Below are 115,343 nucleotides of genomic sequence, written 5' to 3' on the forward strand. Positions count from 1 at the left end.
AATCAAACCAACCAGATGAGCCACATCCTCTCTTAGATCAGAGCGCCATCTGTCCCAAAATCCCTGACGACGGACAGAAAGGGTGGTCTGTGAACACGGCGCAAAGTTCGCGATCCCCAAGGACCCGGCGGATATCATCGATACCGCGGGCGTTGCCGCAGAGAACGCGGTGTGCGCCGAGGTGGTACAAGTCGCCCGGCCGCGTGACGGCTCGTGCGTCGGGATCAGGAAGGCCCAACAGCTTGTCGAGTGGATCCCCTTCCTCGGCATCGACATCGTCCAGTACAAGGAGCCGATCGATCTCTGGAACCTCGAAGCCGGTCACCGTCAGGTCCGGTTCGAATTCAAGCAGAAACTCCAACTCGAGTTTCAGGGCAGGCTCGTCCCACTCACCGCGCTCCTGTATCCGGTTCAGCGCGACCCGGAGAAGGCGGATTTCTTCTACAGACAGGTCGTTCTCCACAACGCATGGGATCTCGTCGAGTCCAAGAGATCTCGCCGCCTCGACACGGATGTGTCCATCGATGATCTCCCCTTCCTTGCTGACCAACGGCAGGCTTCGGAAGCCCGAGGACTGTATTGATCGAACAACCCTTGCGATCTGGTGCGTGCTGGGTTTTTTGACAGGGTGTTTCGCGATGGAAAGAGAAGAGAGCTTTCTCTTCTCCACCTTGAACTCTGGCAGCAGGTCATTGCGTAGTTTTTTGGGTGCGGTCGCCGGAGGTTCGTTGTCTTTGCCGCCGGTATGATCAGCAGTTTTCGTCGCTTGGTCTAAGGGTTCTTTGTCGATCCCCTTGGTCGCAGACTTGTATGTGATGGTAATGCCCATTTTCGCACCACCTTTCCATCTTTGAAGCGGGAGGTGCGGGGAGTTAATACCACAACAACCGGCGTTTCTCTTTTGCAAGCGGCCTCGTCTCCGAGGTGCTTGCGCGAATGGTTGTGGCAAGCGTCAGATATACACCAGATGTTGTAGGTGTCAACACAAAGTTCTACCAATGGTTGACAAACGCGGTCTAGGGTTACAGGAATTGATCCAGTCGCGGCCGCTGATAATTGCCGCGGGTCAGCTTCGCATATTGGTCGCGACGGCGGTTTTAGGGGCGACCGGCGAACCCAAGTAGCTCAACCAAGTGACGCTAGAAAGCTCTTCACCTGCCGACAACGCGGGCGATTTCCAATCCCTGATTTCTCGCAAAACCGTCCCTGCTCAGCGGATAGAATTCCCTGTTCCGGGGCTTAGGGAATTTCCGACCAACACACTGAAAACTAGACGAAAAAGAAGGGGCAAATTCGCCTTTTGGGCCAAAATCGGCAAATTTCCCTGTAAATATCCCTGTTAGCAGGGAAACTAGCACAGACTGGATAGCTCAAGACTGGCAGCACAGCCACTTTCCATGAAAAATTCAATAAAATCAGTGAATCGGTTTAAAATCGATGCTGGCACGATTGCCCGGCTGTCGCGTGATTGCCAAACAGCTAACGTGAACCAAAGCCCCTTTGGGCAAACGAAAAAACAATCAAACCGGCTCTCGATCTCGTTTCTGTCCGAGCGAAGCAAGACTCACGTCCCTCCACACTTGCATTGGGGATCCGTGCTCCAGTGCCCGGGGAAGGAGAAAAGAAAATTTTCATCGAGCCTACAACGCCCTCAACGCTGGGAGCCATCCACGCCATTTCACGAGAGATTGTTCGAAGCCAATTCGAATTGTTACTCAGCAACTTCTCTGATCCAGCCTTCGTTGCTGAAGCACAAATCTCGCACCTGCGCGCCGAGCTCGAACACTTTCAAATCGAGGTACGGGGCAGAGACTTATCGCGCCCTGTTCGGATCGCAAGGGAAGTTGCAGCAAAGATTGGAGGGCAGGCTGTGCATCCTATGGATGCCGGGGCAGCAAGGCAATTTGCGACAACCCTTAGCCGGCGAAAAAAGAAAGATGTGTCCGCAATTGAATAATCTGAGTGACGCTAATTTAGTGTGGCATTGAGCCGTTAGAGACATATTCAGTTAAAACTGCTCGACTGCCACTCTGCCAGATCCCGGTTAGCCACCAGGCAAAGGCTTCAGAAAACTTTGTGCCGCGGCCAAATTCACCGCCATATTGGCTTTGTTCGAGCCAAAGCTGTGGGTCGGCTTTGGACGCCTGTGCGGTTTTATGTAGTTTCTCCCATTGGGGGTCATTCGGGGCGATTTCGGAGCCATCTTCACGAACACCTACGCACATCCGGCACCAGAATGCTTCGGCCAACGCGAGCCCATTTACCGAAGAGCCAGACGCAGTTGCTGCGCGCAGCGACGGTAGTAGGAACCCGGGATGTCGCGCCGACCCGTCAAATGCGACCCGACGTGTTGTATCGTGAATAGCAGTGTTGGCAAATCGCCTCTTAACCAACCCGAGGTACTCTTTTGCTGTCGTCCCGGGAACAGCTTCGACATGAGGCAAAATCTCTTCTGTCTGAACTTTTCCGAAAAACGCTACGATGTCCGGGTCCTGCATGCAGTCTGAAATCGTGGGCACATTCAGAATCTCCCCGACATTTGCGAGCAGTTGGTGGCCGCCGTTCAATATGCGCAGTTTCATCGCTTCATAGCTGTGGACGTCCTGCGTCAGTGTTACTCCAACTTGCTCAAGGGGCGGTCGTTCAGCGCAGAAATTGTCCTCAATCACCCATTGGCGAAAGTTCTCATGCGTGACCGGTGCGCGGTCGTCGACGCCCAGTGCCCGGCATTGCGCTACGACCTCCTCGGTCGTTGCGGGAACAATGCAGTCCACCATCGAGTTCGGAAACGCTCCATTCTGATCGATCCAATCGGCCAGATCCGGGTCGGAAAGACGCGCCAAACCAACAACGCAGGTTCGCAGAATTCCACCGTTGCCCTGAAGATTATCGCAGCTGAGCGCAGTAAAGGGTTTCAAGCCATTTGCACGCCGTTGTCTGAGCGCCGCGACAATAGCGCCGAAAGCCGTACGCGGCTGGTTCGGGTTTTCGGCATCGTGCCGAATGTCTGCGTGATCCGTATCGAACGCATCAGTGTTGGCGTCCGGGAAATACCCACCTTCAGTTACAGTCAGCGACACAATTCGTATGGCAGGGTCCGCCATCGTCCGGATAAGCGCAGCATTGTTGTCTTCGATTGGAAGGTAGTCGATCATCGGACCAATCACTTCGGCGGACATTCCTTTTGGGTCCAGTTCGATCAGCGTTGTCAGGCAGTCCTGGGCCAACAGTCGCTCTCGCATGTTTGTGTCATAGCTTCGGACACCTGCCCCGATGATTGCCCAGTCATGGGCCTGGCCCCGCTGCATCAACTGGTGAATATACCAGGCCTGATGTGCGCGATGAAAGTTACCAAGTCCGATATGGACAATGCCCGGTGTCAGGTCAGAGCGCGCATAGGCCGGAGTCCTGACAATCTCTGGCAGGTCTGAAAGACTGTCACGCCGTAGCCGTACCGAAGGTTTTGCATTCGCCACAGGGTCCATCAGCTCATCCAATTTCCGCCATCGACATTGTAGGTTTGTCCGACGATGTACTTTGCGTCTTCAGAAGCCAGAAATACCGCCATCCCGGTCAGATCTTCGGCCCGACCCATTCGGCCATAAGGAACGGCTGCAGCCACTTCGCGTTTCTTCTGGCCCAGTGGTTTGCCTTCGTGCTTTGCAAAAAACGCATCAACACCATCCCAGTGCTCGCCATCGACGACACCAGGTGCAATGGCGTTTACGTTGATCCCATGAGAGATCAGGTTCAGCCCGGCCGATTGGGTCAAGGATATGATCGCGGCTTTGCTGGCACAGTACACGGCGACCAACGGCTCGCCCCTACGCCCTGCCTGCGATGCCATGTTGATGATCCGACCTTTGGTCCCTTGATCAATCATGTGGCGCGCAACGGCCTGCATCGTAAACAGCGCGCCAGAAACGTTGATATCAAAAACGCGATTGTAGTCAGCACGCTCAATTTCAACGATTGGAGCCGCGGAGAAGATGGCCGCGTTGTTGATCAGAATGTCGATTGGGCCAAAATGTTCAGCCGTTCGTGCAACGGCGGCTTCTATGCTTTGTTGGCTGGTCACATCCATCTCGACGGCCAACGCGGCTGCGCCGATCTCAGTTGCAGCGCTCTGTGCGCGCTGCATGTCTATATCGGCGATGGCGACGCGTGCGCCCTCAGCCACATAAGCCTTGGCAAACGCCAGTCCAATGCCTCTCGCTGCCCCGGTGATCAGGGCGGTTTTGCCTGCCAGGCGCGTCATTCGATCCGCAAGCCTTTCGCGTCAAACCGGTGGATGACATCCGGTCGTGGTGTCAGATGGATTCGGTCACCGTGGCGAAAGTTAACCTCGCCATCTGCACGGACGGTGATGGTCTCGGCCAACCCTGTTTCGTGGACGTGGAAGAAAGTGTCCGAACCAAGGTGCTCAGAAACGCTTACGACGCCGGACCAGTCTCCTTCAGATTCAGACACCGCAATGTGTTCAGGGCGAATTCCGATGGTTTGGGCACCGAGCTTTTCCGCCTCTGGGCCTTCGATGAAGTTCATCTTGGGCGAACCGATGAAGCCTGCAACAAACAGGTTGCGCGGCGTACGGTACAGCTCCAACGGGCTGCCAACCTGTTCGATCACACCTGCCTGAAGCACAACGATCTTGTCGGCCATAGTCATGGCCTCGACCTGGTCGTGGGTGACGTAGATCATCGTAGTCGCCAGACGCTCGTGCAGTTCGCTGATTTCCAGCCGCATGCCAACGCGCAAGGCGGCGTCCAGGTTCGACAGCGGTTCATCAAATAGGAACGCAGCCGGTTCGCGTACAATGGCCCGACCGATGGCCACCCTTTGACGTTGCCCGCCAGACAATTGGCCGGGACGACGATCCAGGTAGTCGGTCAGGTTCAGAACGCTCGCCGCACCTTCAACCCGCTTGTCGATCTCAGCCTGATCCAGTTTCGCCATGCGCAGCGGAAATGCGATGTTCTTGCGAACGGTCATGTGCGGATACAAGGCGTAGGATTGGAACACCATCGCCAGCCCGCGTTTGGCAGGCGGCACGTCTGTTGCGTCGGCGCCGTCAATGTCGATGGAGCCAGAAGTCATGTCTTCCAGTCCCGCAATCAGGCGCAGCAAAGTGGACTTGCCGCAACCCGAGGGGCCGACAAATACGGTGAACTCGCCATCTTCGATGGTCAGATCCAGCGGGGGAATGACCTCTACGTCGCCGAAGCTTTTGGTCACGGACTTGAGTTGTATACGTCCCATACGAAGTCTTCCTTATTTCACAGCGCCGAAAGTCAGGCCGCGGACAAGTTGTTTCTGGCTGAACCAGCCAAGGATCAGGATGGGTGCAATCGCCATGGTCGAGGCCGCGCTAAGCTTGGCAAAGAACAGGCCTTCGGGGCTGGAATAGCTGGCGATGAATGCAGTGAGTGGGGCCGCGTCGACGGCCGTCAGGTTTAGGGTCCAGAACGCCTCGTTCCAGGCTAAGATAAAGTTCAACAGAACGGTCGATGCGATGCCGGGGATGGCCATGGGTGTCAGGATATAAAGGATTTCCTCTTTCAGCGTCGCACCGTCCATCCTTGCCGCTTCAAGGATTTCCCCCGGAATTTCGCGGAAGTAGGTGTAGAGCATCCAGACGATGATCGGCAGGTTGATCAGCATCAGCACCACGACCAGCCCGCCGCGACTGTCCAGCAAACCCAGCTGAATGAACAGCAAGTAAATCGGGTACAGAACACCAACTGCGGGCAACATCTTTGTGGACAGCATCCACAACAGAATGTCCTTGGTGCGTCTGGACGGAACAAACGCCATCGCCCAGGCTGCGGGTATCGCGACGATTACACCCAAAAGTGTTGATCCGCCTGCGATGATGACTGAATTCCACAGGAATCGCATATAGTCAGAGCGTTCCTGCACGATGGCGTAATTTTCGAGCGTCCAGTCGAAGTTGAGGAAGATCGGTGGGCTTGCAATCGCCTGTGCCTCGGTCTTGAAGCTGGTCAGGATCGTCCAGAGGATCGGGAAAAAGATCAGCAGACCTACGGCCCAGGCAAGGGCGGTGTTTAGTGTTTTGCGTTGTGTCGTGACGGTGCGGGCCATGGTTTGTCTCCTCACGCGTCCAGGTTTTTGCCAACGATGCGCATCAGGAAGATGGCAACGATATTGGCAAGGATGATTGCATAGACACCACCGGCTGATCCGAGGCCAACGTTCTGGCTTTCCAACACGCGCTGGAAGATCATGTAGGTCAGTGTACGGGTGCCGAAGGCGCCGCCGGTGGTCACGAAAATCTCGGCGAAGATCGACAGTAGAAAAATCGTCTGAATCAGGATCACAATCGTAATGGCGCGACCAAGATGCGGCAGAATGATGTGATAGAAGCGTTTTAGCACCGGCGCGCCGTCCATCTCGGCCGCTTCCAGCTGTTCACTGTCCAGAGACTGGATAGCCGTCAGCAGGATCAGCGTCGCAAAGGGAAGCCACTGCCAGGAAACGATCATAACGATCGAGGTCATCGAAGCCTCGGACAGCCACGAAATCGGCTCGGCCCCGAAAAAGCGCCATAGATGGGCCAGCAAACCGTTCACCGGGTCCATGAACATGTTCTTCCAGACCAGCGCTGATACGGTCGGCATGACAAAGAATGGCGCGATCACAAGGATGCGGACAACGCCCTGCCCCCACATGGGCTGATCCAGCAGCATGGCCAGCAGAATGCCCAGAATGACCGTAATCACCAGCACGCCGCCAACGATTACTAATGTTGCTTGGACCGCGGGCCAGAAGGAACTGGAGGATACGAAACGAACGTAGTTGTCGAACCCGACCCAACCCAGATCGCCTCCACGCAGCGGAAGGTACTTCTTGAAAGAAAAATACAGCGTCATCGTCAGAGGCACGAGCATCCAGCCAAGCAGCAGGACCACTGCGGGTGCCATCATCAGGCGGGCAACTGATCGAGAATGTTGAGTAGCCATAACGCAAACCCTCTCTGTTCAGGCGTAACTCAGCCTGCGAGAAAAACGCGAATTGTGGAAGGGTTGAACGGGGGGGCAGACCTCTGCCCACCCGTTGGGAGGATGCCTCAGTAACCGGCGGCTTCCATTTCTTCAGCTGTGAAAGCCTGCGCTTTGGCAAGTGCCTCCTCAACCGTTTGCTGTCCGGCATATACCGCCGAGAACTCCTGGCTCACCTGTGTGGCGATGCCTGCGAATTCCGGGATTGCGGCGAACTGGATGCCAACGTACGGGACGGGTTTCACCGTCGGGCTGTTCGGATCAGCTGACAGGATTGAGTCCAGTGTCATCTTGGCGAACGGAACCTTTTGGTATTCCGGATTCTCGTACAGAGACGTACGTGCACCCGGGGGAACGTTTGCCCATCCTTCGCTTTCGGCCACTAGCTCAATGTAGTCCTTTGAGGTCGCCCATTCGATGAATTGCTTGGCAGCATCTTCTTGCTGTGTGCCAGCAGGAATAGCCAGTGCCCACGCCCAAAGCCAGTTGGACCGCTTGCCCAATCCTGTGTCAGGTGCCAGCGCAAATCCTACGTGATCCGCGACCGTAGAGTCGTCAGGGTTGGTTACGAAAGACGCCGCAACTGTCGCGTCGATCCACATGCCGCATTTGCCCTGCTGGAACAGCGACAGGTTTTCGTTAAACCCATTGGTGGCATAGCCGGCAGGACCGGATTCGTTCATCATTTCAACGTAGAAATTCAGTGTATCTGCCCACTCGGGCTGATCGAACTGAGGCTTCCATTCTTCGTCGAACCAGCGGGCACCGAATGAATTGGACATCGCAGTGATAAAGGCTCCACCTTCACCCCAACCGGCTTTGCCGCGAAGGCAGATGCCGTTGATCTCGGCGTCGCGGTCGGTCATCGCGGCGGCGGCCTCTTTGATGAACTGCCAGGACGGCGCCTCAGGCATTTCCATGCCCGCCTTTTCCATGAGGTCAGTGCGGTACATGATCATCGAGCTTTCACCATAGAACGGCGCCGCGAAAAGCGTTCCGTCATGGCTCAAGCCACCTGCCATCGCGGGCAGAATGTCACCAACGTCATATTCTTCGGACAGGCCATCCAGCGGTACCAGCCAGCCATTCGCGCCCCAGATCGGCGTCTCATACATGCCGATTGTCATGATGTCGAACGTACCGCCCTTGGTCGTGATGTCGGTAGTTACGCGCTGACGCAGCACGTTTTCTTCCAACGTCACCCATTCGACGTCAATGCCGGTCGCCTCGGTGAATTTATCGGTATAGCCCTGCATCCGGATCATGTCGCCGTTGTTCACGGTCGCTATTGTTAAGGTGTCCGCATGAGCTGCTGCCGTCGCGACGAGTGTCATTGCAGTCGCCGCACGAAGTGCGTTTCTCAAATACATCCCTGTCCTCCCTGAGCTTGGATGTCGTACAGAGAACGTAATGCAAAAATTGTCGCGGCGTCAATGAAAACTTTACGCGCGTTAAATTTTAGGATTACGCGGAATCCCTCAAAACCAGCCTTGCAGGGAACAATGTTTCTGACCGCGTTTCAAATTTCCCTCCACTTTCAATGAGTTCGAACAGAGTTTCAACGCTACGCCCGGCAACGTTGTCATAGTCATGCGCAGCCGTGGTCAGAGAGGGGCACGTAAATTTTGCGAAGGGATGATCGTCATTTGAAGCCAGACGCAGCGCGCAATCGTCCCGTCGACCGACCCGAATCCCTTGTTCGTAACAGGCCGCCAGAAAGCCGATTGCCAGCCGGTCATTGCTGCACAGGACCGAGTTTGTTCGCAGCTCATTTTCCGCCAGAACTTTCAGCGCACCCTTGTGACCGATCTCTTCAAACGCCCAGCCCTTACCGTCGACTTTGATGATATGCGGCTCGAACCCGAGACGCTCCATGACTTCAATATAGGCTTTTCGGCGTTTATTGGCGTTCGGGTTTGCAGGTGTTCGCATTTCGAAGAATGACGGGGGCTCGCCCGTCCGGATCATGTATTCCACGGTTTGCGACACAAAGCTGAAATTGTCCGACCCGATAAACGCGGCACCCAGACCTTCTAGGTTACTGTCGAACAATACAGTCGGCACATTCGCGCAGAACCTTTCGATCACTGATTGATCTGAGGTCCGTCCCAATGGCGCCAACAAAACCCCGGCAGGCTTCATGGATTGCAGCCCGTCCAGAATGTCGTTTTCCAGTTTTTGCTCACCATGAGAGCTGAAAAGGGACGGACGATACCCCGCCGCGATACAGCTTTGTTCCAAATAGCGCGCGATTTCGGCAAAGAACGGATCAGCCAGATAGGGCACGACGATGCCGATATTCTTGGTCAGCTTCCGGTTCTGGTTCACCGCATAAATATTGGGGCGATAGTCGAACCGCTCCAACGCCTCTTCGATACGGGCCCGTGTTGTCGGGCGAACGCTGTCGGGATCGTGAAAGTACTTGGATACCGTAGGCCGCGAGATGCCACTGAGGGCTGCGAACTCTTCCATATTTTTTATTTTGGTCATGTCAGTCTGCCTGCGGATCTGAGCCGCCTTGATCTTATCATATTTTTACATATTCTTTGCGCGCGCTAAAAAATCAATAGCCATGCAAGGTCCCGGCGTTTCTGCGGGCAAGGGGATTTAATGTTTCTCGGGATTGATATCGGAACGTCTGCGGTCAAACTTGTCTGTGCAGATACCGATCGAATTCTTGCAACGTCTTCAGTAGACATAAAGACTTCCTCGCCGCAGCCTGGTTGGTCAGAGCAGCACCCGGATATTTGGTGGCAGGCGACGCGCGATGCATTGAGCCAACTTGCAAAACAAGTCCCGCTGTCGGATGTGCAAGGCATCGGGTTGTCCGGTCAGATGCATGGGGCCGTTTTGCTGGATCGCAATCTGCGCCCGATCCGCCCGGCGATCCTGTGGAATGACAGTAGAGCGATACGTGAATGCGATGAACTGCGCGCAGCCCAGCCGCAGATTGGTCACATCGCTGGCGTCCTCCCTTTGCCGGGTTTCACGGCACCCAAGATCGCCTGGTTGAAACAACATGAGCCGGCACACTATGCCCAGCTTGCTCATATCCTGCTGCCCAAGGATTACATCGGGTTATGCCTGCATGGTGAGTTGGCAACCGACACCTCCGATGCAGCCGGTACAATGTGGCTCGATCAGGCATCGCGAAAATGGCACGTCGGAATTGCCGAAGCCACTGATGTAGCGCCCGATTGGCTGCCGCAGGTTTTCGACGGCCACGTCGTCGTCGGAACCGTGACGGCGCACGCCGCAGCTGAAACCGGGTTGAAACCCGGCGTGCCCGTCGTTGCGGGAGGCGGAGACGCGGCAACCGGGGCGATATCTCTGGGCGCGACCGAACCGGGACGTGGCTTTATTTCCCTCGGGACGTCCGGCCAGCTGTTCGTGGCGGACCGTCGGTACAAGCCTAATCCTGAACGCTATGTGCATGCGTTCGCACACACTTTGCCCGACCGTTGGTATCAAATGGCGGCGATGTTGAACGGCGCAAGGCCAATTTCTTGGATTGGCGGCCAACTGGGGCTGTCCGCTGCCGAAGTTGTTGCGCTTGCTGAAACGGTCAGCGGTGATCGCGGGCCGATTTTCCTGCCGTATTTGACAGGTGAACGCAGTCCCCTCGGGGATCCGCATATTCGCGCCTGTTTCTTTGGTCTTGAGGATTCGACAACGCGCGCGGACCTCTGTCGTTCCGTGGTCGAGGCAATTGCCTTTTGCTTTGCTGACGCCGCCCAGAGCTTCGGAGACACGATAGACAATCTCCCGGAACTGGCAGCAATTGGAGGAGGCAGTCAATCGGATCTCCTGCTGGGCCTGATCGCTACAGTGACGGGCAAGCCCATTTTGCGTTCGGAAGGCGCGAGTTCCGGTCCGGCCTATGGCGCTGCCCGTCTGGCAGCCTGTGGCAATGGTGCTTTGGGCAAAGCCGATCTAGCGCTTCAGCCACCAACAACGGATCGGTTCGAGCCCGCTGACATGGCCGCGCTCTTCCAGCGGTTGAGGCGATTTCGCAGGCTCTATTCTGCAGTGAACACTATCTATTAGGCGCAGGACCCATTGATTTCCATTGGGCTTCGTGTGTCCCGGTTCGAACACCGAGCGGTGAACATGTCTGATCTTTTCTCTCTAACGGATGCGCAGATGGTGCGTCTTGTGCCCCTCTTCCCTAAGTCCCAAGGTACGTCGCACGTCGATAACCCGCCTGTGCTGATTGGATTCCCGGACCGGACAGGCGTGACACTGGAACGGGCGATGCTGCTACTCGGAGGGATGCCTTGCGCTATTCGGACGCTGCTAGCCGCTGTGCATCTCTAGCGAGCAAAGGTGGAATTGAGCATTTTGCCGTCGGGTCTAAGCCGGGGACACGCGTAGCCGCAGGTTGCTGGCGTCTGAAGAGACCAACGTTGACCCCGTAGAGTTCGGCAACCTGTCTCATACTGTTGTTATGCCAAAGTTGAAAATACCAAGAAATGTTCTGTGGTTGATGAGTACCCTCTCGATTACTTTCACGCCTATCATATCTGATTTTTTTCGCGACTTCATAAACCTCTGAACACTCAGGGTTTGCGGTCGCATTCATTGTTTGTCGATCCATGCGATCTCGTTGATTTACTGAGAGATTTTCAAACCATTCGAACAGCCGCATCACGGCTCAACATCAGCGAGAACGCCGTACCGACCATAATTTCAAAAAGGGAGAAATGCGCCTGCCACCGAGGGTGGCGAAATGCCGCTTTACCGCAGGGTCCAAACTCTCGCTATGCAGCGCAATTTCCTCGCCTGAACTTCTGGTTTATTCCGCCAGAGCTTGGCATGCGCACCAAACTGGCGAATTTGAGCGACACAAAACTAACGATGTGCAGTGATAGACACCAACTGTGCACCTTTGAGCCTAACGGTACGAGTTTTCCACACACATGTTTTCGGAAAGGAGTAAGCGCATGCTTGATACATACAACATTCGCACCGCTGATATGCCAGGCGAGATGCAGATCTTGCTCGATCAATATCCACGCGACAGCTGGGAAGCACACCCTGGCTTCACCGAGAAAACCCGCCACTGGCTGGGTGCCCATCTGATGTTTCGGCGCCTTGCCCGGCTGGTTCGCTCCGATGCAGAAAGCTATCTTGAAAAGGACCTTTCCCCCGAAGAGTATGCCGCGCGCCTGTCCTATTACGGAGACGCGCTTGTTGGAAACTTGCACGGCCATCACGGTTGGGAAGATCATAGCTACTTCCCCGAGCTTTCTGCTGCGGATGCCCGTTTTGACGCCGGGCTAGAGGTTTTGGAAAAAGACCATGCCGATCTCGATCTGGTTCTTGACCAATACACAAGGACGGCCAATCGTGTGATCAAGCTCATTCAATTGGATGAGGCTCAGGCCCGATCCGAAGTCGGATCTCTGCGCGACACCTCAGAGGCCATCGAGGCCTTTCTGAAACGGCACCTGAGCGATGAGGAAGACCTTGCCGTCCCAATCATCCTTCACCACCGGCTAAGAGGTTAAAGCCAAGCATGACCGATCAATCCAAACAGGAAGATCAGGCCAATGCCGCAGAGCGCCGCGCACAAGGAGAGTTCGTGCGCGGCGTCAGTGGCTTCCGACATGCTATCGGCGATCCAGAGTTCCCGGCTGAACCAGGGCGCTATCACCTGTTTGTTGCGCTGAATTGCCCATGGTGTCATCGGGTGACGCTGGCGCGCAATGTGTTGGGTTTGCAGGACAGCATTTCGATGGATGTGGCCTTTCCCAATCGCACCACAGAAGACGACCCAGAGGGTCCGAACAACTGGCAGTTCGCCCCCGAGCTTGTTGCTTCAGCAACTGGGGCAACGTTGCCTGAATGCACCTTGGAAACCGCAACGGGACAAGGTTTCAGGTTGGTTCGCGAAATTTACCGGGCTGAAGGCTCAGAAGAACGTTCAGTCCCAATCCTGTATGACAAAATAGCCGGCCGTATCGTGAACAATGAAAGCGCCGAGATCATTCGAATGCTGAATGGCAATGCAGCGCTGCTGGGCAGCTACTGCAATGAAGCCAACCGGCCCAACCTCTACCCGGATGATCCTGCGATCCGGGCTGAAATTGACGAACTGAACGTGCAAATCTACGTCGCCATCAACAACGGGGCATACAAGGCCGGGTTCTCGTCTGATCAAAACGTCTATGCCGCCAGATTCGTGACTTACTTCAAAACATTGGCGCAGTTGGAAGACCGCTTGGCCAGCGATGGCAGACCTTTTCTGACCGGGGACCGATTTACAGAAGCCGATCTGCGTCTTTTCCCGACGCTCTACCGCCACGACCCGGTTTACTACCTGCGCATGAAGCTGAATGGTGCCAAGATCCTTGACTACCCGTATCTCTGGCGCTGGCTTTGTCGCGTCCATGACCTGCCCGGGGTGGCGAACAGCAGTTCATTGGATCACTGTCGGCAAGGGTATTTCGGCCGAAGCTGGAACGGTGTCATTCCCGCAGGCCCATTCGTGCCGATGACGTACCCAAAAGCTTATGGGCATCCTGAACTGGCGGTTCAGCACGGGACTTCGTCGGTCATTCCCAAGACAAATGTTTAAAGCGCCGAAGCAGCGAACTTGGTATAAACTGGCACGAATTTTTCCAACCAAGAGAGGGATATTGCCATGGGAATTCGGCAGACTGAGGGACGCAAACGGCTTTATGACAGTGTTCTCGACACCGTAGGTGACACGCCTTGCATACGCATCAACAAGATCGCGCCGTCACATGTCACGGTCTACGTGAAATTCGAGGCTTTCAATCCTGCCTCTTCGGTCAAAGATCGTTTGGCGTTGAACATTATCGAGGCGGCGGAACGTGACGGGCGGCTGAAACCCGGCCAGACCGTGGTCGAGGCAACATCAGGCAACACTGGGATCGGCCTTGCGATGGTGTGTGCTGCCAAAGGGTATCCTCTGGTCCTGACCATGGCCGACAGCTTCTCGGTCGAGCGTCGCAAACTGATGCGCTTTCTGGGGGCAAAGGTCGTGCTGACGCCGCGCGCGCAAAAGGGCTTTGGCATGTATGTCAAAGCCAAGGAACTGGCCGAACAGAATGGATGGTTTCTGGCCAGCCAGTTCGAGACGTCGGCAAATGCCGACATCCACGAGAACACCACTGCCCGAGAAATCATGGCAGATTTCGAAGGTGAGCGGCTGGATTACTGGGTCACCGGCTATGGCACCGGCGGGACCGTTTCCGGTGTCGCACGCGTTCTTCGGGCAGAGCGCCCCGGCACGAAAATCATCCTGACAGAACCCGCCAACGCGGCGATTGTGTCATCGGGTTATACAAACACCCGCAACGAGGGTCACCAACCCACGGAAAGCCATCCGAATTTTGAGCCACATCCGATTCAAGGCTGGACCCCAGACTTTATCCCATGGGTTCTGCAAGAGGCGATCGACAAGGATTACTATGATGAATTGATCCCTGTCCCTGGTGCCGAGGGGATTGAATGGTCCAGGAGGCTGGCGTCGGAAGAAGGGATTTTCACGGGAATATCTGGTGGCTCGACGTTTGCTGTTGCTATGAAGGTGGCCGAGCAAGCGCCACAGGGATCCGTTCTGCTGGTGATGTTGCCAGACACGGGCGAGCGCTATCTTTCCACACCACTTTTCGACGGGATCGAAGAAGACATGACCGAAGACGAGCGCGTGATTTCGATGTCGACACCTTCGGCACAGATGGCCGCTGAATAGGCAAAGCACACTTCATCTGGACGCTTTTATGACTATGGCATTCGGGACGGTCTGCGCCCCGAATGCGTTTTTCGCAGCGCGCTCGCAACCTTCGGAACATGCAGGTCAGTCTGTTGTCGAATTCGCGCAAGACGTCGTCACCCGAATGAATTCTTATCGCTAAATCAATTGTATATGCCCGGGCGTTTCGCCGATTTTCGGGTTTGAAGCTTGACTCGGCGACCCTCCCTTCGTGCATGATGGAAGAATAAGCATCGTATTTTAGCTGCTTTTTCGAACGGTCTGAATTCTCAGGAGGCGGACGGTGGAAGCAATTGTTAACGGCATTAACTCTATTCTTTGGAACTACGTCCTGATCTACGGGTTGCTCGGCGTCGGCATATTTTTTACCATTCGTCTGGGCGCGCTGCAGTTTCTACATTTCGGCGAGATGATCCGTGTTCTGACCTCGTCCAAATCTACTGACAAACGCGGAATTACACCGTTTCAGGCACTGACCGTTAGTCTGGCGTCACGCGTTGGCACTGGGAATCTGGCCGGTGTCGCGGTGGCTTTAACCCTGGGTGGCCCTGGCGCAATCTTCTGGATGTGGATCGTGGCCCTGGTCGGTATGGCCACGGCTTATTCCGAAAGCACACTGGCGCAGCTTTACAAGGTCACGTCTTCAAACGGACGGTTCCGTGGCGGTCCTGCTTTTTATATGGCCAATGCCCTGAACGCGCCCTGGGCAGGAGTAATCTTTTCGATCTGCCTGATCGTCAGTTTCGGTTTGGTTTTTGTCGCCGTCCAATCCAACTCAATCGCCGAGGCGTTCCAAGGCGCGTTTGGGCTGAACAAATTGATTGCCGGTCTGGCGCTGGCGGCAGCGGCTGCTGTGGTCATCTTTGGCGGCATCCGAACCATTGCGCGATTTGCCGAAATCGTCGTCCCACTCATGGCCGGGCTGTACCTGTTGCTGGCCTGTGTCGTCGTTGTCCTGAACCTGCCGCAGGTGCCTGCAATGCTGTGGTCCATCGTTGCCGGGGCCTTTGGCCTTCAGGAGGCCGCAGGCGGCGTCACGGGTGGCGTAATGGCCGCAGCGCTCAATGGTATCAAGCGCGGATTGTTTTCAAACGAGGCCGGCATGGGTTCTGCCCCCAATATCGCAGCTGTTGCCACACCGGAACCGCACCACCCGTCGAGCCAGGGATTGGTTCAGGCGTTTGGCTGTTTCGTGGATACAATACTGGTCGCCACCGCGACCGCATTGCTGATCCTGCTGTCTGGCGCCATCGAACCGGACGGAGCCACCGGCATGCGGTTAACTCAGGATGCGGCAGCGGTCCATCTGGGTGAGATCGGCCGCCATTTTATCGCAATCGCAATCGTGTTTTTTGGCTTTACGTCGATATTGGGCAATTACTCATACGCAGAAAACGCCATGACGTTTCTGAAGCTGGAAGGCAAAGTGCCCATCTACATTCTGCGCCTGGGTTGTCTTGCCATGGTCGTCTGGGGAGCTGTGCAAGCGGTCAGCACCGTGTTCAACTTTGCGGACGCGGCCATGGGTATAATGGCAACCATCAACCTCGTCGCCATAGTGCTGCTGTCGGGCACGGTGTACAAACTGACCGTGGACTATTTCGCACAGCGCAAACAGAACCTTGAGCCCCGCTTTGTGGCAAGCAAATTCCCTGAATTTGACAAAGGCGTTGATCACTCAGTCTGGACGGAGGAGGCATATGCCGAGACCCAGCGTGATTGAAACCTGTGAGTTGCAGGTCATTCTGGATGACATTGCCGACCGCGTCGCAGGTATGTCTGACCGCGGGAAGGTTGCCCAGTACATTCCTGAGCTTGCCACGGTTGACCTGAACCAGTTCGGCATCGCCGTCGCGCCCATTGACGGCGCGCCTGTTTCGGCCGGAAATGCGGACACGCTGTTTTCCATTCAAAGCATTTCCAAGGTTTTTTCCCTGACAGAGGCCCTGCAACATGTAGGCGCGACCCTTTGGCAACGTGTGGGGCGCGAACCTTCGGGCGATCCGTTTAATTCAATCGTCCAGCTCGAACATGAACGTGGAATTCCCAGAAACCCGTTTATTAACCCCGGCGCCATTGTCGTGGCCGACGTTCTGCTTGAAGACCGAAGTTCTGATGAGGCGGTCAACGACGTACTGAATCTGTGCCGAACGCTTGCCGAGGATGCGTCCATTCAAGTGGACAAGGCCGTTGCAGAATCTGAGATGCGGACAGGGTCCAGAAACCGGGCACTTGCGCATTTCATGAAAGCCGAGGGAAACCTAAAAGCGCCAGTCGAAGATGTTCTGTCGCTGTATTTCCGCCAATGCAGCATCGCCATGTCGTGTCGTCAGTTGGCGGTTGCGGGCCGCTATTTGGCCGCCGCAGGCCAGAACCCAGCAGACGGTTCAACCGTTCTGTCCGCGCAGCGCGCACGGAGAGTAACCGCATTGATGATGATGTGCGGATCTTATGACGCCTCGGGCGAGTTTGCATTCCGCGTTGGGCTTCCCGCCAAAAGCGGTGTCGGAGGCGGTATCCTGTGTATTGTACCAGGCATCGCAGCGGTCACAGCATGGAGCCCGGGACTGGACGCAAAAGGCAACTCTCATTTGGCAAGCATTGCATTTCAGGAACTGGTCCGCGCGACCGGATGGTCGGTGTTCGGGCCAAGTGTTTGACTGCCGAAACACACGGTTCACTCACGCCGCTTCTCTCGTACATTTCGTGTGGTTTTGCGCAACCTTCCGGGGGTCCCCCCTGTTAGCCCCTAAGACACGTCGCATACGGTCGGCGTGTGACGGACTTTCCTAAGAAATTGAGAGGTTACCTCCACCCAACTTTTGCGGCGTAGCATTTCAACAGCAAATATAATAATGTTTCAATGTGACAAACAGCCTGCGCTGTGGAGTCGGCATTCTGAAGGGGAGATTGGAATGAAATTGCAGTGTGTTTTTGTGTTGTTGATGGGCTTTGCAGCCTTATCAGCTGAAGCGCAGGAAAACCCAATTCAACACGATGCGGAATTCTATATCCTTCAAGCACAGCTTGGATCGCAATGGGCGCAGGATGACGCGGCCGTTGACCAAGCACTGGCTGCGTTTCGGGAAAGCAACGGGGGAACCCCCCCGAATATCATCAGTGTCTTGATCGATGATATGGGCTTTGGCGACATGGGAATTCCCGAGCTTAATGCCGTTCGGGGATACGAGACTCCGAACATCAATGACTTTTCCGATCAGGCCCTGCGGATGGTACGGATGTACACCGAGCCTTCGTGTACGCCGACCCGCGTGGCGCAAATGACCGGGCGTTTGCCTGTGCGAATGGGCATGGGCGATACGACTGTAGATATCGCTGGCTTTGGTTTGCCCGGCGATGAGGTGACGCTGGCTGAGGTGTTGAGACAGGCGGGCTATGCTACCAGTCATGTCGGCAAATGGCACATGGGCGATATCGCTGAAAGCTGGGCGATGAACCAGGGTTTTGATTATGCCCAGCACGCCATCCATCAGCAGGGTCAGTTGACCATCTTCAACGATGACGCGATCAAAGAGCAGGTCTCAGTCGCGATCCAGGACTATGACGACAAGTACACGCTGGACGGTTGGTTCCGCCCGGACTCTGCCGCGATGATGACAGTCATCGAAGGCGAAACTGGCGGTCCAATCCGTGAAATCCGCATGGAAACCGGCGAACGCTGGAACGCCGCGAAATACGACGAGATGAACCAAGCGTTTCAGGACAAGACGCTAGAGGAGTTGGATCGCCTCGCTAGCGGCGAAGACCCGTTTTTCCTGCAATACTGGCCGATGATCCCGTTGGACAACACCCGCGCCGGACGGTCGGGACCAGAGAGCGTGAATGGCGGTCTGTATGTGGACAAAATGCAGTTGCTCGATCAGTGGCTGGGCGACTTGTTCGCACGGCTGGATGAGCTGGGCCTGACGGAAAACACTGTGGTTGTGGTCATGGGCGACAATGGCCATTTCACCAAATACGCGCCGCAATCCGGGTTCACCCCGCTGATCTATGCTGGCGGCAAGGGTGACACGACCGAGGGCGGAATTCGTGTCGATGCTTTCATCCGCTGGCCGGGCATGATTGAGGCGGACGGATTGCTCAACAGCATCATCCATGTCTCGGACCTCTATACAACATTGTCGCGCTTTGCCGGGGCAGATCAGTACATTCCGCGGGATAGGCTGGTGGATGGGGTGGACCAGTCTGCAGCCCTATTGTTTGCCGACGAAACCAAGGCCCGCCGCGATCACGTCATCGTCTATTCGGTGAACAAGCCCGAGGCGGTCGTGAAAGACCAGCTAAAGTTGAAATTGCCGGGACCGGGGGAAAGCGCTATTCTGGCAAAATTCTTTGATCTCTACCGGGACACGCGTGAAGAATACTCGGTCTCGACAGAGGTTGGTGCCTGGGGCGGGCAGGAATTCGCACGCATCCTTGGCCGCCACATGGCCCGCAAAGAGAAATTCCCTGACACCGCACCCGCCTATGGCGTACCTTACGAAGGGATCGAAAACATCCGCCCCGAAACTCAACTCGCAGTCGACGCGTTTTTGACAAAACGTGCCTCGCCTCAGCAATAGGCAACTTCGGGCGCGCTGCTCGAATTCCAACATCAGGTGGTCCACATGGCAGGAACCCTAACATTCGCACTCGGCCTGATTGTTTCGCTGGGTATCGGGTTCGTCTATTTCCGCGATCTTGGCGACATTTCGCAAATGGTGCTTAAGGTTAAACGCAAAAACATGATCCGGTTTATCCGGCACGAGTACCGCCTGATTGCTGTCGGTTTGGGCGGGTTCGCCGTCGCAACACTTGCGCATTTCATTCTGGGCGGTGGCCCGTTCTGGCTGTGGCTGATTGCGGCGCTTCTGGTTTTGGTATTGTATGGCTTTCCCTATGTGTGGGTCCATCTGGGGCTGAGGAATCAACTCAACACTGCGGCCTTCTTTCCCATTTCCGAGGCGCAAAAATTCATCGGCCCGACCGCGCCAGTCATCGTTATTGAAAACAACGGCCATGCCCGGGCGCATCCCGATGCGCAAATCATGCGGCCCCATTTGGCCGGCAATGCCGACGGGCTGGGTGGCGAAGATATCGTAATGACCTTTTGCGCGATGGCCAACCTTGGGCAAGGGTATGCCCCACGCATCGAGGGTAACCGCCTGAATCTTGAGGTTCTGGCCCAACATGGCAACAACCTGATCCTGCGGGACAACGAAACCGGGGAACCCATCCAGCAGATCTATGGATTTCGCGAGGCGGATCGCGATACTGGCGCGGACGGACCTGCCTGCCCTGTGCGCCCTGACGCAAAGATGCAGCCCTGGCCCACGTATCGGATGACGTTCCGCGGATTTCAAAAAGCGTTTCCCGATGGCGAGGTGTATCTGAACAAGCCCTCGCCGAACCCGTTTTTGCGGCTGCTGGATATGGTGACGGAGATAACATTTGGCTGGGGGATCGCGCGCCAGCATCAGGAAGATGCGCCCGTCATGGACAACATGGACAGTTCGGACAATCGGCTTCCGAACAAGACCTATGTCTGGGGCATCACGATCGGCAACGACGCTGCCTGCTGGACCGATGATTTCGTGGTCGAGAATGACTGGATCGTAAACGCAAATGTCGGTGGGCGTGACGTGGTTGTCAGTCTGGACCCAAAGTACGAAAGCCTCGGCGTTTGGTACAATGACAGAGGTCAGCCCATCACCCGCTGCGATTTCTGGGGAATGTCGGATCAGGGAAAATTGCAACGCGTCGAGACCCTGCGTGCCGGTGTTTTCTGGCATGTCTGGTCCGAGTTCTTTCCGGAAACCGATATCAACCGTGTCGGACCGCGCGTTCAACAGTCTGGCGAAGCCGCTGAATGAGTGAGCAATCAGATCAGATTGCCAAATTGGAACAAACGGAGGATCAAAATGGTCTTTAAGAGGGAAATAACAACCGCTGCGTGGGCCGTGGCGGTCTGGATACCAATGACAACTGCCGCTGTGGCGCAGCAGTCCGATTGGTCCTATGAGGCAACAATATACCTGTTCATGCCTGAAACGGAGGTTACGCAGGAAACAGCCCGCGGCACCGTTGATGGAACGCTCAGCTTCTCTGACGCGCTAGAAAATCTCGATCTGGCCTTCATGGGCGTCTTTGGTGCATCGAACGGGCGATGGTCACTATTGGCCGACTACAACTATGTGGACGTCTCTTTCAGCAATGGTACGCCTGGTCCGGCAAGTTCTGGTCTTGAAACCTCTCTCACAACGCAATTTTTCAGCGGCTATGTCGGGTACCGGGCTTATACTACAGATACGTCCTATGTGGACTTGGTCGGCGGTTTCCGCTGGTTTCGCACACAGACGGATTTCACCGTCCTTCCCGGAGCAGCCCCGGGCCGGTCTGTCAGTGTCGATGAAAGCTGGACAGACCCGGTCATCGGTGTCCGAGCCCGCGTCGCATTCAACGACAGGTGGTCCGGCACAGGCTTTTTTGACTACGGCGGCTTCAGCAGCGACAGCGAAACATGGCAGGTCTTGCTGACTGCGGATTATGAAATCAATGACAGATGGGTGATCCGCGGCGGTTATCGCTATATCTCTTTCGATCACGAGATTGATGGCAACGATTTCACGTTTGACCAGTCCGGCCCGTTGATCGGCGCGACCTATCGATTCTAAGGGGCTTGCACGATCCGAATTCACCGAAACATCGGGGTCATCATGGTTGCGTAATTGTCGGCCAGCATGGCGGAGTCTTCGCGGTTGAACTTGACCGATGAGAGCTTTTGCAGGTCAATTTGCGAAGGCCCGTCAAAAAGCTTTGCAACATCTACGTTCACGTGCAGGTCAACATTGCCATCAGAACCGAAATCCGGTGGCAACTGAATATCGACCTCGCGCGCGTTTTCCGAAAACCCAACGTGGTAGACCAGCGGAGCGACCTCTTCCCCGATCCGCAACGTTCCTTCCATCACGACGAATTTGTAGCCGACCTCCCAGTTCCAGGCCATTTGGCTGTTCGGGTCCAGGTCCCCGCGCGCTTGGATCGAGCCATTGGCTTCTGGGTCTACGCCGATCATGAAACGGACCTGCTCAATGCTGCTCACGGGAATGTCGTTCAGCCTGAGCGAATGGGTTGTTTCCGGGTTGTCGAACCGGAGCAGATGATAGCTGTCGGGCTCAGCAAACAGTGCCCCATCTTGCGAAAGGGTCAGGTTGCTGAGGTAGAGCCGAAAGTCACGAACCCTGAACGTGCCAGGCCCGCCGGGGTTTTCGTACAAGAACTCATCAAATACCAACGGATCGTCACCCATCTTCGCGTGAAAGGTCAAAGTGATCGACGTGGTGCGCTGCGGACCAAGAGCAAAGAACAGCGCTCCACCAACGACCAACAGCATCGCAAGCCCCGTCATCCAAATACGCATTAGCCATCTCCTCCGAAAGGATTGGATAACTGTGTGTTTGTCAGAAAACCCTCATCCGTCAGCGTGTGCAGGAACGCGATGATGGACTGCACTTCGTCGGGCGTCATACGCAGGCCCACAGTGCCCTGCCCGGCCTCTGGTGCATTGTCGGCCTCAAGGATCAAAGGGCTGAGCGTATCGCTGACGACAATCCCGTCATTGTAGTGATCCATGACCTCTTCCAATGTCTCGAACCGGCCATCATGCATGTAAGGCGCGGTTACGGCGATGTTGCGCAGTGTCGGCACTTTGAAGAAGCCCTTGTGTGCCGGATTGCCGGTCACGGCCATCAGGCCATCCGGCAGGTCGTCATCGGAATCCAGCCCATTGTTTGAAAACCCATCCAATGCGTCCCGAAACCCGGAAGTCAAAAACTGGCTGTGGCAGTCGATGCAGTTCCCACCACGTAACGAAACCTTGGTGTCCGGATGCGCCATGAATAGTTTGCGGCCGTGTTCTTCCTGCGCGGTCAAACGCACTTCGCCACGCAGAAACCTGTCGTATTTTGAATCCGACGAAATCAGCATTCGCATGAAGGTCGACAACGCCCGGGCCACGTTTTCGGCGCTGACTTCCCCGTATGCTTTGCGGAACATCCGTCGATAATCGCGGGATGCTTGCAGTTCGGTAATCAGCGCATCCAAGTCCTGATCCATCTCGTCCGGGTGTTGAATCGGCATCAACGCCTGCGCTTCCAACGACGTTGCGCGACCGTCCCAGAAGAACCGCTCTTGCCCCCAAAGAAGGTTGGTCAAACTCATGGAGCTGAACTCCAGCTCTCCGCCCGACAATGCGGGCGACTTTGCCAGACCATCAGTGAAGGCAAGGGCCTGCATATGGCATGTCGCGCACGAGACCTGATTGTTGCCGGACAGGATGGGGTCGTAGAACAGGTGCCGCCCAAGGGCAAAGGCCTCTTCCGTCAGCGGGTTGTCCGGGGGCACAGCAAAGCGTCCGAAAACAAAAGGCGCCGAGAAGCCAGCAATCGGCGTTGCCGTCGGCCCGCGTGCACGGTCCCAGAAGACCCACGCCGTCGCCGCGATCACCACAGCGACGGCCGCTGTCAAAAACACCCGAAGCATAGCGCCCCCAGAGCATTAGTGGTGGTGCACAAAACCCGAACCGAACAGCCCTTCAACGTTGTCCACGCCTTTGTTGTAGCGCTCCTTGAAATTGACCTCGGCGATACGTTCGCCGGTCTCAAGATCATGGATCGTGATCGTGTGTGCGTTCAGGTCGGCAATAAAATCCACATCCGTTGGGTCGTCATCAGCGGCGTTGCCCAGATTGAGCAGGTTATTTTGAACGGCGATCAGGTCTCGGCCCGAAGCGGACGTGAAAAAGATCATGTGATGTGCACCCGGATCAGCAACTATGTCCGGCCCGCTGGACACAAGCTCGGGCAGTGCGGCCATTTCATAGCGCTTCACAACACCCGGTAATCCATGAGAGATGAACAGTTCATCTTCAGTGCCATAGAACTCGAGCGGAACAGCGGTTTCATTGGCCACGCCACTATATATGACTTCGGCTTCACCAAAGGTTTTGGAACCGGCGTCATAGGGGATTTTCCAGGTCTCGAACCCGAACATCGTGTTGGCCAGAATGGCCGGTTCAATGTCAGCGTGCATGTCAGGCCGCGCGAACAGCACCTCGACCGGTGAAGACGGAAAATTCAACGGCTTTTCGTTTTCCACAACGATGTTTTGGATGGGTTCAAGCGTGTTGAGGTCTATGATCGTCAACACATTTCCAACGCCAGTCGTCATATCGGGATGTATCGTCGAGGTGACCACCATGCGGTCGTCGAACGCAGATATCCCGTGTGGGTACATGATATATGGCTCACCTTCGCCGACTTGGCTTTTGCGTGCTTCGATAATTTTGACCACCTCATTTGTCTGAGTGTCGAAAACACCGACCGAGCCGCCATCATCGCCCCCAGTGCCACCCATGAAGGTTACGAACATATACTCCTGCCCGTTCGACGTGGCCCACATAATGTCCTCGCCAACGATCTGCCCTTGGGTATCCAGACAGGTAAAGCCTTCGATCACAGGCGTTCCGCTGGAATCGCGGGACAGCCCGATCTCGGCCAGGCTGCAGGACGGGTCCAACCCGGTCGAATAGAGACGCCCGTTCGGGCTGTAGTAGAGGTGATGCAATGGATGCTGAATATCCGGCTGTTCAACTTCGCTCAGTAGCTCTCCGAACTGGTCGGATTCCGGATCCAGCTCAACAATCGCGATGCTGTGATTTGTATCCAACGTCGGCAAACCGCGCAGCAGAACCATGCCCTGACTTTCCTCGCGGGTCTGAGACTGCGCCGGCGTTAGGCCAACCATCAACAGCCCCGCACCGAAAAGTACGCTTTGCGCAAGCAATTTGAATTTCATAATTTCCCCCCTTGCGATGAAACTTCTAAAAATGTTTTTGAAATTCACTTTACGTAGCGTCATATCACATTCAGGAAACTGCATCAAATTGGGGTGCAATCGACCAAAGAAACGCCGCCCCGAACGGGACGGCGCAAGCTGAATACCTGCAGGTCGACTTCTTTATGACGCTTGGACGGCCTTCATAAAGCGGTCGCGGATCACAACTGGGTCCATCGTGATTACCGGCATCTTGGCATTGCCGCTTTCGCACTTGCTGACGATGATTGTCATTTGGCCGCTGTCGAGCGCTGCCTGCAATGCGGCTCCAGTGTCTTCAGCCTGGCACTCGACCACATTCTCGCAGCCACATGCCTGCGCCACGGCTGCCAGCGACGTCTTCTTACCTGCATAAGTCGGCTGATCCCCGGTCGACCCATAAGATCCGTTATCGACGATCAGCAGAATGTAGTTGTCAGCCACGTTATTGGCGATGGTCGGCAAGGTTCCGAGGTTGGTCAGGATAGACCCGTCGCCATCGATTACGATGACCGGCTTTGGTTGCGACAAGGCCAGACCCAGACCAATACTTGAGGCCAGACCCATAGTGCCCAGCATGTAGAAATTGGTAGGTTGGTCGTCGATTGCATGCATCTCCTGACTGGGGATGCCGATGTTGCAGACAACCAATTGATCCCGCAGGATTGGTGCAATTTCTTTCAGGATTTCAGAACGGATCATTGGTCGCCATAGCCTCCCCAGAAATTGGCGTCGGTCAGGATCGCAACCGGCTTGTTGCACATAAAGGTGTATTTCAGGATCGCATCCAGCTCCTCGACATCCGATTGATGATGGAAGTGGTAGGTCGGGATGTTCATCTGTGCCAGAAGCGCCTTGGTATGCACTGCCATTTCGACTTGGCAGGCGACGGGTTCGCGCAGCTCTCCACGATATGAGATCAGCATGGGCAAAGGCATCCGGTAATACTGGATCAGCGTCGCCAACGTGTTGATGGTTACGCCGATGGCAGTGTTCTGCATGATTATCGCGGGGCGTTTGCCACCCATCCAGGCACCGGCACACAGGCCCATGCCTTCATCCTCTTTGTTCGATGGGATATGATAGATGCCGTCACGCGCGTCGATTTCGTCGATGACTCCGGCCAATTGCTTGCATGGAACCGTGGTGACGAATGAGATGTCGTTGGCCACCAAATCGTCGGTGATCTTTTTGTCTATGTTCATGTCCGATATGTTAGTCCTGTATGGGGCGCAGTTAGCGCGATTGACGGGTTACAGCCCGCGGTGCACGTGCACGGCGCAAGGCGCATGACGGACGACGCGTGAGGCGGTCGATCCCAGAAAATAATCGCTGACACCCGGTTCATGCGAACCGATGACGATGCAGTCAAATTTGTTTTGTGTCGCAAAGTCGATCACCGTGCGGGCCGTGTGACCTTTGACAATCTCGGCCTGAACGCCCTCAAGCCCCGAAACTTTTTCCCGCAACAAGGTGCGTGCCGCGCGAAAGCCTTCGGCGACGACATCCTTGTCGAGATAGGCACTGACAGAACCCTGAGGCATCTCGTAGACATGCAGGGCCACAATCTCGGCCCTTTCAGCCGATAAGGCCTTGGCGATTTCCAAAGTGTGCGGTGAAATCCCATGATCCAACGCCATTGGGACGAGAATTTTTTTGTACATGAATACCTCCGTTTCTGCCTGGACTAGATCCAGGGTGCGAGGATGATTTTGGGTGCGGCCACGGCACCTTTCCGCAAATCGCGAAAGGCGTCGGCAGCTTCAGACAAGGTCCGTTCCTCTATCCAGTCCAACGAACCCAAACGGCCATTGAATATCGCCTGCGCGGTCTTTCGGAAATCATCGGCAGTATAAGTATAGGTGCCGATAAACGTGATCTCCTGCAACGTCATACGACGTATATCCAAACCGCCCGTATCCTCACCCAACCCAACATGCACGATAACGCCGCCCGGTTGAACCTTTTCGGAAGCGGCCGCGCGGGTTGCAGAATACCCCACTGCGTCAACAACCAATGAGAACGTATCATCCGTGGCTTCGACCACATTAAAAGAGTTCAAACTTTGCAGATAGGCGCGCCGCACGTCATTCGGCTCAACGATGACAACATCATCGAAGTCAGCTGCCGCCAGTGCCAAAGCTGCGGCCACACCAATCGCGCCGCCGCCTATCACCAACGCATCACGCGCCATTCCCTGATGCAGCGCCTCAAGCCCCAACCGAACCGCGTGCCAGCTAACGGCCAATGGCTCTGCCAGGGCGGCCTGCTGAAAGGATACGTGGTCCGGCACCTCAACCAGATTTGCATCCGGCATTGCAATATATTGAGCAAAAGCCCCTTCACGCGGTGGCATCGAGATGATCTGCCGGCTGGGACACAGGTTTTCCCGCCCTGCCTCACACGCCGGGCAGACACCGCAGTTGACCAAAGGATTGATCGTGACGCGCGTACCGTCGCGTGGACCTCCAACAATCGTCCCTGCGGCCTCGTGGCCCAGAATAAGTGGTGCAGGTCGGCGCGCGTCGTGACCCAAATAGGCGTGCATATCCGAGCCGCAAATCCCGACAGCCTCGACCCGGATCAATTGCTCACCTATGTCGGGCGCAGCATCTGGTACGTCCTCATAGGTCAAATGCTCAACACCCTGATAAACAAGCGCTTTCATTTCGCTGTAAACCCTCCGTCGACCATCAAAACTTGCCCTGTGACGTAGTTGGACGCCGGTGAGCACAAGAACAGGATCGGCCCATCGATATCCTCCATCTGCCCGTTTCGGTTCATGCAGGTTTGCGCCGCGTTACGGGTTGCCCGGTCGAGGTCATTGAACACAGCCTGCGTCAGTTCGGTCGGGAAAAACCCCGGCCCGATGGCATTTGCAGTGATGCCGTCAGCGGACCAAGCCTCGGCCATGGCCCGCGTCAGTTGCCCGACCCCGGCCTTGCTGGCCCCATAAGCAATACCGCCCGGAAAAGCACGCGTGGTCTGAAGCGAGGCGAAATTCACGATCCGCCCCCACCCCCGAGCTTTCATCGCAGGAACCATTGCCTGGCTTAGGAAGAACGGCGCGCTCAGGTTCAGCTCAAGCGTCTTGTCCCAGCCTTCGGTGGTCACGTCATCTGCCACTTCGCGCGTGTTGATACCCGCCGCATGCACGATGATGTCCGGCGCGCCAAAACTGGCTGCGACTTCCTCGGCGAGCGATGCCACGCGCGACCGATCGGCCACGTCGGCAACAACTGTGGCCACGTTGTCGCCCCCTTCAGCTTGCAATTCTGCCAATGCTTCCGGTCGACGGGCGACGCCGACGACGCACGCACCCGCTGAGGCCAACACAAGCGCTGCACGACGCCCAAGGCCCGAGCTTGCGCCGGTCACGCAAGCGACACGCCCGGTCAGATCGAACAACGCGCGCGGATCATTCATCGGCGGTCAGGTTGAACTGTTCGTCAGGGAAGTATTTGGCAAGGCGCACGTCCGCAGCCCGCGCATGCCCTTCCATACCCTCCAACCTGGAAATGCGAGCGGTCGCCTCGGCAATGGATTTCGAGCCTTCGCGTGTAGCGCGCTGCCATGTGACGATCTTCATGTACTTATGGACGCTCAAGCCGCCAGTATAGCTGGCCGCGCCGGATGTCGGCAGAACGTGGTTCGTACCGGTCGCCTTGTCACCGTAGGACACTGTGGTTTCTTCACCCAGAAACAGCGATCCATAGCAGGTCAACCGACCCAGCCACCAATCCAGGTCCTCGGCCTGAACGGTCAGGTGTTCGGGCGCGTAATCGTCCGAACAGGCCGCCATTTCTTCACGATCTGAACAGAAGATGACCTCGGCATAGTCGCGCCACGCAGCAAAGGCGTTTTCCCGGTTGAGTTCGGGCAGATCCTCGATCAGCGCTGGCACCAGCTCCATGACTTTTTGCGCAAGGTCCCGGTCATCCGTCACCAGCCAAACCGGAGAGTTATAGCCGTGTTCCGCCTGGCTCACCAAGTCGGTGGCCACCACATGCGCATCTGCGGAACCGTCCGCAAGGATCAGGCTGTCCGTTGGCCCGGCAATCATGTCGATGCCAACTTTGCCATAAAGAATGCGCTTTGCCTCGGCCACAAACTGATTGCCTGGACCCACAAGAATATTGGCGCGCGGCAGGCCAAACAAACCATAGGTCATCGCGGCCACACCCTGAACGCCACCCATGGCCAGAATGCTGTCTGCACCGCAGATATGCGCCGCATAGACAATCGCAGGCGCCACGCCTTCACCCGGGCGCGGCGGCGAACAGGCTGTAATGTGGCGGCACCCAGCAACCTTGGCGGTGGTGACCGTCATGATCGCGCTGGCAATATGGCTATAGCGCCCGCCGGGCACATAGCAGCCAGCCGCGTCCACAGGGATGGCCTTTTGGCCGGCGATAAAGCCCGGGACAATTTCCATCTCAACGTCAGACACCGTGGATTTCTGCGTTTCGGCAAACCGGCGAACGTTGTCGTGTGCAAACCGAATATCGGCCTTCAACCTTTCGGGAACAAGCGCGCAGGCGGCCTCGATCTCATCGGCGGTCATCAACACGTTGCCGTCAAACTTGTCGAACTTGACCGCATATTCCAGCGCTTTGGCATCCCCGCCAGCCTCAATGTCGGCAAGAATTGTCTTCACGGTGTCATGCACTTCCGTGGCATGAGATTGAGCCGTCAGGGTCGCCTTTTTCAGATAGTCGCGAGGCATATTCAACAGGTCCTATTGGTAGATTTCAGGAAGCAAAGTGGTCGAAACCGCCGGAACGTAAGCAATCAGAAGAACTACGATCAGCATTGTTAATACAAATGGTATAGCACGGGCCGCAATCTTCAGAATGGACTCACCCGTAATGCCAGATACGACGAACAGGTTCAGGCCAAGCGGCGGTGTGATAAAACCGACTCCCAGTGCGGTGATCATCATGATGCAGAACTGGATTTCGTTCATGCCGATATTGTCGGCCAGCGGTTTCAGGATAGGAGCAAGGATTACGATATTGGGCGTCGTTTCCATAACGCAGCCCGCAGCAATCAGGATACCGATCATCAGCAGGATCAGCAGGTACGGATCGTCGGTCAGCGAAGTGATCGAGGCGACGAACCCTTGCGGCACGCCCATGATCGCCAGCGCCTCGGCCAAGGGGGCCGAAAAGGCAATGATCGGCAGGATCACCCCGTTCACCTTGGCTGAGCTGACCAGCATTGACGGAAAGTCGGCCAGTGTCAGCGTGCGCAGGATGAAACCCATGATGATGGTGACAACCACGGCGGTGGCACCCGCCTCGGTCGGGGTCAGGCGACCCGAGAAGATGCCATAGAAGATAATCCCGGGCACAATAAAGGCGTACCAGCCGGATTTCAGGGCTTTGCCCAAATTGGCCAGCCACTCGCCCATCGTCATCATGCCGCCACCCTCATAGGCGTAAAGACGGTTCATGATGATGTTGGTGATCAGGATCGAAACCAGAATGGCCAGACCGGGAATCAGGGCAGCCAGGAATAGGGTCGACGCGGAAATCCCCAGCACCAGACCGATGATGATGTAGGCAATCGACGGTGGGATCAGGATGCCGGTACAGGCCCCGGCCGCGACCAAGGCGCAGGCGTAGGGGCGCGGATATCCACTTTCGACCAGCCGGTTGATGGTCATGCGACCGACAGCGGCCGCGCCAGCGGCATCCGAACCCGAAATGGCGGCGAACATGCCGCAAACCAGAACGGTGGCCGAGCCAAACCCGCCTTTGGCGAAGCAAGTCAGCGCCTCAGCCACATCCAGAAATTTACGTGACAAACCTGTACGGACCAGCACGTCACCTGTCAGGATAAACAGCGGCACGGCGGTCAGGGCAAAGGCGTCGATCCCGGTAAACAGGCTCTCGCCCACCAGACTCAGCGGTAGATCGCCCGACATGACTAACATTACGATCGCGGCAGAACCAATCGCTGCCCAAACCGGAACAGCCATGGCGATCAGAACAACGAACAGAATGACGGGCAGGTAGAAATCCCAGCCCAGTTCTACGGTTTGATTGAGAGTATTCCAGAGCATCTCAAATCCCCTCAGTCAAACAGCTTGTCACCTTCGAAGACGGGCGTGCCGTCGCGAAGGGATTTGAAGTCACGCATAAACGATTGGATCAGGCGCCAGATCATCAGCGCGAATCCGGTCGGCACTGCCATCAGGAACCAGACCTTCGACACCCGGAGGCCGTCAGTCACTGATCCAAACTTGGCCGAGACGTGAACCGCCTCGTACGACCAGTAAAGCGCGATCACAGCGACTGCGAACATCACCAGATCGCCGAAGATGTACAGTAGGGCCTTGGGACGCGGCCCGAGGTAGTGCATGACGACATCAATCCGGATATGCGCCCGCTCTTTGACCGCCGCCGCAGCGCCGATCCAGGCCAAATAGATGAAGGAATACCGGACGATTTCTTCCCCCCAGATCGAGGAATAGGCGAATATCTCGCGTCGCAGAACCTCGATGGCCATGGTGATGACCAGCATCACGTAGAACACCAGCAGCAGCCAGCGCTCGGCGTTGCGATCTATGTTTTGGAGTAAGGTCATCGGTTCCCTCGGCGACAGAACAGTCAGGCGCGGCCTTCTGTTTTGGGCCCTTTCAGGCCTGACTGCTGTTGAGTGATTGCGGACGCCAAAAAGACGTCCGCCGGTTTAGGTCATGCGTCGTGGACGTAGTATTTTCCTTGTGTCCCGGCCGCCTCGACCAGTTTCTCAAAGGCGTCCATCGACCCGGCCAGCTCTGTCTTGAACGGATCCCAATCGGCGTTTTGGTAGCCCCCAACGCTTTCCCACTCGGCCAGTTGATCCACGTTAAGCGAATGGAACTCCACTCCGGCCTTGTTCAGTTCGGCCATGGCAAAGGCACGGGCCGAGGGAACTTTGGAAAGGTTCTGATGACTGGTCATTTCCGAACCCCACATGATGCCTTCCTGAACGTCCGGCGGCATCGAATTGAACCATTCGAGGTTACACGAATAAACTTGGCTGTCCGGAACGGCCTGCGTAAAGGTCACGTGGCTGAGGATGTCCTTGAAGCCAAACACATACAGCGCTCCGACCGATGGATCGAGCGCATCCGCGACACCCTGTTTGATCGCCGAGGGGGTTTCACCCCAAGCAACAGGTGTCGGGTTTGCACCGACCATGCGGTAGTACTGCTGCAGCATTTTCGAGCCGGGTACGCGGAACTTCACGCCGCTCATGTCACCCGGCGTGATGATTGCATTACCGCCCTGACGCACGGCAACAACGCGCGGGTCGATCACCACATAGAACAGGGCCTTGAAGCCAGCGGCCTCGACTTTCGGGTGAACTTCGTTCTGCCATGTGTCGGAATGCACAAGGTTGGTGAACCGTTGGTTCGAACCGCACAGATACGGCATGTTGATAAGATCAACGGTCGATGCGAAAGGTGCGAAGTTGGACAGCGAATGCTGCGCCGCCTGAATGGTTCCGCCCTGCACTTTCTGCACCAATGCACCACCGGCACCCAGCTGACCACCAGGCGCAAGCTTGACGTACACCTTGCCGTTCGTCGCGTTCTGGATGTTTTCTTTCAGATCAAGCTGCATGATAGGATAGCTGCGTGACGCGCCCAGTACATATGCGGTCGCGACCGTCATGACATGGTCCGCTGCCTTTTCACGCTCACTTTCTTCTTTGGCTGTCTGCGCCACAGCCTCGGACGACCAAAGGACGCCGCCTGCACCTGCGACCAGCGCTGCAGTGAATGACCCACTGGCGCTCAGCTTTAGGAAATTACGGCGTTCGACGGACGCCAGTTCATTTCTGTCGTTTTTCATTTAGTGCCCTCCCAAGCAAAAAATTCAGCCACCCTTTTTTGCATCGCGGACAGCTTCCCTTTTTAGAATTGCGACAACGAACAGGATCGATGCCGCGAACAGAACCAACATCTCTCCGACGTCACCAAGAAAGGCGCTGTTTGCAAAAGCCCCCAGCGCCACGTTCGCAAAATAGATGGCAAACACGAGTGCGGACGCAGCAAGAAACATCTCTTGGACTCCCTTTTCAGATTCGGCCCAACGCCATTTGTAAGCGCTTACATTCAAAATGCAAGCGCTTACATGTCCACTTCCCTCTGGCGGCAGTTGAGTTTAGAGTTATTGGCAAAAGCAAATTGTGAGTTTGGAAATGGAGAAACCTCGGTCGGCGCCGACACTGGATGATGTGGCAAAAATGGCCGACGTTTCGACGGCTACTGTGTCGCGTTGCCTCAACAGCCCGGACCGAGTGGTCGAAGCGACCCGCAAACGCGTCCTTTCGGCAGTTGATGCGCTGGGGTACACGCCAAACTTTGCGGCGCGCGTAATGGCCGCCAAGCGGTCGTTCACCATCGGGGCGATCATACCGACCATGGAAAACGCGATCTTCGCGCGTGGACTTCAATCCTTTCAGGAAGAGTTGCACCAGCGCGGTTATACGCTGCTGGTCTCAAGTTCAGCTTACAAACCTGAAATCGAAGAAGAGCAAATCAGGACCCTGATTGCACGAGGGGCCGACGGGCTGCTGCTGATCGGACATGACCGCGATCCCAAGATCTACGACTTTCTGAGCCAGCGGAAAATTCCGGCATTGGTCGCATGGTCCTATTTGCCGGACTCCAAGTTGCCTTCCGTCGGATTTGACAATCGCGCGGCCATGTTCGACCTCGCCAGCCATGTTATTGAATTGGGGCATACACAGATCGGCGTGATCTCGGGTCTCGTAGACGGGAATGATCGCGCCCGGCTCAGGGTTCAGGGCATCCGGGATGCGATATCTGATAGCGGGCTCGCGGCCAACAATCTGACTCTTGTCGAAACATCCTATGAGATCGAAAACGGTGCCAAAGCCTTCCGCGACCTGATGAACGCTGACCCGCCGCCGACTGCAATCTTGTGTGGAAACGATGTGTTGGCCGCAGGTGCCTTGCGACAGGCCCAAGAGATGGGGTTGGACGTACCTGGCGATGTATCGATCACGGGTTTTGACGATATCGAACTGGCCAGAATTGTTTCCCCGGCCCTGACGACCGTGCATGTGCCACATCGTGAAATGGGGCGCAAAGCGGCCCTGCAACTGGTGGAGATGGTCGAGAACCAAACCGCCGGGACTGGCGAACAACTGGCGACGAGAATTGTAAATCGACCGTCGCTTGGTAAGCCTGCGCCGGGCTAAGCCGCCTCCCCCTCCATCGTGCGGAAGTCGTTTTTTAGCCAAGGATGCTTGGCGCACATTGGGCGCGTGAAATGTTGCCGGATCAGTTTCACCATAACTTTCTGGATCAGTTCCGAGGTCGTCACGGGATACACTTCGGTCGTGAACAGCGACACGGTTCGCACGAAGTTTCTACCGGGAAACGGCATGGCTTTGACACTGTTATGGAACCGCTGGGTCCGATGAAAACAGGCGGCCGTCGTGATCGCCCAACCGCTACCCTGGGCCACCAAACCGATGATCGACTGGTTGCATTCCAGTTCGAACCTGTTCGGCAAGCTGAACTTGCTACGCGCCAGCTGGATCTCGATTTGCTTCCCGATCACGTAGTCCCGAGAATATCGCAACAGGGGTAGATCCGCGTCCGGGTGAAACAACTCTTCGGGCGACCCTTCAAAACTGTTGGGAAGCACGACCAAAAACGGGTCGCGCATCAACGGGTACTCGATCAACCCTTCGGTACGTCCCGGTGGTCGGGTGGCAACACCCACATCCAATTTATGTTCCTGTAGCTTGGAGAGGATTTCGTGGCTGGGACGCGTATAGTGACGAAAATTGCAACGCGGCAATGCCTGCGCCAGAAACCGGACCATATCAGGCGCGATCTGGTTGTCGAAATCGTCAATAAGCGCCAATCGCAGGTCTGTCGCATGTTGCCAATTGCCCGTTCGGATTTCGGCCTCGCCGCGTTTCAGAACAGTCAAACCGTCGCGGACATATCGCGCAAAGACTTCGCCCGCGGGCGTCAGGCCCATGGGTCTGCGCCCATGATCGACCAGCTCGATACCAAGCGTGTTTTCCAAGCTGCGCAGGTGGTTCGAGACCGTGCTGATCGACAAACCCGTTTCGGACGCGACCTGTTGGATCGATCCGGATTTGGCGATCAATTGGAAGATTTCCAACCATCTCAGGCTCAGCGATTTGGACATGGGTGCCAATCATTGTTTCGATTTGCTCGAAACTAGCCAAGCAAAGATTTACTCTTGCGGCAATGCCAAAGTTCCAGTTACGCCTTCATCCGGTCAAAGCCCGGGTCATATGGGCACGACGGAATGACCGTTGCGCGCGCACCCTGACCGCAACTGTCCAGATCCATTTCACATCCGATATCCGCGTAGGCGGGATCGACAAATGCATGCGCCAGATTCAACCCGGTGCGATGTCCCCAATCACCCGATGTGACGGTTCCAACCACCTTATCCCCCTGCATCAATGACGCTCCAGGATGTGCAGGACCGAAGGTCGAGGAAACCTGGAGCACGACAAGCTTCTTACGAAGCCCCTCTGATTGTCGATTTAACAAAGCGTTCCGCCCGACAAAATCTCCCTTATTCAATCGGACGAACCTGTCCAATCCTGTTTCATAGGGATCGAACTCGGTGATCAGGTCTGCTTTCCAATGAAGAAAGCTCTTCTCCATCCGCATCGATTCAACAGCCCGTGCCCCGAACACCTTCAACCCGTGTGCCTCACCTGCTTGCCGTAACGCCAAATAGGCCGCGTAAAGCGAGGCGTTGGGTACGTGGATTTCATAGGCCAATTCACCCGAAAAGCTGAGGTTCATGACCGTAGCCGGAGCGATGCCAACGAAGCACTCGCGCACATTGAGCCACGGGAAAGCCTCAGCCGACCAATCCCCTCGGGCGCAGACCGACAAGACGTCTCGCGCCTTTGGGCCAGCGAGCACCAATATGGTTTGGTCATTTGTCAAACTGCGCAGATGAACGTCTTCATCGCGTCGCATGTGCTGGCGTAGCCAATCCATGTCATGAAATTCGCTTGCTGCGGCTGAACCATACCAGACGCGCGCCTCCCCCCTATCGCTGGCCGGTATATTGGCGACAGTAGCCTCTGCTTTGATCATACCATGATGGTTCAGCAGGTATCCTAGCCCAACACGCCCCTCGCGCCGGGTCACAAGCCCGCACAACATCCGGTCCAGAAAAGCATGCCGGTCGTTTCCAGTGATTTCGATCCGATTGAACCCGTTCACCTCGGCCAGTCCAACACCCGATTGCACATTCCGAACCTCGGCGGCGACCACGTCAAATGTTTCGTCAAAACCGAAACTATGCATCGGCGTGAATTCCGGCGAAGGTTTGATGTAATCCACCCTCTCCCACCCGTTGACCACAGTGAACTCGGCCCCTTCCGCCGCCAGCGCCGGCGTCAGAGGTGTGGTTTTGGCCGGACGCCCTGCTGGGCGATGTTCATGCGGAAAGTGGAACCGGAATTCGTTCTGATAGTCCTCAATGGCCTTGAGCGCGGTCAATTCGACGTTTGCATGACCCGTGAACCGCCGGGGGTCGAGGCACCAAGTATCGTAACACGCCTCACCATGCACGATCTGCTGGGCCAGCAACCACCCATGCCCGCCACCTTCACCCAGCCCTGCGCGCAGACCGATGATACAAAAGGCGTTGCGTTTGCCAGGGATTGGTCCCACCAGCGGAGCCCCGTCGATCGTATAAGTAATCGGCCCATTGACCACGGTGTGAATACCAACCTCCATTAGCGCGGGCATCCGCGCGAATGCGCCCTCCAACACGTCCGTCACACGGTCCAGATCATCGGGGCAAAGGGCATTCACAAAATTCGGATCAATCCCGTCCATACCCCAGGTCTTGCAGTCCTGTTCGTAAAACCCGAGCAACAGGCCGTTCTTTTCTTGCCGGCAATAATAGTCACTGATCGGACAACGCAGCAGAGGCATCCGATGCCCCGCGTCGCGGATCGCCTGTATCTCTTCGGTCAGGAAGTACTGGTGCTCCATCGACGAAACAGGATGATGAACGCCCATCATGGCACCGACTTCGTTGACGCGATATCCGCAGGCGTTGACCACGATGTCGCAATCGATGTCGCCATGCTCTGTCTGCACAGTCCAGGTGTCGTCGGCGTGCTGCACCAGACCCGTCACCGGCGTATTTCGATAAACTTCTGCGCCTGCCTTGCGTGCCCGGCGCGCCAAGGCCTGACACAACTGAGCAGGATCAATATCCCCGTCCAGCGGGTCCCACAGCCCGCCAATCAGGTTGTCGGTCGAAATCAAAGGGTGGCGGCGGGCACATTCGTCCGCGTCAATCACCTCGAAATGCACATCCATACCCCGTGCCATGGATGCAAAGTGGCGATAGCCCTGCATCTGGCCCTCGGTATTGGCCAGGCGTATTCCGCCATCCCCGTAGTGGTAGTTGATCGGATAATCCGGATCGTCGGCTAACTCCTTGTACAATTGGATCGAGTGCGTTTTCAGGCCCACCATCGTCTGGTTCATGCCAAAGTTCGTCACTTGCGCGGCCGAATGCCACGTCGTGCCCGAGGTCAATTCGTTCCGTTCGACCAGCACCACATCGGTCCACCCCTCTTGCGTCAAATGATAAAGGGTCGAGCATCCGGCGATGCCGCCGCCGATCACAACGACTTTGGTACGCGACTTCATTGGCTTTGCTCCGTAAGATTTCGTCCAAGTCTTGCGGAAGAAAAGGCTGGGGCGACAACTGCGCAAATGCGGGTGCAGGAAAATCGAAACTGCGATTTCGGATTCTGAAAAAGGCAATTCGCCTTTGATGCCGGGATGTTCCGCCCATTACGGTGCAGGAAAGTGAAAAAAAGGAATTGGACCGGATGTCATCAGAGGGTTCTAAACGCAGCGGCCGAAATGCGCGGCATGCCCAGCGAGCAGCCAAACCGGTCGTAGACCCCTGCCCACCCGGCCAGAAGGGCGGCGCTTATAAACCTCTGAGCCAACGCGAGATCGAACAGATATTCGATACAGCACTGCAGCTGTTGGAACGTTTGGGCATGGGAAACGTGCCAGACAGATTAGCGGCAGACCTCAAAGCCGCAGGTGCGCAGGCGGGTCAGCAAGACCGGGTGCTGTTCCCGCGTGAAATGGTTCAGCGCGCAATCGATACAGCCCCCAAGAGTTTCGTGTTTCATGGCCGGGACGAAAACCGCTCGATCGAGGTTGGCGGCGACCGCGTGTATTTCGGCACGGGTGGCGCCGCCGTTCAAACGCTGGACATCGATAGCGGCCTTTATCGCCCCTCTACCTTGGCGGATTTGCACGACTTCACCCGATTGCAGGACACGCTGGCCAATGTCAGCTGGTTCACCCGATGCTGCGTGGCCACAGATGTACCTGATGTATTCGATCTGGACGTCAACACCGCCTATGCGCTGGTGCGCAATACGACCAAACCAGTGGCAACATCGTTTACTCTGGCCGAACATGTCGGCCCCATTGTCGAGTTGCTGGATATCGTCGCCGGAGGGCCGGGTGAATTCGCCAAACGCCCCTTTCTGAAAGCTCATATCAGCCCAGTGATTTCGCCACTGCGGTATGGGGAGGATGCGGTTGATGTCGTCTATGAATGCGTCGCCCACAGCATTCCCATGTCGTGCATCACGGCCGCGCAGGCCGGTGCCACGGCCCCGGCGACTTTGGCCGGGTTTTTGGCGCAATCGCTGGCCGAGACATTGGCCAGCCTTGTCATGGTCTACGCTATCAGACCCGGATTTCCGATGGTATTTTCCAACTGGCCCTTCATCGTGGACCTGAGAACCGGTTCCTTCGCCGGCGGCAGCGGAGAGACGGCCGTTTTGAACGCGGCCTCGGCGCAGCTCACGAACTGGTTAGGTCTGCCCTCGGGCATAGCCGCATCGATGACTGACGCAAAGGCCATCGACGCGCAATACGGCGTTGAAAAAGGCATGACGTCGCTTGCTGCGGCCTTGGCCGGGGGCAACTTGATCTATGAGAGCTCGGGCATGACCGCATCCTTATTAGGCGCAAGCTTCGAGGGGTTTGTGTTGGACAACGAAATGCACTCACACACTTATCGGGCGCTGCGCGGGATTGAGGTGAGCGAGGAAAACCTGGGTTTTGACGCCATCTGCCATTCTATTCTGGGTGACGGGCATTTTTTGGGAAGTGAACAGACCTACGCAGCCATGGAGCGGGATTACTTTTACCCTGAACTCGCCGATCGACAGGAGCCCCGCACGTGGCAAAACGATGGTGCGAAAGACGCATGGTCATCTGCCCGACATCACGCCAAAGAAGTTCTGGCCAGCCACCACCCAGAATATTTGAGCGCCGAACAGGATGCCGAAATCCGGAAACGTTTCCGCATTCTGATATAAAAACCACAGAGCATTCCCAACACTTCATTGGGCCGCTAGGGTCCAATGGGAATTGCGTGAAGGATAAGGCCATGACCGATTCATTTTTTCAGCCGGTATCGGCGATGGAGCTGGCCCGGTTTGCCGGCATCCCCTCGTTCATGCGTTTGCCCAGCCTGGACCTGGATCACGAACGGATTTTGGATGTTCAGGTCGGCCTCATCGGCATCCCATGGGACGGCGGCACCACCAATCGCCCCGGCGCGCGGCATGGTCCGCGACAATTGCGGGACTATTCCACGATGATCCGCGCGATGAACCCAGTCACAGGCGTCGCGCCGTTCTCAATGGTCAATTGCGCCGATCTTGGCGACGTTGCGCCCAATCCGGTTGATATCGAAGATACTCTGAACCGGGTTACGGATTTCTACTCAAACCTACAGGCAAAAGGCATTGTTCCGCTCACCGCTGGCGGGGACCACCTGACCACCCTGCCCGTTTTGCGTGCGCTTGCCGCCGCAGGCCCCGTCGGCCTGATCCAGTTCGATAGTCACACAGACCTGTTCGACAGCTATTTTGGGGGCCATAAGTTCACCCACGGCACTCCGTTTCGCCGCGCGGTAGAAGAAGGACTGGTCGACCCCAAACGCTTTGTTCAGGTTGGCATCCGGGGCACTGCGTACAACACCGAGGACATCGAGTGGGGTGAGGCCCAGGGTATCCGCATCATCCGTATCGAGGAACTGTTCGATCGGGGCATCGACGACGTGATGGCCGAGGTGCGCGGTATCGTTGGGCAAGCACCAACCTATTGCACCTATGACATTGATTTTGTTGACCCAACCTACGCCCCTGGCACCGGAACGCCCGAGATCGGGGGACCAAACAGTTTTCAGGCGCAGCAGGTCATCCGCCGGATGTCTGGTGTGAACCTGATTGGCGCTGATCTGGTCGAAGTATCGCCCCCATTCGATCCGAATGGAGGCACCGCGTGGCTGGGCATTTCGCTGATGTTCGAACTGCTCTGCGTTTTGGCGCAGGCTGTGGACGCACGGCGCTAGCTGGCGTTTTCGGCGATCATCGAGATCATTTCGAACATCACCGCAGCTGCCGTTAGCGCGGTGATGTTGTTCGGGCTGTCCTTGGTTGGCATCATGCAAACGACGTCCCCGCCCACAATGTTCAACCCGCGCGCGGCACGCAGAATGCCGACAGCCTCGTCAATATCGAAACCCTTCTCGCCCGGTTCCAGATTGGACACGGCAGGCGCGACAGTGGGATCAAGGCAATCCAGATCGAACGTGATATAGACCGGGCGGTCGCCCAGAATTTCTTTGGTCTGAGCCACGACATCCGCCAGCCCGCGCTGGCGAAATTCACGCATGGTGACGATGTTGTAGCCATAGTCGTAGGACGGCTGCAGCCAGTCCAAGCTTCGTGGATGGCCCCTAAGTCCGATTTGCATGGATCGCGTGGGGTCGACCTGCCCCTGATCCGCCAGATACGCGCCCCAATGGGCCGCTGATTTCTTCGCCCCCAGGAAATGATCGACCTTGGTGAAGACGTCAGTATGCGCGTCCAAATGCAGAAAGCTGACAGGCTCTCCACCAGCCAGTTTACCGCGACCCAGCGCTTGCACGATCCCGCCAGTGATGGAGTGGTCGCCGCCAATCGACACCGGGCGCGCACCGGCTGCATCGATGTCTTTGTAAAAAGCCGTAATCCGTTCGATGCAGTCTTCGTTATCATTTGCCCGCGGAAATGGAACGTCGCCCACATCTGCAATCTTCGCACAGTTCCACGGATCAATTTCAAACACCGAATGTACCCGCCGCTGTACCGCCGAGACATGCCGCAAAGCACGCGGGCCCAGATGCTGATCCCGCTCGGTTGTGCCGTTGCCTGCCGAATGCGGCACTCCGACCAAAGCGATGTCCTGCCCTTCGGGACCTTGATTGGGGCACCGAAATAGGGTCGGTATCCCCCACCAATATAGATTGTCCATCATAGACTGTTCGTAACGGTCGGTCATCTGCGTCTCCGGTGAAAGAAAAACACCCCCGATGTGAACCGGGGGCGTTTGCGTTCAGAGTTTCTCGTCTTCTCGGCGGAAGGCACCTTGAACGATACGGTCCATGACCATGGCCAGGAACAGGATGGCGAACCCACCCAGCAGACCCGGACCTTTGGCAGCGTATTGCAGCGCCTCAAGGATTTCCTTGCCCAGACCTCCACCGCCGATCAGCGAGATAATCACCACCATCGACAAGCACATCAGAATGGTCTGGTTCACGCCAGTCATGATCGACGGCAGGGCAAGCGGGATCTCAACATCCTTGAGCAACTGCCATTTCGATGCGCCAAAGGCCACCGCAGCCTCCTTGATGCTTTCCGGAACCCCGCGCATCCCCAGCGCGGTCAGACGAATGACCGGCGGCATACCAAAGATGATCGTCGCCAGAATGCCCGGGGGGTTACCGGTGCCAAAGAAAGCGATGATTGGGATCAGGTAGACAAACGCCGGCAATGTCTGCATCAGGTCCAACACTGGTTCCGCCGCGCGATAGGCGCGTTTGGATTTACCAAACCAAATTCCCAGCGGAATGCCGAACACAACGCACAACAGCACCGCCGCGCCCACCAAGGCCACGGTTTCCATCGCCACATCCCAATACCCCAGAAGCGCGATATAGGCCAACGAAGACGCGGTGAAGATTGCCACCCTTGGCCCTGCCGCGCGCCACGCGGTCACACAGATCACCAACATCACAACCGGCCACGGGGAACCGATCAATGCCACCGTCAACGCATCCAGAACAGATCGCACACCCGCCACGATACCGTCGAATACATCCCCGCCGGCTGCGGCGGCTGCATCTATCTGCGCCTCCATCCAGCTTGCCAGATTTGAGAACAACGTTCCGTTGCCTTCGCCCAATATCATCGCGGAGACTTCCTGCTCGGGGAATGCATCCAACAATGGGAGTGAGGCGTTGACGGTGAATTTGTACACGATCAGTGGGCCAATTGCGGCCACCAAAACAGCACCCAGAACAGTGTTGCGGGTCGAGCGGCCGCTTTCGGTGCTGGCAGGATCTGTCCGCCAATTCGAGTACTGCTTTTCGTACACGCGGTCCGCATAAAAACCTTGCGCAAGCTTGAAAACCAACAACATCAACAGGCCTGTAACCATGATGCCAAACGCCTCAGACTGGGCGGACGCCGCTTTCTCAAAACTGGCATCTGCGGCCTTCTGGATATTCGCTGCCAACTTGTTGAACCGGTCAATGTCCGCCTTTTCGGTGGCCGCAGTCGCACGTTCCAATAGCTCGTTCGCGCGGGTCTGCTGACGTTCAGCCCGTTCGGCCAGATCAGCGCCGGGGTTGCCCCAGGCACCGCGGCCGATCTGAACCCAGGCGATGATTTCCAGGATCAGGAAAGTCCAGAACATCCCCCAGATCGCGCGGGACGCAGACCAGAATGGTCCCAAAACAGCCGCCCAGATGTTGAAGGTATTGGGAATACCGCTGGTCGCGTCATGAATTTTGTGAAACGCGTTGACGTAGTAGTCGCCGTTTGGCCCGGTAAATTCGTGGATCGAGCGGTCCAGCGCCTCGCGGTCGACTTCGATATCCGAGGCGGCCGTGACTTTTACTTCCGTGGTTGCATCAGTCATTTTTGCCCCCCTGAATTCCGCGCAGCAAACGCGGTTTAGTGACCACGCCTACATCAGCGCCAGCATCGGTAATGATGACCGGAAGGTCCGTATTGACGGCAAGGTCGATCAACTGGTCCAAATCCGCCCCTTCATCCGCGCGTGGTGCGCCATCGGTCGGGCCAGAGTAACTTTCGATCGGCTCCATGATCGAATGCGCCTTGACCAGTTTCAGCTTGGAAATGCCCTGCACGAACTCTCGCACGTAATCGTCTGCCGGGTTCATGACGATGTCTTCCGGCGTACCTATCTGCACAATGACACCGTCTTTCATGATGGCGATGCGATGGCCTATGCGAATGGCCTCGTCCAGATCGTGCGTGATGAACAGCGTCGTCTTTTTCAATTGCGCCACCAGTGCTTTGAACTGGTCCTGCAATTGCAGGCGGATCAGCGGATCAAGGGCTGAAAACGGCTCATCCATCAGCAGGATCTCGGGGTCCGAGGCCAGCGCGCGGGCAATCCCAACACGTTGCTGCATGCCGCCCGACAATTCTTTGGGCAGGCGGTCTTCGTAGCCTGTCAGGTCTACCAAGCCTAATGCGTGATCCGAAACCGCCCAGCGTTTCGATTTCGAGACTTTGCGGATTTCCAGCGGGTAGGCGACGTTATCGCGAACCGATCGGTGTGGCATCAGTGCCATGTGTTGGAACACCATCCCAATTTGCATGGCCCGAATGCGACGCAGCTCGGCCTCGGAAATCTTGGAGACATCCTGCCCCAGAATTTCGATCTTCCCGGCGGTCGGTTCGATCAGGCGGTTAACGTGTCGTACCAGCGTAGATTTGCCAGAGCCTGACAAGCCCATGATGCAGAAAATCTCGCCCCTGGGTACTTCGAAAGACGCGCCCTGCACGCCAACGACACAATTGAATCTTTCCAGAACTTCAGGCTTTCCGATGCCTTCATTCCGAACGGCTTCCATGGCTTCTTCGGCTTTTGCGCCAAAGATTTTCCAGACATCCGTCAGTTTAACGACTGTTTCGGTCATTTTTGTCCCTTTGGTGCAAAACAGGCCGCCGGGTCTATCCCGACGGCCTGCCAGAGTTTCAATTCCGGTGGGCGTCAATCAATTTGACATCCAACCCAGAACGGCATCTTCGTTCGCACCGACCCACTCCTCGGCATAAGCCAAAGGCTCTTGGCCTTCGATCACCAACGCAAAGGTCATCGCCGAAACCGTGTCCGTATCCAGTTTCATGTTGGACAGCATGGTCGCCACTTCCGGGTATTCTTCCTCAAGCGACTTTGCGAAGTGCAAATGCAGGTAGGCAAGATCCCAGGCAACACCGGCCTCGGATTTTTCCAGCCAATCCGGATCATCTGTGGGCTGCAGCACGTTCCACTTGGCCGCGTCGTAAGCCGGTTCTTCCAGAATCTGCATGTCATGCAGGGCGAACACGTAGTGCGGCGTGTAGCAGAACCCAACCCACGGCTCGCCTGCCTTGATAGCATTGTCGAGATTCGCGTAAGCCACTGTCTCGTCAATTTCTGTCAGTTCAAAAACCTGGTCATAACCATAGGATTTGGCCCGAATTTTTTCGACGTTGGTCGACGCCCATCCTGGCGCGCCGATCCAAAGTTCGCCCTGGCCATCACCGTTGCTGTCAAACAGCGCAGCATTGTCGGGGTTTGTCAGGTCTTCAATGGACGTAATGCCATGTGCTTCTGCTGTTGCCTTGTCGACGCACATACCTTGGAAGGCTTCAACTCCGTTTGCGTTGAACGTAACCGTTCCCTTATCTTTTACGTAGGTATCATGCAGGTTTTGCTGGTTGGGCATCCAAACTTCAGGATGTACGTGCATGGCACCGGAGTCCATCGCCTCGAACACAATCGGGTTGGTGCCATTCTGAAGTTCAACCTCAAGACCGAGGTTCTGTTCGATCGCAACTTTCAAAATATGTGCCGTCGCATTTACCGAAGGCCAGTTCGGCACGCCGATCACGATATCAGCAGCAAGGGCGGGTCCAGCGATCACAGCGGATGCGCCTCCCAGTAACGTGGCTAATTTTTTCATTTGTGTCTCCATGTTGGATGTCTGCGGCGCTGTTTTTCTATGCCCGAGGGCCGTGGTGCACCTTGCAAACAATGTCGGAAAGCCGATGCTTTCCCATTTTTGGGTCAGCCGCACGATGCGCCGACCCGGCAAGAAAAACTGAAACATGGTGACGCGTCACCCATCAAGCGTTACGTCCAAGAAGCTCTCAAATTCGATATTATCATAGAAATGTTTCGGCTTTGTCGAAAATTGGCCGTGAACTCGTACTCTGCCATCAGGCAGCGCCCAGTTCCAGAATGTAAGCGACCGCCTCTTCAGTCAGATGTTTGAACCGCGCATGTTCACTGACATAGAGGCAGACCTGGCGCTGATCGGGCAAATCCGCAATTTCGCGAAACGCCGTCGCCTCGGGCATGAAACTGGCGACCGATTGCGGCAACACCGTTACCCAATCCCCGGTCTTGACCATTGTGATAAGGGAATGGGTGTTGTGAACAGTAACATCCGCCTGCGCTTCGGATGCCCGGAACTTGGGCGATTGAATCAGATCGCACAGCGCGTTCCGTATAAACGGAAGTGTCAGGACTTCGTCAATTGTTGGCGTATTTGGCTGTCGTATCAAACGGTGATCAGAGGTGCATACCAGCCCAAACCTGTCTTCGAACAACGGAAGCGACCGAACTCCGTTCAGCGCGTGCTGACCTGAGGCGATGCCAATATCCGCTTTACCCTCAACCAGCGCGTCCAAAACCTGCTGAGTATCTGTGTCGCGCAATTCGACTTTTACGCCGGGAAAGCGCTTTGTGACATAGGCCAGAACCTTAGGGAAAATCAGCGCCGCAACCGATGGAACGGACGCGATGCGCAGCAACCCGTGCTCTGCTTTTGCTGCGGCCATAATATCCAAGACGGCCTGATCGAATTGGCGGACTTGTTTCAATGCCACTTCGAAAACCTGTAACCCCAACGGGGACAACTGGTTTTTGCGCTCTCCTTCAAAGAGCTTTTTACCCAGATGATCCTCAAATTGCTTGAGGGTCATCGAGACCGCCGACTGCGTGCGGCCCAACCGGTCGGCCGCCTCGATCAGGTTGCCTGTTTGGGCAACGGTGCAAAAACACCGTAAGGTCTCGATCTTGATCGCCAAGCTTCACCTTTTTTGAAGTTTGCTCAATTTATTTGAGTTTGACTGATATCTACTCAAAAAGCCATTCTGCGCCAGACCAATTTTCATGACTCTGGGGCGCATCGTGACAAAACTGAACCTGATTGCTGGCGAATGGCTGGCGGGCGAGACCGAAATTGAAAACCGCAACCCTTCGGATCTGAGCGATCTGGTTGGCATGTTTGCTCAGGCCAGCGCCGATCAGCTTGAGGCCACATTGGATCAGGCGCGTATTGCACAGGCAGAATGGGAAGCCTACGGTCCCGAACGCAAGCAAGCGGTTCTGATGAACATCGGCAACGAGCTAATGTCGCGCGCCGAAGAGCTGGGAACCCTGCTGGCCCGCGAAGAAGGCAAGCCGCTGGCCGAAGGCAAGGGCGAGGTTTACCGCGCCGGTCAGTTCTTTACCTATTACGCAGCCGAATGCCTGCGCCAGATCGGTGAAAACGCCGACAGCGTCCGCCCCGGTGTTGAAATTGACGTTCGCCGCGAGGCCGTGGGCGTCGTAGCCATCATTAGCCCTTGGAACTTCCCGACCGCGACGGCCTCTTGGAAGATTGCTCCGGCGCTGTGCTATGGCAACGCAGTTGTCTGGAAACCCGCCAACATCACGCCGGCTTCTGCCGTAGCCCTGACCGAGATCATCGAACGTCAGGACATCCCCAAGGGTCTATTCAGCCTTGTCATGGGGTCGGGCCGCTCGATCGGTCAGCGGCTGGTTGAAAGCCCCAAGGTCAACGCGATTTCCTTCACCGGTTCCGTTCCGGTTGGCAAAGGCATCGCCGCCGCTGCGATTCAGAACCTGACCAAAGTTCAGATGGAGATGGGATCGAAAAACGCGCTGGCCGTGATGGATGACGCCGATCTGGATCTGGCGGTGACGCTGGCATTGGGCGGAGCTTTTGGCGGTACAGGTCAAAAATGTACCGCATCCTCGCGTCTGGTCGTTCATGCCGGTGTGCACGATGCATTTGTCGAAAAACTTGTCGCGGGTGCGCAGGCCATGAAAGTCGGCCACGCGCTGGAAGACGGCGTTCAAATGGGGCCGGTCGTCAGTGAACAGCAACTGAACGAAAATTTGGCCTATGTCGATCTGGGTAAATCCGAAGGTGCCGAGCTGGCCTGCGGTGGTCAGCGACTTGAGATGCCGCATGACGGTTTCTACATGTCCCCCGGCGTGTTCCTGAACACCAACAACGATATGCGGATCAACCGCGAAGAGATGTTCGCGCCGTTGACCAGCGTCATCAAGGTCGGCAGCTATGACGAAGCGCTGAGCGTGGTGAACGCAACCAACTTTGGACTGACTTCGGGCATCGTGACGCAAAGCCTCGCTCGCGCGACCCACTTCCGCCGCAACGCGCGCACTGGTGTTGTGACCGTGAACCTTCCGACAGCGGGCACCGACTATCACGTGCCCTTCGGCGGACGCGGTGACAGCTCTTACGGTCCACGTGAGCAGGGCAAGGCAGCGGCGGAGTTCTACACCACGGTCAAAACTGCATACATCAGCGCCGGGACCCCGGTCTGATGCGCATCGACGGGCTGCAATACGCCAACTGGTCGGAGAAAATCTTCCGCCAACTGCGCGAAGGGGGCGTGGATGCGATCCACGTCACCATCTCATATCACGAGAACTTTCGCGAAACGGTTCTGAACTTTGAAAAGTGGAACCGCTGGTTTGAGCAATTTCCAGACCTGATCATGAAAGGCCGTTGGGCCAGCGACATCGACATCGCCCGGGAAACCGGGCGGACGGCCGTGTTCTTTGGGTTCCAGAACCCCTCACCCATCGAAGACGATATCGGGCTGGTTGAAATCCTGCACGATCTGGGCGCGCGGTTCATGCAGTTGACCTATAACAACCAGTCCCTGCTGGCGACCGGCTGTTACGAGGCCGAGGACACCGGCATCACCCGCATGGGCAAACAGGTCATCAAAGAGATGAACCGTGTGGGGCTGGTAGTCGACATGAGCCATTCGGCGGATCGTTCGACCATAGAAGCGGCCGAGATCTCCGAACGTCCCATCGCCATTACGCATGCCAACCCGCACGAATGGTCCCCTGCCCTGCGCAACAAGCGCGATGCGGTGATCCGGGCTGTGACCGAAAACGGTGGGATGTTGGGCTTTTCGGTCTACCCTCATCACTTGAAAGACAAGTCCGACTGCACGCTGGAGAGCTTTTGCGAAATGATTGCCCGTACGGCCGACAAATACGGTGCACAACATCTAGGGATTGGAACTGACCTGTGTCAGGATCAGCCCGACAGCATCGTCGAATGGATGCGCGTTGGTCGCTGGACCAAGGAAATTGACTATGGCGAAGGTTCCGCCAGCAATCCCGGCTTTCCGCCAATGCCGAGCTGGTTCGAGGACAATCGCGACTTCGGCAATATCGAAACCGGGCTGCGCAACGTTGGCATGAACGCCGAAGAAGTCTCGGGCATCATGGGCGGCAACTGGTACCGCTTTTTCGATCAGAACTTTGGACTACGAACCGCATGAGCCACGTCAGTACTGATATCCCGCGACGCGATCCTGAGCAGGTTATGCGCCTGTCGCGGCTGGGCTCGCTGCATCAGTGCAGACTTAGCTTCATGCGGCAACTGACCCGACGTATGGCGCGCGAGAACTGGGCCTTTACGCGCCCTGTTTTTGAGATCGACGAAAACGGCGTCGGCCACGCTGTCTACACGGCGCAAGGTCCGGATCGCGCCTATTCGCTGGTTGCGTTCGCCCACGACCTGCCGCCCGAACAACGGTCGGACCGGGTGATCGCCGAGGCGTGGGACGCCACTTTCGCATTATTCGATGGCATCCCAACGAAGCAGGACATCCAACGCCTGTCAGAAAACGTTCCTTTGCAAGAGGCAGGGCGCGTAAGCGAAAGCGAGTTGTCCCTGTCTCGTGCCAACCGGTCCGTGCGTTTGTGGAAGCACGTTGTCGACAAGTTGGCCGCCGGACAACAGCCCGACTTGGAACAAATCCATAAAGTCGGCTACCTGATGCGGACGACAGCCGTTTACGGATCGGGCAAGTTCGGCGCCGCGGATCGCGAGAAGATTGCGAACCGGCCAGAACTGCACGCACCCTTTCAGGCGGAAATGCTGTCGGTCTACCTGACGCGAACATTTGTCCGCGATCTGGTGCAACATATGGCCCTCGCCAAGGGCGGCATGCAGTCGGCTAAACTGAACCCCGAGATTGCACAGTGGCTGGGCATCGGAAACTCAACCGGATTGGGGATGGCTCCGTTCATCGTCAATCACCCGGTATTGTTCAACAACTGGATCATGGCGCGCGAAGAGGCGTTGGCACGTGTTCGGTCTCTGCAATCAGCGTCAGAGGACGAAGCCCGACACTTTCGGGACATCTATGATCGCAGCAAGTTATCGATGTCGTGGTGGCGATCCGAGCATCCGGTCCAGATTGAGAAGATTGCCTCACTGAATGCCGATCTAACAGCCATTTCCGGCTATCTGGACGAAAATGACCTGAAGCAGGACCGCCCGTGGGATCGGCTCATCCGCTGGTCGGAAACCACACTTGGCGAAGAAGGGCAGGAACTGCTCGCGTCGCTTATTCTGGAACCCTATGGCGAGCTGGTTGATGGCCTGACCGGTTGTATGGCTGACGGGAATGCTCAGGCACAGGTTATTGATGGGGGCATGACCGTCGATCAGGTCCGCACCGCGATCCGCGACCGCTTTGGCTGGGCACTGGATATGGATTGGTCGGCCGAGGCGAACTGCGCGCGCGCCTGGTACGTGTCTGAAGAAAAACTGGAACCTCGCTTGGGTGAACGGTTCGAGGAACCAATTGCCGAATACGAACAGCCCCTTTCCCCGGCCAGAGACGCCGCGCTGGCTTTCACGGACCTTGAGAATTGGCAGGACGACAGGCCGATAGCCGAGTTCCTTCTGCGCCATCCCGAGCACCGCCACACGGTGCGGCGCGCGCAGATCGGCGTTGTAGCCCCGTATGGCGAGCTTCGCGACAACACGATAAGCGCAGACGTCATGCCCATCGATATGCTCCGGGCCAAGCTGTCGTTTTTCGGTGCCACGCATTTTGATCCGCGCTCGGACCGCTGGGTCCGTATCTGCATGTACGCTGGCGCGCCCTACCCTGAAGACCTGAATCCCAGCACCGCAGATCTGTGGGTCTATCCGGAGCTATCTTCATGAACGTCTCGCTAAATGAGATCGAAGCCACCGCAAAGCGCGCGGCGCGTGGTGCCGAATATAGCTGGGGACTGGCCGAGGAAGCCGCGAAAGCAACACGCTGGCTGTGCGCGCGGGGGCAAAACGGCACCGGTGCTTTGGCTCAGCTGCTGCAACTGGAATTGACGCGCGCACCTAAACAACACACCCCGGCCGATCTGAGCAGAGAATGGCAGAGTGATAGCGAGCTTTGCCCTTTGGTAACTGGCGCATTGCTGTCAGATTGTGCGCAGCAACTGAATTCATCCTCGATTGAGATAAAGAATGTAGCTGTACCTGTCTTGCTGCTTCCATTCGCGGCCAATGCGGCGCGCGTGTTACAGACCTGCGTGAGTGTTGACTGTGACCGTGCACAGGTAGAAACCGACGGATTTGACCTGTCCCTGAACGCCCCACTTTCGGATAGGGCACAACAGGTTTCGGTGCAAATCGGTGGCCAACTGACCGCACCAGTCCCCCGTCGAACACGGGCGGAACCTGATCCAACTGATTGGGACATTCTGAACCGGTTCGCCCACCGCACATACGCCCCCGCCACCGAGGAATCCCGCTTGCGCGGGGCCGGCGCGGGCTTATCCGACAACGATTAAAGAGGCCCCGATGATCAAAACCCGTACCCTGACCCTTGAGCAGATCGAAGATCTGGCCTTCCGCGCGCTTGTCGCCGCAGGAACATCCGAAGCCAACGCCCGGCCATTGGCCGTTGCCACCGCGGCAACCGAGGCGGATGGGGTCGCCAGCCACGGCCTGGCTTACATCCCGATCTATTGCGAGCACGTGCAATGTGGGAAAGTGGACGGAACAGCCCAACCGGAACTGTCGCGCCCACGCCCCGGCGCAGTGAACGTGGACGCAGCAACCGGCTTTGCCCATTCCGCAATTGATATGGGTTTCGAGGCCCTTATCCCAGCTGCACGTGAACAAGGGATCGCGGCACTGTCGATCCGCAACAGCTATAACTGCGGTGTCCTTGGCTACCATACATACCGGTTGGCGCAGGCCGGATTGGTGGGATTGGGGTTCACCAACGCTCCGGCCTCGATCGCGCCTTCGGGCGGCGCAAAACCCGTCGTCGGAACCAACCCTTTCTCGATCGCGGCGCCGGGCGCGGACGGCCAGCCCGCCCTGCTGATCGACCAAAGCGCCAGCACGATTGCCAAAAGCGAGGTCATGAAACACGCCCGCGAAGGCAAACCGATCCCGGTTGGCTGGGCTTTGGACGCAGATGGCAACCCGACCACGGACCCGAATGTCGGCCTTAAGGGGTCGATGGCACCGTCAGGCGGTTACAAAGGCGTCGGTGTTGCCCTGCTGACCGAGGTACTGGCCGCAGCCCTGACCGGCGCGACCCTTGGCATTAACGCCTCGCCTTTTTCCGGCACCGCCGGTGGCCCCCCCAAGACCGGGCAGTTCTTCATTGCGATCGACCCGACCGCCACCTCTGGCGATGCGTTTACTTCGGGGATCAGCGAGTTGGTCGGCGCAATCCGTGCACAGAACGGAGCGCATCTGCCCGGCGATGGGCGCGGCGGCAAGCGCAGGCAGGCACATACCGACGGCGTTGCAGTCAATGCGGCCACGCTGGATAAGATTGAGGCAATCATAGCCTAACTATTCTGCCGAGGCCTGTCAGGTCGCCAGCGAACGGGTCGTTTTTCTGGCGACACATTCCAAATCACAGCGGATGCTGAAATGCTTGGGGTCATCCGACGTAATAAAGTCGGTGAATTTCTCACCGGCCAGTGCTCCGATGGTTTCTGCGGGAATGCGGATGGTTGTAAGGCCCGGCTCGACGTCAGCTGAGCCCTTGAAATCTCCGATACCAATTATCGACAGATCATCGGGAACGCTTAAACCAAGCTTTTGGGCAGCAAACAGCGCCCCCTGCGCAATGACGTCATTGCCGCACAGCAATGCCGTCGGACGTTTCGGCGTCGTCAAAAGGGCCATGGCTGCCTGCTTGGCCTGAGAAACACTGTACGGCGCTTGGGTTTCATGCTCATCAGGTACGGAAACCCCCTGTTCGCCCAATGCGTCATGCACTGCGGAAAGGCGGTGCTGCGCGCGGTCGTTCCCCTGAGTTTCGGGAAAGATCAACCCGATGTCACGGTGCCCCAAATCTAGCAGGTGTTCGGCCGCCAATCGTCCGGCCAGATGGTTGTCCGCACCAACGCAAGGCAGGGGTGATTCTTCTGAGTAATTCCAGATTGCCAGCGCGGGAATCTTTTGCTGTGTGATCAAGCGGTTGGTGGCGTCGGAATGTTCCAACCCGACCAGCGCCACACCGTCCACGCGATGTTCAAGAAACTTGCGAACCATCGCGTATTCCCGATCCAGGTCATACCCATGCGACGCCAGCAACAGGCTGAATCCTGCCTGGTCGATCGAATCCGAAAAGGCCTGAATAACCTCGGAAAAAATGGCATGGTTGATTGTGGGCACCACAAGGCCAATTGTTCCCGACCGTTTTCCATGCATCGTTTGGGCGGCGCGGTTGCGGATGTATCCCAAGCGCTGCACCGCTTTGTTGATCTTTTTGCGAGTCGCCGGGTTGACCAGATCGGGGTGATTGAAAGTACGTGAAACCGTAGATGGCGACACCTTTGCAGCCTTTGCAACGGCCACAATATCCACCTTACCCTTTTGAAAGATAGTCATAATTTTACCCTATCCGGTCAAATTTATGAAAACATTTGCAATACTATTTTCATCCCCTAACCTGATTTGTCAACAAAGGTAAAAGTGCGAACGGACGGGTTGGGAGGCCCAGGATGGAATTCATTTACTACTTCGGAGATGTGTTCACGCCGATGTCGTTCCTGCTGCTTTTGGGCGGCACGATCGGAGGGCTGATCCTGGGCGCGACCCCCGGCCTTTCACCAACGATGGCGGTGGCCCTGTTGATCCCGTTCACCTTCCAACTTGAGGCCGCGCAAGGCCTGATCCTGCTGGGGGCGGCCTATACTTCAACTGTGGCTGGCGGAGCCGTCAGTGCCATCTTGCTGAAGATCCCTGGCGCTCCGGCGAATATCGCCACCACTCTGGATGGCCACACGATGGCCCAAAAAGGCGAAGGTGCCCGCGCCTTGCAGCTGTCTTTTCTGGCATCGGCCGTGGGCGGAATTTTTGGTGTTCTGCTGCTGATCTTCCTGACGCCCGTTTTGGCGCAATGGGCGCTTGCCTTTGGACCATCGCATCTGTTCTGGCTGGCCATTCTGGGGGTGACGGTCATCGGAACACTTGATTCCGCCTCAGTGGTCAAGGGGCTGCTGTCCGGTTGCATCGGGTTGTGGCTGGCGACCATCGGGTTCGACGACATCATGGGTGCACAACGCTTTATCTTTCACCCTGCACTGGGCGGCGGCATAAACATTATTGCCGCGTTGATTGGCCTGTTTGCGATCCCACAGGTGCTGACCATGTTTGCCAAGGGGCGCCACAACACAGGTGCCGAAGTGATCGAAGTGCAGCGCCATTCAATCATGGCGGCGTTCAAGGAACTGTTCAGCCGCGCCCGTGCGCTAAGCATCGGCACGCTGACGGGCTCGATCATCGGCCTGATCCCCGGTGTCGGTGGGCAGATCGCGGGCCTTGTCGCCTATGACCAGACCAAGAAGTTCTCGTCGGAAAAAGAAAAGTTCGGCACCGGCCATTCCGAGGGCGTCATCGCCGCGGAATCCGCCAACAACGCAATGGTTGGCCCTTCGCTTGTCCCGCTGCTGACGCTGTCCATCCCCGGCAGCCCGACCGCGGCTGTGTTGTTGGGCGGGTTGCTGATCCACGGAATTTTCCCGGGCTCGGACCTGTTTGACAATCACCCCGATGTCGCTTGGACCTTCATCAACTCGATGCTGATTGGCCAGGTGCTGATGTGTATCTTCGGACTCTATATTGCAGGGCTTGCGGCCCGTGTTGCTCAGGTTCCGCAATCCGTCATGGCCGCCATCGTTCTGGCCTTGTCGGTCTTTGGCGCATACTCGGTTCAAGGTTCGATGGGCGACGTCTACGTGATGGCGTGCCTCGGAATCGGGATGTTCTTTTTGGAACGCTTCGGTTTCTCGGCTGCGCCGCTGGTACTGGGTCTGATCCTCGGGCCAATCGCCGAGGCCAACTTCATCCAGGGTGGAATGATCGCTGACGCGACCGTGGGCAAGGCGTCGTACTTCATGACCGGAGGGCTGAACCTGTTCCTGATTGCCGTCGTACTGGCCTCGATCGCCTATTCGGTCTGGATGGAACTGCGCAGCCGCCGCTACACCACCAAAGAGGAGGCACAGGCATGAACCGCTCACAGCACGTATTCGGGTCAGGTCTGGTCTTTGCCGTTGGTCTGTGGGTCGCATGGGTCAGTTACACGCAACAACCCGCCGAAGCGTTCCTGTTCCCACGCCTCATAGCGACGGTCTTTGTGGTTCTGGCCGGATGGACATTTGGCAAAGCGGTCATGGGTCTGTCCAAGGTCGGAAACGGCGTGACGCGGACGATGTTCGTGAACATGCTGCCGGGTCTGATCATCACGCTGATCTATGTTTTCTGGGCGGCGAAGACGCTGGGGTTCTACACCGCAACAACCATCGCCTTTTTTACCCTGCTGTCGATCTACGACCCCGCCCCCCATTCCGAGGTCAAAACCTGGATCAAACGCGGGATCATCACGGCGGTCTTTGTGGCGGTGATGTACGGGCTCTTTGCCATGCTTTTGAACGTCTACACACCAAGAGAAATTCTGTTCTGAACACGCAAATGCGCGGATGAACTAAATCAGGGAGGAAACGCAAAATGAAACGATTGATTGCAGGGGCAGCAATGGCTCTGACGGGCCTGACGGGCGCGGCAATGGCCGAGGAATATCCCGAACGGCCGATCATGATGATGGTCAGTTACGGGGCCGGAGGCGCGACCGATTTTCAGGCCCGGATCGTCACGATGACATCTGGAAACGAGGATGCGCTGGGAATGCCCATCGCCATCATCAACAAGCCTGGTGCCGGTGGGCGCGTTGGCTGGAACTGGTTCGCAACTCAGGCCGATCCAGATGGCTATACGCTGGGTGCGTACAACGTTCCTCATTTCATCGCCCAGTCGATCAAGGGTGGCGTCGAATATTCGACCGACAGCTTTGAACCCATCGCGAACTGGGGCGCAGACCCGGCCGTGTTCGTGGTTGGTGCCGACAGTGAGTTCAACTCGATGGATGACGTTGTCGCCTATGCCAAGGAAAACCCGGGCAAGCTGACGGTATCCGGCGCGGGCCTTTTTGTGGGCCACCACATCGCGGCACTGCAGATCGACAAGGCAGCCGGGACCAAGATGGCCTACATCCCGACCAAAGGTGGCGGAGCAGCAGCCATGAAGGCCGTCATCGCTGGTGAAGTCATGGGCGGCATCAACAACCTGTCCGATGCGTTCCGCGCGCAAGAGGCGGGCAATGTGAAGATCCTCGGCGTTGCTGATCTTGAGCGCAATGCGTTTCTGCCGGATGTTCCGACGATGATGGAACAGGGGTTGGACGTGGACAACTCCTCGGTCAATTTCCGGGGTGTAATGGTGCCCAAGGGAACACCTCCTGAGGTGATTGAAAAATTGGCCGCAACCGTGCCCGAGATGTTCGCCAATTCTCGCGTTTCCAAGAAGATGGAGGCGGGTGGCTCGCCCATGCACATCATGACACGTGACGAAGTGATCGAGATGTGGGCGCAGCGCCAGCAAACGCTGAACGAATTGCTGGCTGGTCTTTAACCGACCCCAATCGGGGCGGGCAGAACCCGCCCCGGACAACCAATCGAGGACCAAAATGAACGCTCCAAACGACATAGCCCCCGAAATCGCCGAAGTGGACCGGATCGTGGCACAGGCACGCAAGGCTCAGGCTGCCTATGAGGCAACTGGCAGTCAGGCGCTCTATGACAAGGCGGCGCTGGCGGCAGGTTGGGCGATCATGGAACCCGCACGCAATCAGGCACTGGCAGAACTGGCGGTTGAAACCACCGGACTGGGCAATGTCCCCGACAAGATTACCAAGAACCATCGCAAAACTCTGGGTCTTCTGCGCGACATTGCCGAGGCAAAGACATATGGCATCATCAGCGACGATCCTGAAACAGGGATCACAGAAATCGCCCGTGCGATCGGCGTCGTAGGCGCGGTGGTTCCTTCGACCAATCCGGCCGCAACACCGGCCAACAACATCATTAATGCTCTCAAAGGTGGCAATGCTATCGTCGTCGCCCCCTCGCCCAAGGGCGTGGCATCCTGTGAGAAGCTGCTAAGCTTCATCCACGCGGAGTTTGACACGCTGGGTCTGGATCGGGATCTGGTTCAGATGATCCCCGCACCGGGATCAAAATCCAAAACCCAACGGCTGATGGAGACCTCGGATCGGGTGATCTGCACCGGCAGTCAGAACAACGTTCACCGCGCTCAGTCCTGCGGCACACCGGCTGTCGCGGTTGGTGCAGGCAATGTCATCGTGATTGTCGATGAAACCGCCGATCTGTCGGCGGCGGCAGCCAAGATCACGGCGTCAAAGTGTTTTGATAATGCGACTTCGTGCTCGTCCGAAAACGCAGTTGTGGTGGTAGACGCGGTCTATGATGACTTTGTCGCAGCAATGGCCGCCGAAGGTGGCGCGCTGGTCCCCGCATCCGATGCCGCAGGTATCATTGCGCGTCTCTGGCCGGACGGGCACCTCAACCGATCCGCGATCGCTCAGGACGCCGACAAGATGCTTGATGCGTTGGGGATGGCAGACAAAGCACCCGAAGGCACAAAGTTTCTGGCGGTAGAGACCGATGGGATCGGTCCCGATCATCCCCTGTCCGGAGAAAAGCTGAGCCGCGTTCTGGCGCTGTACCGGACGTCGGACTATGCGGCTGCCAAGGCCACAGCAGCGCGCGTCCTGGCCTATCAGGGAGCCGGACATTCGGTCGGAATTCACACCAGCGACGACGCACGCGCCATTGAGCTGGGCCGAGAGTTACCCACCTGCCGGGTTATCGTGAACCAGGCCCATACCTTTGCCACGGGCGGCAGCTTCACCAACGGAATGCCTTTCTCTCTGTCTATGGGATGCGGCAGTTGGGGCGGAAACTCTATCGATACCAACCTGCATTGGCGGCACTTCGTCCAGACCACCAAAATTGTGCGTGAAATAGCCCCACGCGAACCCGCGCTCGAGGACGTATTCGGCGCGTATTGGAGGGAGGCTGGCCAATGATGGAACCGCCCAAAGGAACGGTCCGCGATTGGCTGGACCTAAGAGCCGATCAGGGCGGAACCGGGTTTGTGTTTCCCGATGGCGCACAGGATCTGAGCTGGGCTGAATTGCGCGGCTCGGCCAAAAACGTCGCAAGCATGTTGACCAGCCTTGGGGCGCAAAAAGGCGAAAGCGTCGCCCTTGTCTATCCCAATTGCCGCGAGGCTCTTATCGCCTTGTTCGGCGTACTCTATGGCGGATTCCGGGCAACCATGATCAATCTCGTCGCTGGCGACAGTGCCGTAGCCTACGCACTTGAACACAGCGGCGCGCGCTTTGCCTTCGTGCACCCGGATCAAGCAGAGTTGTTTGGCCGAACAGCCGACCCTGCCGTGACCAAGCCTTTGCAGGTCGCCGGTGCTGGTGACGCAGATACCCAGCTTTACGACCTGACGCCCGATGATCATGCCCTTCTCATGTACACCTCAGGCACAACCGGCAGACCAAAGGGCGTTGTTCATACCCATTCCAGCCTTTTGGCAGGCGGCTGGACCACCGCTGTCGCACATGAGCTGACCGACACGGATCGCGGTTTCTGCGTCCTGCCGATCTATCACATCAACGGTCTGTGCGTGACTGTGATGGGAACCCTCGTTTCGGGCGGGTCCCTGGCTATGTGCGAACGGTTTTCGGCCAGCCGGTTCTGGGACAATCTTGGAAAAACTGAGGCAACTTGGTTTTCGGTAGTCCCGACCATCATCTCTCATCTGCTGCAATCCGACACCAATCCGGACATCCAAACCCGCCAGCGGTTGCGGTTCGGGCGCTCTGCCTCGTCCGCGCTGGCACCGGACGTACAACGGGCTTTCGAAGAACGATTCGACGTTCCTATCGTCGAAACCATGGGGCTTACCGAAACCGCCGCGCAGATCCTGTCGAACCCACTTCCGCCGGGTGTGCGCAAAATCGGCTCACCGGGCGTTGCCTATGGAAACGACGCCGCGATCCGGGATGCGAACCAACAGCCCGTCCCGCACGGAACCGAGGGAGAGCTGGTCATACGCGGCCCGAACGTGATGCTTGAATACCTCAAGGACCCGGATGCGACTGCGGGCACATTTACGGCCGATGGATGGCTTCGCACCGGCGATCTGGCGCGGATGGATGAGGATGGATACGTCTATGTCACGGGCCGCTTGAAAGAGCTGATCATCAAGGGCGGCGAGAACATCGCCCCGCGTGAGATCGACGAGGCGCTTTATTCCCACCCCGACGTTGTCGAAGCCGCAGCCTTTGCACGCCCCTGCCGTAGCTATGGCGAAACCGTCGAGGCCGCTGTCAAAATCCGCGACGGGTCCGAACTGACCTCGCTGACCCTTTTAGCAATTTGTGAGACCAAGCTGGGTCGGTTCAAATCCCCTGACGAGGTTCACATTCTGCACGATCTGCCAAAGGGGCCATCGGGTAAAATTCAGCGCAACCGGATACTCGAAATCGTCGACGCTCGGACCAGAGTGTCGACGGGAATATGACCGCTGGCGCGTTGCTGCGGCCGCATTGAGCGGCGCTAAGTCTTGCGCCGTTTCGGCACAGCCTCTCCGCCCTTGCCCGCTTTCGCGACTGAAACGCGGGCGCGATTCTTCTTGCTGCTGGGTTTTCCCTTGGGCGGCGGCGGGCCTTTGGTGGGTTTACCGCCGGGCTTTACGCTTCCGTCTTTGCTATTGTTAGCGGTCGTTTTGTGGGTTTTCTTCTTTGCGCTCGTTGCCGTGAATTTAACATCCGGCTCGCTCAGTAACGAGTCGCGGTGCGGTGTCGAACCATGTTCTTTTGATCGGGTCTGTTTGAAACCGCGTTCCGATGCTTTACTGGGCTTGCGATCTTCGGGCTTAGGTTTGCGGTTACGGGGCGTCGGGGCATCGTTCCAATCAACCGGGGTGGTGTCCCCTTTGCGCGGACGCGGTTTACCCTTGGGTGGGCGGTTGGACCTTGGACGCTCAAACGCTGGCACGTCAGGCGCGCCATCCAAGCGCACAACGTCTTTCGAACCTTCGATTTTCATACCCGGTCCAACAGCCGCCAGAAAGCCCGCAACACTGGCTTCGCGGATCTCGACGTAAGACACATCATCGGCAATCCGGATCGCACCGATATCGTCTTTGGTCAGATCACCGGCCTTGCAGATCATCGGCAGCAAATGGCGCGGCGAAGCATTTTGGTTGCGACCTTCAGACAAAGAAAACCAAACGCTCGGACCAAAGGCGGCCCGGGGTTTCGGGCGGTCGGCCGTCACCGGGGCCAACTCTTCCGGCGCTGAGTGGCGCAATTTATACTGACGTAGATACGCTGCCGCTATTTGCGCAGGGGTAAATTTTTCAACCAGGTGCCGAACCGCGTCCTGTTCGCTTTCGGTAACCTCAACCTGCCAGTCATCCGAGGCAAGCATCCGCGCCTGATCCCGTTCGTTCACCTCATCCGAAGACGGGGCGACGCCCCAATCCGCCGTGAGCTTTGCGAATTTCAGAATGCGCTCGGCCTTTTTCCGCGATGACGGTTCGACCACCAGGGCGCTGACGCCCTTTCGCCCTGCCCGGCCCGTGCGCCCAGAGCGATGCAAAAGCGTCTCGTGACTGTTGGGCAGCTCGGCGTGGATCACCAGGTCGAGGTTCGGCAAATCAATCCCGCGCGCCGCGACATCTGTCGCCACACATACCCTCGCACGCCCATCACGCATCGACTGCAACGCGTTAGAGCGTTCACTCTGCGTCAGCTCACCAGACAGTGCCACCACAGAAAACCCGCGGTTGGAAAGCCGCGTGGTCAATCGTGACACCATCGCACGCGTGTTACAAAAAACGATGGCGTTGGGGGCTTCGTAGTACCGCAACGCATTGATGATCGCGTTATCCCCGTCCCGCGGCGCCACCATCATTGCACGATATTCGATATCGGCATGTTGGGTTTTCTCGCTGACAGTGCTCACCCGTTCGGCATCGCGCTGATAGCTGGTTGCCAGGCTAGCAATGGCGCGTGGGACCGTAGCTGAGAACAGCAACGTTTGCCGCTCGGCCGGGGTTTCATCCAGGATGAACTCAAGATCCTCGCGAAATCCAAGGTCCAGCATTTCATCTGCTTCGTCCAGAACCACGGCCCGGATCGCGGTCAGATCAATGGAACCACGCATGATATGATCGCGCAGTCGCCCCGGCGTTGCGACAACAATATGCGCCCCCCGCGCCAAAGCCCGGCGTTCATCACGCATATCCATGCCACCGACGCACGAGGCCAGAAACGCGCCGGCATCAGAGAAAAGCCAGCTCAGTTCACGCTTGACCTGCATGGCCAGTTCCCGCGTAGGCGCAACCACCAAAGCCAACGGCGCACCGGACGCCCCGAACGTCTCATCTTCGCCCAGCAACTGTGGTGCAATCGCCAACCCGAACCCGATGGTTTTTCCCGATCCGGTTTGCGCCGACACCAACATATCGCGCCCTTCCAGCTCAGGCTGTGTCACGGCCTGTTGGACTTGTGTCAAAGTATCGTAACCCTTGCGGGCAAGCGCATCTGCGATGGTCTGTTTCACGGTGGTGTTCTTTGTATCAGCCGGGGGATACGTGCCTTGCGGTATTGCAATCAGCGCATCTTCCAAGGTTAAAGACCGCCTCTTAACGGGAGTCGCTGGCAATGTATAGCCGTGTCTTTTGTGGTGACCGAAGTAAAAAACCGCCGGTCACGTAGGTATCTTTTGATGAACTTGTCTGCAGTTTCAGCCAACTGTCAAAAGCCGATGCGAAACCAATACTTTACCAGATAAAGTGGTGCCCGGGGGCGGCACATGCAACCTGTTTGAGATTGTTCGTTCTTGTGCAGTTTACCATTCAGTTACAACGTTCTAACTGGTTTAACTGTCCGGGCTTGTCTTACCGTGTTTGGCACCATCCAATACGGTAAGGTGGATATTAGGGTGGATAAAAATGCGGGCAACAAACAGACTTTCGGCTTCCTTTATAAAATCAGCACCGGTGGGTAAACACTGCGATGGCGCTGGGCTTTGGTTTATTAAACGAGACGATGGTGGCGCGCAGTGGATGCTTCGTGTGACTGTGCATGGCCGAAGGCGCGAAATGGGACTGGGTGGCTATCCTACTCTTTCTCTTGCAAACGCCCGTAGTGTTGCACAGCGATGGCGCTCCGTTTCTGCGGAAGGCCGCGATCCGGTTAAGGAGCGTGAAGCAGAGGCACGTGCGGCGCGGCGGGAAGATGTTTCACTTGCGGTTCTGACTGCAGATGCATTCGAAGCGCGAAAGGCTGAACTCAAAGGTGATGGAAAAGCTGGGCGTTGGCTCTCACCACTGAACGGGCATGTACTGCCCAAGCTTGGAAAGGTTCCAATAACAGACATTGACCAGCGCGACATTCGCGACACCCTAACCCCAATCTGGCACACAAAAGCCGACACAGCGCGCAAAGCAATGAACCGGCTAAACATAGTCTTTCGCCATGCGGCCGCGCTTGGATTGGACGTTGACCTTCAGGCGACAGAAAAAGCCAAAGCGTTGTTGGGAAAGTCACGTCACAAGCCGAAACATATCCCGGCAATGCTGTGGAGCGATGTCCCCGCTTTCTACTCAAGCATAGAGGAACCCTCGCTTACGAACCTAGCTATGAGGTTGCTCATCCTAACCGGTGTTCGCTCTAAACCTTTGCGCTTTATCAGGCTCGAACAGATTGAGGGAGACGTTTGGACCATACCAGGTGAGGCCATGAAAGGTCGAAAAGGGGCAACAAGTGATTTCCGTGTGCCGCTTTCGCAGGAAGCGCACCGCATTATCGGCCTTGCGCTACCGCATTCCAGAAATGGTTTCCTTTTTCCGAATAGTCGGCAGGGCGTGATCTCTGATATGACACTCTCACGTATGATGGAACGGCGTAAATTGGACGCCCGCCCGCACGGCTTCCGCAGTAGTCTTCGCGACTGGCTGGCTGAAGCCACCGACGCACCTCACGAAGTAGCGGAAGCAATGCTGGGACATACAACCGACTCTGGTGTCGTTCGAGCTTACAGACGCACAGATTTTCTTGAGCAGAGACGCGTTTTGGCTGAACGCTGGGCAGAATTTGTCATGGTTGGTGCAGGTCATGTCGTAAAGCTTGCGACCAATCAATGACTGAGCGGAACGACAATGCCAACACCTCGAAAGAGACTGTTGAGCCTACTTCTGATTTGAACGAATGGGGTATCCCCAACTGGTTGGATGCCGAAGCGTATGGCGACGTTACAGCGTGGACCTTGGATCGGTGGCGATGGGAGTTTTTTCGGCGAAGACAGGATCTGCGTGAGTATTTCGATAAGCTTGGGCAATCCACCTATCTGGAGAACCTTGCACTTAGCCAGCAAGCAATAGGAATTGATACGCGGTCACCCACAGAGCCTGGCTTTTGTGCGCGAGGCAGTGAACACACCAAGCAAGAGTTTGGTTACATCAGCATTCCCAACCCGCGAATTGGCCAACAGCCGGAAGGGGCAATCAGACCATTCCGGGGATACTCAAAACTACGTGTAACAGACGGCTCGAAGCGTGATCGCACAATCGAGTCCCATCCACAAATCGCTAGTCGCCAAAAATCAGTCAGCCTTTCGAGTACGGATGAGCATTTTAAAACTCAAGGGGTCGCTCATTTCGACTGCTTTTCAGTGCAACTCGAACCGCATGAAGTGGCGATAAAATTCGATCTGAATAGACCGTTAGAACCTCAGATCGAAGAAGCGCGTGAGCTAGCTCGACAACTTCAGGTACGCCTCAAGGGAAAACTAGTGGTAAACCGACGACATCCCAAAAAATGGCTGGGCTACCTGCGCACCTTGGACGCACGTGAAGCTGGTGCCTCCTGGTCAGAAATCGCTGCTTTGCATCCCGCAACCGCGCAAACAGAGCAATCAGCTCGCGACATTTGGGAGCAAGCGAGTGCCTTGTGTTTTAATTTCTGATTTCTTTTCACAATCCCAAAGACAGGCTCCTTTGGTCACGGTTGCACCATCCCGAACCAAAAAGGATGGTGACTATGAAATACCTCAACTTCGCAGAATTGCGTAAAAAGCTAGGCGGGCGGTCACGCTCTGCAATTTATCTCGATCTCCAGGCCGGGCGTTTGCCGCAACCGGTTAAACTCGGCGGGAAACTTTATTGGCCTGAAGACGAAGTGGACACTCATGTCCGTGCCCTTCGCGACGAAAAAGCCCAGTAACAATAGCCCCCGGCGCTGAACGACCACCGGGAGCAGGGTTGAGATAAACCAATCGCAGCCCAATCCTGGACTTTAAGGTACGCGCGCGCCTCAGTGGTGAGGTAAAAATGAGCAAACAAAGCTGGAAAAACACCACCGACAAGTGTTTGCGTCGCTCCTCCCTGCCCCTTTGTGAACATGGGCAGTTGGACTCGGATGCCACTAACGTCACAAATGTACCACTTGCTGGCTGTGCAGAACTTGGTGCTTACCGCCAGTGCAGCAATCCGTCGCACAAGGTGGGTGTAAGTATCGCTGATCACATTCCTGAGCACATTAAAAAGGTGTCGCGTTCAATTGGGTACACCCTTTGGCTGAACGGCGAAAATCAGTGGCTTGGCCTCGAATTAATCTTACGGGCACACCTGGATCAGCAGAAACGTGAAGCGCTTGCCTACATGGCGCTGAAATCTCTCAGCTACGACGCTGCCAAATCGATCGCGGAGGGCGTGCTGGACAATGGTGCAGGACAGCCTATTGCGCCCCTTCTAAACTACATGGACGAGGCCTTGTTCTGGGCTGACATGGCACTTCCTGAAGAGCTTGATGCCTATTGCCTTGCGAGCTTCGGACAGATGGATCCGGCTAGGCAGGCGGCTTTCCTAGAACAGGTGCAGGGTGGCAAATAAACATGGCGCATAATTTTGTAGACATGGCTATGCAGCTTAAAGCACACCAAGCCGAATTTTCTCGCCGGCGATCGGATCTGTTGCCAACGGAATTTTCTTGGCGCGACCCGTCCACCATTCCGCCCCGACCTTGGCTCTATGGGCAGCATCTGATCCGCAAACAGGTATCAGTGACAGTTGCACCCGGCGGAGTCGGGAAATCATCTCTGACGATCTGTGAGGCGCTGGCAATGGTCTCTGGGCGGGAGCTTCTGGGCGACTGGACCGCCAAAGATCTCAAGGTCTGGATCTACAACCTTGAAGACACGCGCGACGAATTGGATCGGCGTATTATAGCAACCATGCAGCATCACCAAGTCACCTCTCAGGAAATCGCGGGGCGGTTGTTTGTGGACTCTGGTCGGGAACGTGAACTTAGCACTGCGATCCAAACCCGTGAAGGCGTCCAGATCATCAAACCGGAAATGGCAGCCCTAGCGCATGAAATTGAGGCACGCGAGATCGATGTTCTGATCATCGACCCGTTTGTTTCGTCGCACCAGGTTGGTGAAAACGATAACGGTGCAATTGACATCGTGGCAAAGGAGTGGGCGCGGTTGGCGGATCAGTGCAACTGCGCAATTGAACTCGTGCACCACACTCGCAAAACCAACGGCGAAGAAGCAACGACCGAAAGCGGGCGCGGCGCAACCGCGCTTTTGGCGGCGGCGCGTTCCGGTCGGGTACTTAACAAGATGAGTGAGAGCATGAAGGCTGAAGCGGGTGTGAAAGAGGATCCGTCTACGTATTTTGCTGTGACCCGCGACAAGGCAAATCTTGCCCCCACCGCAGGTCGTGTCTGGCGGCGCTTGGCTTCAGTCCACTTGTCAAACGGTGACAGCGTAGGCGTGGTCGAAGTCTGGAATTGGCCCGATACCTTTGATGGAATTACATTGGCCGACCTTCTTGCTGTGCAGAAAGCTTTGAATGGAAAAGGACTACGGTATTCGGAACAGGCTCGTGACGATTGGGTAGGCGTAACTATTGCGGAAGTTTTGGGACTTGATGCCTGTTCAGACCGCATACGCATCAAAAAATTGATCGAGGCATGGTTGAAATCTGGTGCCTTGAAGAAGGTCAAATTATTGGATGCAAAACGTATGGAACGCCCGTGTTTGGAGGTAGGTGAATGGGCAAACACATAAGTGCCACACCCACCCCAAAAGCAGAGGTGTGGCGGGGTGTGGCAAACATGCACAAAACAGTTGCCACACCACCGCCCCCCTAAAGGGGGCGGTGGTGGTGTGGCGTACCGAACTTCCATTGAGCGTGTAAGCTGCAGTACTCAATGAAATTTGTGAGAGCCGAAGGCCAAACACTACGCGCATCATGGGGTTTGTAGACTATGTTAACAATTGTTGGGGTTTTTTGATGGGACGACCGACCAACTTTGAGAAGAAATTCCGTGCGCGCTTTCAAGGTGACCCCATTGATTGGCAGGCACTACAGTCACGTTGGCGGCCGTGCCCAGCAGAGGCGCATAAGCACCCAAACTATCGGAGGGATTGCTCACAGTGTCGCGGTGCAAACTGCAAACAGATGGCGGAGCTGGGCTTGAATGATTCCGGTGAACCACTGCCTAAGTCAGAGCGCCCAACATGCGGCGCAAAAACCCGAGCAGGAGGCCAATGTCAGGCCCGGGTAGTACCTGGAAAGCGGCGTTGCAGGTTGCATGGCGGTCTCAGTACAGGCCCGAAGGGGAAGCGAAGAGTTAAAGCCAATCTTGAACCAGAGGGCGCCTGAAGAGATGCGTTGCGATACCTCTGGAGATTAATGGTACTCGCGCGGTTATCTGCTACGGTGTAGGCGTTCGTTCTTTCAGAAACGTTTTATTGAAGAAGCTGGACCAGGATATTTCTCTAACGGTGATCTTTTGGAGTCAATTTAACAATGCGTGAGATCTTACGCCGGATATGCGAACTACAAACCTATTATTCTTCTAAGAATACTCCGGAAATGCAGGAGCGTGGAAACCTTGTACGCCAGGTCCTAACCGGCGAGCTTCGAGAGCTTCAGAATACGCTGAGCGAAGCCCTTGGCCCATTCGGCAGCGATTTCCACGTGGATGCCTCGGATGGGATCGGCAACAAAACAGAGCTCCCATGGGTACGGTTTTGCTCCAAAGAGATGTCCCCGAAGCCGACCGATGGCTTCTATGTCGTTCTGCATTTTTCGACGGATGGCTCGGGCGTAAATATCGCAGTAGGGTGCAGTTCTTCGAAGTTTCATAACGGTTATTCGATTGTCTTGCCGCCGGAAGACCTCGCCAAGCGCACCGAGTGGGCTAGACGCATGGTCCTGGAAGATCGTGGCTCATTGGAACCGTTCACAGATTCCAACGATTTTGGCGCGCGTCTGCGACTTCCAAAATCATTTCAGGACGCAAGCGCACTCGTGAAGAAAATCGACTACAATGAAATCAACGACCGGGTGGTGACGGAGCACCTTGTCTAAGCCACTCAAATGCTCAGGACTATATATTCTGCCCAACGCCAAGGCCGCGAGCTATCCCCTGCCGATCAGACCGAGCTTGAGATTCTGAGCATCACTAGGCCGACATCCACTATCGCCAAGAGCCAGGGCTTTGGATTGACAGCCAAGGAACGCAAGGCCGTAGAGCTTCAGGCAATGGCGATGGCCGAAGACTGGCTTCGAGAGCACGGCTACAAACCCAAAGACACCTCAGACAAAAAACCTTACGACTTCGAAGCCAAGAAGGGCGAAGACGTGATCTTTGTTGAAGTCAAAGGTACGACGAGCGATGCTGCCGAGGCGATCGCCATGACACACGGAGAAGTTGCCCTTCACCGAGACAAGAAAGGCCAGACAGCGCTAATAATCGTGACGGGCATACGCCTTGAGAAGGATGGAACGAGCCCAAAGGCATCAGGCGGCATACTTGAGCCGCTGATCGGCTGGAACATAGATGATTGGAGCCTTCAGCCAACGGCATATCGTGTTGCCCGCACATCCAAGGCGTGAGCACTCTCGTGCCAAGCGTACGAGAAAGCGGCATTATTGTAAGATACCGAAACTATTTTTCATCTCGAAAATGCTCACCCCACAACGGCGTCTTAGTCGGTCCAGCAATACTCGTCATAAGTGCCACCAATGGTCTTCCTTTCTGCCATCACCATTGCCCTACTCTTCATTTACTGGCTATGAGTCCTAGGCCTAATCTGCAGAGGAAACGTCGAATTTGTCGAAGTACAATCCCAACCACTATGTCGACCCAATCTATGACGCGGCCCGTAAGTGGAGCGAAAGATCCCTTGCGAGCGGGTTGTCAGTTCTTTCCGATAAAGAAGAGTTGTGGACCCGCGCCTTTCTAGACGAGCTGGACCAACGCTTTGTAAACAACCCCGACGTCGGGGAAGGAGACTTCCTTTCGAAGTTGAAAGCACAGCTATCCGAAGGCACCAACGGGTGCCGTCAACTGATGGCTGAGCTCCTATGGATTATGCTTCTTTTCCCTTCCAACGTAGGGGCCGCAAAAAAACGGGAGAATGTACGTGCGATTTGGTCATGGTCTGGCGAAGACCTCAGTGCGGACAAAGCAATGCTTTCGGATCAAGTGCTCGAGGGAATTGGCTCGGGCGGGGTCGCCTTCAATACCTATCGTTGGCTCGAGATCAGCTTTTTGATCGGTGCTTTGCGAGATTTTACGCGGCGAGAAGAGTTGGAGCGTAGATCTCTTCTTAAGGACCCATGGGCGTTTTCAAGCTGGTTGAGCAGCCTTCCCGAAGCAAGGAAACGACAATTAATCCACATCCTGCCACACTTGCTGTTTCCCGACACTTTCGAGCGGATCAGCTCCGAGGGAGACAAGCGCCAGATCCTCGCCGGCTTCGGAGACACGCCAGAAAAGGAGATACGGAAGTGGAACACTGTCGAGATCGACCGTGCCTTACTCGAACTGCGCCGTCGGCTTGAAAACGAGCATGACACGAACATCGATTTCTACCAGGATGAGTTCGAGGCCCAGTGGAAGAACCAGACAAATAACTGGCTCCTCAGCTGGAACCCTTCCAGATGGAACTGGGAAACGCTCGCGATCGATCGCGCTAGAACCATCAATGGAGATAAAGCTGACAACCGTTGGCGCTGCAACTCGAGCAAGCCGCGTGAGGGCGACCGCGTCTTCCTTGTTCGTACCGGAAAGCCCCCGAAAGGCATCGTGGCAGTAGGAAAGGTCACGCGCGCGCCCTACGAAGCCGAACACTGGGAACAAGCCCGCGCCGACGCTTGCGAGACGACGCGCTTCGTTGACGTGGCGTTCGACTCCGTCCGCGATGCAACAACGGACCAGATCGTCCCTCTGGAAGAGTTGCGGAGCTGTGAACCCGGCCAGGAATGGAGCCCACAGTCTTCCGGGATCGAGGTCAAGGCAAAGGCAGCCCGGACTCTGGAGCGCCTATGGAAAGCGCTGCCACCGATCTTATCCGGCGCTACCACGTTAGGGGATGAAGCCGGAACTGGAGGCGCATCCTCAAAAAAAGTCACGCCGCCCCTAAACCTTATTCTATACGGCCCTCCGGGTACTGGCAAAACGCATCGCCTGAAAAACGAACATCTGCCGCGATACCAGGACGGCGCTGCAGATCGCTTCGAGTTCGTGACTTTCCATCAGAGCTATGCGTACGAGGACTTCGTTGAGGGCATTCGACCAGTCACGGAGAACGGCACGGTCACCTATGAGGTACGGCCAGGGGTGTTGAAGCGGCTTTGCGATCGGGCTCGGCGCTCGCCGGACAAGCGGTTCGCGCTCTTCATCGACGAAATCAATCGCGGGAACGTCGCCAAGGTTTTCGGAGAGCTGATCACGCTTCTCGAGGTGGACAAGCGGATCGGCACTGATGCCTCGGGAAACCGATTGGCGAACTGCCGGGGCCTAGAAGTGACTTTACCTTACTCGGGTCAGCGTTTTGGGGTTCCCGCGAATGTCGACGTGATTGGCACCATGAATACCGCAGACCGGTCCATCGCTCTTCTCGACAGCGCCCTGCGGCGCCGTTTCCGGTTCGAAGAGCTTACGGCGAAGCCCGAACTCCTTGAATCGATCGACGACGGCGAGGGCAGCGCGATCGATCTGCGCCAGCTTCTGCAAGCCATGAATGCCCGCCTGTCCCGCCTTCTGCATCGCGACCAGACCCTGGGCCACAGCTACTTCTACCATGTGAAGTCGTTCGACGAACTGCGCCGTGTCTTAGCCCGAGAGATTCTGCCCTTCCTGCAGGAGGCCTTCTACGACGACTGGCGGCAAATCCGATACGTCCTCGCCGACCAGGCCGTAGAGGAGGAGCTACAATTGATCCGGGCGCGCACCCAGAGCGCTGCCATTCTCTTTCCCAAGGCCGACCCTGCCGAAATCGGGGACGGTGAGGCGTTCGAGGTAATTCGGGAAGACGAGATCACTCCGGACGCGATCCGCAAAATCTACGAGCCACCAGAATGAGGCGCCTGACCTTCCGAGAGAGGGAGGGCGTCAGCATCGGCCCGGCCGGCGAGATAAGCGAGCTCGAGGCAGAAGGCATAGCGAAACTCGCCGGACGTCTGCCAGCGGGCGCCCTCGCGTGGGGCCACCGCATGCTGAAGTTCGGGCCGTTCTGCGGGGTCCTGCAAACCGAGCAACTGGCGATCGAGGTACTGCCCAAAATCGACTATGGCAGCGATAGCAGCGAAGACATGCGGGGCCTTCTGGTGGCCATGCTTGCGCGTGCTGGAGAGCTCGGATCGAAGCGCGTGGGCGATGCCGGCCTCGGGCAACAGCACAGCCACCTGCTGGACGTCTTCATCGAGGATTTCTGCAGCCAGGTTAAATCCGCGCTCCGAGGTGGGGCCATTGCCCGTTATTCGGAAAGTATAGAGAACCTCAATGCCATCCGGGGACGGCTTGAGCTGACCGAGCATCTCCGCGCGAACGCGTTCGACCGTTCTCATCTGCTTTGTCGCTTCGACGAACGCAGCATCGACAACCCATACAATCAAGCGCTGAAGGGCGTACTTCGGATCCTTCTCGGATTCGCGCTGAGCCCGCGGACCCGCGCGATGGTGACGGCGTTCCTTCACCGCTTTGACGAGGTTGGCGATATTAGAGTCAGGGCTCGCGACATCGACGGTCTCCGCCTTGACCGGACCATCCGGCACTGGGAGCCAGTATTTGCGCAGGCCCGATGGCTACTGTCAGGCCTCTATCCGGATGTTCGCACCGGAGACGCTGCTGGTTCGGCGCTGCTGTTCAACATGGAGAAGCTCTTCGAGGCAGTTCTCGGACTGCGCATCCGGCATGCCTGTCAGACGCGGGATAGTGGTCGCCTTTCTGTGGGGCTGCAGAGCCCCGTGAAGAACCTCGCGACGGCGGGCTTCCAACTGCGCCCCGACATCACCATTCAGAGCGAAGTTGAGACTGTCGCCATTCTCGATGCCAAATGGAAGCGCCTAAATCTCGGCGACGCGAACTCCGGCGTCTCGAGCGGCGACGCGTATCAGATGAACGCCTACGCCGCCCGCTACCGGTGCAAACAATTGGCGCTCGTCTACCCCGCTTCTGGGGACTGTCCACCGGGAAAGATCAGCGAGTTCGTGCTCATAACTGAAGAGCGTCCAAAGCTTGAGGTCATCGCGGTAGATGTTCGAGAGCTCGCTTTTGGCAATGGGATGCCGCCTGGTATTGATGGAATGATCCCGATCGAGCCCTACTGGAAACAACGCTCATCACAGACAGTAATTCACACAACGATATGAAATACTGTCGGCAGGCACGTTCAGCGCGATCCAGGAACTGCTCGAGGCGGTCAGCCGCCGCAGCTGTCCTCTTAGACCGAAACAGCAACGGCCGCCTGAAGTGGAAGGTCAAAGGATCCAAGCAAACCCACCACGACTGGCAACAAGCTGAAGCAAAACCGGCTCCCTAGGGTGCGCCAACGCTTTGGCTAGACCTGCCCGCCAACACCTTTGAACTTTTCGACAAAGGCTGCAATCTTCTCGAAGACGGTCGTCTTCTTGGTCCGAAATTGCGGATTTAGCGGGCTCATTTTGGGGAGTATGGCATTGAGGTCGGCACCGTTTTCACTTGCAAATTCGCGCTTTATGGAAGCAGAAATATAGCGCTGTGCCGCGTCAGAATTTAGATCTTCCGACCTAATAAGCTCGTCTACCTCTTTACGTTGCTCCTCCTGAGCGAAAGAGAAAAATGCATCGATCACGCCTGCCTTATCATCTATCTGATCAAGATCAGTCTGGTTGATAAAGTCCACAATCAGGCTCTCTTTGGCTCGGTTCCCAAGACTACCGCGAATAACGCGGCGAGCATCCTTAATCAGATCCCCTTTGCTCTTCACTTTTTTGTTTTTCTCAAAGATGAGCTCAAGGATGTAGTCGAGGTTGATTTCCTGCGATTTCAGAAGATCCACTTCGAAAACGACATCGTCCCACTCGATACCGCTTTGTTCTTGCTCAGCCGAAGACTTTTCCCGGCGCAGCCAATCGCGAATATCGTTGTATGTTGACCTATAGTCTTGAACTGCTCGGTCTGAAGGCAGTTCTATCGCCTCCAGGTCGCGTAGGTCCTCGTCGCTCAAATAGTGCTTTTGCTTGAACTCCTCAACGGCAGCGGGATCTGTTAAATCCAGCCCCTGATAGACTTTCAATGCTGAAAACTCGTCGTAGTTCCTGAGCACATTCTCAACTCTCAGATACTCACCAAAGAGCTTCGCAAACTCCTTTTTATCTGCTTCTTTGACAATCTCGTCCGGCTTTGGAAAGCGCTCGGTCAGCTCCTTCACAACATCAATGAACCCGCGTCGCGCCGCGCCGGTTTCCTGATCAACGAAACCATTCATGTACTCGTCGTAGCTCTTCTCAAGCACGACGTTCTTTGTGTTCTTGTCACCGAACAGCGTGATCGCATCAACTGTCGCTTGCTCAAGGTCCCTAAACGCTACGATATTGCCGAATGTCTTGGTCGCATCGTAGATCCGATTGGTTCTGGAGAACGCTTGCATCAGGCCGTGAAAGCGAAGGTTTTTGTCGACAAACAAGGTGTTGAGCGTCGGCGCGTCAAAGCCTGTAAGGAACATACCGACGACAATAAGCAAGTCGATTTCCTTCGAGCGAACCCGGCTGGCAAGGTCACGGTAGTAGTTTTGAAAACCACTGCTATCGACACTAAAATTCGTTTTGAAAAAGGCATTGTAGTCTTTGACCGCGGCGCTCAGAAACTCCTTGGCGCTGCTATTCATCGCAGACACATCGAAGCTCTCGTCCTGAATGTCACCGATCGCATCTTGCTGTTCGTTGGCCGCAAAGGAGAAGATCGTCGCGATCTTCAGCGGCTTTTCACTGTCCACCTGCTGAGCGCTTAAAGTTTCATAGTAGAGCTTTGCGGCATCCACACTACTGACAGCGAACATGGCATTAAACCCACTGCTGCCCGCTTGCATCCGGTGAGTTTTTTGACGGAAGTTGTTCAGTATATACTGAGAGACTTCCCGAATACGTTCTGGATGAAGTAGCGCTTGCTTGTTTTCAGCAGCGCTGAGCTTCTTTTCGTCTTGCTCTGTCTCGATGGCTTTGAACCGGGGGCGCACATCGTTGTAGTCGACTTTGAACTTCAAAACCTTTTCATCACGAATAGCATCAGTGATCACATAGGAATGCAGTTCACGGCCGAAAACACTGGCCGTTGTCTCCGCCCCTAGAGCATTACCCTTCCGGATGAGTTTGCCATCAACGATGTCATCTCCGAAAATTGGCGTTCCTGTGAAGCCGAACTGGTAAAATCGTTTGAACTTCTTCTTCAGATTCTTCTGTGACTCACCAAACTGACTGCGATGGCATTCATCGAAAATGAAGACCACCTGCTGTTCATACACCGGCAGGTCAGCCTCCGATTTCATTAGGTTATTCAATTTTTGGATCGTCGTGACGATGATTTTGTTATCATCCTTACCCAAGTTGCGCTTCAACCCAGCCGTGCTGTCGGAGCCGTTGACGCTGTCAGGGGAAAACCTCTGGTACTCCTTCATGGTCTGGTAGTCGAGATCCTTGCGGTCCACGACGAAGAAGACTTTGTCAATGAAATCCAGCTCGGTTGCCAACCGTGCCGCCTTGAAACTCGTCAGCGTTTTACCGGAGCCTGTGGTGTGCCAGATGAAACCACCGCTCTCCGACTTCCTCCAGTTTTTGGCTTCGTATGAGCTTTTGATCTTCCATAGGATGCGTTCAGTCGCTGCAATCTGGTACGGGCGCATGATCAGCAACGTGTCGCTGACATCGAAAACCGAATACTGCAGCAGAACGTTCAGCAGCGTGCGCTTTTGAAGGAAGGTCGCGGTGAAGTCCTTGAGATCTTTGATCAGCTCATTGTCGGACTTTGCCCAGTTCATGGTGAAGTCGAAGCTGTTCTTGTTGCGCTTGGTCGTGTTGGCGAAATACCGGGCATCAGTGCCATTCGAAATCACGAAAAGCTGCAGAAACTTGAACAGGGAATGCTCGCTGTTGAAGCTTTCCTTGCTATAACGGTGGATTTGGTTGAACGCCTCGCGGATCGCAACACCGCGTTTCTTCAACTCGATCTGAACCAATGGCAAACCGTTTACCAGGATCGTCACGTCATAGCGATTGGCGTGCGTGCCGACCTGCTCGAACTGCTTGATCACCTGCAGCTTGTTGCGGGACATGTTCTTCTTGTCGAAGAGGTAAATGTTCTGAATACGCCCGTCGTCAAAAACGAAATCATGGATGTAGTCGTCATGGATCTTACGGGTTTTGTCGACGATGTTGTCGCTCGGCTTGTCGAGGTAGGTCTCGACAAAGCGCCTCCATTCATCATCTGAAAACGAGACGTTGTTGAGCTGTTCCAGCAGCACCTGAACGTTGGAAAGCATCGCGTCTGGGTTCGTCAGGGTGGGCAGGAAATCGTAGCCCTGGTTGACCAGGTCCTGCACAAGCTCACGTTCCAGGTCGTCTTCGCTCTGGTAGCGGTCAGCGGCGTCCCATTCTTTGTTGTACTTATCGAGAACGATGAAATTCTTCGTTTCCGCGATGGTTTTCGTCTGCTCAACCATTTTGTTCATCCTGTTGCCAATAGGCGTAGTTCTTGACCAGGTTTTCGAGGAGGAGCTTTACGGTGTTTTTCTCAGCAGGCGAAGGATCTCTGACCTGCTCATTTGAAAGCGCTGAATGGGTGAAAGTATTGATTGCCCGCACGTAGGCATCTTTACTGCCCTCCACCGTATCAAGCAGATCGCTCCACCTTGCATAGCCCAGGAACCCAGCCGTTTTCTCGTAAAGGTTCCGAAGCAGAGTAAAGTGGTATCGCTCGACGGTGTTGGAAGAGATCGCTTCCTCCAACACCTTCTTCAGGTGCAGATGATAGGAAAAACTCTTGTTCGCATCGCCGTATTTGACGTTCAGATTAAACGTACCATCTTCCAAGCGCTCAAGCAGATAGCAGCCTTCTTTTTTGCCCTGCTTTTTTAGGTCAAGCTCGTTGTGCAAAACATTGTAGAAAAGAGGGCTATGGGTTGTGATGACGAATTTAAGTTGCTGCGGCGCAGCTTTGATCAGGTTCGCCAGGTTCACCGCCAATTCGATCAAGTGGTTTTCATCAAGCGAGCTGACTGGGTCATCAATAAAAACGTACTGCAGCCCATTGAACTGATCTGTTGGTCGATCGCCGACCTCGGCAATGTTCAGAACTGAAACCACTTCTTCGAGCAACGTGAAGAAGATGCTCCAGACGAAATTGCTTTCTTCGCCTTTAGAGATTTTCACAACGTCATATTGTTCGGTGACAACCGCATCGCCATCCTCGGTAACGATTGGTTCACTAGCTTCTGTGACAAGGTTGGCCGGATTAACTCGGAAAGTCACTTCCGAGTTTGCAGGCACATCGATCTTTTTGCCGTCTTTGTCAGTGACCTGATACACTGCGTTGAATGCTGGGGTGACCTTACCTGTTGCGTGCAGCTGAAAGTTGTTGACGATGTCTACACCTTTCCCCTGGTCCGCCAAAATCCAGTCTGTAAAGCTGTTCGGCTGGATCTTCAGCCTTGGTATCGTGTCAGACTCCAGGTCATTATCCCAATAGAATAGGTCCTCAGTGAAGGCGTTGTAGTACAAGATTTTTTCGCGGGAGAGCGCGCCTTCCTCCCCTTCTTCGGATTTAGGTGCAATCAGCTCCTTCATGGCGCGGGACAGGCGGGTTTTGCCGGTGCCATTGAATGCATAGATTAACTGCACCTTTTTGTCTGCTTTTCGCAGCTGCTTTGCGAGCTCTTCGAGGGTCTGGCTCATTTATGCGTTCTCCTCGGGTGTGGGGAAGCTCAAAAGCAAGTCGCGGTAGTATTCATACTGCTGCTGACGCAGCTCAATTTCACGCGGCAGGCCTTCACTTAGCGACGTGGTCAGAGTGTTGAACTTGTCGAGGATGGCAACGATGCGAGCCTGCTCGGCCTGGGACTTTTCCGGGTCATTTGGATACGGCACAGGAATTTGAGCCTTTCCGAATGCCTTTATCAGCAGAGTATTCACCTTTGTTCTGGCTACGTATTGCGACTTTTTCACTACGAATGACGATGCCTGCATGCAATAGGCAACGTACTTGGCATTCAATTCATGCCGAAAAGCATAGCAATGATCATGGATCGCGACCTTTGCCTCACCAAGCCATGCTACAGGTTTACCCACTTCTTCAACTGTCTCACCAACGTCAGTCAAAACAACATCCCCCGGCTCTGCGTACTTTAGAGAATCCGCAAGACTTGCGCTGACCTGTGAAAAAGCCTCCGACGCGTAGACGCCATATCTCGTGTAGATTTCTCCATAGTGGATAACATCGATGCCTTCATCGACGTAGTCAGCTTTGGTGAACCGTTTTCCACGAATGAACTCGCCAATCTCGTCGAGGGCCTTCCACTCAGCATTGCCACTTTCAAAACTTAGCAACTGATCGAGATAGTAGCTGTATTGTTGCTTACGGGCCCTGAGCTCGGCTGTCAGCTCGGCCGTCAGCTCGATGAAGTTGTCCAAAATCCGAACAAGCTCCGTTTGGATCGCAAGCGATTTTACTGGGTCGTCAGGGCAGGGAATTGGCACCAACTTGTTGCAATAGTTGCTTATCCATTGCCTTTTGTGGTCACCATCGACCAACCCGCTGGGGAGAGTATTTAGCCAGTGGTAGATGTACTTGATGGAAAATTTACGGTCGTCACTTGCAGTGATCATTTTCATCGCCGACGATTTGGCTTTGAAATCAAAATCGACCCATTTATTCGCAGTCGTGAAGTCATCAAAAATTATCGTCGGGGACTTCGATGCTTCGAAAATACCATAAGATTCATCGGTGTAGCCGAGAACAAAGGTTTTGCCAGCGGTCAAAACTGGAACTTTGAACTTCTCATCGTAGTTCGTCGACGTCACTAAGTACTTTGTGGGCTGTTCATATTGCGTAACCTGGCCTAGCGGAAGCCATTCCACAGAAGCCCCATCCAGCAGCGTTTCCAGAAAGCTTAGATCGCTCATGCCTCAATCTCCGCGACAATGGCGTCGATGTCTGTACGCAGCTTGTCGATCTTGGCGACTGTGGTTTCCAGATCGACATTCAGCTTGGCAATGTCGACTACTTCGCGGTTATCCTTTGGCTCGACGTAGGCGCTGACCGACAAGTTGTAGTCTTTCCCGACAATCGTGTCGTAGGGGACGGTTTCGGCCACGTGGGACTCGTTTTTCTTGCTGTCGAACATCTTCATGATTTCGGCAATGTGCCGGTCTTCCATGAAGTTGTTGTTCGCACCCTTGCGGAAGAACTCCTCTCCCGTTGCGTCGATGAACTGAACAGCTGTGTCGGTCTTGTTCTTGGCCAGCACCAGAATGTTCACAGCAATGGTCGTACCAAAAAACAGGTTCGGCGCGAGGGAAATCACCGTTTCGACGAAGTTGTTGTCGACCAGGTACTTTCGGATCTTCTGCTCTGCCCCGCCACGATAGAAGATACCAGGGAAACAAACGATCGCGGCCCGCCCCTTGGCAGACAGATAGTGCAGCGCATGAAGGACAAAGGCAAAGTCGGCCTTGGACTTTGGTGCCAGGACGCCCGCTGGGGCAAAGCGGTCGTCATTGATCAGTGTCGGGTCATCCGCGCCCTTCCATTTCACAGAGTACGGAGGATTCGACACGATAGCGTCAAACGGCTTGTCATCTTGGAAGTGCGGGTCCTCAAGCGTGTTGCCGTACTGGATGTTGAACTTGTCGTAGTTGATGTTGTGCAGGAACATGTTCATGCGGGCGAGGTTGTAGGTGGTGTAGTTGATTTCCTGCCCAAAGAAGCCGTCTTCGATGATGTGCTTCTCAAACTCGTCCTTGGCCTGCAAAAGCAGCGACCCAGACCCGGCCGCAGGATCGTAGATCTTGTTGACGCTGGTCTGCTTGTGCATGGCCAGTTTGGCGATAAGTTTGGACACATGGGTCGGCGTGAAGAACTCACCACCGGATTTGCCCGCGTTGGCCGCATAGTTTGAAATCAGAAACTCATAGGCGTCGCCGAAGAGGTCGCCTTCGTTTTCGTCGAATTTCAGCGGCAAGCCCGCCACCCCTTTGAGAACCTCAGCTAGCCGTTCATTCTTCTGCTTAACCGTGCTGCCCAGGCGGTTGCTGGTGGTGTCGAAATCGGCAAAGAGACCAGTAATGTCCTGCTCGGACGGGTAGCCACTGGCCGAAGCCTCGATCGCCGAAAAAATCTCCGCAAGGTCGGTGTTCAGACTGTCGTTCTTGCTCGCGGTTTTGACCACATTTTGAAAGAGTTGACTTGGATAGATGAAGTATCCCTTGGTCTTGATCGCATCGACTCTGGCTTCATCGGGGATGTCTGAATCGGCCATTCCGGCATAGTTGATGCTGTCGTCACCACCTTCGATGTAGTTGGTGAAGTTCTCGCTGATGAAGCGATAGAACAACGCGCCCAAGACAAACTGTTTGAAATCCCAACCGTCAACCGCGCCCCGCACCTTGTTGGCAATTTGCCAGATTTGTCGATGTAGTGCTTCAACCTGTTGCTGGCCTGTCATTTCTGCTCCCCTTCTTGTTTTTGTTTCTGCTCGGCAATCCAACGGTTGACCTCACCTTTGCGAGACCGCCATGCGCTTCCCACCCTGAAACCAGGAACCTTTCCCTGTGATGCGAACAGATAGGCGTTTTTTTCAGCCATTTTGAGATACTCAGCAAGTTCTTTCTCGTTCAAAAATTTCTTCATTGGGCACTTCAAGAATGCTCCTTCTGAGGGGGCAAGATTGTAAACAGTAGAAATGAAAAGAATCGGTAAGCTTAGAAACTACGCATTCCTTGTGAGGACGCCTTGAAAGGTAGCGAAGTCCGCCCTGGCGCTGCGATTATTCATTCGTCGAATCGTCATTCCGGCTTGGGAAGTGACCTGCCCCCGAGGCTCCCTCGTTTATTACGAGAGTCTGCGGGTCTGATTTTCATATTCCTGGTCGTCGTTTTGGGCAAGCGCGTTGGGCGCAGAGCCTTCAAATTGCTCAAGCGTTCGACCCGCTTCTACGGGTGTTTGGTTGCCGAGCGATGAGTGCGGCCTAACGTTGTTGTAGTCGTATCGTCAGAGCGCTAGCTTTCACCGTGCATCAGGTTGCAAGGCTCCACTGTCGCTAACCTACCTAAGTCCAAAAGGTGGATATTTGGGTGGATATGCTAAACCCGATATATGATTTATGTATTATAATCATAGAATTATGATTTTTTTATGGTGCCCGGGGGCGGAATCGAACCACCGACACGAGGATTTTCAATCCACTGCTCTACCCCTGAGCTACCCGGGCACGGGAACGGCGTTTACCGTTGGGTGGAGGCCTTCTATGACTTGCTACAGGCAGTGTCCAGAGGCTTTTTCACATTTTTTCAATGTGGACGTTGTTGCTCTGCTTCGGGATCGGAAACTTCGGTTTCAACATCCTCTTCCCGCTGCGATGGAACCGCGTAGGACCCATTCAGCCACTTGGCCAGATCAATATCAGCACACCGTTTCGAACAGAATGGCCGAAACTTGGTTACAGATTTTTCTGCGCAGATCGGGCAGCTCATTTCAGCACTTCCGCCAACGGGATACGGCCGCGTTTGCGCTGTAGTTCGTAGTGGCCAAGCGGGGTCCAGCCTGCCAGCGTGGTTTCGATCGAATCTGCCTTCAACGCAGCGCGCAGAGAGGCCTCGAACCCTCGGCGATCCTTTTTAGGCATTGGCGCCAGATCCAGAGTGATTTGCCCGCCTAAACCGCGGACGCGCAAGGCACGGGCAAGCCCCTTGGCGCAGGCGAAATTGACCTTGGTTCCGGCCGCCATCGACGTGTCGGACCCAGTGTTGACATCCACAGCAACCAAGGCCCGGGTGGGTTGAATATAAAGATGGCCGCCTCCGGGTAGTGGCTCGGAAATACCACGCGCCACGTCCAATGCATCCAATACGCCATGCGTTTCGAAACTACCCGGCTGTGTCACTACCTCAGCCGGGTCGGTCCAGTCGCGCCAGGCCAGAACATGGGGTCCGTCACCTTCAAGCAGCAGCTCGGGCTCAGTTCCCGGATCGTTCAAAACCTGATCCGCATGGGCCAGCATCGCGCCGATATCCTCGGCGATTTCAGCCGCGTCTTCGCCCTCACAACACGACCGCAGGATCAGGCCATGGCTGCTGTCCTCCATGCTCTCATGAGCGATCTCAAGAAGGCGGTCACGCTCATCTTCGTCGTGGATGGAACGTGAGATATTCAAACCGGGCGCATCAGGCGTGACGATCGCATAGCGGCTTTTGAACAGAACCCGATCGGTCACCGGCAGTGCCTTACCGGGTTCGGCATAGCCCGTCACCTGCACCAACATCAGTGCACCGGGTGCGAGCCCTTTGACCTGCCGCAAGAAAGCCGGACCGTCAGGTGTGGTCAGGAACATGCCACCCTGCCCTTTGACCGGTCGGTCGGCACGGGCACGGTAAATCGTACCCGGCGCTGGCGCGTCAGCTGCAATCAGGAAATCGTCCAGCTGACCGTCGACCATAAGGGCGGCAGCTTCGCGGCTTTCAATGTGATCCAGAACGATGGTTCGACCCTTCATGACACCTCACGATACAGGGGATAGCCGATGCCTTGCAAAAGCGCGGCGGTCTCGGACAGCGGGAGCCCCACGATGCCGGTAAACGAACCAGAAATCCACGGGATGAAAGCCCCGGCGGGGCCTTGAATGGCGTAAGCGCCTGCTTTGCCCTGCCAGTCTCCAGTCGCCAGGTAGGCGTTGATTTCAACGTCTGACAGACGTTTGAACTTGACCTGAGACACAACATCACGTTGCAGAACGCGGTCCCCGCACCGTACGGCGATCGAGGTGATTACGCGGTGCCGTCGACCGGACAAAGCATGCAGAAACTCAGCCGCCTGGCCCGCGTCTTCCGGTTTTCCCAGAATACGGCGCCCCAGTGCGACCGTGGTGTCCGCGCAAAGAGTTACATCGTCGCCATCGGCCTGTACCGCCTGTACTTTTGCCCGCGTAATGCGATTGCAATAGGGCACCGGCAGCTCACCTTTCAGCGGCGTTTCATCAATGTCGGGTGCACGGATGGCATCGGGCTGCACGCCAAGCTGGGCCAACAGGTCCAGCCGCCTTGGGCTGCCCGATCCTAAGATAAACGCCATTGCGGCAGGCGTTACTTGAAGCGGTAGTTGATCCGACCCTTGGTCAGATCATAGGGGGTCATCTCGACCTGAACTTTGTCGCCGGCCAGAACACGGATGCGGTTCTTGCGCATCTTGCCTGCCGTATGTGCGATGATCTCATGGCCGTTTTCCAGCTCGACCCGAAACGTCGCATTAGGCAGGAGTTCCTTCACGACACCGGGAAATTCGAGCGTATCTTCCTTGGCCATGTTGTCTCCACATTTAAGTTGCACTCGCAGAATCTGCGAGGATGTGCGCTTAAATGAGCCCATTTTGGGCTTATTTCAAGGGCGGAATCACCTAAAGGGCGGATAATGTGACCGATTCGACTCGGGGGGCTTGTTCTTCCCAGTGCGTTCGGTTCAGCACCTGGCCGTCGGCACGCACTTCCGCGATGGCGGACAGATCGATGTCTGCATAGGTCCAACCGGGGTGGTTAAGTGTGCCTTCGGCCGGTACGCCGGTGGCCGGAAAGCCCTTGTCTGGCGGGCCGAAAATGCCACCCGTTCCGGTATTCATATCTACAGCCTCGGACCAGTCGTTGTTCCCGACCAATGACGCCATAACCGTAACGCACTGATTTTCCAACGCTCTTGACATTGCACCAATCCGAACGCGCCAGTAACCTGAAAGCGCTTCGGTACACGAGGGGACAAGGATTAGGTCGGCGTCGCTGAGCGCACGGCCCAGCAACGGAAACTCGCTATCATAACAGATCAACACCCCGATCTTGCCCAGCGCCGTATCGAACAGTTTCAATGGGCCGCCAGGGGCGATATCCCACGACTCGCGTTCGAACCGGGTCATGATCTGTTTGTCCTGGTGGTCCTGTTTGCCATCTGGGGCATAAAGTGCTGCCCGGTTCACAGGTCGACCGGGGCCGTCCACAACCGGGGCCGATGCGCCCAGAATGTACGACTTGTACTCCTGTGCGAGGCGCTGGTGCAGGTTTTGCACATCCTCCATCCGATCCGAGACTGCGTGGATCGAACGCTCCAGATCACCCGCCACCTCGGTCCCATCGAGCGTCGACAGTTCCATCGCGCCGTATTCGGGGAAAACCAGCAGTTCCGCCCCCTGCCTCGCGGCATCTGAGACCCAGCGGTCCAGCTTGTCCTCATATTGCGCCCAACTGTCGAGCCAATCGAGGTTATAGGCGGCGGTGGCGACTTTCATGGGCTTTCCTTGCGGTCCAAACTCGGGCGAATTTATGTGTGAGTTCGCGGGCTGTATAGCCCCATCCTGACACCTTGGGTTTTGAGTGACCATTTCCGCTATGACCCCGAACTGTCAAATGCCGCAGGATGCATGAATGACTGCCAAACCTTGCTCTTGTCGGAAATGAGCGGCCAACGAAACCGTCATTGTTGACCGGTGAACCAGCACACAATTCATTTTTGAAGTGCTGGTATGTCAGCATGCAACCATCTGTCAGTCTGCAAGAGACAGATTCAGTTGATGTCTTGGCAATGATGAGAGAGCCTGAGGGTAGGTTCCGAGGGGCCATCAAACACGCACCCAATAATCCAGTTCAGCTTAGGGAGAATGAAAGTGGCGAATGCAACCTACAAGAAAATCGATGTCGTCGGCACGTCAACGGAATCTGTTGATGCAGCTATCAGGTCGGGTATCTCAAAGGCGGCTGAGACAGTTAAAAACCTTGATTGGTTCGAAGTTTCGGATATCCGAGGTCACATAACGGATGGCGAAGTTGGTCACTTCCAGGTCGCTATGAAAATCGGGTTCAGGCTCGACTAAGACAAGGCACAAGAACAGCAAAAGACCGATTTGTCCGCAGAGCAGACGAAAACTATCTACAAATCCCGCATCCAAAACTGCAGTCGCTTTGCTGTCTCGCCCTCTTCGCCAACATCCTTCCACGAAAACTGCGCGATCACACCGGGCAGCGGCTCATATCCCCGCGCGCGCCAGAAGGTATCCAAGGGGCGATAATTATTGGGCCGCATAGGGTGGTCGGGGGCGCGCTGTACACTGCAAAACGCGCATTTTCTGTAGCCCAGCTTGCGCGCGTGTGTCTCGCGAAGGTCAAAGAACTTATGACCAACCCCCTGCCCCCGATAGTCCGGCAAAAGGACAGATTCGGCGCAGTAGAAGATGTCGGTCAGGTCCAGGCCCGAGCCTTCAAAGGCGGCGGCGAAATCATCAGCGTGATCGGTCAGAGGGGCACCGGTTGAAGTGCCTATCAGGCGGTCACCATCGAACGCTCCAACAACGACCGCTTTGTCGCTGTCACGGTAAGATTGCAGGTACTTCCGCTCGTAATCGATGTCGCCGTCATACAGATACGGCCATGCCCGAAACACTAGAATCCGCAAACGCGCCACATCGTCCAAAGCATTTGTCAGCGCCGCGCCAGTCAGGGGGCGGACAGCTGTAACCTCAGCCATTCGAAACCTGCTTTGTCCAGTCAGCGAGGTTGTAGAACGTGGTAACGCGGGTGATCTTGCCGTCTTTCAAGTCAAAGAACGACCCAGCGGGCAAGCGATAGGTCTGGCCGTGGGCTTCGGGCAAACCCTCATCCGTTTGCAGATAGGTGCCGTTCACAGTGAACTCGGCCGAAGCGCGGGTGCCGCCTTCGGCCTCAAACACCACGATGTCCGTCAGGTGTTCCTTGTAGCAGCGGTTCATATGGGCGCAGAAGGCTGCAAATTTTTCCTTGCCAGTGCGGATCTGGCCTTCGTTCACGTGATGCGCCACGTCATCTGACAGGCAAGCCAGCATGCCGTCGACGTCACCGGCATTGAAAGCGTCGAAATAGGTTTTGACGGTCTGGTTCATGGTCACTCCGTAGGTTCGCCCCAGCGACCTTTGAGATGCTGAATGATCTGGTCGCGGGTCTGTCGGTAGTGAATTAACTTGTCTGCGCGGCTTTCGCCCAGTCCGGTAGGGTCCATTATTGGCCAATAATCGACATCCAAGTGAAAAATGCGCGTCAATTCCAGAGCCTGGCGCTGACTGGCTGGAGACAACGCAACGATCAAGTCGAACGAGCTGAGGTCGTCACCCCATTCCTGCATCTCATCAAACGAGCGGGACCGATGGCGGGACAGTTCAACGCCGACTTCCTGACAGACAGCAATGCAAAATCCGTCAATCTCAAGGTCATTTCGCACACCGGCGGACTGCACATAAGTGCCCGTACCATAGAACTTTTTCATGAGCCCTTCGGCCATAGGGGACCGAACCGCGTTATGGTCGCAACAAAACAGGACCGACTGCGGTAAAGGCTTCACGCGTCAGCCCCCGAAATGCAGCACGCAGATCAGCGTGAAAAGGCGACGCGCGGTATCGGTATCTATGTCGGCCTTACCTTCAAGTCGCTCCTGCAAGACGCGGCTGCCTTCGTTGTGGATGCCGCGACGGGCCATGTCGATGGTTTCGATCTGGCTGGGCGGCAGGGTTTTTACCGCGTTGAAATAGCTTTCGCAGATCTGAAAATAATCTTTGACCACTTGCCGGAACGGCCCCAGCGACAGGTGAAACTCAGCTGCCTTTTCCTCGGCCTCGGTGGCTATGTCAAAGACCAGCCGCTTATCGCGGATCGACAGCTGCACACGGTATGGTCCATCAGGCGTGACACGGTCATCGCGCACCGGCAGCGCAAAGCTGTTTTCTTCCAGCAAATCATAGATCGCAACCTTACGCTCCTGCTCAATCTCGGGGGTCGGCGGAGGCAGGTTTCGGTCGTCAAGTTCGATGTGCGAGATACGAGTCATAAGGCGTGGTCCGTTCAGGTCGGGACAGACTTATAGCAACAAAATTAAATGGGCAACGCACACAGACCATTTCCTGACAAACTCGCTACAACGGGTGATCCGAAGGGTCGATTCCGTGCTTCCGCAGCAGGGTGTCGACAAGCGAGCCCTTGGCGATTTCACGACCCTGAAAAATCTTCCGAAACCAAGATCCAAAGAAATGCACGGACATTTTGTTCTGCCAGTCCAGAAACTCGAGCGCCGACATATCCGGATCGTTCCAGTGCTTTCTGTACCTAAGAGGAATCGCGTAAAGCTCGGCGCGGGCAGAACACATATCATGTTCCGGCGTGTCATAAATGTAGTGAAAGAACAAAGGTGGCCCAAAGGTCGAAAGCGGCAAACTCCAGACAGTTGATCTGCCGAATATGTCGATGTAGCTCTTTCGCCGATCCTCTGCCCACCAGGGCGGAACAAGGTCACTGTCAAAAGCAAAATCACACATTTTTTTCAATGCCGGGCTGTCGCTTGGCAAGGCAACAACACCATTCATCATACGTCGACGTTTCATATTCGCCTTAGGAAACAAGTACCCCTGTTTGGTCTCGAACGGTCTGTTCGCGTAGGCATCGGCATCCACCCAGATATAGTCGGTATCCTGCATAAGCTTCAGGCGGAACAGATCCGCATGAACGGCAACGGATCGGGTGATCGGGTCGCGGTAAATCTCGGACGTATCAAATACTTCACGTGCGTCACGCGCCTCGATGTAATCCGGAATATCCTCTAGGTCGCCATAGTGGTAGACGATCGGCTTCTGGTCCACATCCGCGAAGGATTTCAGGCACAAATGCTCTAGAAAACTAAACCGATTGCCGATCCAGAGTGTTGCCACGCGTTCCAAGTCTGGCTCCTATGTGTCAGGTCCTTCGGTCAAGGCGCCGTTGAACAACCGGTTGTTTCAAGTCCCTACCTACATAATCCGTGCAGGTTCGCGGCGGGTGTGACCCTTAGGCCATAAGGATTTAGCCGTTCAGTCGCTTCAACCGCGCCGTTACTGAAAGTCCATGCGCCTCAAGGCTTTCGGAATGGGCCAGCTGCTCGGCTGCGGGTCCAATCGCACGCAGGGCTTCTGGTGTCATTTGGCTGAGTGTCGTGCGCTTGAGGAAATCCATCACACTGAGACCAGAGGAGAAGCGGGCCGAACGCGCTGTTGGCAGCACGTGATTGGGGCCACCGACATAATCGCCAATGGCCTCGGGCGTGTACTGGCCCAAGAAGATAGCGCCAGCGTGGACAGTCTTGGCGCTCAGCGCGACCGGGTCGGCCACGCATAACTCAAGGTGTTCGGGCGCGATGCGGTTCGACAATGCCGCCGCCTCGTCAAAATCACGCACGGTGATGATCGCGCCGAAATCACGCCAGCTGGCCCCCGCGATTGCGCGGCGTTGCAGGGTTTCAAGGCGTTTATCGACGGCTTTGGCAACGGCCTGTCCAAACCCGGCGTCATCTGTAATCAGAATCGATTGCGCGCTTTCGTCATGTTCTGCTTGGCTAAGCAGATCCAACGCGATCCAGTCGGGATCATTATCCTTGTCGGCAATCACCAGAATCTCGGACGGACCAGCAATCATGTCGATGCCAACCTTCCCGAATACGCGGCGCTTGGCGGCGGCTACAAATGCGTTGCCCGGACCCGTGATCTTGTCGACCGCTGCAATTGTGTCGGTGCCATAGGCCAGTGCGGCAATCGCCTGTGCCCCGCCAATACGATAGATCGTGTTCACACCGGAAAGCTGCGCCGCCAGCAGGACCAACGGGTTCACTTGCCCATCCGGTGTCGGCACGGCAATGGCCAGACGCTCAACCCCAGCGACCTTCGCGGGGATTGCGTTCATCAGCACGGAGGACGGGTACGATGCCAGCCCGCCGGGCACGTAGAGACCGGCAGCCGACACAGCAGACCAACGCCAACCCAGCATTGCGCCCGTCGAATCTATCCACTCGTGATCCTCTGGCAACTGCTTTTCGTGATAGGATCTGATGCGCTCAGCGGCCAATTCCAAAGCAGCCCGATCTTCGGATGAGACCTGATCCACGGCCTCGGCTATCTGTTCGGCGCTGAAGGCTATTGTTTCGGGCGTCAGCTCCAACCGGTCAAACTTGGCGGTCAGCTCGATCACCGCCGCATCGCCACGTGTCCGCACGTCTTCGATAATCCCGGCGACAACGGCATCCACATCCGGGCTGTCCTCGCGCTTGGCGGACAACAGCGTTGTGAAGGCGGTCTCGAATTCGGACGACTTCGTGTCGAGGAAGACAGGCATGTTCTGGCACTCCGGAGCGTTTGATCGGGACATACCGCCCAGATGGGCCGGCCTCAACCCTCAGTCCTGTAGGTGCAGCGATTTGCGCATACTCAGACAGGGCACGTCATTGCGCTGACTGCATCCTCCGGTGGCTTCCCAGCCGTGCCGCGCATAGAAACCCTGTGCCGTTTGGGTGGCTTCAAGCTGCCCCTCGGTACAGCCAAGAGCGATTAGGTCCCGCTCAAGCGTCTTCAACAAAGCACCGCCAATACCGCAACCAATGTGACCTGGATCGATATACAAAAGCGTGACTTCTCCGGCTTCGGTCAGCCCACCGACTGCCGCAGGCTGCCCGTTATTCTCGGCGAGCCAGATTTGTGCCCCGTTCCTGATCCAGCCTCTGATCGTCTCCGGATCTTTGTTTGCGACCCATTGTGCGATCACCTTAGGATCACCCTGATGGTCCGCCGTGCAAAGCTCGGTAATTGACCGGACCAGAACACGGCTCAGATCGAACACGTCGAAAACGGTCGCACGGCGCAGCACCAGACCCTGTGGGGGTCCGGTGAATGCCTGCGCTATGCCGCGCTTATTCCGGATGGTGCGGTGCCTGACCGGAAGGGGCCTGATACGGCCGGGTCACGTCCTTGAGGGTGACATCCAGCGCCTCGACCGACAAGCGGATCGTACCGTCTCCCGCAAGTGTTAGCATGATCTGCCCGGCACCGTCTTCGCCCGCTTCGAAATCAATCGACAGCAAGGACATCACCATTTCCTTGTCGCCGCGTTCGACCCCCTGGCTCGCCACAGACAGCACTGAATCGAAAACCAGAACCGACTGCACCCGTTCAAACGGGCGGTCGCGGCGGGCGGCGGCATCTTTGTCTTCCCAGCGGAACCGGTTCAGCAACAGGCCAAAACGACGTTCAGAGGGCCGCCACGTCATCTCGGTGATTGGGAAAACCGCATCCTGCGCCAGGGTCGAAATCACCTGAAGGTCATCGGCGTCCTCGGCCCCCAGATTCAGTGGGGCTTCGCGTCCGTCTTCAAAACTTGCATCTGTCATTGGCCTTTGATCCGTTCAATCTTTGCGCCCACGCCTTCCAGCTTACGCACCACATGTTCATATCCGCGGTCCAGATGATAGACCCGACTGACTGTCGTTTCCCCTTCGGCCGCCATACCGGCCAGAATCAACGACACCGAGGCCCGCAAATCCGTCGCCATTACGGGCGCGCCTTTTAGGCGTTCAACTCCGGTCACGGTCGCCGTGCCACCGTGCACTTCAATATTCGCGCCCATGCGCACCAATTCCGGGGCATGCATAAAGCGGTTCTCAAAGATACGTTCTTCCAGAACTGAGGTACCTTCGGCCGTGCACATCAGCGCCATCATCTGCGCCTGCAAATCCGTCGGGAAACCGGGAAACGGCTCGGTCACAACGTCCACAGCGTTAACACGGCCGTTCTTACGGGCAACCTTCAGGCCTTTTGGGGTTTCTTCGACATGCACTCCTGCCGCATCCAGCTTGGCCGCAAAAGATTCGACCAAAGCCATCCGACCACCCAACAACTCAACTTCACCGCCGCACATGGCCGGGGCCAACATATATGTGCCCAGTTCGATCCGGTCGGTCACCACCTGATGCGTTGCACCATGCAGGCGATCAACGCCCTGAATCTCGATGGTCGAGGTCCCCTCACCCGAAATTTGCGCACCCATCTTGCGTAGGCACTCAACCAGGTCAACAATCTCCGGCTCACGTGCGGCGTTCTTCAGAACGGTCGTGCCTTTGGCCAGCGTGGCGGCCATAACGATGTTCTCAGTTGCGCCCACCGAGGCAAAGCGCATCTCATGCACTGCGCCTTTCAGCCCACCCGGGGCTTTGGCGTGCAAGTAACCGTCTTTAAGCTCGATCTCGGCGCCCAGCGCCTCAAGACCTTCGACATGCAGGTCCATCGGTCGTGCACCGATGGCACACCCCCCCGGCAACGACACAACAGCCTGTCCAAAACGCGCCAGCAAAGGACCCAATACCAGATTGGACGCCCGCATCTTGCGCACGATCTCATAATCCGCCGTCTGACTGAGCAGATCATGGCTGGACATCGCCAGCACCTGCCCGTCCTGCAGCGAAGACACTTCTGCCCCCAGCGATTGCAACAGCGCAGTCATTGTCTTGATGTCACTCAGCCGCGGCGCATTGGTCAGCGTCAGCGGTTCTTCGCTGAGCAACGTTGCGGGCATCAGCGTCAGGCATGCGTTCTTGGCCCCCGCAATCGGTATCTGACCGTTCAGCGGCCCGTTGCCCGTTACCAAAATCGAATCCATCTGCTCTTATCCCTCGTCCTTGCCGGTCTTGTCCTCGGATGCCGCCCGCGCTTTGGCTTGCGCCTTGCGCCGCGCCATATTCGCCTTAAGCGCGGCCTTAAGCCGTTCTTCGCGCGCGTCCCCGGATTTACCGTCTTTTTTAGGTGAATTTTTATCTGCCATTGTCTTTCTCTACAGGAGACGAAAAAAACCGTCCAGACACCCTTGCGCCGCGTTTCGTTTGAGTCTAATCACCCGCCCACAGCGCTGCTGTAGCTCAGAGGTAGAGCACTCCCTTGGTAAGGGAGAGGTCGAGAGTTCAATTCTCTCCAGCAGCACCATCTAATCTCCACTGCTAAACGCAAGCGCTGCTTTGTTATGAATGCGGAATCTGGTTGTCGCGCCAGTTGCGCCACAAATGCCCGGAACCAGGGCTGTGCGGTTCACGCCCGAAAGCCCGTATTAGAAATCACCCAGTTTGCGACAGTACCGTTGAATGCGTCAAATGCGCCGTTCCGACGCCGACAATGCACCAGCTAGTGAGCTTTTGATCTCAGACGGGATGTTCCGGCCTTGCTGTTTTATCTTTGCGGCGATCCAGCCCGCAGAATGTCCGCGGCATCCTATTTTGTTCGTGCGCGCAGCGGCCAGAGTTGTCGCCTTGTCGCGAGCCAAGGCCATGGAAACCTCAACCTCGGACTCCGGCAGGGCCATTCGAACTGCGCTGAACACGTCCATCGAGACCTGTAAAGTCTGACGTTCTAGCCGATGGGCAGCGTTGGTCAGCAGTCGCGTGCAATAAGCCGACAAGAAATACCAACGGAACACCTGAAAAACCTGACCGTTGGACGCCGCCATATCCGGCGCGCGGTCCGCAACAGCGGTCAGTTCGGAAAAGGCAGCTTCGGCCAATTTGGCCGCATCGCAAATCTGACGCTCGCGACTGGCACGAGAAACCGCGCCGTTGGCGAAGCGGGAGTCAGATTTACCGATTTCCAAGTGCATTGATATCCTCCACCGTCAATTTGTGATGAAGATATAAAATCTGACGGCATCGCCGGCATGGGAATTGCGGTCAGAATTTCCCGATTTGTCGTCTTTTTTGGCCAACTTCAGAGTCTGTCTATACATTTCACTCTATAAGTTGGCCTGTTTTGAGCCATTTGGTCAACTGGTGAACACCGCAAACGTTAATGTTTTAAACAAAAAGCACACATATCTGACACGATCTTGTAATAGTTATGCCCACTTCGATATGTATGAATACTCAATCCTGCTGACCAGTTTACCAGTAAAGTTTTAACGAGGGGGTACGAAGCAGGATCAGGGGGTGAGCGCCTGTTCAGCCAGGCTCGCCTTAGGACAGAGACGCTCCCCCCGTCCTTATCACTTAGTCTATCTTGTTCTTTTGGGCATGTGGCGTCACACCAAAACTCGACCGGTACACGCGCGAAAAATGTCCCGGATTTTCGAATCCGCAGGCCATGGCCACCTCGGTGACAGACGCTTCGGTCTGCAATAGCAGCTTCTGCGCGCGCTCCAGCCGAAGCTCCATAAAGTACTTCTTGGGCGACGTGTTGAGGTATTTACCGAACAGCCGTTCCAACTGGCGCGTTGAAATCCCCAGATCCCCGGCAATATCAGATGGGGAAACCGGTGCCTCGATGCAGTCCTGCATGATATGAATTGCCTTGGCGAGATGCGCGTTACGCATCCCGTTGCGCGATTGAAGGGACACGCGCTGTTTGGCCGTGGCATTGCGCACGGCGTTGTAGACCATCTGGTCAGCAACCGCGATGGACAACTCTTCGCCGTGGTCCCTTTCAATCAGGTGCAACATCAGGTCGGCGGTCGCCGTGCCACCCGAGGCAGTAATGTGCTTTTCATCGGCGACAAAGACACTGCGCACCAGATTCACCTCGGGAAAGGCCTCCATAAAGGCATCGTGGTACTCCCAGTGAATGGCGGCCTGCATCCCGTCCAGAAATCCTGCCTCGGCAAGCAACCACGCGCCCGAACACAAAGCGCCGATGGCCGTACCTCTCGCCCGCTCGCGCCGAAGGGTTGCTAGCAAAGGGCGCGAGACATGGTTGCGCATATGAATACCTGACAGCACGAACAGTTGGTCGGTCTTTGGCAGCGCGTCCAGTCCCCCATGAACCAAAGTCACCGACCCGTTGGAACAAACGGCCTGCTTGCTGTGTTCGGATGCAAAAGACCACTCATACAGATCTTGACCGCTGACGAGGTTGGCAATGCGCAGCGGTTCGACCGCGCAGGAAAAGGCGAGATGCGAGAATTCCTCGATCAGGATGAAAGTGATGTGGCGGGGTTGGCGCATAGACGTCCGATTCAGTTTGACGTGGTCGACGGCCTATGCTGCACGATTCTTTTCTGTATACAACTTGTATTTTATTGGAATACAGAGAATGAACGAAATAGCCGGCACGATTCGCGCAGCGACTGTTGGAGGAACGGATGAAAGACGACGCCAAATCCCGAAAGGCCGAGTTGATGGAGCACCTGAAAGTGTCGATCCTGACGCTGCGCCTGCAACCAGGCACAGATCTGGACGAAGCGCATCTGTCCGACGCTTTCGGCTTGTCCCGGACACCGTTGCGCGAAGTGTTCCGGCAACTGGCGGGCGAAGGCTATCTGGACTTGCGTACCAACCGCAGTGCCCGGGTGTCTGAGATGTCTTATACCACCCTGCGTGACTTCTTTCTGGCTGCACCCATGGTCTATGGCGCGGTTTTGCGACTTGCCGCGCAGAACGCCACACGAACTCAGATCAACGACCTGAAAGACGCGCAACAGGCGTTCAAGGCTGCGTTGCAATCCGGATCCGCCGAAGATCGGGCGCTGGCCAATAACCGCTTTCATGATGTGACCGGAGAGATGTCAGGCAATGTCTACTTGCGGCCATCATTCAACCGGTTGCTGATCGACCATGCCCGGATCGGGATGACCTTCTATAGACCCCAATCCGCGCACAAGACCGAGAACCTGTCCGAGGCAAGTCGCCAGCATGACGCCATCATCGCCGCCATCGAGGCGGGCGATGAGGCGGCTGCTGCGCAGCTGGCCGAGGATCACTGGAACCTGTCACGCGACCAAATCGAACTGTTCGTGATGCCTGCTGCGCTGGATATCCCGATGGGTATCCCGCCCCTTTCGAAACCTGCATGAGGACGGAATGAACCCGATTTTTAGATTTGAGGGGATCTATACCCCGGTGGTCACGCCCTATCACCAAGATGGCGGCGTGAACTGGGATGCCCTGTCCCACGTGATCGAATACCTGATAGAGAATAGTGTGCACGGGCTGATATCGGGCGGGTCAACGGGTGAGAACTATGCCCAGACTGTCGAAGAACGACTGGAACTGGCGTCGTTCACGCATAAGCAGTTGAAAGGCCGGTTGCCTCTGGTTGTCGGAACCGGCGCGATGCTGACGCCGGATTCCATCGCGCTGGCCTCGGGCGCGCGTGAGATTGGCGCGGACGCGATCCTGCTGGCCAGCCCACCCTATTCGGTGCCGACCGATCGGGAAAACGCCCTGAACGCGCTGGCCATCGACAAGGCCGCTGACTTGCCGGTGATGTTGTACAACTACCCGCACCGCACCGGTACGATGATGGGGGAAGAATTCCTTGACCGCGTGGGGCGCAGCCGAAACTTCTGCGGCATCAAGGAAAGCTCGGGGGATATCAACCGGGTGCATTTGTTGGCGAGGGATTACCCGCATATCCAGCTTGGCTGCGGCATGGATGATCAGGCGCTGGAATTCTTCGCCTGGGGCGCACCGTTCTGGGTCTGCGGTGGGTCGAACTTCCTGCCAGCCGAACATGTAGCACTATATCAAGCCTGCGTTGTCGAAAGGAACTTCGCCAAGGGCCGCCGCATCATGTCCGCCATGATGCCGTTGATGCGGGTGCTGGAACAGGGCGGCAAGTTCATCCAGACCATCAAGCATGGCGTCACCATGAACGGGATCGACGCAGGCGCGATGCGGCCCCCGCTAAAGGGGCTGAACAAGGATGACAAACGCGCATTGGAACAGGTGACGCGCGTGCTGAAGAAAACAATCGCAGATATCGTGGCGGAGGGCTAAGGCATGGAATTGCTGACACAGGACGAATACAAATCCATCGCTGCGGGCCTGACCTTGCCCACCGGGGCCTTCATCGACGGTGCTTACCGCCCGGCTATCTCGGGCAAGACTTTTGAGACGGTGAACCCCGCTACAGGTGAGAAACTGGCCGATGTTGCCGCTTGCGACGCGGCGGATGTGGATTTTGCCGTCGAAAAAGCGCGAGAGGCATTTGACGATGGGCGCTGGTCCAGAATGCACCCCTCGGATCGCAAGGACATACTGATCCGACTGGCCAAGTTGATGACCCGCAATGCCCGTGAATTGGCAGTGATGGAGAGTATCGACAGCGGCAAGACCATCTATGACTGCGAAACCGTGGATATCCCCGAAACGATCCATTGCCTGAAATGGCATGCCGAGGCGATCGACAAAATCTATGATCAGGTCTCGCCCGCCAGCGACGACCACATCGCCATGGTAGTTCGCGAACCCATCGGTGTTGTGGGGTTGGTGCTACCGTGGAACTTCCCGCTGCTGATGCTGGCGTGGAAGATCGGGCCTGCCTTGGCGGCGGGCTGCTCGGTTGTGGTGAAACCAGCAACCGAGACCACGCTGACCGCCCTGCGCCTCGCGGAACTGGCGATGGAGGCGGGCCTACCGCGCGGCGTTCTGAACATCGTTCCGGGCGGCGGTGCTGATGTCGGTGAGCCGATTGGTCGACACATGGATATCGACATGGTCTCTTTCACCGGCTCGACCGTCACTGGCAAACGGTTCCTGACCTATTCGGCGGAAAGCAACGCCAAGGAGGTTGTGTTGGAGATGGGCGGCAAGAACCCGGCCATCGTGATGGATGACGCCGAGAACCTTGACCGCGTGGCGGCCCATGTCGTGAATGGCGCGTTCTGGAATATGGGTGAGAATTGTTCCGCCTCGTCCCGTCTGATCGTGCACAAGGACGTAAAGGCCGAGTTGCTGGAGCGGATAGCCCATCACGCGAAGCAGTGGAACATCGGTGATCCGCTGGACCCGGAAACCCGAATGGGTGCGTTGGTCAGCGAAGGCCACTACAACAAGGTCTGCGGCTACTTAGAGCAAGCCGAAAACGTGGTGATTGGTGGCAATGCCAACAAGGGTTTTGTCGAAGCGACCGTGGTCGAAGTGCCCGGCAATCACAGCACTCTGGCGCGCGAAGAGATCTTTGGTCCCGTTCTGTCGGTGATCGAAGTGTCTGGCTTTGACGAGGCCATCAAGATTGCCAATGACACCGACTATGGCCTGTGTGCTTCGATCTTTACGGCTAACGCCAAGCGAGCCATCCGCGGCGCTCGGGCGATCCGCGCCGGAACCGTGACGGTGAACAGCTTTGGCGAGGGTGACATCACCACCCCCTTCGGCGGCTACAAACAATCCGGTTTTGGTGGCCGCGACAACTCGGTCCACGCCCACGACCAGTACACCCAGTTGAAAACCATCTGGATTGATCTGGCCGATGATGCGGACGAGGCGATCGATTGACGGCCTATACTGCAAAACGGCTGCCACGACAGACTGGGCCGGCGGGGTGGAACGCCATTCTGCCGCCCCAAACATCGCTCCCCCGACTTGAACAGAACATCTCTGCCGACGTCACAATTGTCGGTGGCGGGTTTGCCGGGCTGAGCGCTGCGCGCCGGCTGCATCAGGTTGACCCAGCGCTCAAGGTTGTTCTGCTAGAGGCCGGTCGTTTTGCCGAAGGTTCCGCTGGCCGCAATTCGGGCTTCATGATCGATCTGCCCCATGATCTGGCCTCGGACAATTACGCCGGAGACGGGCTGGAAGCTGACCGCGCAACCATAGCCCTAAACCGCCGCGCAATAAGATTTGCAACGAACGTGGCAGATGAATGCAACCTGCCGCAGGAAATGTTCGATCCATGTGGCAAGTTCAACGCCGCTGCCACACGAGTCGGGGACAGGCACAACCGCGAATTCGCCGCGCATCTGGACCGGTTGGGCGAACCTTACACGCTTTATGACCGCCAACAGATGCAAGAGATCACGGGTAGTCCGCACTATTCCTCGGGCCTTTATGCGCCCGGCACGGTGATGATCCAGCCCGCCGGTTACATTCGGGCTCTGTCCTCTCACCTGTCGTCACAGGTTGATCTGTTCGAAAACTCTCCCGTTACCGGCTTTGAAAAACAAGGCGCGGGATGGCGGGTGAAAACACCTGAAGCGCAGGTTTCGACGGGCCGTATCATTCTGGCCAATAACGGCCATCTGGAGAGTTTTGGCTTCTACGAACGCCGACTGATGCACATCTGCCTTTACGCGTCGATCACCGAGCGATTGACGCCTGAACAGATCAAGACATTGGGAGGCCAGCCCCGCTGGGCCGTCACCCCAGCCGATCCGATGGGCACGTCGGTCCGGCGCGTCTCGGGCAGTTATGGGGATCGACTGCTGGTCCGCACCTGCTCGACCTTCCACCCGACGATCGAGACCAGCCCCATGCGCCTGCGCAATGCAGGGTGGGTGCATGACCGCAAGTTTCGTGAACGGTTTCCGCATCTGCCCGATGTACGAATGGAGCATCGTTGGGCTGGAATGCTTTGCCTTAGCCGAAACGGATCAGCGGCGTTCGGAGAGTTGGACAAGGGCGTCTTCTCGGCCTGTTGTCAGAACGGTTTGGGAATTGCCCGAGGGACATTGCAGGGCATGGCAGCGGCGGAATTGGTCACGCAGGGCGGATCGGACATTGCAAATCATTTCCTGGCCCAACCGATGCCGCCGCGCCTACCACCCGAGCCGTTCGCATCTTTGGGTGCAAATAGCTATCTGATTTGGAAAGAGTGGCGTTCCGGCAAGGAATGACCTGTCAGGGCAGGCTGAGCTTGGACATACGACCCCCATCCACCGTGTAAATCTGACCGGTGACAAAGCTGGCCTCTTCAGACGCAAGAAACGCCACCACTGCCGCGACCTCCTCTGGTCGGCCAGTCCGGGCGACGGGATGGATGCGGCCAATGTCGCGGCGAAATGCATCCGGGTCCGGCTGAGCGTCGATGAAACCCATGTTCAGTTCAGTGTCGATCCAGCCGGGCGCCACCGCGTTGCAGCGGACCCCCTCCGTCCCGTGATCCACGGCGACGGCACGGGTCAAGCCGTGCAACCCGGCCTTGGTCGCACAATAGGCCGCATGGCCCGGATTACTGCCTAACCCTTCGATCGAGCCGATATTGACGATGTTTCCTTGCGTCTGCCGCAAATGAGGCAGCGCCGCCTTGATCAGCAAAAAAGGAGCCGTCAGGTTGACTGTCAGGTTGCGCTGCCAGTCCTCCAGGCTCGTGTCTTCGACAAGGGCTTCCTGCATCATGCCCGCGTTGTTGACGAGGATATCCAGACGCCCTGCCCGTTCAACGACTTGATTTACCACAGATTGTGGGCTGCTCGGATCACCAAAATCTGCCTCGATCCCTTCGAACCTGGGATCTTGCCCGCGTTGTGCGGTAAACACCTGCGCCCCGTCCTGACGCAGTCGATCAGCAATGGCCCGACCGATCCCGCTGCGTCCGCCGGTGACAAGGGCGGTTTTGCCATTAAATCGGGTCATGATACCGGCTTGCCTCCATTCACTTCCAGCAACGCACCGCACACATACCGCGACGCATCCGAGGCAAAAAACAGGATCACATCAGCTATGTCTTCGGGTTCCGCAATTCGCCCCAAGGGAACAGTCTGCCCCAGCTTGGCGACAGCTGTGTCCGGGTCGAAGCCACGCTTGGCAAAACCGGATCGCAACATAGGCGTGTTCACCTCGTTCGGGCAAACCGCGTTGATGCGAATGCCCTGATGGGCGTGGTCCATCCCCATGCATTGGGTCAGAGAGGCAATCGCGGCCTTGGTCATGCAGTAAACTGCATGGTTTGGGCCAGGACGCAGACCCCAACAGGATGCGGTGTTCACAATCGCCCCGCCTCCGTTCGCAGCCATTATCGGTATCGCAGCGCGGCAAATGCGAAAGGGGGCTTCGACGTTCACGCCCAGAGACAGAGACCAATCCTGATCCGAAGTTTCAGTGACGGCACCCCGCGTAATGACACCTGCGTTGTTAACAACAATGTCCAACCCGCCCAGCGCATCTGCTGCCCTTTGCGGAAGTGCATCGGCATAGGTCGCGTCCAGCAGATCACCAGGCAGATGGGCATCAGCCTCGATCCCGTCAGTCAGGCGGTCAGCAACGGCAACCTGCGCGCCGGCAGCAAGTAGGCGGCGCACCAGAGAGGTTCCGATCCCCCCTGCAGCGCCTGTGACCAAAGCCGATTTTCCTTCAAACTCCATGATATGCTCCATCAGAAAGATGCGACCGGTGCGCCAAAGCGGGTTTCGTCGGGCACAACGCCCAACCCAGGCCCGGTTGGAACTTGGATATACCCACCCTCTATGCTGATTCCATTCTGGGCATCGTAGTTGCCTTCGATGTATGGCGCGGCCAGCCAAACACCTTCCAGCAGATCGGGTCGGACCGTCGCGCCAATATGCACGCAGGCCGCGGCGATAATGTCCCCGCCCCAACTGTCGTCGCAGGTTTGAGGCAGATTGCGCGCCTCGCAGAGGTCTCGAAACGCGCGCATTGGCTGCAGGCCACCAATCCGTGTGACTTTCATACCAAACCCATCCACCAGGCCAGTGCCGACCGCTGAGATAACCGTGTTCAGATCGGTGGAGTTCTCGTCCATGTAGATCGGATGACCAAGTTGTGGCCGTATCTTTTGCAGGTCCTCAATCGTGTTGCAGGGTTGTTCCATGACAAACGGGATATCCGGGCATTCGCGACTGACGCGCAATGCATCGCGGGTTGTCCAACCTCGGTTTCCGTCCACGGCCAAGCGCATTCCGGACCCGTCAATGACCTCCCACACTTTGCGGATGGTTTCGATGTCAACCTCAACCGGACGACCGCCAACCTTGATTTGCAGTCGCGGATAACCTTCAGCCAACTTTCCTGCTGCCAGTGTGGCGATGTCAACCGGCGCCCCAACACCAGTCGCGTAATACGACGGAACCTTGTCCACTTCGGCACCGCCGAGCAGTTCCGATACGCTGACCCCAAAATGCTTGCCCAGCAGGTCATGCGCTGCAATGTCGATGGCCGCTTTGGCATAGTTGTGGCCGTTTAGAAGACCATCCATCCGACGGTGCAGCCCCAGCAGCGAAACCTCGGCGCCTAGCAACCCATTTGCCATTTGGGCCAGAGCGGCACGCGCACCAGCGGCGTGGGCCTCGGCATAGGTGGGGCCAACCGGGCAGGTCTCGCCCCATCCGACCAACCCGTTGTCGGCCACCAGTTTGACCAATGTGGTGTCTAGCGCCCAGATCTCGGCATTGGCCATTGTGTAGGGGCCGTTTTTGACAGGCAGATCGTGGCTATAGATGTGAATTTCAGCGATTTTCACGACTTGTGTTCCGTACAGCTATTGAAGGGACAAACCCGCCCAACTGGCCGGGCGGGTGGAAAACGGGGGATTAACTTCAGTAACTTTGGTTCAGCTCATCAGCGGCCGGGATTTCACGCTCACGTCGGGCGATGTAGTCCAGCAGGGCCTCGTTTTTCGCCTCATCGAGTTTGGGTTCTTCATACTCGGCCAGCAACGCGCGTGCGCGGTTCAGGGCGCGCGCGGTGATTTCAATGCTGCCTTCTGCCTGCCATTGTTCGATCGAGTTGTTGTCGAACAGCTCGGGCATGAAGAACGCACTCTGGAAATTGTCCTGTGTATGGGGGTGACCAAGATAATGACCACCGGGCCCAACATCCGGAACCGCTGCGAGGGCTTGATCGAAATCGTGCCACTTTGGCCCCTCGGCCATGCGGTACGCCATCGCACATTGTTCGGCGTCGACGATGAACTTGGCCACGGAACAGTGCATCCCGGCCTCATTCCATCCGGCCGAGTGCCAGATGTAGTTGGCACCCGCATGCATGACTGCCTGCAAGGTGGTGGCAGATTCATATCCGGCCTGAGCATCAAAGGTTTTGGCCCCACCCAACGTGTTCGAAGTACGCCAAGGGACGTCATAATGCCGTGCCATCTGGCCAATCATGAAATTCATCAGGCTGATCTCGGGTGTACCCGCCATCGGCGCACCGGATTTCATCGACACGGTCGACAGATAGTGCCCATAGATCGCCGGCGCACCCTTGCGAATGACCTGTGTGTAGGCCAGCGCGCTAAGCGCCTCGGCATTCAGCTGCGCCACAGTGGCCGGAACAGATGCAGGCGTGTTGGCCCCCCCCAGAACGAAGGGTGAGCAGAGCACTGGTTGATTGCGACGGCAAAAGGCCCGCAATGCACCAAGCATGGTTTCATCCCAGACCAGTGGTGAGTTGCCGTTACAGTTGCCGGTTGTTACCGGGTGGTCCTCAAGGAAGTCGTCACCGAACAAGATGGCACACATGTCCATCACATCCTCAGCGTTCCTGGGCGAAGTGGTCATGCCCATGAACGTTTTGTCGGAATACTTCATCGACGAATAGGTGATACGCAAATGCCGCTGGCTGATCGGGTGATCATAGGGTTCCACGATGTGATGGGCCGAGGAATGCAGCGCGGGCATCATGTGGCTGAGTTTGTGGAACATCGCCAGATCTTCCAGCAACGGATTTCGGCGCACGTCGTCCAGATCGCGCAGGAATGGTGCGCCGGTCATCGGCACAAAGATCGAGTGCTTACCGCCCAGCCGCACATTCTTTTTCGGATCCCGCGCGTGATATGTGAAGTCGCTGGGTATGGTGGCGATCAACTCGCGCACCAACCCGCGGTCGAGGTAAACCAGCTCGCCATCGACTTTAGCGCCGACCTTCTTCCAATCTTCCAGCGCGATGGGGTCTCGGAACTGAACGCCAACGTTCTCAAGGATGTCCATCGAGGCACTGTCTATGCGTTCGACTTGAGCGCCATCCATCACTTCACACAAGGGGATGCCTCTGGTCAGGCCAGGCAGCATTTCAAAGTTCGGGGCAGTGCGCAGGGCGCGGCGGGCAGAGCGTCCGCCCGAGCGTGTCGCAGTACGAATGTTCACGGGGCAATCCTCCAATCTTGCTGATCAGACTGACGGATTCGGCGCCGGCGCACCTCACTGATTGCGATATCTGTTTGCAGGAAACGACATAGACACCCGGAACGAAAAACACCGCCCCAAATGGGGCGGCGTCTGTTTTGGCATTAAGACCTGCGCTTATTCTGCGGCCTGCGTGCTAGCATCGGTGTGCTTGTCGCGCCGACCATCACGATAGAGCGCCTTGGTCAGCGAAACCATCATCAGCCCCATAACAACAGTAAAGGGCAGAGCACCAATGATCATCGCATTGCGCAACGCGTCCATCGGGTTGTTTTCGCCAGCGGCCAAGATCAGCGCACCGATCACGGCGGTCAGGATAACACCCCAGATGATACGATGCTTGACCCCGGTTTCCTGACTGCCACCGGACATGATGGTATTCATAACCAGAATGCCTGAGTCCGCAGAAGTCACCAGGAAGGTCATGATCAGAATCACGCACATGACGTTCAGCATGGACAGAAGCCCACCGTCGATCATGTAAGACAGCGTCACGAACAGCTTGTTGGTGTTCGACGCACCGATGATCGCGCCTTCAGCTGCACCAGCCAATTCCAGATCAATCGCAGTACCACCCAGAACAGTCATCCAGGCAAAGCAAACCAGCGCCGGCGCCAGTACGCAGCCAAGAATGAACTCACGAACAGACCGACCCTTGGAGATGCGCGCCAGGAACAGGCCCACAAACGGCGAGAACGCAATCCACCAAGCCCAGTAGAAGGTGGTCCAGCCCGACTGCCAGCCAAACTGACGGCCTTGCTCGCCTGCGGCGTAAACAGCAGCCAGCGTGTCATCACTCAACTCAGCCGCAGCACCTTCAAGACCGCTTTTAAAGCCGTCAAAGCTGCCCCATGCGTTGGTTGCGCCACCCACCAGATCAGCCGCATGCGCCTGCGCTTCAGCAGGCAGAGCCGCTGCAAACGCTTCGGTCGACAACGGACCGTATGCTCCAAAGCTCAGCGAGAGGAAGTGCAGAAGGTAGTCAAACAGTGCTGTGCCATAGGTCGTCATAGCGAATACGAACGAGCCGAAGATCACAAAGGTGCCCAGCAGGATGATCGAAAGAACAAGGTTCAGGTTCGACAGGTATTTAACACCGCGACCAACACCCGAGACCGCCGAAATGATCGACAGACCCATGATGACAACCAGACCTGCGATCAGACCAACTTTGCTTGGTGTGGGTACTTCACCACCAAAATCCATGATCCATTCCATGCCGGTGATTGCATACAGACCATCGATGAACTGGCTGACACCAAATCCGATCGTAACGGACACACCCAGGATCGTTGCAACAACGCCCAGAACGTCAACGACGTGGCCGAGGAAACCGTTCATCAGACGACCAAAAAGCGGGGTAAGAGCCGCGCGAATGGTCAGAGGCATGTCACGGGTATAGGCGTAGTAGGCCAGCGACAGGCCGGTCACCACGTAAATTGCCCAGGCATGAAAGCCATAATGCAGGAAGGTATACCGATACGCGGATTGAACGGACTCTGGATCATTGCCTGCAACTGCACCGGCGACGACCTCGGGGTTCGATCCCCACAGACCCAACGGTTCAGCGGTGGCAAAAACCATCAGGCCGACACCCAGACCTGCTCCGAACATCATCGAGAACCAGGAGAAGTTCGAAAACTCGGGCTTTTCGCCCGCTGTTCCCATAACCCGTTTTCCGGTCGACGGAAGGACGGCAACAATGACGAGGAAGATGACAAACAGGCCGACAATGACCACGTAGAAGCTGTTGAAGACTTCCAGCAACTTTCCGTTCCAGCTGCCAAGTGTGCTGTTGGCATTGGCCGGAAAGACAAGTGCCCATAGCACAAGGGCAACCATGATGCCCTTACTGATTAGGGCGATTGGGACGCTGTAATTTTCATAGAATCCGGCATCGGCCGTTTCTATTTCTAGATCCGTAAAGGGTTCGGGTATCGACATGTTGCTCCTCCGTGGTGCTGTATCAATTGCGAAACTGTCTCTGCATTTCACGCAATTCGCCCAATCGCCTCGAACGATGGGGAAGGTGCTGCAGCAGACGTATCGGCTCTTTCTTGTTTCGTTTCTGTGTTTCAGAAATGCGGCACCGCCGCATGGTCTTACGCCTTCTGAGTTGCATTGAATTCAACACACCGTGCAATCAGGCGATACTCGGTCTTACCAACTGGGAATGGGTTCGCGCCTCCTTCACGTCCCCTTTCGACCTTTCCCGTTTGTCAGTTCGGGACATCATTGTGTCGCAGTACCGTCTTGCGACGTCCGGAAAATTCTCTCGGAAAGCCCGAAAAACACAACGTTTGTTGGTAGAACTGACTATAGTGGCGCTCCGTTCTAAATTCGGCCAGAACCGACGCATTGACGAAAAATGCGACATCCGCCTTTAACTTGAGCCAGAAAAACATCAAATCATCAAAAGCGCTATAGCTTTCACCTTCAAAAAAACTAAAACTGAGTTGATAAAAATTAAACTAACCCGAAAAACGATTCACCAGCTTCCATGTCCAGACGCCACTACAACCTGCCGCCGCTGACAACCTTGTCAGCTTTTGAGGCCGCCGCCCGCCACCTGAGCTTTAAGAACGCCGCCGTTGAACTGTCTGTCACACCCGGCGCGGTCAGCCACCAGATCAAGGCGCTAGAAGGCGATCTGGACACACCGTTGTTTCAACGCAAGCATCGCGGCGTTGATCTGACCGAGGATGGCAAGGCGCTTTATGACGCGCTGTCCACGTCCTTCGGCCGCATTTCGAAAACGCTGAGCATGATCCGCGACCGATCGACAGCCGGAAAGGTGACCGTAGGATCGACAACCGCGGTTGCCGCGTTGTGGTTGTCTCCGGCTGTCATTCGGTTCTGGCGGGACATGCCCGAAGTCAATGTTGATCAACTGTCACAGGATCGCCCCTTTCGCGATCGGCCTGACGTCGACTTTTTCATTCGCTATGGGCGAGACAGCGATCCCAACCTGTCACACACTCCGCTGTTTCGCGACCAGCTAGTCCCGGTCGGAAGCCCAGAGATGGCAGAAAGGCTGGCGAATGCCGGTCTTGAGGATCTGACTTCTGAACGGCTGATCCATCTGGAGTCAGAAGACCGCACCTGGACCACCTGGCCCGAATGGTTCCAGCAGTTGGGATATAATGGCACAGTGCCCATTGAATCCCGCGTCAACAGCTATTCCGTCGCGCTGCAGCTTGCGCGCAAGGGTGCCGGGCTGGCGCTGGGTTGGCAGCGGCTGATCCAACCCATGCTGCAATCAGGCAAACTGGTGCCGATTGGCACGCATCAAGTGCCCGCGCCGAACCAGTTTTATTTAGTCGGGCGACCGGACGAAGAGCTCTCAGAAAGTGCCCGCGCCCTTAAGAACTGGATCGTTCAAGAGGTTCAGGAAGGTTCGGTTTAGGTGAAATCACTCTCTGATGAGCTTTTCTGATATTGAGACCAACAGGTTCAATCCGCCAATAGGGATTAATAGCATCCAGCAAAACCTCAGGAGAGCCCGATGAACAAGCATAGCGCGCTGTCTTCCGTTCTGGCCGATGTAAACGTCGCAAATGGCCTGCCGAACGAACATTACATCGATCCGACCGTTTTTGACGAAGAAAAGCGTTCTGTGCTGTATGCCAACTGGTCCGGGATCGGCTTCGGCAAGGATGTTCCGGAAGAAGGCGATGCAAAACCAGTCGATTTTCTGGGCATGCCGCTGCTGATTGTCCGGGACAAAGACGGCGAGGTTGGCGTTTTCCAAAACACCTGCCGCCACCGCGGGATGATTCTGGTAGACACGCCGCGCAAAATCGGCGGCGCAATCCGCTGCCCCTATCACAGCTGGTGCTACAGTCTGAAAGGCGAGCTGCGCGCAACTCCACATGTTGGTGGCCCCGGCCAGAACAAGCACGAGGACGTCAAGCGCGAAGACCTGGGCCTTGTTCGCGTACGCTCCTATGTCTGGCGGGATGTGATCTTTGTGAATGTCGATGGCAATGCGCCTGAGTTTGAAGAGGTCCACGGCCCCCTGCTGGAACGTTGGAAGGAATTTGAGAAACCCGTCTTCCACGGCGGTGAAACGTCCTCATTCAAGCTTGAGGTCAAGACCAACTGGAAGCTGGCGGTCGAGAACTATTGCGAAAGCTATCACCTGCCATGGGTGCATCCCGGTTTGAACAGTTATTCGCGGCTGGAGGATCACTACAACATCGAAGAGCGCGGTCAGTATTCGGGCCAAGGGACCCTGGTTTACCGCCAACTTACAGATCAGGACGGCGCAACGTTCCCGGACTTCGATGGGCTAAGCGACAAATGGGACGAAGGCGCAGAGTACATAGCGCTGTACCCGAACGTTCTGTTGGGCGTTCAGCGCGACCATGCATTCGCTATCGTGTTGGAGCCGGTCGATCAGGAAAACACGGTGGAACACATCGAATTATACTACGCAAAAAGCGTTGAAGACACGCCCCAACATGACGGGCTGCGCGCCTCAAACGCGCAGCTGTGGAAAACCGTGTTCGAAGAGGATGTCTTTGTCGTCGAAGGCATGCAGAAAGGCAGACATGGGATGTTGTTCGACGGCGGACGGTTTTCGCCTGCGATGGACGGGCCGACGCATAACTTCCACCATTGGGTCGCGACGCAAGTTGAAAACGGCCGCGCAGGCTAACCTTATCGGATCGGCCAGCCAGTCAGAAGTTGGCCGGTCGACGACAAATAGGGACACCTATGGACAAACAGGAACTGGATCGACTTCTGCTGGACGCTCATGATCGCAACGATCCTGCCGACCTGATCCGGTACTATACGCTGGCCGCGGATGAGCGCGAAACGGCGCGGGACATCGACGCCGCCTGTTTCTACCTGACACATGCCTTCATTTTCGCGCTGGAATCCGGCGCGCCCGAAGCTGATGCGCTGAACCAACGGCTGGTCGCATATGGCCGGGCGCATAAGCTGGATTTCTGAGTTTAGCCTCAGATTAAACTCACTCAACCCAACTTGAAATTTATGTCCGTTGCCGATGCCATTACGATGATGACACATGGCGGCGGGACCAACTTTGATACGGCAGGCTCATGAAAACGAATGCACAGGCGGTGGTGATTGGCGGCGGGGTGATCGGGTGCTCGATCCTCTATCATTTGACCAAACTGGGATGGTCGGATGTGGTGCTACTGGAACGGGATGAGCTGACGTCAGGCTCGACCTGGCATGCGGCGGCAAACATCCACGGGCTGCATGACAGCACCAATATCAGCCGCATTCAGCACTATACGATGAACCTGTACAAAGAGCTTGAGGCCGAAACCGGCCAAAGCTGCGGCGTGTTCCAGCCCGGCTCGCTTTACCTCGCTCAAACCGAAGAACGCGAACATCAGCTGAAGCTGCAAGCCGCTAAGGCCAAGCTTTACGGCATGAACTTTTATGAGATCAGCATCGAAGAGGCCCAGCGACTGAACCCGCTGGTCAACTACGATGGCATCCGCTGCGTGATGTACGAACCAGACGGTGGCAATGTGGATCCATCGGGCGTCACAAACGCCTATGCGGTGGGCGCCCGGCAACGCGGAGCCGAGATCCATCGATTTACCCCCGTCACGGCGACTGACCAGCAAGAAGATGGCACTTGGATCGTACGAACACCCAAGGGCGACATCCACACCCCTTGGGTCGTCAATGCCGCCGGTCTGTGGGGGCGCGAAGTCGCCAAACTTGCCGGAATTGAGCTGCCCCTACAACCGACTGAGCACCAGTATTTCGTGACCGAAACAATGGCGGACGTGGCAGCGCATGGCACCCGGCTGCCCTCAGTCAGTGATCGTGACGGCGAGTATTACTTGCGGCAGGAAGGTCAGGGCCTGCTGGTTGGCGCCTATGAAAAGGACATGAAATTCTGGGCCGAGGACGGCACGCCACTCGACTTCGCGCATGATCTCTTCCCCGACGATCTGGAACGGATCGAAGAGAATATGATGAACGCCATCGAACGTCTGCCCGCCGTGGGTGAAGCCGGTATCAAGCGGGTTATCAACGGGCCGATGATCTGGTCGCCCGACAGCAACGTGCTGATGGGACCAGTGCCCGAGGTCGACGGCTATTTCTGTTGCAACGGTATCATCCCCGGCTTCTCACAATCTGGCGGCATGGGCCTGATGGCGGCGCAATGGATCATCGAGGGTGAAACGCAGTACGATATGTTCGCCTGGGATATGGCTCGGTTCGATGACTGGGCGACGAAAGAGTTCACAATGGCCCGCGTTCAGGACCAGTACGCCCACCGGTTCGCCATTCACTTCCCCAACGAAGAGCGCAGCGCAGGTCGTCCGGCGCGTACGCGCCCTGTCTACGGCACGCAGGCTCAAATGGGTGCGGTCTTCGGCCTGAATGCTGGTTGGGAACATCCGCTATGGTTCGCAGACACTCCGGGTGCCAAAGACACCAATGGTTTTACGCGCCAGAACTGGTGGGGGCCGGTTGGCGAGGAATGCCGTATGCTGCGTGACCGCGCAGGGATCATCGACATCTCGAACTTTGCCAAATATGTCTGCAAAGGCCCCGGGGCCGAGGGTTGGCTCAACGCAGTTTTCGCCAACACTATGCCTAAGGCTGTAGGTCGGTCCTGCCTGACGCCGCTGATCTCGAAACGCGGAGGAATCGCTGGGGACTTCACCGTTACCCGCGTGGCCGAGGACGAATTCTGGGTCATCGGTTCAGGCATGGCAGAACGCTATCACAAGCGGTTCTTCAAGCAGGTTCCTCTGCCCAAGGGCACCACTTTCGAAAGCAAGACCCAAGCTGTGTGCGGGTTCAACGTCGCGGGCCCAAAATCGCGCGAGATTTTGCAACGACTCACTAATACCTCACTCGCCACGGAGGATTTTCCGTTCATGCGGTCGGCGAAAGTCGAACTGGCCGGGATTGAGGTGTTGGCCCTGCGGGTCTCGTTCACGGGTGATCTGGGCTGGGAGGTGCACTGCGCCACCCAAGATCAGGCCCGCCTGTATGACGCCCTGCTTCAGGTCGGTCAGGAGTTTGGCGCAGGCCCAGTGGGAAGCCGGGCACTGATGTCATTGCGCGTCGAAAAGGGGTATGGATCGTGGAGCCGCGAATACAGCCCCGAATACTGGCCGCATGAGGTAGGTCTGGATCGGTTGTGCAAGTTCAGTAAAGACTTTCTGAACAAGAACGCAGCCGAGACCGTTTTAGCCAACCCTGCCCGCGAACAGCTTGTCCTTTTGCAACTGGATGAGGCCGACACCAGCGCGTCGAACGCCGACGCGACTGGCGGTGAGCCAATCTTCAAAAATGGTCAGGGTATCGGCCGCGTGACCTCAGGCGCTTATGGTTATTCCGTCGGCATGTCTCTGGCGCTTGGCTTTGTGACCGGTGCCAAAGCAGGGGATGAGGTCGAGGTGATGGTATTGGGACATCCGCACAAGGCGACCATTCTGTCCGAGCCGCCTTTTGATCCAAATGGTGAAATCCTGCGCGGCTGAATAAACCGTGAAAGGCGCCTGACCCTACAAGAGGCTGTTCTCACGCATTCCAGCGCCTATAGTCTGACCCAACCATATCGGTCGTTTTGGGAGGGACGGGCGCATGGAATATCAAACCGATATGCTGATCGTCGGCGCTGGATTTTCCGGCCTGACGATGGCGATTGAGGCCCGAAAACGGGGCATCAAGAATATTGCGATCCTTGAAAAAGCGAATGAGATTGGCGGGACGTGGCGTGAGAACACCTATCCCGGTGTCGCATGTGATATCCCATCGCACCTCTATTCCATGGCAACGCATCTGAACCCGGACTGGAGCCGGGCTTATGCGGGCGGTGCTGAAATTCAGGCCTATCTGAAAAAGGTCTGCCTTGATGAGGGGATTTACGAGCTGTGCCATTTCGATCAACAGCTGAAATCTGCCCGCTGGGACGGCATGCGCTGGCAGGTGGAAACCGAAAGTGGGCAGCGCTGGTCGGCGCGGTTTCTGGTCTCGGCCATAGGAGCGCTGCATCTGCCCAGCATCCCCGATTTACCCGGTGCGGACAGTTTTCCCGGGCCTTGCTTTCACTCTGCCGAGTGGGATCACGACGCGCCGCTTGAGGAAAAACGCATCGCAGTTGTCGGAACCGGCGCATCCGCTGTCCAGTTTGTTCCAGAGATTGCGAAAACTGCTGCACACGTCACAATCTTTCAACGCAGCGCGCCCTATGTCCTGCCCCGCCCGGATGGCCCAATCGCGCCCTGGTTACGCCGCCTTTATCGCAGCATCCCGGTGTTACCTTGGGCACGCCGGAAACTGGTTTACATGGTCTTCGAGTATCGCCACCGCGTGTTCAGCGGCGAAAAACGGATGGTAAATTTTGCCATGAAGATGTGGCGCAAATCGTTGGAAAGCGCGATCGCCGACCCAGGCCTGCGCAAACAGCTGACGCCGGACTATAGGATCGGTTGCAAACGCATCCTCAGCTCGAACGATTGGTACCCGGCACTGGCGCGTGAAAACGTGACAGTTCTCCCGCACGGTGTGGCATCAATTGAGGGCGATCAGATCCTTTCCTCTGACGGAAGCCGAACACATGCTGACGTTCTGATCTGGGGCACCGGGTTTCATGTCACAGATGTCGTCGAGCGCCTCGACATAACGGGATCCGATGGACTGACATTGCGCCAGGCATGGTCGGACGGAATGAAAGCGCATTTGGGTACTGCCATCGCAGGTTTCCCCAATTTCTTCATCTTGCTCGGGCCACATACCGGCCTCGGTCACAACTCGGTTGTGCTGATGATCGAAGCACAGGTTCGCCACATCGGCCGAGTGCTGGACCAGATGAACCGCGACGGACTGCAGATTATAACACCCCGCCCGGACTACCAGGAAGCCTTCGAACAGGAGATGCGCGAACGGCACAAAGGCAGCGTATGGCAGGTGGGTGGCTGCGCCTCATGGTATAAGGATGCACAGGGCCGGAACACGACGCTTTGGCCCGGGACCGTTTCAGAGTATGAAAAGCGCATGGCGCAATCCGGGCTGGAACAATACCAACCTGCCCCTTCCTCAGGCGGAAAGTGATGAGATGACCACAATTCTAATTATCGCCCTTCTGGTCGGCGGCTTCTTTGTCGGCATGAACCTGTGGACCCGGCGACTGACCCGGCAGGGGTTGCAGCGCGTCCCGCAACTTGGACAGATTGTCCCGGTGCGCGGCGGCAGCATTCATTACGTGGAAAAGGGCGACCCCACTAAGCAGACAGTCATCATGATCCACGGGCTTGCGGGGCAACTGCAGCATTTCACCTATTCTCTGATGGACCTGTTGGCGGATGACTATCACGTCATCGCAGTCGACCGCCCTGGCTGCGGATACTCAACCCGCGATAGCGCCGATCTTGGGCGCTTGCCCGAACAGGCCCGCATGATTCAAGAGTTTCTGGACACCAAAGGCATTTCCAACGCCGTTCTGGTCGGGCACTCATTGGGCGGGGCCGTATCGCTGGCCATGGCTTTGGAACACCCGGAGAAAGCCAAAGCGCTCGCTTTGCTCGCCCCGTTGACGCAAAAGCTGTCGAACACGCCGCAAGTTTTTAAACCGCTGGAAATACGTACCGAGTGGTTGCGCAACTTTATCGGCAACACGATCGCTGTCCCCATATCGGCTAAGACCGCCCCGCATACATTGGGAGCCGTTTTCTATCCGGAACCCGCGCCAGATGACTTTCTGGACCGCGCCGGCGGTGCGCTGGGGTTGCGCCCTTCGGCCTTCATTGCCGCGTCGCAGGATGTTGTAGGGGTGGATGAAAGTATCGGAGCCCAGGTAGACCGCTATACCGACTTGTCCGTACCCGGCGGCATTCTGTACGGCGCGCAAGACACCATACTTTCACCCACCGCCAACGGTGCCCCCATGACCCGGTTCGGATTGAGCGACGAACAGATCGAAGGGTTGGGCCATATGATCCCGATCACCGCACCCGACGCCTGCGCGGCCTTCATTCGTAGAATTGCTGATACTCCTGGGGTCGCCGCACAACAGGCAACCAAAGCAGATTGATCGGGGCAAAAATAATCTCCGTAAGTCGGTGTTTCCCCCTTGACCCTTTCCGGCCCCTCGCTTAAATCGCCTCTCACTCATGGCGGAGTAGCTCAGTTGGTTAGAGCAGCGGAATCATAATCCGCGTGTCGGGGGTTCAAGTCCCTCCTCCGCTACCAAATCCCCCAAATAACCATCTGAATAAAAAAATATTTTTTTGATAGCCGATGCTAGCTAGCATCATTGTTCCATACTTTGTGCGGAAATTCCCTTCCAAACTCCGGAAAAAATTTGGCACTATGTGTAGCGCGGCGGCAGCTTTCAGACAATTTGGTGGGATTTTCCGGGCAAACTATGACTGACGTGTCCATAACGAAATAGCCGAGCGGTCGGTAGGCTTCCGAGGCGTCTCGCCAGCGCACCCCATTGCGTCTGACGAAGATAATCCCGCTCAACACCCGCTTGTCATATAACCGAGGCTTGCCGTGCGGCTTCGGAAAAAAGGCAGGAGCTTGGCCATCTGCTCGTCGGTCAGTCAATAAAGGTAGCTCATGTTACCGCTCAGTTTTCCGAACCGTGAATCATCCAGCGCAGCAAAAATCAATGCATCCTGACCCTAGGTGTAAATCATCGGATCCACCCCATCGGCATTCATACTCTCAGTCTCATACAATCAGACCCTGGCTTTTTCGAAAGCCGCCCAAGCGGTCTCAAAAGCATCAAAATCAAACTCCGGTTGGCGGGCTGCATCCAAGACGATGCGTTCTGTCACCAATAGTTTTTGGATTGCGGCTTCTAGCTGATCAACGACATCACCGGGTACGACCAACGCGCCATGACGGTCGGCGTGCACCAATTCGCCAGGATTAACCGTCAGGCCAAAAACGGAAACCGGTGTATCGATCTCGCGGACGTGGACGAAACCGTGGCTTGGCCCGACGGAACCTGCCACGACCGGGAACCCCTTGGGTAAGTCGCCCAGATCCCTCATGACGCCATTGGTTACGACTCCGGACATACCAAAACCCTTGTGGACGGATGTATTGATTTCACCCCAATAGGCTCCGATGCAATCCGGAAAATCCATATCCTCGATCACAGCGACGCACGGGTTGGGGGCTTCGGCCATGTATTTGTAATAAGCCATGCGCCGGGCCTTGATGACTTCAGGCGGCTCAGTCGGCGGATTGACCGCCGCGATCTTGGCCGTACGGGCATAGCCGACGATCGCGGGCTCTTCGGGCGCTGAACACAGCATGGTACCGCGCGTAAAATCGTCGAACCCGCGCTTGCCCTGTGCCACTTCGATGGCATTGCAGACCGTGGGGGTGTCGACCTTGCGAAGCAGGGACAAAAGGGATGGCGTCATGTGTCCTCCAACCAGCGGATCAAGGCCGCTGTGGTTTTTTGGGGTTGTTCCAATGTCGGCAGATGCCCGGCGCCTTCGATGATCTCCAGCGCGCTGTCTGGCAATAGATCGTGCATCAACTGGTGGCGTTCAACGGGGCACAGCCTGTCTTCTTGCCCACACAGGACCAAAGCCTTTCCCGTGTAAGCTGTCAGCGTCGCGCTTTGGTCCGGGCGATCCATCAGCGCCCGCGATTGGCGCAAAAATACGTCAGGGCCCAAGTCGGTGGCCATTGCCATGCACAGATCCAGGATAGCCCCCCGGTTAGGCCCGTCGGACAGGTAACTGGGCTTCATCTCGTCCCGCATTACCGACCTCAGATTGCCGTCGCGAACGGTTGCAATCTGGGGCGCGCGGCGGGCTTTAACTTCTGGCTTTTCAATCAGTGGATTTGTGTCGAGTAAGGCCAGGCGCGAGACACGTGCAGGGGCCTGACGCAATACTTCCATGGCCACGATCCCCCCCATCGACAAGCCAGCCAGCGCAAATTCAGCCGGCGCATTTTGTAGAATGTCATCTGCCATGACTTGCACGCTGTCGTGTCGCGACAACGGGAATGTCATCACCGGCATCCTGCCTGACAGAGCGTTGATCTGCGGACCAAAAAGGCGGGCGTCACACATCATGCCAGGCAAGAAGATCACGGGTATCATGCCGAGGCCAGCTTGGCCCCCTCAGACAGCGCGGCCAACTTGGCGTAGGCGATCTGAGGGTCAACCGCGCCGAAGCCCGCAAAGGTGCCAAAGCCACAATCGCTGCCTGCTATCACCCGGTCCGCGCCGACGATTCCCGTGAAACGTTCGATCCGTTGGGCCACAAGCTCGGGGTGCTCGACGAAATTGGTGGTGGTGTCGACCACCCCGGGGACCAGAACCTTGTCATCTGGTATCTCAGATTTGCGGTCACGGAACACAGTCCACTCGTGGGCGTGACGCGGGTTCGAGGTCTCAAAGAGGACATAGCGCGATTTGGTCGCCATCAGGGTGTTGAACACCTTGTCCATCGCAATGTCGCAGCAATGCGGACCCTCATAGTTGCCCCAGCAGATATGCACCCGCACGCGATCCTGCGGGACGTTCTGAAGCGCGTGGTTCAGCGCCTCGACATGCATATCGGCGATTTCGACGAACGCGTCGTCTGAAAGGTCTGTGAACAGCATATGGCGCGACAAGGCCAGATCGGGACAATCCAGTTGCAGATCCAGACCTGCGGCCACGATGGTCTCGTATTCCTCTTTCATGGCATCGGCCAGCGCCGCCAGATAGGCCTCACGCGTGGGGTAGAAATCGTTCTGCAAAAACAGTGAGATCACGCCCGGGGACGCGGCATTCATGAAACCGCGCTCGACCCCATGCTGCGCCATAGCCGCTTTGAGGTTGGCGATGTCCTTCTCTAACTCACCCTGCCCTTTTGATCGCACTTCTCCGGTGCACATTGGTCGGGCGTATTGCGGCGTGCCGCCGTCATTGGCCAGCCGCTGCAGAAAGCCGGGGAACATCTTCAAATCAGCAGGCGCATTTCGAGGGCTGTCGCCGGAAAACCCGGTGTAGCGGTCCTTGACATAGGTTGCATAAGAAATCTTCGAAGTCTCACCGTCGCTGACTATATCAACGCCGGCTTCGACCTGTTTGCGCACCGTTTCAGAGACTGCGGCGGTCATACACGTATCAAACGCGGCTGCTTCATAAGGTTCGCCGTTTTCCCTGGCAAAGATAAGATCCACGACGTCCTGTGTTCGGGGCAAAGACCCAACATGTGTGGTTTTTACGGCCATAAAGACCTCCTTACAGTTTTCGTGCCATCAGCACAGTATGGCTTTGAGTTTCGGGGTCTTCGGCCAAAAAGCCGGTCAATTGCAGCCCGTTCTCTTCAAGGCACGTTGCATAACCGGCCGGGGACAACGAGGCGTGATAGACAAGCTCTGATCCGACCGTACCGCTGACTTCCCCAGCGCGTGGGCCTACGGTCAACATCAGCATTCCACCGTTATGTAAATGGCGTGCCATGCGGGTGATGCAGCCCTTCTGCTCATCTGCCGTCAGGTGAAAAAAGCTGTTCCAGGCGATGATCCCATCGAATTGCTGATCCAGCTCAAAATCCCGCATGTCAGCCATCCGCCAATCCCCGTCCGGCCAGCGTTCTTTGGCGATTTTCAGCATGGCTGCGGAAAAATCGACACCCGTGACGTCAAACCCTTCGGCCATAAACCAGCGCGCAATGGGATCGCCTGTGCCACAGCCCAGATCCAGTACGTGGTCACCCGGTTTGAGGCTGGCCGTGAAGCGCGCCAACCAGCGCGCCTCGAAAAGGGCTTTAGAGCGGCGCTTGTCATACTCTGTGGCTTGCCGCTCATATATGGCTTGGGTGTCGTTCGGGTCTGCGCTCATCCTGTCCAGGTCGCTCCTGCCGGTTCATCGGTTGCAGTGATCCGGTACAGGCCCGCCTGCCCGGTCATTGATGGCTGAACGCTATAGGATTCACCGGGCAAAACCAGAGCCGTGTCACCTGTCGAAATTGTGGTTTCGTGCTCGTCGATCGAGATATGCCAGTGACCGCTGGCTGGCATCAGAACCACAGGTTTATCCGCCGCAATCGGTTCGGTCACAGAGGACCCCCGGCCAAGGAAGTCTACCGCAAACCCCGGCTTATCCTTGATCAACCCGCTCTCACCAATCACCTGCGCAGGCTTATTGGCCGACAACGCCATCAGATCCCAATACCGTGCAACATATTTGCCGACGACATCCTCAACCGGAACCTCAGGGTAGCCCTTCAACTGCTCTTCGGTCAGCAAGGGCATTGGGTGCACATTATGAGGCAGCTCCTGACCTTTCTTGGTGTCGTACAGAACGCCATTGTCGCCCAGCATCAGACCATGCGCCTGCGCATCTTCGATGACCTGAGGAGCCCAAGTGACGCCTCCGCCCGCGTCGTCACCGCCCAGGATTGCCATGATCATACCGTAGTCCTGGCCAACGTTTTCGAAACCACGGAAGATGCCGGTCGGGATGTTGAAAATATCGCCCTCCTCGGCGATGAACTCACCAGCGGTGCCATAAAGGCCCCAGAAAAAGCGCCAGCGTCCTTTGGCAACAAAGAAAACCTCGGCCGTTGTGTGGCTGTGCAATGAGTTCCGGCATTTCGGCGGCTGACCTGCGGCACCGATGTTGAAGCCGATCTTGTCGGTGATGTGCACATGCTGATCTGGCGATTCCGAGACGCCACCGCCGATGATCGTGAAATTCTCTTTCTGATCGCTGCCCGGCGTATGGGCATCGATAAATGCGGTTTTACAGGGTTGGAGCTCGCCGTAGCGGACAATGCGGGAAGTGATGGCTGATTTGGTCATGACGTATGATCCGATTTTTTGTTTTCTGGAATGCAAGCTCGTGTGCTCT

106 protein-coding genes, 3 tRNA genes and 3 pseudogenes are annotated in these 115,343 nt (G+C 56.4%); 47 read left to right on the plus strand and 65 right to left on the minus strand.

Annotation, left to right across the window (positions count from 1 at the left end):
- Positions 1-37 precede the first annotated feature (37 nt).
- Positions 38-829 (minus strand): ParB N-terminal domain-containing protein, encoded by a 792-nt coding sequence (locus AC2FI9_RS14930; protein WP_496768708.1) that lies wholly within the window; start codon positions 827-829, stop codon positions 38-40.
- A gap of 774 nt (positions 830-1,603) precedes the next feature.
- Between AC2FI9_RS14930 and AC2FI9_RS14935 the strand changes: the two genes are divergently transcribed.
- On the plus strand, positions 1,604-1,957 hold the full coding sequence (locus tag AC2FI9_RS14935; protein ID WP_496768710.1) for a hypothetical protein: 354 nt from the start codon (positions 1,604-1,606) through the stop codon (positions 1,955-1,957).
- Positions 1,958-1,973: 16 nt separating this feature from the next.
- Here the strand turns inward: AC2FI9_RS14935 and AC2FI9_RS14940 are convergent, their stop codons facing one another.
- The 7 genes from AC2FI9_RS14940 to AC2FI9_RS14970 form a co-directional block, all read right to left on the minus strand.
- Positions 1,974-3,485 (minus strand): mannitol dehydrogenase family protein, encoded by a 1,512-nt coding sequence (locus tag AC2FI9_RS14940; RefSeq protein ID WP_496768712.1) that lies wholly within the window; start codon positions 3,483-3,485, stop codon positions 1,974-1,976.
- On the minus strand, positions 3,485-4,258 hold the full coding sequence (locus AC2FI9_RS14945; RefSeq protein WP_496768714.1) for an L-iditol 2-dehydrogenase: 774 nt from the start codon (positions 4,256-4,258) through the stop codon (positions 3,485-3,487). The genes AC2FI9_RS14940 and AC2FI9_RS14945 overlap by 1 nt, the downstream gene beginning before the upstream one ends.
- The gene (locus tag AC2FI9_RS14950; RefSeq protein ID WP_496738273.1) at positions 4,255-5,259 is read right to left on the minus strand and encodes an ABC transporter ATP-binding protein; all 1,005 of its coding nucleotides are present in this window, start codon (positions 5,257-5,259) and stop codon (positions 4,255-4,257) included. Before AC2FI9_RS14950 ends, AC2FI9_RS14945 begins: the two co-directional genes overlap by 4 nt.
- Positions 5,260-5,271: 12 nt before the next feature.
- A complete protein-coding gene (locus tag AC2FI9_RS14955; protein WP_109310934.1) occupies positions 5,272-6,102 on the minus strand; it encodes a carbohydrate ABC transporter permease in 831 nt (276 codons plus the stop codon).
- An 11-nt stretch (positions 6,103-6,113) separates the two neighbouring features.
- The gene (locus tag AC2FI9_RS14960; protein ID WP_108859810.1) at positions 6,114-6,980 is read right to left on the minus strand and encodes a carbohydrate ABC transporter permease; all 867 of its coding nucleotides are present in this window, start codon (positions 6,978-6,980) and stop codon (positions 6,114-6,116) included.
- A 107-nt stretch (positions 6,981-7,087) separates the two neighbouring features.
- Positions 7,088-8,389 (minus strand): ABC transporter substrate-binding protein, encoded by a 1,302-nt coding sequence (locus AC2FI9_RS14965; RefSeq protein WP_058284088.1) that lies wholly within the window; start codon positions 8,387-8,389, stop codon positions 7,088-7,090.
- A gap of 94 nt (positions 8,390-8,483) precedes the next feature.
- Complete coding sequence (locus tag AC2FI9_RS14970) at positions 8,484-9,509, minus strand: LacI family DNA-binding transcriptional regulator (protein ID WP_496768716.1); 1,026 nt, start codon at positions 9,507-9,509, stop codon at positions 8,484-8,486.
- Between the two features lie 120 nt (positions 9,510-9,629).
- On the opposite strand from AC2FI9_RS14970, the gene xylB reads away from it, so the two are divergent.
- The 10 genes and pseudogenes from xylB (at position 9,630) to AC2FI9_RS15020 (ending at position 21,437) form a co-directional block, all read left to right on the plus strand.
- Entirely contained in the window at positions 9,630-11,066 is a 1,437-nt protein-coding gene (gene xylB / locus AC2FI9_RS14975) for a xylulokinase (protein ID WP_496768717.1), read from the plus strand.
- 63 nt (positions 11,067-11,129) lie between these two features.
- Positions 11,130-11,258: pseudogene (locus AC2FI9_RS14980) on the plus strand (IS5/IS1182 family transposase); the annotation flags it as partial.
- A gap of 704 nt (positions 11,259-11,962) precedes the next feature.
- Positions 11,963-12,529 carry a hemerythrin domain-containing protein gene (locus tag AC2FI9_RS14985; protein WP_496768719.1) on the plus strand — a complete coding sequence of 189 codons (567 nt, stop codon included), beginning with the start codon at positions 11,963-11,965 and terminating at the stop codon, positions 12,527-12,529.
- Between the two features lie 8 nt (positions 12,530-12,537).
- Complete coding sequence (locus AC2FI9_RS14990; RefSeq protein ID WP_496768721.1) at positions 12,538-13,599, plus strand: glutathione S-transferase C-terminal domain-containing protein; 1,062 nt, start codon at positions 12,538-12,540, stop codon at positions 13,597-13,599.
- A 66-nt stretch (positions 13,600-13,665) separates the two neighbouring features.
- Positions 13,666-14,742 carry a PLP-dependent cysteine synthase family protein gene (locus tag AC2FI9_RS14995; protein ID WP_496768723.1) on the plus strand — a complete coding sequence of 359 codons (1,077 nt, stop codon included), beginning with the start codon at positions 13,666-13,668 and terminating at the stop codon, positions 14,740-14,742.
- A gap of 304 nt (positions 14,743-15,046) precedes the next feature.
- Positions 15,047-16,486 carry an alanine/glycine:cation symporter family protein gene (locus tag AC2FI9_RS15000; protein WP_496768724.1) on the plus strand — a complete coding sequence of 480 codons (1,440 nt, stop codon included), beginning with the start codon at positions 15,047-15,049 and terminating at the stop codon, positions 16,484-16,486.
- Positions 16,464-17,423, plus strand: coding sequence for a glutaminase (locus tag AC2FI9_RS15005; protein WP_496768726.1), 960 nt, complete (start codon positions 16,464-16,466; stop codon positions 17,421-17,423). Before AC2FI9_RS15000 ends, AC2FI9_RS15005 begins: the two co-directional genes overlap by 23 nt.
- Before the next feature lie 255 nt (positions 17,424-17,678).
- Positions 17,679-19,346 carry a sulfatase-like hydrolase/transferase gene (locus AC2FI9_RS15010; protein ID WP_496768728.1) on the plus strand — a complete coding sequence of 556 codons (1,668 nt, stop codon included), beginning with the start codon at positions 17,679-17,681 and terminating at the stop codon, positions 19,344-19,346.
- 45 nt (positions 19,347-19,391) lie between these two features.
- Entirely contained in the window at positions 19,392-20,636 is a 1,245-nt protein-coding gene (locus AC2FI9_RS15015; protein ID WP_496768730.1) for a DUF3179 domain-containing (seleno)protein, read from the plus strand.
- A gap of 105 nt (positions 20,637-20,741) precedes the next feature.
- Positions 20,742-21,437 carry an outer membrane protein gene (locus AC2FI9_RS15020; protein ID WP_496768732.1) on the plus strand — a complete coding sequence of 232 codons (696 nt, stop codon included), beginning with the start codon at positions 20,742-20,744 and terminating at the stop codon, positions 21,435-21,437.
- Between the two features lie 20 nt (positions 21,438-21,457).
- Here AC2FI9_RS15020 and AC2FI9_RS15025 read toward each other — a convergent pair whose 3' ends face one another.
- The 13 genes from AC2FI9_RS15025 to AC2FI9_RS15085 all read right to left on the minus strand — a co-directional run bounded on the left by AC2FI9_RS15025 (position 21,458) and on the right by AC2FI9_RS15085 (position 32,693).
- Positions 21,458-22,183, minus strand: a complete 726-nt coding sequence (locus tag AC2FI9_RS15025; RefSeq protein WP_496768734.1) for an MbnP family protein — start codon at positions 22,181-22,183, stop codon at positions 21,458-21,460.
- Entirely contained in the window at positions 22,183-23,304 is a 1,122-nt protein-coding gene (locus AC2FI9_RS15030; RefSeq protein ID WP_496768735.1) for a cytochrome-c peroxidase, read from the minus strand. Before AC2FI9_RS15030 ends, AC2FI9_RS15025 begins: the two co-directional genes overlap by 1 nt.
- A gap of 15 nt (positions 23,305-23,319) precedes the next feature.
- Positions 23,320-24,618, minus strand: a complete 1,299-nt coding sequence (locus tag AC2FI9_RS15035) for a hypothetical protein (protein ID WP_496768737.1) — start codon at positions 24,616-24,618, stop codon at positions 23,320-23,322.
- A gap of 162 nt (positions 24,619-24,780) precedes the next feature.
- Positions 24,781-25,338: a sulfopyruvate decarboxylase subunit beta gene (comE, locus tag AC2FI9_RS15040; RefSeq protein WP_496735313.1), complete on the minus strand. Its 558-nt coding sequence runs from the start codon at positions 25,336-25,338 to the stop codon at positions 24,781-24,783.
- The gene (locus AC2FI9_RS15045; protein ID WP_496768738.1) at positions 25,335-25,841 is read right to left on the minus strand and encodes a sulfopyruvate decarboxylase subunit alpha; all 507 of its coding nucleotides are present in this window, start codon (positions 25,839-25,841) and stop codon (positions 25,335-25,337) included. The genes comE and AC2FI9_RS15045 overlap by 4 nt, the downstream gene beginning before the upstream one ends.
- A 48-nt stretch (positions 25,842-25,889) precedes the next feature.
- Positions 25,890-26,300, minus strand: coding sequence for a universal stress protein (locus AC2FI9_RS15050; RefSeq protein WP_496725519.1), 411 nt, complete (start codon positions 26,298-26,300; stop codon positions 25,890-25,892).
- Positions 26,301-26,323: 23 nt separating this feature from the next.
- Positions 26,324-27,304 (minus strand): alcohol dehydrogenase catalytic domain-containing protein, encoded by a 981-nt coding sequence (locus tag AC2FI9_RS15055; RefSeq protein ID WP_496768740.1) that lies wholly within the window; start codon positions 27,302-27,304, stop codon positions 26,324-26,326.
- Entirely contained in the window at positions 27,301-28,062 is a 762-nt protein-coding gene (locus AC2FI9_RS15060; protein WP_496735308.1) for an SDR family NAD(P)-dependent oxidoreductase, read from the minus strand. The genes AC2FI9_RS15055 and AC2FI9_RS15060 overlap by 4 nt, the downstream gene beginning before the upstream one ends.
- Positions 28,055-29,362, minus strand: a complete 1,308-nt coding sequence (gene hisD / locus AC2FI9_RS15065; protein WP_496768742.1) for a histidinol dehydrogenase — start codon at positions 29,360-29,362, stop codon at positions 28,055-28,057. The genes AC2FI9_RS15060 and hisD (AC2FI9_RS15065) overlap by 8 nt, the downstream gene beginning before the upstream one ends.
- Positions 29,363-29,374: 12 nt before the next feature.
- The gene (locus tag AC2FI9_RS15070) at positions 29,375-30,703 is read right to left on the minus strand and encodes a TRAP transporter large permease (protein ID WP_496725515.1); all 1,329 of its coding nucleotides are present in this window, start codon (positions 30,701-30,703) and stop codon (positions 29,375-29,377) included.
- 11 nt (positions 30,704-30,714) lie between these two features.
- Positions 30,715-31,227, minus strand: coding sequence for a TRAP transporter small permease (locus AC2FI9_RS15075; protein ID WP_496725514.1), 513 nt, complete (start codon positions 31,225-31,227; stop codon positions 30,715-30,717).
- Positions 31,228-31,337: 110 nt separating this feature from the next.
- The gene (locus AC2FI9_RS15080; RefSeq protein WP_496768743.1) at positions 31,338-32,483 is read right to left on the minus strand and encodes a TRAP transporter substrate-binding protein; all 1,146 of its coding nucleotides are present in this window, start codon (positions 32,481-32,483) and stop codon (positions 31,338-31,340) included.
- A 24-nt stretch (positions 32,484-32,507) separates the two neighbouring features.
- On the minus strand, positions 32,508-32,693 hold the full coding sequence (locus AC2FI9_RS15085) for a hypothetical protein (protein ID WP_113789729.1): 186 nt from the start codon (positions 32,691-32,693) through the stop codon (positions 32,508-32,510).
- A gap of 139 nt (positions 32,694-32,832) precedes the next feature.
- Between AC2FI9_RS15085 and AC2FI9_RS15090 the strand changes: the two genes are divergently transcribed.
- Positions 32,833-33,858, plus strand: a complete 1,026-nt coding sequence (locus AC2FI9_RS15090) for a LacI family DNA-binding transcriptional regulator (protein WP_496768745.1) — start codon at positions 32,833-32,835, stop codon at positions 33,856-33,858.
- Here AC2FI9_RS15090 and AC2FI9_RS15095 read toward each other — a convergent pair.
- A complete protein-coding gene (locus AC2FI9_RS15095; protein WP_496707022.1) occupies positions 33,855-34,826 on the minus strand; it encodes a LysR family transcriptional regulator in 972 nt (323 codons plus the stop codon). The two genes, AC2FI9_RS15090 and AC2FI9_RS15095, sit on opposite strands and share 4 nt — an antisense overlap.
- 77 nt (positions 34,827-34,903) lie before the next feature.
- Positions 34,904-37,339: a GcvT family protein gene (locus tag AC2FI9_RS15100; protein ID WP_496768747.1), complete on the minus strand. Its 2,436-nt coding sequence runs from the start codon at positions 37,337-37,339 to the stop codon at positions 34,904-34,906.
- Between the two features lie 185 nt (positions 37,340-37,524).
- Between AC2FI9_RS15100 and AC2FI9_RS15105 the strand changes: the two genes are divergently transcribed.
- Both AC2FI9_RS15105 and AC2FI9_RS15110 read left to right on the plus strand, forming a co-directional pair.
- Complete coding sequence (locus tag AC2FI9_RS15105; protein WP_496768749.1) at positions 37,525-39,045, plus strand: trimethylamine methyltransferase family protein; 1,521 nt, start codon at positions 37,525-37,527, stop codon at positions 39,043-39,045.
- Positions 39,046-39,116: 71 nt separating this feature from the next.
- Positions 39,117-40,085, plus strand: a complete 969-nt coding sequence (locus AC2FI9_RS15110) for an agmatinase (protein ID WP_496768752.1) — start codon at positions 39,117-39,119, stop codon at positions 40,083-40,085.
- On the opposite strand, the gene AC2FI9_RS15115 is transcribed toward AC2FI9_RS15110, so the two are convergent.
- The 5 genes from AC2FI9_RS15115 to AC2FI9_RS15135 all read right to left on the minus strand — a co-directional run bounded on the left by AC2FI9_RS15115 (position 40,082) and on the right by AC2FI9_RS15135 (position 45,888).
- Entirely contained in the window at positions 40,082-41,056 is a 975-nt protein-coding gene (locus tag AC2FI9_RS15115; RefSeq protein ID WP_496768754.1) for an arginase family protein, read from the minus strand. The two genes, AC2FI9_RS15110 and AC2FI9_RS15115, sit on opposite strands and share 4 nt — an antisense overlap.
- A 54-nt stretch (positions 41,057-41,110) precedes the next feature.
- Positions 41,111-42,700 (minus strand): ABC transporter permease, encoded by a 1,590-nt coding sequence (locus tag AC2FI9_RS15120; RefSeq protein ID WP_058275411.1) that lies wholly within the window; start codon positions 42,698-42,700, stop codon positions 41,111-41,113.
- Positions 42,693-43,730, minus strand: coding sequence for a quaternary amine ABC transporter ATP-binding protein (locus tag AC2FI9_RS15125; protein ID WP_058275713.1), 1,038 nt, complete (start codon positions 43,728-43,730; stop codon positions 42,693-42,695). The genes AC2FI9_RS15120 and AC2FI9_RS15125 overlap by 8 nt, the downstream gene beginning before the upstream one ends.
- A 78-nt stretch (positions 43,731-43,808) precedes the next feature.
- Positions 43,809-44,759 (minus strand): ABC transporter substrate-binding protein, encoded by a 951-nt coding sequence (locus AC2FI9_RS15130; protein WP_058279528.1) that lies wholly within the window; start codon positions 44,757-44,759, stop codon positions 43,809-43,811.
- 256 nt (positions 44,760-45,015) lie between these two features.
- Entirely contained in the window at positions 45,016-45,888 is an 873-nt protein-coding gene (locus tag AC2FI9_RS15135; protein ID WP_496768756.1) for a LysR family transcriptional regulator, read from the minus strand.
- Positions 45,889-45,973: 85 nt separating this feature from the next.
- Between AC2FI9_RS15135 and AC2FI9_RS15140 the strand changes: the two genes are divergently transcribed.
- From AC2FI9_RS15140 to AC2FI9_RS15160, 5 genes are read left to right on the plus strand one after another with little or no spacing between them, the layout of a single operon-like run.
- Positions 45,974-47,437: an aldehyde dehydrogenase family protein gene (locus tag AC2FI9_RS15140; protein ID WP_496768759.1), complete on the plus strand. Its 1,464-nt coding sequence runs from the start codon at positions 45,974-45,976 to the stop codon at positions 47,435-47,437.
- Positions 47,437-48,414, plus strand: a complete 978-nt coding sequence (locus AC2FI9_RS15145; RefSeq protein ID WP_496738299.1) for a membrane dipeptidase — start codon at positions 47,437-47,439, stop codon at positions 48,412-48,414. Before AC2FI9_RS15140 ends, AC2FI9_RS15145 begins: the two co-directional genes overlap by 1 nt.
- Positions 48,411-50,096, plus strand: coding sequence for a hypothetical protein (locus AC2FI9_RS15150; protein WP_496768761.1), 1,686 nt, complete (start codon positions 48,411-48,413; stop codon positions 50,094-50,096). Before AC2FI9_RS15145 ends, AC2FI9_RS15150 begins: the two co-directional genes overlap by 4 nt.
- A complete protein-coding gene (locus AC2FI9_RS15155; RefSeq protein WP_496768763.1) occupies positions 50,093-50,722 on the plus strand; it encodes a DUF3726 domain-containing protein in 630 nt (209 codons plus the stop codon). Before AC2FI9_RS15150 ends, AC2FI9_RS15155 begins: the two co-directional genes overlap by 4 nt.
- Positions 50,723-50,732: 10 nt before the next feature.
- Positions 50,733-51,743 carry an Ldh family oxidoreductase gene (locus tag AC2FI9_RS15160; RefSeq protein WP_496768765.1) on the plus strand — a complete coding sequence of 337 codons (1,011 nt, stop codon included), beginning with the start codon at positions 50,733-50,735 and terminating at the stop codon, positions 51,741-51,743.
- A gap of 18 nt (positions 51,744-51,761) precedes the next feature.
- Here the strand turns inward: AC2FI9_RS15160 and AC2FI9_RS15165 are convergent, their stop codons facing one another.
- A complete protein-coding gene (locus tag AC2FI9_RS15165; protein WP_496768767.1) occupies positions 51,762-52,790 on the minus strand; it encodes a LacI family DNA-binding transcriptional regulator in 1,029 nt (342 codons plus the stop codon).
- A 113-nt stretch (positions 52,791-52,903) separates the two neighbouring features.
- Here AC2FI9_RS15165 and AC2FI9_RS15170 point away from each other — a divergent pair, with 113 nt between their 5' ends.
- The 5 genes from AC2FI9_RS15170 to AC2FI9_RS15190 are packed head-to-tail and all read left to right on the plus strand — an operon-like array spanning position 52,904 to position 58,859.
- Entirely contained in the window at positions 52,904-54,415 is a 1,512-nt protein-coding gene (locus tag AC2FI9_RS15170) for a tripartite tricarboxylate transporter permease (RefSeq protein ID WP_496768769.1), read from the plus strand.
- A complete protein-coding gene (locus AC2FI9_RS15175) occupies positions 54,412-54,867 on the plus strand; it encodes a tripartite tricarboxylate transporter TctB family protein (RefSeq protein WP_496696361.1) in 456 nt (151 codons plus the stop codon). Before AC2FI9_RS15170 ends, AC2FI9_RS15175 begins: the two co-directional genes overlap by 4 nt.
- A gap of 44 nt (positions 54,868-54,911) precedes the next feature.
- Positions 54,912-55,871 (plus strand): Bug family tripartite tricarboxylate transporter substrate binding protein, encoded by a 960-nt coding sequence (locus tag AC2FI9_RS15180; RefSeq protein WP_472723032.1) that lies wholly within the window; start codon positions 54,912-54,914, stop codon positions 55,869-55,871.
- Between the two features lie 55 nt (positions 55,872-55,926).
- A complete protein-coding gene (sauS, locus tag AC2FI9_RS15185; RefSeq protein ID WP_496768771.1) occupies positions 55,927-57,348 on the plus strand; it encodes an acylating sulfoacetaldehyde dehydrogenase in 1,422 nt (473 codons plus the stop codon).
- Positions 57,345-58,859, plus strand: coding sequence for an AMP-binding protein (locus AC2FI9_RS15190; protein ID WP_496768773.1), 1,515 nt, complete (start codon positions 57,345-57,347; stop codon positions 58,857-58,859). Before sauS ends, AC2FI9_RS15190 begins: the two co-directional genes overlap by 4 nt.
- A 35-nt stretch (positions 58,860-58,894) precedes the next feature.
- Here the strand turns inward: AC2FI9_RS15190 and AC2FI9_RS15195 are convergent, their stop codons facing one another.
- On the minus strand, positions 58,895-60,907 hold the full coding sequence (locus AC2FI9_RS15195; RefSeq protein WP_496768776.1) for a DEAD/DEAH box helicase: 2,013 nt from the start codon (positions 60,905-60,907) through the stop codon (positions 58,895-58,897).
- A 391-nt stretch (positions 60,908-61,298) separates the two neighbouring features.
- On the opposite strand from AC2FI9_RS15195, the gene AC2FI9_RS15200 reads away from it, so the two are divergent.
- The 10 genes from AC2FI9_RS15200 to AC2FI9_RS15245 all read left to right on the plus strand — a co-directional run bounded on the left by AC2FI9_RS15200 (position 61,299) and on the right by AC2FI9_RS15245 (position 71,021).
- Positions 61,299-62,492 (plus strand): tyrosine-type recombinase/integrase, encoded by a 1,194-nt coding sequence (locus tag AC2FI9_RS15200; protein ID WP_496768778.1) that lies wholly within the window; start codon positions 61,299-61,301, stop codon positions 62,490-62,492.
- The gene (locus AC2FI9_RS15205) at positions 62,489-63,313 is read left to right on the plus strand and encodes a hypothetical protein (protein ID WP_496768780.1); all 825 of its coding nucleotides are present in this window, start codon (positions 62,489-62,491) and stop codon (positions 63,311-63,313) included. Before AC2FI9_RS15200 ends, AC2FI9_RS15205 begins: the two co-directional genes overlap by 4 nt.
- 74 nt (positions 63,314-63,387) lie before the next feature.
- Complete coding sequence (locus AC2FI9_RS15210; RefSeq protein ID WP_480840347.1) at positions 63,388-63,570, plus strand: helix-turn-helix transcriptional regulator; 183 nt, start codon at positions 63,388-63,390, stop codon at positions 63,568-63,570.
- Positions 63,571-63,677: 107 nt separating this feature from the next.
- Positions 63,678-64,238 (plus strand): hypothetical protein, encoded by a 561-nt coding sequence (locus AC2FI9_RS15215; RefSeq protein ID WP_496768782.1) that lies wholly within the window; start codon positions 63,678-63,680, stop codon positions 64,236-64,238.
- Between the two features lie 29 nt (positions 64,239-64,267).
- Complete coding sequence (locus AC2FI9_RS15220; protein WP_496768950.1) at positions 64,268-65,422, plus strand: AAA family ATPase; 1,155 nt, start codon at positions 64,268-64,270, stop codon at positions 65,420-65,422.
- Between the two features lie 394 nt (positions 65,423-65,816).
- The gene (locus AC2FI9_RS15225) at positions 65,817-66,020 is read left to right on the plus strand and encodes an HGGxSTG domain-containing protein (RefSeq protein ID WP_496768784.1); all 204 of its coding nucleotides are present in this window, start codon (positions 65,817-65,819) and stop codon (positions 66,018-66,020) included.
- Positions 66,021-66,167: 147 nt separating this feature from the next.
- Entirely contained in the window at positions 66,168-66,731 is a 564-nt protein-coding gene (locus AC2FI9_RS15230; protein WP_496768786.1) for an MrcB family domain-containing protein, read from the plus strand.
- Between the two features lie 9 nt (positions 66,732-66,740).
- A complete protein-coding gene (locus AC2FI9_RS15235; protein WP_496768789.1) occupies positions 66,741-67,259 on the plus strand; it encodes a protein NO VEIN domain-containing protein in 519 nt (172 codons plus the stop codon).
- Positions 67,260-67,476: 217 nt separating this feature from the next.
- Positions 67,477-69,732 carry an McrB family protein gene (locus AC2FI9_RS15240; RefSeq protein ID WP_496768791.1) on the plus strand — a complete coding sequence of 752 codons (2,256 nt, stop codon included), beginning with the start codon at positions 67,477-67,479 and terminating at the stop codon, positions 69,730-69,732.
- The gene (locus AC2FI9_RS15245; RefSeq protein WP_496768792.1) at positions 69,729-71,021 is read left to right on the plus strand and encodes an McrC family protein; all 1,293 of its coding nucleotides are present in this window, start codon (positions 69,729-69,731) and stop codon (positions 71,019-71,021) included. The genes AC2FI9_RS15240 and AC2FI9_RS15245 overlap by 4 nt, the downstream gene beginning before the upstream one ends.
- Before the next feature lie 188 nt (positions 71,022-71,209).
- Here the strand turns inward: AC2FI9_RS15245 and AC2FI9_RS15250 are convergent, their stop codons facing one another.
- From AC2FI9_RS15250 to AC2FI9_RS15305, 12 genes and pseudogenes are all read right to left on the minus strand, one after another.
- Positions 71,210-74,344, minus strand: a complete 3,135-nt coding sequence (locus AC2FI9_RS15250; protein WP_496768793.1) for a type I restriction endonuclease subunit R — start codon at positions 74,342-74,344, stop codon at positions 71,210-71,212.
- Positions 74,337-75,575 (minus strand): AAA family ATPase, encoded by a 1,239-nt coding sequence (locus AC2FI9_RS15255; protein ID WP_496768794.1) that lies wholly within the window; start codon positions 75,573-75,575, stop codon positions 74,337-74,339. The genes AC2FI9_RS15250 and AC2FI9_RS15255 overlap by 8 nt, the downstream gene beginning before the upstream one ends.
- The gene (locus AC2FI9_RS15260; protein ID WP_496768795.1) at positions 75,576-76,802 is read right to left on the minus strand and encodes a restriction endonuclease subunit S; all 1,227 of its coding nucleotides are present in this window, start codon (positions 76,800-76,802) and stop codon (positions 75,576-75,578) included.
- Entirely contained in the window at positions 76,799-78,343 is a 1,545-nt protein-coding gene (locus AC2FI9_RS15265) for a type I restriction-modification system subunit M (protein WP_496768796.1), read from the minus strand. The genes AC2FI9_RS15260 and AC2FI9_RS15265 overlap by 4 nt, the downstream gene beginning before the upstream one ends.
- Positions 78,340-78,528: a helix-turn-helix domain-containing protein gene (locus AC2FI9_RS15270; RefSeq protein WP_496768797.1), complete on the minus strand. Its 189-nt coding sequence runs from the start codon at positions 78,526-78,528 to the stop codon at positions 78,340-78,342. The genes AC2FI9_RS15265 and AC2FI9_RS15270 overlap by 4 nt, the downstream gene beginning before the upstream one ends.
- 201 nt (positions 78,529-78,729) lie before the next feature.
- Positions 78,730-78,888, minus strand: a pseudogene (locus AC2FI9_RS15275) (IS3 family transposase); the annotation flags it as partial.
- 145 nt (positions 78,889-79,033) lie between these two features.
- Positions 79,034-79,108 (minus strand) — tRNA-Phe (locus AC2FI9_RS15280).
- A 79-nt stretch (positions 79,109-79,187) separates the two neighbouring features.
- Positions 79,188-79,370 (minus strand): DNA gyrase inhibitor YacG, encoded by a 183-nt coding sequence (locus AC2FI9_RS15285; protein ID WP_496768798.1) that lies wholly within the window; start codon positions 79,368-79,370, stop codon positions 79,188-79,190.
- Entirely contained in the window at positions 79,367-80,389 is a 1,023-nt protein-coding gene (locus AC2FI9_RS15290) for a ribonuclease E/G (RefSeq protein WP_496768799.1), read from the minus strand. The genes AC2FI9_RS15285 and AC2FI9_RS15290 overlap by 4 nt, the downstream gene beginning before the upstream one ends.
- A complete protein-coding gene (locus AC2FI9_RS15295) occupies positions 80,386-80,964 on the minus strand; it encodes a Maf family protein (RefSeq protein WP_496768800.1) in 579 nt (192 codons plus the stop codon). Before AC2FI9_RS15295 ends, AC2FI9_RS15290 begins: the two co-directional genes overlap by 4 nt.
- A gap of 11 nt (positions 80,965-80,975) precedes the next feature.
- The gene (gene infA / locus AC2FI9_RS15300) at positions 80,976-81,194 is read right to left on the minus strand and encodes a translation initiation factor IF-1 (protein ID WP_005978431.1); all 219 of its coding nucleotides are present in this window, start codon (positions 81,192-81,194) and stop codon (positions 80,976-80,978) included.
- A gap of 91 nt (positions 81,195-81,285) precedes the next feature.
- Positions 81,286-82,161 (minus strand): carbon-nitrogen hydrolase family protein, encoded by an 876-nt coding sequence (locus AC2FI9_RS15305; protein ID WP_496768801.1) that lies wholly within the window; start codon positions 82,159-82,161, stop codon positions 81,286-81,288.
- A gap of 369 nt (positions 82,162-82,530) precedes the next feature.
- Here AC2FI9_RS15305 and AC2FI9_RS15310 point away from each other — a divergent pair, with 369 nt between their 5' ends.
- Positions 82,531-82,743, plus strand: a complete 213-nt coding sequence (locus tag AC2FI9_RS15310; protein WP_496768802.1) for a dodecin — start codon at positions 82,531-82,533, stop codon at positions 82,741-82,743.
- Positions 82,744-82,799: 56 nt separating this feature from the next.
- On the opposite strand, the gene AC2FI9_RS15315 is transcribed toward AC2FI9_RS15310, so the two are convergent.
- The 10 genes from AC2FI9_RS15315 to AC2FI9_RS15360 form a co-directional block, all read right to left on the minus strand.
- On the minus strand, positions 82,800-83,393 hold the full coding sequence (locus AC2FI9_RS15315; RefSeq protein WP_496768803.1) for a GNAT family N-acetyltransferase: 594 nt from the start codon (positions 83,391-83,393) through the stop codon (positions 82,800-82,802).
- Entirely contained in the window at positions 83,386-83,784 is a 399-nt protein-coding gene (locus AC2FI9_RS15320; RefSeq protein WP_496725489.1) for a ketosteroid isomerase-related protein, read from the minus strand. Before AC2FI9_RS15320 ends, AC2FI9_RS15315 begins: the two co-directional genes overlap by 8 nt.
- Before the next feature lie 2 nt (positions 83,785-83,786).
- Entirely contained in the window at positions 83,787-84,239 is a 453-nt protein-coding gene (locus tag AC2FI9_RS15325) for an arsenate-mycothiol transferase ArsC (protein ID WP_058275393.1), read from the minus strand.
- Between the two features lie 3 nt (positions 84,240-84,242).
- Positions 84,243-84,722 carry a UPF0262 family protein gene (locus tag AC2FI9_RS15330; protein ID WP_496696377.1) on the minus strand — a complete coding sequence of 160 codons (480 nt, stop codon included), beginning with the start codon at positions 84,720-84,722 and terminating at the stop codon, positions 84,243-84,245.
- 85 nt (positions 84,723-84,807) lie between these two features.
- The gene (locus AC2FI9_RS15335) at positions 84,808-85,605 is read right to left on the minus strand and encodes a hypothetical protein (protein WP_496768805.1); all 798 of its coding nucleotides are present in this window, start codon (positions 85,603-85,605) and stop codon (positions 84,808-84,810) included.
- Positions 85,606-85,726: 121 nt separating this feature from the next.
- A complete protein-coding gene (gene hisD / locus AC2FI9_RS15340) occupies positions 85,727-87,028 on the minus strand; it encodes a histidinol dehydrogenase (RefSeq protein WP_496768807.1) in 1,302 nt (433 codons plus the stop codon).
- Between the two features lie 60 nt (positions 87,029-87,088).
- The gene (locus AC2FI9_RS15345) at positions 87,089-87,556 is read right to left on the minus strand and encodes a GNAT family N-acetyltransferase (RefSeq protein WP_496768808.1); all 468 of its coding nucleotides are present in this window, start codon (positions 87,554-87,556) and stop codon (positions 87,089-87,091) included.
- Between the two features lie 43 nt (positions 87,557-87,599).
- The gene (locus AC2FI9_RS15350; RefSeq protein ID WP_496768810.1) at positions 87,600-88,076 is read right to left on the minus strand and encodes a DUF2948 family protein; all 477 of its coding nucleotides are present in this window, start codon (positions 88,074-88,076) and stop codon (positions 87,600-87,602) included.
- The gene (murA, locus tag AC2FI9_RS15355; RefSeq protein ID WP_496768812.1) at positions 88,073-89,341 is read right to left on the minus strand and encodes a UDP-N-acetylglucosamine 1-carboxyvinyltransferase; all 1,269 of its coding nucleotides are present in this window, start codon (positions 89,339-89,341) and stop codon (positions 88,073-88,075) included. Before murA ends, AC2FI9_RS15350 begins: the two co-directional genes overlap by 4 nt.
- Before the next feature lie 6 nt (positions 89,342-89,347).
- Positions 89,348-89,503 carry a hypothetical protein gene (locus AC2FI9_RS15360; RefSeq protein WP_199520031.1) on the minus strand — a complete coding sequence of 52 codons (156 nt, stop codon included), beginning with the start codon at positions 89,501-89,503 and terminating at the stop codon, positions 89,348-89,350.
- Positions 89,504-89,586: 83 nt separating this feature from the next.
- On the opposite strand from AC2FI9_RS15360, the gene AC2FI9_RS15365 reads away from it, so the two are divergent.
- Positions 89,587-89,661, plus strand: a tRNA-Thr gene (locus AC2FI9_RS15365).
- A gap of 160 nt (positions 89,662-89,821) precedes the next feature.
- On the opposite strand, the gene AC2FI9_RS15370 is transcribed toward AC2FI9_RS15365, so the two are convergent.
- Complete coding sequence (locus tag AC2FI9_RS15370) at positions 89,822-90,325, minus strand: hypothetical protein (RefSeq protein ID WP_496768814.1); 504 nt, start codon at positions 90,323-90,325, stop codon at positions 89,822-89,824.
- Positions 90,326-90,710: 385 nt separating this feature from the next.
- Entirely contained in the window at positions 90,711-91,661 is a 951-nt protein-coding gene (locus tag AC2FI9_RS15375; protein WP_496768816.1) for a GlxA family transcriptional regulator, read from the minus strand.
- Positions 91,662-91,798: 137 nt separating this feature from the next.
- Here AC2FI9_RS15375 and AC2FI9_RS15380 point away from each other — a divergent pair, with 137 nt between their 5' ends.
- Genes AC2FI9_RS15380 through AC2FI9_RS15395 form a run of 4 tightly spaced genes read left to right on the plus strand, consistent with a single transcriptional unit; the run spans position 91,799 to position 96,271 of the window.
- Entirely contained in the window at positions 91,799-92,509 is a 711-nt protein-coding gene (locus tag AC2FI9_RS15380; protein WP_109310760.1) for a GntR family transcriptional regulator, read from the plus strand.
- Positions 92,510-92,516: 7 nt separating this feature from the next.
- On the plus strand, positions 92,517-93,434 hold the full coding sequence (locus tag AC2FI9_RS15385) for a dihydrodipicolinate synthase family protein (protein WP_496740646.1): 918 nt from the start codon (positions 92,517-92,519) through the stop codon (positions 93,432-93,434).
- Positions 93,435-93,437: 3 nt separating this feature from the next.
- Complete coding sequence (locus tag AC2FI9_RS15390) at positions 93,438-94,934, plus strand: aldehyde dehydrogenase (RefSeq protein ID WP_496768818.1); 1,497 nt, start codon at positions 93,438-93,440, stop codon at positions 94,932-94,934.
- Positions 94,931-96,271, plus strand: a complete 1,341-nt coding sequence (locus AC2FI9_RS15395; protein ID WP_496768820.1) for an NAD(P)/FAD-dependent oxidoreductase — start codon at positions 94,931-94,933, stop codon at positions 96,269-96,271. The genes AC2FI9_RS15390 and AC2FI9_RS15395 overlap by 4 nt, the downstream gene beginning before the upstream one ends.
- Positions 96,272-96,275: 4 nt before the next feature.
- On the opposite strand, the gene AC2FI9_RS15400 is transcribed toward AC2FI9_RS15395, so the two are convergent.
- The 5 genes from AC2FI9_RS15400 to AC2FI9_RS15420 form a co-directional block, all read right to left on the minus strand.
- Positions 96,276-97,010 (minus strand): SDR family NAD(P)-dependent oxidoreductase, encoded by a 735-nt coding sequence (locus AC2FI9_RS15400; RefSeq protein WP_496740651.1) that lies wholly within the window; start codon positions 97,008-97,010, stop codon positions 96,276-96,278.
- Complete coding sequence (locus tag AC2FI9_RS15405) at positions 97,007-97,738, minus strand: SDR family NAD(P)-dependent oxidoreductase (protein ID WP_496768821.1); 732 nt, start codon at positions 97,736-97,738, stop codon at positions 97,007-97,009. The genes AC2FI9_RS15400 and AC2FI9_RS15405 overlap by 4 nt, the downstream gene beginning before the upstream one ends.
- Before the next feature lie 11 nt (positions 97,739-97,749).
- The gene (locus AC2FI9_RS15410; protein WP_496768823.1) at positions 97,750-98,853 is read right to left on the minus strand and encodes a mandelate racemase/muconate lactonizing enzyme family protein; all 1,104 of its coding nucleotides are present in this window, start codon (positions 98,851-98,853) and stop codon (positions 97,750-97,752) included.
- 76 nt (positions 98,854-98,929) lie between these two features.
- The gene (locus AC2FI9_RS15415) at positions 98,930-100,477 is read right to left on the minus strand and encodes a trimethylamine methyltransferase family protein (protein ID WP_496768825.1); all 1,548 of its coding nucleotides are present in this window, start codon (positions 100,475-100,477) and stop codon (positions 98,930-98,932) included.
- A gap of 156 nt (positions 100,478-100,633) precedes the next feature.
- A complete protein-coding gene (locus tag AC2FI9_RS15420) occupies positions 100,634-102,460 on the minus strand; it encodes a BCCT family transporter (protein WP_496768827.1) in 1,827 nt (608 codons plus the stop codon).
- A 556-nt stretch (positions 102,461-103,016) separates the two neighbouring features.
- Between AC2FI9_RS15420 and AC2FI9_RS15425 the strand changes: the two genes are divergently transcribed.
- From AC2FI9_RS15425 to AC2FI9_RS15455, 7 genes are all read left to right on the plus strand, one after another.
- Positions 103,017-103,922, plus strand: coding sequence for a LysR substrate-binding domain-containing protein (locus tag AC2FI9_RS15425; protein WP_496768829.1), 906 nt, complete (start codon positions 103,017-103,019; stop codon positions 103,920-103,922).
- 99 nt (positions 103,923-104,021) lie between these two features.
- Positions 104,022-105,176, plus strand: coding sequence for an aromatic ring-hydroxylating oxygenase subunit alpha (locus AC2FI9_RS15430; RefSeq protein WP_496768830.1), 1,155 nt, complete (start codon positions 104,022-104,024; stop codon positions 105,174-105,176).
- A 59-nt stretch (positions 105,177-105,235) separates the two neighbouring features.
- Entirely contained in the window at positions 105,236-105,475 is a 240-nt protein-coding gene (locus AC2FI9_RS15435) for a hypothetical protein (protein ID WP_496768832.1), read from the plus strand.
- A 110-nt stretch (positions 105,476-105,585) separates the two neighbouring features.
- Positions 105,586-108,006 carry a GcvT family protein gene (locus tag AC2FI9_RS15440; protein WP_496768834.1) on the plus strand — a complete coding sequence of 807 codons (2,421 nt, stop codon included), beginning with the start codon at positions 105,586-105,588 and terminating at the stop codon, positions 108,004-108,006.
- A gap of 103 nt (positions 108,007-108,109) precedes the next feature.
- Positions 108,110-109,579, plus strand: a complete 1,470-nt coding sequence (locus tag AC2FI9_RS15445) for a flavin-containing monooxygenase (RefSeq protein ID WP_496768836.1) — start codon at positions 108,110-108,112, stop codon at positions 109,577-109,579.
- 4 nt (positions 109,580-109,583) lie between these two features.
- Entirely contained in the window at positions 109,584-110,558 is a 975-nt protein-coding gene (locus AC2FI9_RS15450) for an alpha/beta fold hydrolase (RefSeq protein ID WP_496768837.1), read from the plus strand.
- An 81-nt stretch (positions 110,559-110,639) separates the two neighbouring features.
- Positions 110,640-110,716: transfer RNA gene (locus AC2FI9_RS15455), tRNA-Met, on the plus strand.
- Between the two features lie 207 nt (positions 110,717-110,923).
- On the opposite strand, the pseudogene AC2FI9_RS15460 reads toward AC2FI9_RS15455, so the two are convergent.
- From AC2FI9_RS15460 to AC2FI9_RS15485, 6 genes and pseudogenes are all read right to left on the minus strand, one after another.
- A pseudogene (locus AC2FI9_RS15460) lies at positions 110,924-111,057 on the minus strand (IS5/IS1182 family transposase); the annotation flags it as partial.
- 153 nt (positions 111,058-111,210) lie between these two features.
- Positions 111,211-111,906, minus strand: coding sequence for an RraA family protein (locus AC2FI9_RS15465; RefSeq protein WP_496725449.1), 696 nt, complete (start codon positions 111,904-111,906; stop codon positions 111,211-111,213).
- Positions 111,903-112,598 (minus strand): alpha/beta fold hydrolase, encoded by a 696-nt coding sequence (locus AC2FI9_RS15470; protein WP_496768838.1) that lies wholly within the window; start codon positions 112,596-112,598, stop codon positions 111,903-111,905. The genes AC2FI9_RS15465 and AC2FI9_RS15470 overlap by 4 nt, the downstream gene beginning before the upstream one ends.
- Positions 112,595-113,719, minus strand: a complete 1,125-nt coding sequence (locus AC2FI9_RS15475) for a cobalamin-independent methionine synthase II family protein (RefSeq protein WP_496768840.1) — start codon at positions 113,717-113,719, stop codon at positions 112,595-112,597. Before AC2FI9_RS15475 ends, AC2FI9_RS15470 begins: the two co-directional genes overlap by 4 nt.
- A 10-nt stretch (positions 113,720-113,729) precedes the next feature.
- Complete coding sequence (locus tag AC2FI9_RS15480) at positions 113,730-114,332, minus strand: class I SAM-dependent DNA methyltransferase (RefSeq protein ID WP_496756251.1); 603 nt, start codon at positions 114,330-114,332, stop codon at positions 113,730-113,732.
- Complete coding sequence (locus AC2FI9_RS15485; RefSeq protein WP_496768842.1) at positions 114,329-115,294, minus strand: cupin domain-containing protein; 966 nt, start codon at positions 115,292-115,294, stop codon at positions 114,329-114,331. Before AC2FI9_RS15485 ends, AC2FI9_RS15480 begins: the two co-directional genes overlap by 4 nt.
- Between the last annotated feature and the right edge of the window lie 49 nt (positions 115,295-115,343).

Source organism: Ruegeria sp. CDSA246, from assembly GCF_059611225.1.

Coding starts and splice junctions, on each gene's coding strand:
- AC2FI9_RS15315 (WP_496768803.1), bottom strand. CDS start 83,393: ATGGCTGAGGTTACAGCTGTCCGCCCCCTGACTGGCGCGGCGCTGACA.
- AC2FI9_RS15150 (WP_496768761.1), top strand. CDS start 48,411: ATGAGCCACGTCAGTACTGATATCCCGCGACGCGATCCTGAGCAGGTT.
- AC2FI9_RS15350 (WP_496768810.1), bottom strand. CDS start 88,076: ATGACAGATGCAAGTTTTGAAGACGGACGCGAAGCCCCACTGAATCTG.
- AC2FI9_RS15090 (WP_496768745.1), top strand. CDS start 32,833: ATGGAGAAACCTCGGTCGGCGCCGACACTGGATGATGTGGCAAAAATG.
- AC2FI9_RS15080 (WP_496768743.1), bottom strand. CDS start 32,483: ATGAAAAACGACAGAAATGAACTGGCGTCCGTCGAACGCCGTAATTTC.
- AC2FI9_RS15180 (WP_472723032.1), top strand. CDS start 54,912: ATGAAACGATTGATTGCAGGGGCAGCAATGGCTCTGACGGGCCTGACG.
- AC2FI9_RS14945 (WP_496768714.1), bottom strand. CDS start 4,258: ATGACGCGCCTGGCAGGCAAAACCGCCCTGATCACCGGGGCAGCGAGA.
- AC2FI9_RS15115 (WP_496768754.1), bottom strand. CDS start 41,056: ATGACCGACCGTTACGAACAGTCTATGATGGACAATCTATATTGGTGG.
- AC2FI9_RS15285 (WP_496768798.1), bottom strand. CDS start 79,370: ATGAGCTGCCCGATCTGCGCAGAAAAATCTGTAACCAAGTTTCGGCCA.
- AC2FI9_RS15170 (WP_496768769.1), top strand. CDS start 52,904: ATGGAATTCATTTACTACTTCGGAGATGTGTTCACGCCGATGTCGTTC.
- AC2FI9_RS15270 (WP_496768797.1), bottom strand. CDS start 78,528: ATGAAGAAATTTTTGAACGAGAAAGAACTTGCTGAGTATCTCAAAATG.
- AC2FI9_RS15055 (WP_496768740.1), bottom strand. CDS start 27,304: ATGAAAGCGCTTGTTTATCAGGGTGTTGAGCATTTGACCTATGAGGAC.
- AC2FI9_RS15435 (WP_496768832.1), top strand. CDS start 105,236: ATGGACAAACAGGAACTGGATCGACTTCTGCTGGACGCTCATGATCGC.
- AC2FI9_RS15385 (WP_496740646.1), top strand. CDS start 92,517: ATGAACCCGATTTTTAGATTTGAGGGGATCTATACCCCGGTGGTCACG.
- AC2FI9_RS15305 (WP_496768801.1), bottom strand. CDS start 82,161: ATGAAAGTCGCCACCGCCGCCTATAACCTCGATTGGCTCGACAGTTGG.
- AC2FI9_RS15220 (WP_496768950.1), top strand. CDS start 64,268: ATGCAGCTTAAAGCACACCAAGCCGAATTTTCTCGCCGGCGATCGGAT.
- AC2FI9_RS15480 (WP_496756251.1), bottom strand. CDS start 114,332: ATGAGCGCAGACCCGAACGACACCCAAGCCATATATGAGCGGCAAGCC.
- hisD (WP_496768742.1), bottom strand. CDS start 29,362: ATGCCTCGCGACTATCTGAAAAAGGCGACCCTGACGGCTCAATCTCAT.
- AC2FI9_RS15430 (WP_496768830.1), top strand. CDS start 104,022: ATGAACAAGCATAGCGCGCTGTCTTCCGTTCTGGCCGATGTAAACGTC.
- AC2FI9_RS15075 (WP_496725514.1), bottom strand. CDS start 31,227: ATGACCTTACTCCAAAACATAGATCGCAACGCCGAGCGCTGGCTGCTG.
- AC2FI9_RS15405 (WP_496768821.1), bottom strand. CDS start 97,738: ATGGAGTTTGAAGGAAAATCGGCTTTGGTCACAGGCGCTGCAGGGGGG.
- AC2FI9_RS15290 (WP_496768799.1), bottom strand. CDS start 80,389: ATGAAGGGTCGAACCATCGTTCTGGATCACATTGAAAGCCGCGAAGCT.
- AC2FI9_RS15465 (WP_496725449.1), bottom strand. CDS start 111,906: ATGACGCCATCCCTTTTGTCCCTGCTTCGCAAGGTCGACACCCCCACG.
- AC2FI9_RS15420 (WP_496768827.1), bottom strand. CDS start 102,460: ATGTCGATACCCGAACCCTTTACGGATCTAGAAATAGAAACGGCCGAT.
- AC2FI9_RS15120 (WP_058275411.1), bottom strand. CDS start 42,700: ATGACTGATGCAACCACGGAAGTAAAAGTCACGGCCGCCTCGGATATC.
- AC2FI9_RS15095 (WP_496707022.1), bottom strand. CDS start 34,826: ATGTCCAAATCGCTGAGCCTGAGATGGTTGGAAATCTTCCAATTGATC.
- AC2FI9_RS15375 (WP_496768816.1), bottom strand. CDS start 91,661: ATGCGCCAACCCCGCCACATCACTTTCATCCTGATCGAGGAATTCTCG.
- AC2FI9_RS15330 (WP_496696377.1), bottom strand. CDS start 84,722: ATGACTCGTATCTCGCACATCGAACTTGACGACCGAAACCTGCCTCCG.
- AC2FI9_RS15205 (WP_496768780.1), top strand. CDS start 62,489: ATGACTGAGCGGAACGACAATGCCAACACCTCGAAAGAGACTGTTGAG.
- AC2FI9_RS14940 (WP_496768712.1), bottom strand. CDS start 3,485: ATGGACCCTGTGGCGAATGCAAAACCTTCGGTACGGCTACGGCGTGAC.
- AC2FI9_RS14930 (WP_496768708.1), bottom strand. CDS start 829: ATGGGCATTACCATCACATACAAGTCTGCGACCAAGGGGATCGACAAA.
- AC2FI9_RS15050 (WP_496725519.1), bottom strand. CDS start 26,300: ATGTACAAAAAAATTCTCGTCCCAATGGCGTTGGATCATGGGATTTCA.
- AC2FI9_RS15140 (WP_496768759.1), top strand. CDS start 45,974: ATGACTCTGGGGCGCATCGTGACAAAACTGAACCTGATTGCTGGCGAA.
- AC2FI9_RS15155 (WP_496768763.1), top strand. CDS start 50,093: ATGAACGTCTCGCTAAATGAGATCGAAGCCACCGCAAAGCGCGCGGCG.
- AC2FI9_RS15390 (WP_496768818.1), top strand. CDS start 93,438: ATGGAATTGCTGACACAGGACGAATACAAATCCATCGCTGCGGGCCTG.
- AC2FI9_RS14970 (WP_496768716.1), bottom strand. CDS start 9,509: ATGACCAAAATAAAAAATATGGAAGAGTTCGCAGCCCTCAGTGGCATC.
- AC2FI9_RS15475 (WP_496768840.1), bottom strand. CDS start 113,719: ATGGCCGTAAAAACCACACATGTTGGGTCTTTGCCCCGAACACAGGAC.
- xylB (WP_496768717.1), top strand. CDS start 9,630: ATGTTTCTCGGGATTGATATCGGAACGTCTGCGGTCAAACTTGTCTGT.
- AC2FI9_RS15005 (WP_496768726.1), top strand. CDS start 16,464: ATGCCGAGACCCAGCGTGATTGAAACCTGTGAGTTGCAGGTCATTCTG.
- AC2FI9_RS14960 (WP_108859810.1), bottom strand. CDS start 6,980: ATGGCTACTCAACATTCTCGATCAGTTGCCCGCCTGATGATGGCACCC.
- AC2FI9_RS14995 (WP_496768723.1), top strand. CDS start 13,666: ATGGGAATTCGGCAGACTGAGGGACGCAAACGGCTTTATGACAGTGTT.
- AC2FI9_RS15255 (WP_496768794.1), bottom strand. CDS start 75,575: ATGAGCCAGACCCTCGAAGAGCTCGCAAAGCAGCTGCGAAAAGCAGAC.
- AC2FI9_RS15110 (WP_496768752.1), top strand. CDS start 39,117: ATGACCGATTCATTTTTTCAGCCGGTATCGGCGATGGAGCTGGCCCGG.
- AC2FI9_RS15035 (WP_496768737.1), bottom strand. CDS start 24,618: ATGAAATTCAAATTGCTTGCGCAAAGCGTACTTTTCGGTGCGGGGCTG.
- AC2FI9_RS15045 (WP_496768738.1), bottom strand. CDS start 25,841: ATGAACATAGACAAAAAGATCACCGACGATTTGGTGGCCAACGACATC.
- AC2FI9_RS15320 (WP_496725489.1), bottom strand. CDS start 83,784: ATGAACCAGACCGTCAAAACCTATTTCGACGCTTTCAATGCCGGTGAC.
- AC2FI9_RS15225 (WP_496768784.1), top strand. CDS start 65,817: ATGGCGGAGCTGGGCTTGAATGATTCCGGTGAACCACTGCCTAAGTCA.
- AC2FI9_RS14985 (WP_496768719.1), top strand. CDS start 11,963: ATGCTTGATACATACAACATTCGCACCGCTGATATGCCAGGCGAGATG.
- AC2FI9_RS15175 (WP_496696361.1), top strand. CDS start 54,412: ATGAACCGCTCACAGCACGTATTCGGGTCAGGTCTGGTCTTTGCCGTT.
- AC2FI9_RS15230 (WP_496768786.1), top strand. CDS start 66,168: ATGCGTGAGATCTTACGCCGGATATGCGAACTACAAACCTATTATTCT.
- AC2FI9_RS15485 (WP_496768842.1), bottom strand. CDS start 115,294: ATGACCAAATCAGCCATCACTTCCCGCATTGTCCGCTACGGCGAGCTC.
- AC2FI9_RS15310 (WP_496768802.1), top strand. CDS start 82,531: ATGAAAGTGGCGAATGCAACCTACAAGAAAATCGATGTCGTCGGCACG.
- infA (WP_005978431.1), bottom strand. CDS start 81,194: ATGGCCAAGGAAGATACGCTCGAATTTCCCGGTGTCGTGAAGGAACTC.
- AC2FI9_RS15070 (WP_496725515.1), bottom strand. CDS start 30,703: ATGCTCTGGAATACTCTCAATCAAACCGTAGAACTGGGCTGGGATTTC.
- AC2FI9_RS14990 (WP_496768721.1), top strand. CDS start 12,538: ATGACCGATCAATCCAAACAGGAAGATCAGGCCAATGCCGCAGAGCGC.
- AC2FI9_RS15210 (WP_480840347.1), top strand. CDS start 63,388: ATGAAATACCTCAACTTCGCAGAATTGCGTAAAAAGCTAGGCGGGCGG.
- AC2FI9_RS15105 (WP_496768749.1), top strand. CDS start 37,525: ATGTCATCAGAGGGTTCTAAACGCAGCGGCCGAAATGCGCGGCATGCC.
- AC2FI9_RS15245 (WP_496768792.1), top strand. CDS start 69,729: ATGAGGCGCCTGACCTTCCGAGAGAGGGAGGGCGTCAGCATCGGCCCG.
- AC2FI9_RS15380 (WP_109310760.1), top strand. CDS start 91,799: ATGAAAGACGACGCCAAATCCCGAAAGGCCGAGTTGATGGAGCACCTG.
- AC2FI9_RS15470 (WP_496768838.1), bottom strand. CDS start 112,598: ATGATACCCGTGATCTTCTTGCCTGGCATGATGTGTGACGCCCGCCTT.
- AC2FI9_RS15145 (WP_496738299.1), top strand. CDS start 47,437: ATGCGCATCGACGGGCTGCAATACGCCAACTGGTCGGAGAAAATCTTC.
- AC2FI9_RS15125 (WP_058275713.1), bottom strand. CDS start 43,730: ATGACCGAAACAGTCGTTAAACTGACGGATGTCTGGAAAATCTTTGGC.
- AC2FI9_RS15200 (WP_496768778.1), top strand. CDS start 61,299: ATGCGGGCAACAAACAGACTTTCGGCTTCCTTTATAAAATCAGCACCG.
- AC2FI9_RS15295 (WP_496768800.1), bottom strand. CDS start 80,964: ATGGCGTTTATCTTAGGATCGGGCAGCCCAAGGCGGCTGGACCTGTTG.
- AC2FI9_RS15190 (WP_496768773.1), top strand. CDS start 57,345: ATGATGGAACCGCCCAAAGGAACGGTCCGCGATTGGCTGGACCTAAGA.
- AC2FI9_RS14955 (WP_109310934.1), bottom strand. CDS start 6,102: ATGGCCCGCACCGTCACGACACAACGCAAAACACTAAACACCGCCCTT.
- AC2FI9_RS15085 (WP_113789729.1), bottom strand. CDS start 32,693: ATGTTTCTTGCTGCGTCCGCACTCGTGTTTGCCATCTATTTTGCGAAC.
- AC2FI9_RS14965 (WP_058284088.1), bottom strand. CDS start 8,389: ATGTATTTGAGAAACGCACTTCGTGCGGCGACTGCAATGACACTCGTC.
- AC2FI9_RS15010 (WP_496768728.1), top strand. CDS start 17,679: ATGAAATTGCAGTGTGTTTTTGTGTTGTTGATGGGCTTTGCAGCCTTA.
- AC2FI9_RS15425 (WP_496768829.1), top strand. CDS start 103,017: ATGTCCAGACGCCACTACAACCTGCCGCCGCTGACAACCTTGTCAGCT.
- AC2FI9_RS14950 (WP_496738273.1), bottom strand. CDS start 5,259: ATGGGACGTATACAACTCAAGTCCGTGACCAAAAGCTTCGGCGACGTA.
- AC2FI9_RS15165 (WP_496768767.1), bottom strand. CDS start 52,790: ATGACTATCTTTCAAAAGGGTAAGGTGGATATTGTGGCCGTTGCAAAG.
- AC2FI9_RS15100 (WP_496768747.1), bottom strand. CDS start 37,339: ATGAAGTCGCGTACCAAAGTCGTTGTGATCGGCGGCGGCATCGCCGGA.
- AC2FI9_RS15160 (WP_496768765.1), top strand. CDS start 50,733: ATGATCAAAACCCGTACCCTGACCCTTGAGCAGATCGAAGATCTGGCC.
- AC2FI9_RS15265 (WP_496768796.1), bottom strand. CDS start 78,343: ATGACAGGCCAGCAACAGGTTGAAGCACTACATCGACAAATCTGGCAA.
- AC2FI9_RS15060 (WP_496735308.1), bottom strand. CDS start 28,062: ATGAATGATCCGCGCGCGTTGTTCGATCTGACCGGGCGTGTCGCTTGC.
- murA (WP_496768812.1), bottom strand. CDS start 89,341: ATGGATTCGATTTTGGTAACGGGCAACGGGCCGCTGAACGGTCAGATA.
- AC2FI9_RS15130 (WP_058279528.1), bottom strand. CDS start 44,759: ATGAAAAAATTAGCCACGTTACTGGGAGGCGCATCCGCTGTGATCGCT.
- AC2FI9_RS15030 (WP_496768735.1), bottom strand. CDS start 23,304: ATGCTTCGGGTGTTTTTGACAGCGGCCGTCGCTGTGGTGATCGCGGCG.
- AC2FI9_RS15360 (WP_199520031.1), bottom strand. CDS start 89,503: ATGGCAGATAAAAATTCACCTAAAAAAGACGGTAAATCCGGGGACGCG.
- AC2FI9_RS15025 (WP_496768734.1), bottom strand. CDS start 22,183: ATGCGTATTTGGATGACGGGGCTTGCGATGCTGTTGGTCGTTGGTGGA.
- hisD (WP_496768807.1), bottom strand. CDS start 87,028: ATGCCTGTCTTCCTCGACACGAAGTCGTCCGAATTCGAGACCGCCTTC.
- AC2FI9_RS15440 (WP_496768834.1), top strand. CDS start 105,586: ATGAAAACGAATGCACAGGCGGTGGTGATTGGCGGCGGGGTGATCGGG.
- AC2FI9_RS15215 (WP_496768782.1), top strand. CDS start 63,678: ATGAGCAAACAAAGCTGGAAAAACACCACCGACAAGTGTTTGCGTCGC.
- AC2FI9_RS15020 (WP_496768732.1), top strand. CDS start 20,742: ATGACAACTGCCGCTGTGGCGCAGCAGTCCGATTGGTCCTATGAGGCA.
- AC2FI9_RS15015 (WP_496768730.1), top strand. CDS start 19,392: ATGGCAGGAACCCTAACATTCGCACTCGGCCTGATTGTTTCGCTGGGT.
- comE (WP_496735313.1), bottom strand. CDS start 25,338: ATGATCCGTTCTGAAATCCTGAAAGAAATTGCACCAATCCTGCGGGAT.
- sauS (WP_496768771.1), top strand. CDS start 55,927: ATGAACGCTCCAAACGACATAGCCCCCGAAATCGCCGAAGTGGACCGG.
- AC2FI9_RS15260 (WP_496768795.1), bottom strand. CDS start 76,802: ATGAGCGATCTAAGCTTTCTGGAAACGCTGCTGGATGGGGCTTCTGTG.
- AC2FI9_RS15250 (WP_496768793.1), bottom strand. CDS start 74,344: ATGGTTGAGCAGACGAAAACCATCGCGGAAACGAAGAATTTCATCGTT.
- AC2FI9_RS15450 (WP_496768837.1), top strand. CDS start 109,584: ATGACCACAATTCTAATTATCGCCCTTCTGGTCGGCGGCTTCTTTGTC.
- AC2FI9_RS15445 (WP_496768836.1), top strand. CDS start 108,110: ATGGAATATCAAACCGATATGCTGATCGTCGGCGCTGGATTTTCCGGC.
- AC2FI9_RS15235 (WP_496768789.1), top strand. CDS start 66,741: ATGCTCAGGACTATATATTCTGCCCAACGCCAAGGCCGCGAGCTATCC.
- AC2FI9_RS15400 (WP_496740651.1), bottom strand. CDS start 97,010: ATGACCCGATTTAATGGCAAAACCGCCCTTGTCACCGGCGGACGCAGC.
- AC2FI9_RS15370 (WP_496768814.1), bottom strand. CDS start 90,325: ATGCACTTGGAAATCGGTAAATCTGACTCCCGCTTCGCCAACGGCGCG.